This is a genomic window from Streptomyces sp. NBC_01317 (assembly GCF_035961655.1).
In the GTDB taxonomy this organism is placed as follows: Bacteria; Actinomycetota; Actinomycetes; order Streptomycetales; family Streptomycetaceae; genus Streptomyces.
Genome location: NZ_CP108393.1, coordinates 3,996,247 through 4,110,566, shown reverse-complemented (window position 1 = coordinate 4,110,566; position 114,320 = coordinate 3,996,247). Strand labels below are relative to the sequence as shown.

General features: G+C 71.3%; 96 protein-coding genes and 7 pseudogenes (2 of these 103 only partly in view). 57 read left to right on the top strand and 46 right to left on the bottom strand.

The features are described 5' to 3' along the window. The 6 genes from OG349_RS17545 to OG349_RS17520 all read right to left on the bottom strand — a co-directional run. Positions 1 to 1,883: the 5' portion of an FUSC family protein gene (locus OG349_RS17545; RefSeq protein WP_327235508.1), read on the bottom strand. Its footprint begins 205 nt before the window's first position; the window shows 1,883 of its 2,088 coding nt (coding positions 1–1,883); the start codon lies at positions 1,881 to 1,883; its stop codon lies beyond the left edge, outside the window. A gap of 51 nt (positions 1,884 to 1,934) precedes the next feature. Then, positions 1,935 to 2,195: a DUF2630 family protein gene (locus OG349_RS17540; RefSeq protein ID WP_327235507.1), complete on the bottom strand. Its 261-nt coding sequence runs from the start codon at positions 2,193 to 2,195 to the stop codon at positions 1,935 to 1,937. A 47-nt stretch (positions 2,196 to 2,242) separates the two neighbouring features. Beyond that, positions 2,243 to 3,361 carry an endonuclease/exonuclease/phosphatase family protein gene (locus OG349_RS17535; RefSeq protein ID WP_327235506.1) on the bottom strand — a complete coding sequence of 373 codons (1,119 nt, stop codon included), beginning with the start codon at positions 3,359 to 3,361 and terminating at the stop codon, positions 2,243 to 2,245. A 94-nt stretch (positions 3,362 to 3,455) separates the two neighbouring features. Next, a complete protein-coding gene (locus OG349_RS17530; RefSeq protein WP_237531260.1) occupies positions 3,456 to 3,812 on the bottom strand; it encodes a DUF7144 family membrane protein in 357 nt (118 codons plus the stop codon). Positions 3,813 to 4,024: 212 nt separating this feature from the next. Continuing rightward, the gene (locus OG349_RS17525; RefSeq protein ID WP_327235505.1) at positions 4,025 to 5,017 is read right to left on the bottom strand and encodes a hypothetical protein; all 993 of its coding nucleotides are present in this window, start codon (positions 5,015 to 5,017) and stop codon (positions 4,025 to 4,027) included. Between the two features lie 51 nt (positions 5,018 to 5,068). Further along, positions 5,069 to 5,641 (bottom strand): MarR family winged helix-turn-helix transcriptional regulator, encoded by a 573-nt coding sequence (locus OG349_RS17520; protein WP_327235504.1) that lies wholly within the window; start codon positions 5,639 to 5,641, stop codon positions 5,069 to 5,071. A gap of 140 nt (positions 5,642 to 5,781) precedes the next feature. Between OG349_RS17520 and OG349_RS17515 the strand changes: the two genes are divergently transcribed. The 4 genes from OG349_RS17515 (at position 5,782) to OG349_RS17500 (ending at position 8,574) form a co-directional block, all read left to right on the top strand. Then, positions 5,782 to 6,156: a DoxX family protein gene (locus tag OG349_RS17515; RefSeq protein ID WP_327235503.1), complete on the top strand. Its 375-nt coding sequence runs from the start codon at positions 5,782 to 5,784 to the stop codon at positions 6,154 to 6,156. 68 nt (positions 6,157 to 6,224) lie between these two features. Continuing rightward, positions 6,225 to 6,602 (top strand): hypothetical protein, encoded by a 378-nt coding sequence (locus OG349_RS17510; protein ID WP_327235502.1) that lies wholly within the window; start codon positions 6,225 to 6,227, stop codon positions 6,600 to 6,602. A 131-nt stretch (positions 6,603 to 6,733) separates the two neighbouring features. Further along, positions 6,734 to 7,726 (top strand): ATP-binding cassette domain-containing protein, encoded by a 993-nt coding sequence (locus tag OG349_RS17505; RefSeq protein ID WP_327235501.1) that lies wholly within the window; start codon positions 6,734 to 6,736, stop codon positions 7,724 to 7,726. Next, the gene (locus tag OG349_RS17500; protein ID WP_327235500.1) at positions 7,723 to 8,574 is read left to right on the top strand and encodes an ABC transporter permease; all 852 of its coding nucleotides are present in this window, start codon (positions 7,723 to 7,725) and stop codon (positions 8,572 to 8,574) included. The genes OG349_RS17505 and OG349_RS17500 overlap by 4 nt, the downstream gene beginning before the upstream one ends. Before the next feature lie 182 nt (positions 8,575 to 8,756). Here OG349_RS17500 and OG349_RS17495 read toward each other — a convergent pair whose 3' ends face one another. From OG349_RS17495 to OG349_RS17485, 3 genes are read right to left on the bottom strand one after another with little or no spacing between them, the layout of a single operon-like run. Then, positions 8,757 to 9,221: a universal stress protein gene (locus OG349_RS17495; protein WP_327235499.1), complete on the bottom strand. Its 465-nt coding sequence runs from the start codon at positions 9,219 to 9,221 to the stop codon at positions 8,757 to 8,759. Between the two features lie 9 nt (positions 9,222 to 9,230). Further along, the gene (locus tag OG349_RS17490) at positions 9,231 to 9,935 is read right to left on the bottom strand and encodes an FMN reductase (protein ID WP_442806266.1); all 705 of its coding nucleotides are present in this window, start codon (positions 9,933 to 9,935) and stop codon (positions 9,231 to 9,233) included. A 2-nt stretch (positions 9,936 to 9,937) separates the two neighbouring features. Then, the gene (locus tag OG349_RS17485; protein ID WP_327235498.1) at positions 9,938 to 11,032 is read right to left on the bottom strand and encodes an LLM class flavin-dependent oxidoreductase; all 1,095 of its coding nucleotides are present in this window, start codon (positions 11,030 to 11,032) and stop codon (positions 9,938 to 9,940) included. Positions 11,033 to 11,257: 225 nt separating this feature from the next. Between OG349_RS17485 and OG349_RS17480 the strand changes: the two genes are divergently transcribed. Together OG349_RS17480 and OG349_RS17475 are read left to right on the top strand one after the other, a co-directional pair. Beyond that, complete coding sequence (locus OG349_RS17480; protein ID WP_327235497.1) at positions 11,258 to 12,358, top strand: hypothetical protein; 1,101 nt, start codon at positions 11,258 to 11,260, stop codon at positions 12,356 to 12,358. 201 nt (positions 12,359 to 12,559) lie between these two features. Beyond that, positions 12,560 to 13,117: a DUF1062 domain-containing protein gene (locus OG349_RS17475; protein WP_327235496.1), complete on the top strand. Its 558-nt coding sequence runs from the start codon at positions 12,560 to 12,562 to the stop codon at positions 13,115 to 13,117. Positions 13,118 to 13,211: 94 nt separating this feature from the next. Here OG349_RS17475 and OG349_RS17470 read toward each other — a convergent pair whose 3' ends face one another. The 3 genes and pseudogenes from OG349_RS17470 to OG349_RS17460 all read right to left on the bottom strand — a co-directional run bounded on the left by OG349_RS17470 (position 13,212) and on the right by OG349_RS17460 (position 14,537). Next, complete coding sequence (locus OG349_RS17470) at positions 13,212 to 13,595, bottom strand: peptidase inhibitor family I36 protein (protein ID WP_327235495.1); 384 nt, start codon at positions 13,593 to 13,595, stop codon at positions 13,212 to 13,214. A 296-nt stretch (positions 13,596 to 13,891) separates the two neighbouring features. Then, positions 13,892 to 14,056 (bottom strand): annotated as a pseudogene (locus OG349_RS17465) (DUF397 domain-containing protein); the annotation flags it as partial. Between the two features lie 73 nt (positions 14,057 to 14,129). Beyond that, positions 14,130 to 14,537: a MerR family transcriptional regulator gene (locus OG349_RS17460; protein ID WP_327235494.1), complete on the bottom strand. Its 408-nt coding sequence runs from the start codon at positions 14,535 to 14,537 to the stop codon at positions 14,130 to 14,132. A 52-nt stretch (positions 14,538 to 14,589) separates the two neighbouring features. On the opposite strand from OG349_RS17460, the gene OG349_RS17455 reads away from it, so the two are divergent. Beyond that, positions 14,590 to 15,477, top strand: coding sequence for an NAD(P)-dependent oxidoreductase (locus OG349_RS17455; RefSeq protein ID WP_327235493.1), 888 nt, complete (start codon positions 14,590 to 14,592; stop codon positions 15,475 to 15,477). Between the two features lie 12 nt (positions 15,478 to 15,489). Here the strand turns inward: OG349_RS17455 and OG349_RS17450 are convergent, their stop codons facing one another. Both OG349_RS17450 and OG349_RS17445 read right to left on the bottom strand, forming a co-directional pair. Further along, positions 15,490 to 15,702, bottom strand: a complete 213-nt coding sequence (locus OG349_RS17450; RefSeq protein ID WP_327235492.1) for a DUF397 domain-containing protein — start codon at positions 15,700 to 15,702, stop codon at positions 15,490 to 15,492. Continuing rightward, positions 15,671 to 16,528 (bottom strand): helix-turn-helix domain-containing protein, encoded by an 858-nt coding sequence (locus tag OG349_RS17445; protein WP_327235491.1) that lies wholly within the window; start codon positions 16,526 to 16,528, stop codon positions 15,671 to 15,673. Before OG349_RS17445 ends, OG349_RS17450 begins: the two co-directional genes overlap by 32 nt. Before the next feature lie 121 nt (positions 16,529 to 16,649). Between OG349_RS17445 and OG349_RS17440 the strand changes: the two genes are divergently transcribed. The 4 genes from OG349_RS17440 (at position 16,650) to OG349_RS17425 (ending at position 17,926) form a co-directional block, all read left to right on the top strand. After that, positions 16,650 to 16,820, top strand: coding sequence for a hypothetical protein (locus OG349_RS17440; RefSeq protein WP_327235490.1), 171 nt, complete (start codon positions 16,650 to 16,652; stop codon positions 16,818 to 16,820). Continuing rightward, on the top strand, positions 16,817 to 17,029 hold the full coding sequence (locus OG349_RS17435) for a hypothetical protein (RefSeq protein ID WP_327235489.1): 213 nt from the start codon (positions 16,817 to 16,819) through the stop codon (positions 17,027 to 17,029). Before OG349_RS17440 ends, OG349_RS17435 begins: the two co-directional genes overlap by 4 nt. A 91-nt stretch (positions 17,030 to 17,120) precedes the next feature. Beyond that, positions 17,121 to 17,519, top strand: coding sequence for a copper chaperone PCu(A)C (locus tag OG349_RS17430; RefSeq protein ID WP_327235488.1), 399 nt, complete (start codon positions 17,121 to 17,123; stop codon positions 17,517 to 17,519). A 29-nt stretch (positions 17,520 to 17,548) separates the two neighbouring features. Then, complete coding sequence (locus OG349_RS17425) at positions 17,549 to 17,926, top strand: hypothetical protein (RefSeq protein WP_327235487.1); 378 nt, start codon at positions 17,549 to 17,551, stop codon at positions 17,924 to 17,926. A 73-nt stretch (positions 17,927 to 17,999) separates the two neighbouring features. Here the strand turns inward: OG349_RS17425 and OG349_RS17420 are convergent. Beyond that, positions 18,000 to 18,908, bottom strand: a pseudogene (locus OG349_RS17420) (FG-GAP repeat domain-containing protein); the annotation flags it as partial. On the opposite strand from OG349_RS17420, the gene OG349_RS17415 reads away from it, so the two are divergent. Continuing rightward, positions 18,877 to 24,642, top strand: coding sequence for a polymorphic toxin-type HINT domain-containing protein (locus OG349_RS17415; protein WP_327238604.1), 5,766 nt, complete (start codon positions 18,877 to 18,879; stop codon positions 24,640 to 24,642). The pseudogene OG349_RS17420 and the gene OG349_RS17415 sit on opposite strands and share 32 nt — an antisense overlap. Next, on the top strand, positions 24,639 to 24,998 hold the full coding sequence (locus tag OG349_RS17410) for a hypothetical protein (RefSeq protein ID WP_327235486.1): 360 nt from the start codon (positions 24,639 to 24,641) through the stop codon (positions 24,996 to 24,998). Before OG349_RS17415 ends, OG349_RS17410 begins: the two co-directional genes overlap by 4 nt. A gap of 98 nt (positions 24,999 to 25,096) precedes the next feature. Here OG349_RS17410 and OG349_RS17405 read toward each other — a convergent pair whose 3' ends face one another. Continuing rightward, positions 25,097 to 25,465, bottom strand: a complete 369-nt coding sequence (locus OG349_RS17405) for a VOC family protein (protein WP_327235485.1) — start codon at positions 25,463 to 25,465, stop codon at positions 25,097 to 25,099. 151 nt (positions 25,466 to 25,616) lie between these two features. Between OG349_RS17405 and OG349_RS17400 the strand changes: the two genes are divergently transcribed. From OG349_RS17400 to OG349_RS17380, 5 genes and pseudogenes are all read left to right on the top strand, one after another. Then, positions 25,617 to 26,390: a maleylpyruvate isomerase family mycothiol-dependent enzyme gene (locus tag OG349_RS17400; protein ID WP_327235484.1), complete on the top strand. Its 774-nt coding sequence runs from the start codon at positions 25,617 to 25,619 to the stop codon at positions 26,388 to 26,390. A gap of 445 nt (positions 26,391 to 26,835) precedes the next feature. Next, positions 26,836 to 27,411: a GNAT family N-acetyltransferase gene (locus OG349_RS17395; RefSeq protein ID WP_327235483.1), complete on the top strand. Its 576-nt coding sequence runs from the start codon at positions 26,836 to 26,838 to the stop codon at positions 27,409 to 27,411. 103 nt (positions 27,412 to 27,514) lie between these two features. Beyond that, a pseudogene (locus tag OG349_RS17390) lies at positions 27,515 to 28,876 on the top strand (diaminobutyrate--2-oxoglutarate transaminase family protein); the annotation flags it as partial. Between the two features lie 491 nt (positions 28,877 to 29,367). Next, positions 29,368 to 30,852, top strand: a complete 1,485-nt coding sequence (locus OG349_RS17385; RefSeq protein WP_327235482.1) for a pyridoxal phosphate-dependent decarboxylase family protein — start codon at positions 29,368 to 29,370, stop codon at positions 30,850 to 30,852. Continuing rightward, the gene (locus tag OG349_RS17380; RefSeq protein WP_327235481.1) at positions 30,849 to 32,249 is read left to right on the top strand and encodes a lysine N(6)-hydroxylase/L-ornithine N(5)-oxygenase family protein; all 1,401 of its coding nucleotides are present in this window, start codon (positions 30,849 to 30,851) and stop codon (positions 32,247 to 32,249) included. The genes OG349_RS17385 and OG349_RS17380 overlap by 4 nt, the downstream gene beginning before the upstream one ends. 14 nt (positions 32,250 to 32,263) lie before the next feature. Here OG349_RS17380 and OG349_RS17375 read toward each other — a convergent pair whose 3' ends face one another. Both OG349_RS17375 and OG349_RS17370 read right to left on the bottom strand, forming a co-directional pair. Then, positions 32,264 to 33,094 carry an ABC transporter substrate-binding protein gene (locus tag OG349_RS17375; protein WP_327235480.1) on the bottom strand — a complete coding sequence of 277 codons (831 nt, stop codon included), beginning with the start codon at positions 33,092 to 33,094 and terminating at the stop codon, positions 32,264 to 32,266. 371 nt (positions 33,095 to 33,465) lie between these two features. Beyond that, complete coding sequence (locus tag OG349_RS17370; RefSeq protein WP_327235479.1) at positions 33,466 to 34,341, bottom strand: glycosyltransferase family 2 protein; 876 nt, start codon at positions 34,339 to 34,341, stop codon at positions 33,466 to 33,468. A 327-nt stretch (positions 34,342 to 34,668) separates the two neighbouring features. On the opposite strand from OG349_RS17370, the gene OG349_RS17365 reads away from it, so the two are divergent. After that, complete coding sequence (locus OG349_RS17365; protein ID WP_327235478.1) at positions 34,669 to 35,532, top strand: helix-turn-helix domain-containing protein; 864 nt, start codon at positions 34,669 to 34,671, stop codon at positions 35,530 to 35,532. Positions 35,533 to 35,597: 65 nt separating this feature from the next. After that, complete coding sequence (gene cynS, locus OG349_RS17360; RefSeq protein ID WP_327235477.1) at positions 35,598 to 36,041, top strand: cyanase; 444 nt, start codon at positions 35,598 to 35,600, stop codon at positions 36,039 to 36,041. Here the strand turns inward: cynS and OG349_RS17355 are convergent. Beyond that, positions 36,004 to 36,567, bottom strand: a complete 564-nt coding sequence (locus tag OG349_RS17355; protein WP_327235476.1) for a molybdopterin-dependent oxidoreductase — start codon at positions 36,565 to 36,567, stop codon at positions 36,004 to 36,006. The two genes, cynS and OG349_RS17355, sit on opposite strands and share 38 nt — an antisense overlap. A gap of 426 nt (positions 36,568 to 36,993) precedes the next feature. Between OG349_RS17355 and OG349_RS17350 the strand changes: the two genes are divergently transcribed. From OG349_RS17350 to OG349_RS17340, 3 genes are all read left to right on the top strand, one after another. Beyond that, complete coding sequence (locus OG349_RS17350; RefSeq protein WP_327235475.1) at positions 36,994 to 37,557, top strand: hypothetical protein; 564 nt, start codon at positions 36,994 to 36,996, stop codon at positions 37,555 to 37,557. Positions 37,558 to 37,722: 165 nt separating this feature from the next. Continuing rightward, on the top strand, positions 37,723 to 38,580 hold the full coding sequence (locus OG349_RS17345; RefSeq protein WP_327235474.1) for a helix-turn-helix domain-containing protein: 858 nt from the start codon (positions 37,723 to 37,725) through the stop codon (positions 38,578 to 38,580). Next, positions 38,577 to 38,828 (top strand): DUF397 domain-containing protein, encoded by a 252-nt coding sequence (locus tag OG349_RS17340; RefSeq protein WP_327235473.1) that lies wholly within the window; start codon positions 38,577 to 38,579, stop codon positions 38,826 to 38,828. Before OG349_RS17345 ends, OG349_RS17340 begins: the two co-directional genes overlap by 4 nt. 74 nt (positions 38,829 to 38,902) lie before the next feature. On the opposite strand, the gene OG349_RS17335 is transcribed toward OG349_RS17340, so the two are convergent. Further along, positions 38,903 to 39,037: a hypothetical protein gene (locus OG349_RS17335; protein WP_327235472.1), complete on the bottom strand. Its 135-nt coding sequence runs from the start codon at positions 39,035 to 39,037 to the stop codon at positions 38,903 to 38,905. A gap of 292 nt (positions 39,038 to 39,329) precedes the next feature. On the opposite strand from OG349_RS17335, the gene OG349_RS17330 reads away from it, so the two are divergent. Next, a complete protein-coding gene (locus OG349_RS17330; RefSeq protein WP_327235471.1) occupies positions 39,330 to 40,253 on the top strand; it encodes a hypothetical protein in 924 nt (307 codons plus the stop codon). 357 nt (positions 40,254 to 40,610) lie between these two features. Further along, positions 40,611 to 41,807, top strand: a complete 1,197-nt coding sequence (locus tag OG349_RS17325) for a TrmB family transcriptional regulator (RefSeq protein WP_327235470.1) — start codon at positions 40,611 to 40,613, stop codon at positions 41,805 to 41,807. A 297-nt stretch (positions 41,808 to 42,104) separates the two neighbouring features. Here the strand turns inward: OG349_RS17325 and OG349_RS17320 are convergent, their stop codons facing one another. Further along, on the bottom strand, positions 42,105 to 43,442 hold the full coding sequence (locus tag OG349_RS17320) for an ABC transporter permease (protein WP_327235469.1): 1,338 nt from the start codon (positions 43,440 to 43,442) through the stop codon (positions 42,105 to 42,107). 3 nt (positions 43,443 to 43,445) lie between these two features. Further along, the gene (locus OG349_RS17315) at positions 43,446 to 44,291 is read right to left on the bottom strand and encodes an ABC transporter ATP-binding protein (RefSeq protein ID WP_327235468.1); all 846 of its coding nucleotides are present in this window, start codon (positions 44,289 to 44,291) and stop codon (positions 43,446 to 43,448) included. A gap of 414 nt (positions 44,292 to 44,705) precedes the next feature. Here OG349_RS17315 and OG349_RS17310 point away from each other — a divergent pair, with 414 nt between their 5' ends. Further along, positions 44,706 to 45,140, top strand: coding sequence for a hypothetical protein (locus OG349_RS17310; RefSeq protein ID WP_327235467.1), 435 nt, complete (start codon positions 44,706 to 44,708; stop codon positions 45,138 to 45,140). Between the two features lie 8 nt (positions 45,141 to 45,148). Here OG349_RS17310 and ribA read toward each other — a convergent pair whose 3' ends face one another. Beyond that, a complete protein-coding gene (ribA, locus tag OG349_RS17305) occupies positions 45,149 to 45,868 on the bottom strand; it encodes a GTP cyclohydrolase II (RefSeq protein ID WP_327235466.1) in 720 nt (239 codons plus the stop codon). A 100-nt stretch (positions 45,869 to 45,968) separates the two neighbouring features. On the opposite strand from ribA, the gene OG349_RS17300 reads away from it, so the two are divergent. Together OG349_RS17300 and OG349_RS17295 are read left to right on the top strand one after the other, a co-directional pair. Next, a complete protein-coding gene (locus OG349_RS17300) occupies positions 45,969 to 46,742 on the top strand; it encodes a creatininase family protein (RefSeq protein WP_327238603.1) in 774 nt (257 codons plus the stop codon). Continuing rightward, positions 46,739 to 47,704, top strand: coding sequence for a RibD family protein (locus tag OG349_RS17295; protein ID WP_327235465.1), 966 nt, complete (start codon positions 46,739 to 46,741; stop codon positions 47,702 to 47,704). Before OG349_RS17300 ends, OG349_RS17295 begins: the two co-directional genes overlap by 4 nt. A gap of 3 nt (positions 47,705 to 47,707) precedes the next feature. Here the strand turns inward: OG349_RS17295 and OG349_RS17290 are convergent. The 6 genes and pseudogenes from OG349_RS17290 to OG349_RS17265 form a co-directional block, all read right to left on the bottom strand. Then, positions 47,708 to 48,589: pseudogene (locus OG349_RS17290) on the bottom strand (lysylphosphatidylglycerol synthase transmembrane domain-containing protein); the annotation flags it as partial. A gap of 71 nt (positions 48,590 to 48,660) precedes the next feature. Beyond that, positions 48,661 to 49,560, bottom strand: coding sequence for a class I SAM-dependent methyltransferase (locus OG349_RS17285; RefSeq protein ID WP_327235464.1), 900 nt, complete (start codon positions 49,558 to 49,560; stop codon positions 48,661 to 48,663). After that, positions 49,557 to 50,126 (bottom strand): annotated as a pseudogene (locus tag OG349_RS17280) (glycosyltransferase family 4 protein); the annotation flags it as partial. The pseudogene OG349_RS17280 and the gene OG349_RS17285, both read right to left, overlap by 4 nt. A 795-nt stretch (positions 50,127 to 50,921) precedes the next feature. Then, positions 50,922 to 51,446, bottom strand: a pseudogene (locus OG349_RS17275) (glycosyltransferase); the annotation flags it as partial. A gap of 47 nt (positions 51,447 to 51,493) precedes the next feature. Further along, complete coding sequence (locus OG349_RS17270) at positions 51,494 to 51,892, bottom strand: 6-pyruvoyl trahydropterin synthase family protein (protein ID WP_327235463.1); 399 nt, start codon at positions 51,890 to 51,892, stop codon at positions 51,494 to 51,496. A 115-nt stretch (positions 51,893 to 52,007) separates the two neighbouring features. Continuing rightward, complete coding sequence (locus tag OG349_RS17265; protein WP_327235462.1) at positions 52,008 to 53,006, bottom strand: zinc-dependent alcohol dehydrogenase; 999 nt, start codon at positions 53,004 to 53,006, stop codon at positions 52,008 to 52,010. A gap of 623 nt (positions 53,007 to 53,629) precedes the next feature. On the opposite strand from OG349_RS17265, the gene OG349_RS17260 reads away from it, so the two are divergent. Together OG349_RS17260 and OG349_RS17255 are read left to right on the top strand one after the other, a co-directional pair. After that, entirely contained in the window at positions 53,630 to 54,385 is a 756-nt protein-coding gene (locus tag OG349_RS17260) for a CDP-alcohol phosphatidyltransferase family protein (protein ID WP_327235461.1), read from the top strand. A gap of 681 nt (positions 54,386 to 55,066) precedes the next feature. Next, complete coding sequence (locus tag OG349_RS17255) at positions 55,067 to 55,693, top strand: GOLPH3/VPS74 family protein (RefSeq protein WP_327235460.1); 627 nt, start codon at positions 55,067 to 55,069, stop codon at positions 55,691 to 55,693. Between the two features lie 126 nt (positions 55,694 to 55,819). On the opposite strand, the gene OG349_RS17250 is transcribed toward OG349_RS17255, so the two are convergent. Beyond that, complete coding sequence (locus OG349_RS17250) at positions 55,820 to 56,359, bottom strand: DinB family protein (protein ID WP_327235459.1); 540 nt, start codon at positions 56,357 to 56,359, stop codon at positions 55,820 to 55,822. A gap of 218 nt (positions 56,360 to 56,577) precedes the next feature. Here OG349_RS17250 and OG349_RS17245 point away from each other — a divergent pair, with 218 nt between their 5' ends. The 10 genes from OG349_RS17245 (at position 56,578) to OG349_RS17200 (ending at position 69,848) form a co-directional block, all read left to right on the top strand. Further along, positions 56,578 to 56,862, top strand: a complete 285-nt coding sequence (locus OG349_RS17245; protein ID WP_327235458.1) for a hypothetical protein — start codon at positions 56,578 to 56,580, stop codon at positions 56,860 to 56,862. Between the two features lie 151 nt (positions 56,863 to 57,013). Next, positions 57,014 to 58,369, top strand: a complete 1,356-nt coding sequence (gene eccD, locus OG349_RS17240) for a type VII secretion integral membrane protein EccD (RefSeq protein WP_327235457.1) — start codon at positions 57,014 to 57,016, stop codon at positions 58,367 to 58,369. 109 nt (positions 58,370 to 58,478) lie between these two features. Continuing rightward, on the top strand, positions 58,479 to 59,696 hold the full coding sequence (locus OG349_RS17235; protein ID WP_327235456.1) for a MinD/ParA family protein: 1,218 nt from the start codon (positions 58,479 to 58,481) through the stop codon (positions 59,694 to 59,696). 5 nt (positions 59,697 to 59,701) lie between these two features. Beyond that, on the top strand, positions 59,702 to 63,721 hold the full coding sequence (eccCa, locus tag OG349_RS17230) for a type VII secretion protein EccCa (RefSeq protein ID WP_327235455.1): 4,020 nt from the start codon (positions 59,702 to 59,704) through the stop codon (positions 63,719 to 63,721). 72 nt (positions 63,722 to 63,793) lie between these two features. Next, complete coding sequence (locus tag OG349_RS17225) at positions 63,794 to 65,230, top strand: DUF6177 family protein (RefSeq protein ID WP_327235454.1); 1,437 nt, start codon at positions 63,794 to 63,796, stop codon at positions 65,228 to 65,230. A 114-nt stretch (positions 65,231 to 65,344) separates the two neighbouring features. After that, positions 65,345 to 65,677 (top strand): hypothetical protein, encoded by a 333-nt coding sequence (locus OG349_RS17220; protein ID WP_161312739.1) that lies wholly within the window; start codon positions 65,345 to 65,347, stop codon positions 65,675 to 65,677. A gap of 75 nt (positions 65,678 to 65,752) precedes the next feature. After that, on the top strand, positions 65,753 to 66,064 hold the full coding sequence (locus tag OG349_RS17215) for a pore-forming ESAT-6 family protein (protein WP_327235453.1): 312 nt from the start codon (positions 65,753 to 65,755) through the stop codon (positions 66,062 to 66,064). A 50-nt stretch (positions 66,065 to 66,114) separates the two neighbouring features. Continuing rightward, complete coding sequence (locus tag OG349_RS17210; protein ID WP_327235452.1) at positions 66,115 to 66,549, top strand: DUF6507 family protein; 435 nt, start codon at positions 66,115 to 66,117, stop codon at positions 66,547 to 66,549. A gap of 30 nt (positions 66,550 to 66,579) precedes the next feature. Further along, the gene (locus OG349_RS17205) at positions 66,580 to 69,099 is read left to right on the top strand and encodes a hypothetical protein (protein WP_327235451.1); all 2,520 of its coding nucleotides are present in this window, start codon (positions 66,580 to 66,582) and stop codon (positions 69,097 to 69,099) included. Next, positions 69,096 to 69,848, top strand: a complete 753-nt coding sequence (locus tag OG349_RS17200; protein ID WP_327235450.1) for a hypothetical protein — start codon at positions 69,096 to 69,098, stop codon at positions 69,846 to 69,848. Before OG349_RS17205 ends, OG349_RS17200 begins: the two co-directional genes overlap by 4 nt. 191 nt (positions 69,849 to 70,039) lie before the next feature. On the opposite strand, the gene OG349_RS17195 is transcribed toward OG349_RS17200, so the two are convergent. Then, positions 70,040 to 71,035: an FAD-dependent oxidoreductase gene (locus OG349_RS17195; RefSeq protein ID WP_327235449.1), complete on the bottom strand. Its 996-nt coding sequence runs from the start codon at positions 71,033 to 71,035 to the stop codon at positions 70,040 to 70,042. Positions 71,036 to 71,240: 205 nt separating this feature from the next. Between OG349_RS17195 and OG349_RS17190 the strand changes: the two genes are divergently transcribed. Continuing rightward, on the top strand, positions 71,241 to 72,203 hold the full coding sequence (locus tag OG349_RS17190; protein WP_327235448.1) for a LysR family transcriptional regulator: 963 nt from the start codon (positions 71,241 to 71,243) through the stop codon (positions 72,201 to 72,203). A gap of 24 nt (positions 72,204 to 72,227) precedes the next feature. Here the strand turns inward: OG349_RS17190 and OG349_RS17185 are convergent, their stop codons facing one another. Beyond that, complete coding sequence (locus OG349_RS17185; RefSeq protein WP_327235447.1) at positions 72,228 to 72,839, bottom strand: DUF998 domain-containing protein; 612 nt, start codon at positions 72,837 to 72,839, stop codon at positions 72,228 to 72,230. 252 nt (positions 72,840 to 73,091) lie between these two features. Between OG349_RS17185 and OG349_RS17180 the strand changes: the two genes are divergently transcribed. Continuing rightward, the gene (locus OG349_RS17180; protein ID WP_327235446.1) at positions 73,092 to 74,828 is read left to right on the top strand and encodes a sensor histidine kinase; all 1,737 of its coding nucleotides are present in this window, start codon (positions 73,092 to 73,094) and stop codon (positions 74,826 to 74,828) included. Here the strand turns inward: OG349_RS17180 and OG349_RS17175 are convergent. After that, positions 74,746 to 75,636: a response regulator transcription factor gene (locus OG349_RS17175; protein WP_327235445.1), complete on the bottom strand. Its 891-nt coding sequence runs from the start codon at positions 75,634 to 75,636 to the stop codon at positions 74,746 to 74,748. The genes OG349_RS17180 and OG349_RS17175 overlap by 83 nt on opposite strands. A 403-nt stretch (positions 75,637 to 76,039) precedes the next feature. On the opposite strand from OG349_RS17175, the gene OG349_RS17170 reads away from it, so the two are divergent. Together OG349_RS17170 and OG349_RS17165 are read left to right on the top strand one after the other, a co-directional pair. Then, positions 76,040 to 76,663 carry a hypothetical protein gene (locus OG349_RS17170; RefSeq protein WP_327235444.1) on the top strand — a complete coding sequence of 208 codons (624 nt, stop codon included), beginning with the start codon at positions 76,040 to 76,042 and terminating at the stop codon, positions 76,661 to 76,663. A 338-nt stretch (positions 76,664 to 77,001) separates the two neighbouring features. Beyond that, complete coding sequence (locus OG349_RS17165; protein WP_327235443.1) at positions 77,002 to 77,715, top strand: response regulator transcription factor; 714 nt, start codon at positions 77,002 to 77,004, stop codon at positions 77,713 to 77,715. A gap of 51 nt (positions 77,716 to 77,766) precedes the next feature. On the opposite strand, the gene OG349_RS17160 is transcribed toward OG349_RS17165, so the two are convergent. The 3 genes and pseudogenes from OG349_RS17160 to OG349_RS17150 form a co-directional block, all read right to left on the bottom strand. After that, positions 77,767 to 78,600, bottom strand: a complete 834-nt coding sequence (locus OG349_RS17160) for a universal stress protein (protein ID WP_327235442.1) — start codon at positions 78,598 to 78,600, stop codon at positions 77,767 to 77,769. Positions 78,601 to 78,724: 124 nt separating this feature from the next. Next, positions 78,725 to 79,746: pseudogene (locus tag OG349_RS17155) on the bottom strand (TROVE domain-containing protein); the annotation flags it as partial. Between the two features lie 147 nt (positions 79,747 to 79,893). Beyond that, positions 79,894 to 80,463 (bottom strand): Lrp/AsnC family transcriptional regulator, encoded by a 570-nt coding sequence (locus OG349_RS17150; RefSeq protein WP_327235441.1) that lies wholly within the window; start codon positions 80,461 to 80,463, stop codon positions 79,894 to 79,896. A gap of 270 nt (positions 80,464 to 80,733) precedes the next feature. Between OG349_RS17150 and OG349_RS17145 the strand changes: the two genes are divergently transcribed. From OG349_RS17145 to OG349_RS17120, 6 genes are all read left to right on the top strand, one after another. Further along, positions 80,734 to 82,326 (top strand): ABC transporter substrate-binding protein, encoded by a 1,593-nt coding sequence (locus OG349_RS17145; protein ID WP_327235440.1) that lies wholly within the window; start codon positions 80,734 to 80,736, stop codon positions 82,324 to 82,326. A gap of 43 nt (positions 82,327 to 82,369) precedes the next feature. Next, positions 82,370 to 83,440 (top strand): ABC transporter permease, encoded by a 1,071-nt coding sequence (locus tag OG349_RS17140; RefSeq protein ID WP_327235439.1) that lies wholly within the window; start codon positions 82,370 to 82,372, stop codon positions 83,438 to 83,440. Then, a complete protein-coding gene (locus tag OG349_RS17135) occupies positions 83,437 to 84,348 on the top strand; it encodes an ABC transporter permease (protein WP_327235438.1) in 912 nt (303 codons plus the stop codon). Before OG349_RS17140 ends, OG349_RS17135 begins: the two co-directional genes overlap by 4 nt. Continuing rightward, positions 84,345 to 85,166 (top strand): ABC transporter ATP-binding protein, encoded by an 822-nt coding sequence (locus tag OG349_RS17130; RefSeq protein ID WP_327235437.1) that lies wholly within the window; start codon positions 84,345 to 84,347, stop codon positions 85,164 to 85,166. Before OG349_RS17135 ends, OG349_RS17130 begins: the two co-directional genes overlap by 4 nt. After that, entirely contained in the window at positions 85,163 to 86,146 is a 984-nt protein-coding gene (locus OG349_RS17125) for an ABC transporter ATP-binding protein (protein ID WP_327235436.1), read from the top strand. The genes OG349_RS17130 and OG349_RS17125 overlap by 4 nt, the downstream gene beginning before the upstream one ends. Before the next feature lie 83 nt (positions 86,147 to 86,229). After that, complete coding sequence (locus OG349_RS17120) at positions 86,230 to 86,685, top strand: nuclear transport factor 2 family protein (RefSeq protein WP_327235435.1); 456 nt, start codon at positions 86,230 to 86,232, stop codon at positions 86,683 to 86,685. Between the two features lie 3 nt (positions 86,686 to 86,688). Here the strand turns inward: OG349_RS17120 and OG349_RS17115 are convergent, their stop codons facing one another. Genes OG349_RS17115 through OG349_RS17105 form a run of 3 tightly spaced genes read right to left on the bottom strand, consistent with a single transcriptional unit; the run spans position 86,689 to position 89,740 of the window. Continuing rightward, positions 86,689 to 87,543 (bottom strand): heme ABC transporter ATP-binding protein, encoded by an 855-nt coding sequence (locus OG349_RS17115; protein ID WP_327235434.1) that lies wholly within the window; start codon positions 87,541 to 87,543, stop codon positions 86,689 to 86,691. Continuing rightward, entirely contained in the window at positions 87,540 to 88,631 is a 1,092-nt protein-coding gene (locus OG349_RS17110; RefSeq protein WP_327235433.1) for a FecCD family ABC transporter permease, read from the bottom strand. The genes OG349_RS17115 and OG349_RS17110 overlap by 4 nt, the downstream gene beginning before the upstream one ends. A gap of 26 nt (positions 88,632 to 88,657) precedes the next feature. Then, positions 88,658 to 89,740, bottom strand: coding sequence for a heme/hemin ABC transporter substrate-binding protein (locus OG349_RS17105; RefSeq protein WP_442806265.1), 1,083 nt, complete (start codon positions 89,738 to 89,740; stop codon positions 88,658 to 88,660). A 114-nt stretch (positions 89,741 to 89,854) separates the two neighbouring features. Between OG349_RS17105 and OG349_RS17100 the strand changes: the two genes are divergently transcribed. The 3 genes from OG349_RS17100 (at position 89,855) to OG349_RS17090 (ending at position 94,063) form a co-directional block, all read left to right on the top strand. Continuing rightward, positions 89,855 to 91,339: an HtaA domain-containing protein gene (locus OG349_RS17100; protein ID WP_327235431.1), complete on the top strand. Its 1,485-nt coding sequence runs from the start codon at positions 89,855 to 89,857 to the stop codon at positions 91,337 to 91,339. Positions 91,340 to 91,510: 171 nt separating this feature from the next. Next, a complete protein-coding gene (locus OG349_RS17095; RefSeq protein WP_327235430.1) occupies positions 91,511 to 93,046 on the top strand; it encodes an HtaA domain-containing protein in 1,536 nt (511 codons plus the stop codon). A 183-nt stretch (positions 93,047 to 93,229) separates the two neighbouring features. After that, positions 93,230 to 94,063, top strand: coding sequence for a hypothetical protein (locus OG349_RS17090; protein WP_327235429.1), 834 nt, complete (start codon positions 93,230 to 93,232; stop codon positions 94,061 to 94,063). Positions 94,064 to 94,174: 111 nt separating this feature from the next. Here the strand turns inward: OG349_RS17090 and OG349_RS17085 are convergent, their stop codons facing one another. From OG349_RS17085 to OG349_RS17070, 4 genes are all read right to left on the bottom strand, one after another. After that, positions 94,175 to 96,748 carry an FG-GAP repeat domain-containing protein gene (locus OG349_RS17085; RefSeq protein ID WP_327235428.1) on the bottom strand — a complete coding sequence of 858 codons (2,574 nt, stop codon included), beginning with the start codon at positions 96,746 to 96,748 and terminating at the stop codon, positions 94,175 to 94,177. A 100-nt stretch (positions 96,749 to 96,848) separates the two neighbouring features. After that, positions 96,849 to 97,352 carry a hypothetical protein gene (locus OG349_RS17080; RefSeq protein WP_327235427.1) on the bottom strand — a complete coding sequence of 168 codons (504 nt, stop codon included), beginning with the start codon at positions 97,350 to 97,352 and terminating at the stop codon, positions 96,849 to 96,851. A gap of 104 nt (positions 97,353 to 97,456) precedes the next feature. Next, positions 97,457 to 98,098 (bottom strand): response regulator transcription factor, encoded by a 642-nt coding sequence (locus tag OG349_RS17075; RefSeq protein WP_327235426.1) that lies wholly within the window; start codon positions 98,096 to 98,098, stop codon positions 97,457 to 97,459. A gap of 118 nt (positions 98,099 to 98,216) precedes the next feature. Beyond that, complete coding sequence (locus tag OG349_RS17070; RefSeq protein WP_327235425.1) at positions 98,217 to 101,876, bottom strand: AAA family ATPase; 3,660 nt, start codon at positions 101,874 to 101,876, stop codon at positions 98,217 to 98,219. Between the two features lie 268 nt (positions 101,877 to 102,144). Between OG349_RS17070 and OG349_RS17065 the strand changes: the two genes are divergently transcribed. After that, positions 102,145 to 105,336, top strand: a complete 3,192-nt coding sequence (locus OG349_RS17065) for a helix-turn-helix transcriptional regulator (RefSeq protein WP_327235424.1) — start codon at positions 102,145 to 102,147, stop codon at positions 105,334 to 105,336. Positions 105,337 to 105,414: 78 nt separating this feature from the next. Here the strand turns inward: OG349_RS17065 and OG349_RS17060 are convergent, their stop codons facing one another. The 3 genes from OG349_RS17060 to OG349_RS17050 form a co-directional block, all read right to left on the bottom strand. Next, entirely contained in the window at positions 105,415 to 106,716 is a 1,302-nt protein-coding gene (locus OG349_RS17060; RefSeq protein ID WP_327235423.1) for a DMT family transporter, read from the bottom strand. 282 nt (positions 106,717 to 106,998) lie between these two features. Beyond that, the gene (gene leuA / locus OG349_RS17055) at positions 106,999 to 108,759 is read right to left on the bottom strand and encodes a 2-isopropylmalate synthase (RefSeq protein ID WP_327235422.1); all 1,761 of its coding nucleotides are present in this window, start codon (positions 108,757 to 108,759) and stop codon (positions 106,999 to 107,001) included. A 463-nt stretch (positions 108,760 to 109,222) separates the two neighbouring features. Then, a complete protein-coding gene (locus OG349_RS17050; RefSeq protein WP_327235421.1) occupies positions 109,223 to 109,924 on the bottom strand; it encodes a DUF4232 domain-containing protein in 702 nt (233 codons plus the stop codon). Between the two features lie 195 nt (positions 109,925 to 110,119). Between OG349_RS17050 and OG349_RS17045 the strand changes: the two genes are divergently transcribed. The 3 genes from OG349_RS17045 to OG349_RS17035 all read left to right on the top strand — a co-directional run. Then, complete coding sequence (locus OG349_RS17045) at positions 110,120 to 111,490, top strand: helix-turn-helix domain-containing protein (protein WP_327235420.1); 1,371 nt, start codon at positions 110,120 to 110,122, stop codon at positions 111,488 to 111,490. 89 nt (positions 111,491 to 111,579) lie between these two features. Further along, positions 111,580 to 113,121 carry a hypothetical protein gene (locus OG349_RS17040; RefSeq protein ID WP_327235419.1) on the top strand — a complete coding sequence of 514 codons (1,542 nt, stop codon included), beginning with the start codon at positions 111,580 to 111,582 and terminating at the stop codon, positions 113,119 to 113,121. A 197-nt stretch (positions 113,122 to 113,318) separates the two neighbouring features. Next, positions 113,319 to 114,320, top strand: partial view of an AAA family ATPase gene (locus OG349_RS17035; protein WP_327235418.1) — the 5' portion only. Its footprint extends 297 nt past the window's final position; 1,002 of the gene's 1,299 nt are visible here — the first part of the coding sequence; it begins with the start codon at positions 113,319 to 113,321; the stop codon falls past the right edge of the window.

The window sequence follows — 114,320 nt, the reverse complement described above, 5'->3', positions numbered from 1 at the left end:
GCGCCGTACGAGACGCGCACCCGCGCCGCCGTCGTCGCGTCGACGATCCGTTCCGTCGCCACGACCAGCGGCCACCAGGCCGCCGCGCGCCTGCCGATGGGCGGCGGTTCGGTCAGCGCGCGCTGGAATTCGGTCCGTACGGTCGACAGGTCCCGGTAGATGCGGCGCCGCGCCCGCTCCACCTCCGCCTGGTCGGCGGTCTTCCCCGTCGCGTCGGGCATCCCGAACGCGCGCCTCACGTAGTCCGCCGTCTCCTCCACCGCGTCCGCCAGCCGGTGGCCGAGGCGGGTGTGCCAGCTCTCCGGCCAGAGCAGATAGCCCGCGACCAGCACGATCGCGCACCCGATCAGGCTGTCCACCAGCCGTGGCGCCACGAGGTCGAAGCCCTGGCGGTTGAGGACGTCGGAGATCAGCAGGATCACCGGCGTGATGGCCGCCGTCTGGAACGCGTACCCCTTCGCCGACACCGCCGGGATCAGCGGCGCGAGCAGCGCGACGACCAGCACGTCCCACCAGCCGATCGGTACCTCCGCCAGCACCACCCCCGCCACGACCAGTCCCACCGCCGTACCCAGCGCGCGCAGCACCGCGCGCGAGAAGACCGAACCGAAGTCCGGCTTCAGGACGAAGGTGACGGTCAGCGCCACCCAGTAGGACCGCTGTACGGGGATCACCGCCACCAGCGTCTGCGCCAGGCCGACGCAGAGCGCGAGGCGCAGCCCGTACCGCCAGGACGCCTCGGAGAACAGCACGTTGCGCGTCGTGCGGCGGACGCGGACGGGGAGGGCCGCCGGGCGGCCGAGCCGGTCGTCCATGGTGGCGGGGTTGCGGGGATCGCCGTCCGCCTCGTGCACCACCGCCGCGACGTGCCGCAGCGCGGTGTCGACGGCGCGGTCCGACGCCGTCCTAGGAGGCGGCAGGTTCAGCACCCCTTCGCCCGTACGGCCTTCGGCGACCAGGTCCGCCAGGTGCCGTACGGCCCCGGTCACCTCGGGCGGCGGCGTACGGCCCCGGAGGTGCGCGGCCTCGACCAGCGGGATGATCACGTTGAGCTGCGCGAGCAGCCGTACGAGCGGTCCGCGCCAGCCGTGGTCGCCGGCGCGGCGGGCGAGCAGGAGGTCGTACGCCTGGTTCAGGGCGAGGGTCACGGCCCGGCGGCGGCCGTCGAACTCCGGGTCGGGCGCGGCGGAGGCCTCCAGCAGATCGGCGGTGGCACGGTACGTCCCCGCCACCGCCGCCCGCTCCGGTACGCCGACCCGGAACGGCCAGGCCAGCAGCGAGAGGAAGAGGACGAACAGGCCGCCGAGCACGATCAGCAGCGGCGGCTTCCACCACGGCGCGGGCAGGTCAAGACCGGCCCCGACGACGGCGTTGAGCAGGAGCAGCAGCCCGGCGAACGACGCCACCGCGCCGATGGACGAGATCATGCCGGACACGAGCGCGACGAGGGCGAGGACACCGACGGCGGTCCACTCCTGTCCGAAGACGAGCGAGCCGAGCGTGACGCCGACCGCGCCGAAGAACTGCGGGACCGCCACGTGGAGGATCCGCATCCGGTACGCCTCGGCGGTGTCGGAGAGGACACCGTTCAGGGCGCCGAGCGCGACGAGCGCCCCGTCCGCGCGGTGGTCGGTGCCGAAGCCGACCGCGAGGGGGGCGGCGAGGGCGACGGAGGCGCGGGCGACGGCGGGCCAGCGGACGGGGGCGGGCTGGGGGCGGAGGTTGTCGAGCAGCCAGGCGGGCGGGGAGAGCCGCGCCGCGGCGGCGGCGGCCCTGCGCCGCGCGACGGCACCGGGGTGGCGGGACGGTCGCCTCGGCGAGGGCCGGGACGGGTGCCCGGACGACGGCCGGGACGGGTGCCGGGACTTCGGGTTCTCTCCCATGGCGGTCAGCTTCGCCTATCGCCGTCCCGAGCAGGACACTCCCGGCACCCCCTACCCCTGGTACCCCTCCACCTCGCTCGCCGGGCGCACCGCCGCGTCGTCCGGGTTCTCGCCGTACTGCGACTTGGCGCGGCGCTGGCGCAGCAGGTCCCAGCACTGGTCGAGCTGGACCTCGACCGCGCGGAGCCGCTCGCGGTCCTCGGCGCCGAGGCCGAGGTGGTCGGTCGAGCGGTCGCGCAGCGCGCGCTCCTCCGCGACCAGGTCGTTGATGTTCTGGAAGATCTGGTTGTCGCTGCTCTGCGGGGTGCTCATGATGTCGATCCTCGCAATCCCTGACCACAAGCGCACCTCGGTGCTCTTCATTTCGCGTGCTGTTTCCCGTCCTGTTTCCCGTGCAGCTCCAGGCTCACCAGCAGCGACCGGTGGTCGGTGTCCGCGAGGTCCAGGAAGCGTGCGTCCCGTACGGAGAAGTCATCGCTGACCAGCACATGGTCGATCTGCGCGCCCAGCGGTCGCGGCGCGTCCGACGGCCAGGACGGGGTACGCCCCGCGCCCCCCAGCGCGGCGCTGTCGAGCAGCCCGCCCGCGTCGAGGACGTCCCGGAACGCGGCGTGGTCGCGGGTGGCGTTGAAGTCGCCCGCCAGGATGACGGGCCCCTGCCGGTGCGCGGCGGCGTACGTACGGACCCGGCCCAGCTCCTCCCGCCAGTCGTCGACCCCGCCGGGCACGGGCGGCAGCGGGTGGGCGAGCTGGAGCCCGACCGTACGGCCGCCGATGCGCGCGTCGGAGCCGGGCATGGCGAGCGTGCCGTCGATGCCGGCCGTGTGCGTGAGCGGGAAGACGGAGAAGATCGCGGACCCCTCGGCGCCGCCGGCCTCCACGACATGGCGGTACGGGTACGCCGAGCGCGGGATCTCCGTGTCCAGCAGCCGCGCGCAGATGAACTCGCACTCCTGGACGAAGACCAGGTCCGGCTTCTCCCGGCGGATCGCGGCGATCAGCCCGAGTGTCGCCTGCCCGAACTCGACGTTGGAGGTGAGCACTTCCACCCGCGCGAGCGCCGGACCGCGCGGCCCGGTGGCGCCGGCGTCGTACGGCCGGACGAACCACCCCGTACCGCCCAGCAGCACCAGCGCCCAGACCACCCCGGCGCGCCAGCGCAGCAGGGCGGTGAGCAGCAGGGCGGCCCCGGCCGGGACGAGGAGCCAGGGGAGGAAGGCGAGGAGCTGCGGTACGGGGGTGACGGCGTCGACGCCGGCGGCGCGGCAGGCGACGAGCAGGGTGGCGGCGGCGAGGAAGAGCGCGGTGGCCCAGATCAGGAGGCGCTGGTGGGCCGGGCGCGCGGTGGGCGGCGCGGCGGAGGGGTGGCCGAGCTGGTGCGGGACGACGGTGTCGCTGCCCGTGCTGTCCAAGGGGCCGGCCTCTCGCTCGGTGGGCTCTCGCCCGGTGGGGCACGCCGTGCCGGACCGGGCACGCATACAGGGACAGTAGCCAAGAGGCTGCTGTCCCCAGGTATGCCCGTAGTGATGGACGGTCGGTCGACGACACATCAGGCGGTACGGCTCCGAGGTGTCACCGCATCTGAGGTGACGTCACCCGGTCCGTGGTCAGCGCCCAGATGATGAACGCCGACAGTGCCATGCCCACTACGGCCCAGACCGGCTGGTAGAAGAGGAACATGAACTGGGCGACCAGGTTCACCATCGCCAGTCCGAGCCCCACCCAGCGGGCGAGCCTGGACCCGGCGAGTATGCCGAGGCCGACCACCGCGACCAGGATGCCGAGCCCGATGTGGATCCAGCCCCACGCGTCCAGGTTGAACGCGTAGGCGTAGCCGGTCACACGGTTCAGCACGTTGTCCGACCTGACCGCCACGGCGCCCTGGAGGATCTCCGTGGCACCCGCGACGAGCATCAGGATCCCCGCCATGAAGCTTCCGCCCACCCAGCGGCTCGCAGTCCTTCCCGCGTGCATACCGGTGCCTGCTCCGGTCCCGGTACCCATGCCAGTTCCGTTGCTCGCGCTCGATCCGTTGCCCATGCCCGTGTGGGGGGGCCTGTGTGCTGTGTTCTGGCTCATATCCCCACCATGCGCCAAATGGCCCAAAAGGGAAATTTGGGACGAATGAATCGGCATAAAGATTAAGTAAAGCGCCCGGTGGAGCGGTGTGTGGAGCGGCGCCCGCGTAGGCGGTTCAACCGCCGCGGCCACAGACGGCCGGCCCGCCCCGTCCCCAGGAACCAGCAGACGACCGCCACTGCGAGCCCCGAGGCGAGCACGACCCAGGACGTCGTACGGAGCGAGGAGGTCAGCGCGTCGTACACGGCGGCCGCAGCCGCCCGGTCGCCGTCGTTCGGCAGGCCGTCCAGCGTGTAGCCCCGTACCGCCCCCACGGCGAGGAACAGCAGCAGCCCGCCGGCCGCGAACCCGGTGCCGGCCACCACCAGCGCCCGCCGGGCCCGCCGCCTCCGCCCCTCCCGGCGGTGGAACGCGGCCCCCGCCACCGCGAGGACCGCGACGACCAGCGTCCCGACGGCCGGCCAGACACCTGCCGTCCGCAGCCCCTGCACCACGTCGCGCCGGCCGCCGAGCCCGTCGGCCTTGAGGACCGTGATCTCCGTGTGCCGTACGGGAATCCGGTCGGCGAACGGCACCCCGTCGTCCCGCAGTTGGCGCTTCACCTGTTCCGTGACGGGCGCCAGGTCGAGGGTCACCGCCTTGTCGGTGTCCTCGGTGAGGACCTGGTTCGCGGCGGACTGCGCGGCCAGGCTCGCGGTCCGCCACGCGGCGCGGAAGGAGGCGGTGGTGGTGAAGGACCGTACGGCGTCGTGGAGCAGGTCCCGTACCTGACCCTCCAGCGGACCCACGTCGATCTGGCGCATCGCCTGCTGGGTGATGCGGTCGGCCACGGCGTCCTGCACGGCGGGGTCGGAGGCGAGCGGCTCCATGGTGGCGACGAACCGGTCGCTGTCCCCGATCTCCAGCTCGGACCAGGCGGCGAGCGAACTCACCGGGACGAGCACCGTCAGCAGGACGATCAGGGCGGCGGCGGAGGTGGCGGCGAGGGCGGTGGAGAGGGGGGAGGAGGGGCGGGTGGGGAGGTCGGGGCGGGTATGGGAGGAGAGGGTCCGCACGTCTCAAGGGAACGCGGCGGGGCGGGGCGGCGCGAGCGGTGCGCCGCCGACTCAGTGAGGGGCGGCGGAGCCGGGGTCCAGGGGCGCGTCTTCGAGGGTTTCGGTCGACGGACAGCCGAGGTCCGGGTCCAGGGCCCGCAGCACGCGGTGGCTGATGTCGCGCAACTGGTCCAGCTGCTCCGGCTCCAGGGCGTCGACCACCAGGGACCGTACGGCCTCGACATGTCCGGGAGCGGTGGCGACGACCTTGTCCCAGCCCTCGTCCGTCAGGACGGCGTTGGTGTAGCGCCCGTCGGCGGCGCAGGGCTCCCGGCGCAGGTAGCCGCGCTTCTCCAGGCGCTTGACCACGTGGGAGAGCCGGGAGAGCGAGCCGTTGGAGAGGACGGCGAGGGTGGACATCCGCAGGGTCCTGTTCTCGGACTCGGAGAGGCCCGCGAGCACCAGGTACTCGAACTGGTTCAGGCCCGCGTCCCGCGTCAGCTGGCTGTCGAGCGCGGCGGGCAGCTTGAGCAGCATGGCGCTGTAGGCCTTCCAGGCGGAGAGCTGGCGGTCGTCCAGCCAGCGCGCCCCGCTTTCTTCGCCGTCCCGGCCCGCCTCACGTTCCCCCTGGCTCGCGTCATCCATGGGATCGAGCGTACCGGATCACTTGACGCTTCAAGTGATCCGTTCTACGGTCACGCATGACGCTTGACTTGAAGCTTCAAGTCAAGCGCCTCGCCACGCCACGCCTCTCCCCTCCCCTCCCCTCCTCTCGAAAGTCCCTGATGAACATCACCCTGTGGATCGCCGCCTCGCTCCTCGCCCTCCTCTTCCTCGCCTCCGGCGCGGGCAAGGCGCTCCAGCCCAAACCGAAGATCGTCGAGAGCAGCGGTGCCTGGGCCGAGGACTTCTCGCCCGCCGCGCTCAAGTTCATCGGGGTGGTGGAGGTGCTCGGCGCGATCGGGCTCATACTCCCGGCCGTCCTGGACATCGCGACCGTCCTGGTGCCGCTGGCCGCGACCGGCCTGGCGGTGGTCATGGCGGTGGCGGCCGTCGTGCACGGCAGGCGCGCGGAGACCAAGCACGTCGCCTTCAACGTCGTCCTGCTGATCGTGGCGGCGCTGGTGGCGTGGGGCAGGTTCGGCCCGTACTCCTTCTGAGTTGCCGGTCGCGGGTGGCTGGTGTGCCCTGGAGTGGTGGGGGGCGCGAGGGGAAGGAGCCTCCTGCCATGGCACACGCAGCAATCCGCACCCGGCCGCACATCTCGCTCCGGGGCTGGGGAGCGCCGCTGCTCTTCGGCACGGCGTACGGCATCTACGCGCAGTTCATCGCGCGCAGCGGCGGAGCCGCCAACTTCGGTCAGCTGGCCCTGGCGCTGGCGTCCGGGCTGGTTCTCACCGGGTTGATCTACGGTCTGGTACGGGTCCAGCACGTGCTGATCCGCGAACTGCGCGCCGGCGCCTGGGGCGTACTGGTCGGCTGTGCGATCGGCTTCCTGTACAGCCTGACCCAGCACAGCGTGCTGCTGTCCTCGGGGATCGGCCTGACGTTCGGGGTCAGTACGACGCTGGTCATGTTCTACCTGTTCTACATGCGGGAGCCCTGAGGGCCCCGTACCTCCTGAAAATTCTCGCGGCCCGCCAGATGAGTTCTGGCGGGCCGCGAGGTCTTTACCCGTGCTTGGGTTTTCCTCCGCAGGACAACACAGATCACGACAAGGACTGGTAAGGACTGGTGATGACAACAACAGATCTCGCGATCGAGACCCGGGGGCTGGTGAAAGTCTTCGGCGGGCACCGGGCCGTGGACGGCATCGATCTCGCCGTGCCGGCGGGCACGGTCTACGGGGTCCTCGGACCGAACGGCGCGGGCAAGACGACCGCCGTGAAGATGCTCGCCACGCTGCTGCGCCCGGACGGCGGCGAGGCGCGGGTGTTCGGCAAGGACGTGGTGCGGGACGCGGACGCGGTCCGCGCGCGGGTCAGCCTCACCGGGCAGTACGCGTCGGTCGACGAGGACCTGACCGGCACCGAGAACCTGGTGCTGCTGGCGCGGCTCCTCGGCCACGCGAAGGCCGCCGCGCGGGCGCGCGCGGGCCAACTGCTGGAGGCCTTCGGGCTGACGGAGGCGGCGGCCAGGCAGGTCAAGAACTACTCGGGCGGCATGCGGCGCCGTATCGACATCGCCGCGTCCATCCTCAACACGCCCGACCTGCTGTTCCTGGACGAGCCGACGACCGGGCTCGACCCGCGCAGCCGTAACCAGGTGTGGGACATCGTGCGGGCCGTGGTCGCGCAGGGCACGACGGTCATGCTGACGACCCAGTATCTGGACGAGGCGGACCAGTTGGCGTCCCGTATCGCCGTGATCGACCACGGGAAGGTGATCGCGGAGGGCACGAAGGGCGAGCTGAAGGCGTCGGTCGGGGCGGGCTCGGTCCATCTGCGCCTGCGGGACGCGGAGCGGCGGCCGGAGGCGGAGCTGCTGCTGACGCGGGCGCTCGACGCGGTGGTCCAGCTCGACGCGGACCCGGTCGCCCTGACCGCGACGGTCACGGCGCACGGCAGCGAACAGGGCGCGGCGGAACGGGCCGCGCGGGCGCTGGCGGAGCTGGCGCGGGCGGGGATCACGGTGGACAACTTCTCGCTGGGGCAGCCGACGCTGGACGAGGTGTTCCTGGCCCTGACGGACAAGCCGCTCGACGTGACGAAGGAGGGGGCGGCGGCATGACCACCAGCGCGGCGGCCACGAACGACATCGAACTGACCACCCCCAGGCAGGAGGATCTGGCAGCCCTCCTGGTGAACAAGGAGCGCCCGCTCCGCCCCAGCGCGCTCTCCGCGTCGCTGACCTTCGGCTGGCGCGCGATGCTCAAGATCAAGCACGTACCGGAACAGCTCTTCGACGTGACGGCCTTCCCGATCATGATGGTGCTGATGTACGCGTACCTCTTCGGGGGCGCGTTGGCCGGCTCGGTCTCGGCGTACATCCAGTTCCTGCTGCCGGGCATCCTGGTGATGAGCGTCGTGATGATCACGATGTACACGGGCGTCGCGGTCAACACGGACATCGAGAAGGGCGTCTTCGACCGCTTCCGTACGCTCCCGATCTGGCGCCCCGCACCCATGGTCGGCTATCTGCTGGGCGACCTGGTCCGCTATGTGATCGCGTCGCTGGTGATGCTCGCGGTCGGCACGGCCATCGGCTACCGCCCCCACGGCGGCCCCCTGGGCATCCTCGCGGGCCTGGCGGTGCTGCTGGTCTTCGCGTTCTCGTTCTCGTGGCTGTGGACGATGTTCGGCCTGCTCCTGCGCAGCGAGAAGTCCGTCATGGGTGTGAGCATGATGGTGATCTTCCCGCTGACGTTCCTGAGCAACGTCTTCGTGGACCCGAAGACCATGCCGGGCTGGCTCCAGGCCTTCGTGAACAACAGCCCGGTGAGCCATGTGGCGACGGCGGTACGAGAACTGATGGAGGGCAACTGGCCCGCGGCGCACATCGGCTGGTCGCTGGGGTGGTCGGCGGGGCTGCTGGTGGTGTTCGGGGCGGTGACGATGCGGCTGTACAACCGCAAGTGAGCCGGGCCGGGCGCCCTCATGACCGCCCGGCCAAGATCCGGTCACGGGCGGCCGCAGCGCCGGCGAATCAAGCCCGTCCGGCGATTGAGGACACCCCACCCCGGCCCGCACATACCCAGGGCCGGGGCCCACCCATCAAGCCCGCCCGGCGATTGAGGGCGACCAGGACCCCCCGGCAGGGGTCAGCTCCCGGTGTGGTCTCCCCGGACCACCACCACCGGGGACTTCGCGTGCTGGGTGACGTGGAGGCTCACCGAGCCCAGCAGCGTGGCCGTGAAGCCGCTGTAGCCGCGCTCGCCCACCACCAGGAGCGTCGCCTCCTTGGAGGCGTCTATCAGGACCTGGGCCGCGGGGCCGTTCACCACGCGGCGTTCGATCGTCGACGCGACCGTGTCGTCCAGGTTCTTGTCCAGCGTCTCGTCGAGGATCTGGCGCGCCAGCGACTCGGGGTCGAACTCCGCCGGAGTGCCCGGCATCATCGCCGCCCAGCCGGTCGCCGGGTACTCCCACCCGATCACCGCCGTCACCTGCTCGCCGGTCAGCTTCGCCTGCCGTACCGCCCAGTGCAGGGCCTTCAAGGACGGCTCCGAGCCGTCGACGCCGACCACGATCCCGCTGGTGGGGGTGGAGGTGGGGCTGGTGCTCATGTCGTGCTCCTACCGGTTGGTCGTTCTGGTCGTGCTCGTCTGGTTCGCGAGGAGTTGCTCGAACGGCACCACCTCGTCCGCATCATCAGCGTCCTCGGCGCCCGGGGCATTCCGCCCCGTCCCGCCGGACCCCGAGCCGGAACCCGCGCCGGACCCCGCCACCAGCCGCGCCAGCTCCGCCCCCGCCCGCTCGACGCGCGCCGGCAGCCCGCCGCCGTACGTGTCCGCGCCCGCGCCCCAGTCGTCCGTCGCCGCGAAGACCGCCGTCGGGAGCGTCAGTGCCCGCAGGTACGAGAACAGCGGCCGCATCGCGTGTTCCACGACCAGCGAGTGCCGGGCCGTCCCGCCCGTCGCCGCCAGCAGGACCGGCGTCCCGCGCAGCGCGTCCGGCTCGACCAGGTCGAAGAAGGACTTGAAGAGCCCGCTGTACGACCCCGCGAACACCGGCGACACCGTGATCAGGGCGTCCGCCCCGGTCACGGACTCCAGCGCCGCCCGCAGCGCGGGCGAGGGGAAGCCGGTGACCAGGTGGTGCGCGATGTCGACGGCCAGGTCGCGCAGTTCGACGACCGTGACCTCCGCCTTGACGTCCAGGGCGGTCAGTTCCCACGTCACCGACTCCGCCAGCCGGTCCGCGAGCAGGCGCGTCGAGGACGGCTTGCTCAGTCCCGCCGATACGGTGACGATCTTCAGCGTTTCCATGGTCAGAGCCATGGTCAGACCTCCCTGGCGTCGGAGCCGGTACGCGCCGCCGCGGCCGCCGGGTGCAGCGGCCCCTCAGGCACCTCCGCCGGCCGGTTCTTCGCGAACTCCGCCCGCAGCACCGGTACGACCTCCTCACCCAGCAGGTCGAGCTGCTCCAGCACCGTCTTCAGCGGCAGCCCCGCGTGGTCCATCAGGAAGAGCTGCCGCTGGTAGTCCCCGAAGGACTCCCGGAACGTCAGCGTCTTCTCGATGACCTCCTGCGGGCTGCCCACGGTCAGCGGCGTCTGCTCGGTGAACTCCTCCAGCGACGGGCCGTGCCCGTAGACCGGCGCGTTGTCGAAGTACGGCCGGAACTCCCGTACCGCGTCCTGCGAGTTCTTCCGGATGAACGCCTGCCCGCCGAGCCCGACCATCGCCTGCTCCGGCGTGCCGTGCCCGTAGTGCGCGTACCGCTTCCTGTAGAGGCGGATCAGCTTCTGGTAGTGCTCCTTGGGCCAGAAGATGTTGTTCGCGAAGAAGCCGTCTCCGTAGTACGCGGCCTGCTCGGCGATCTCGGGCGAGCGGATCGAGCCGTGCCAGACGAACGGCGGTGTGCCGTCCAGCGGCCGGGGCGTGGCCGTGAAGCCCTGGAGGGGCGTACGGAACTTGCCCTCCCAGTCCACGACGTCCTCGCGCCACAACTGGTGCAGCAGCGCGTACTTCTCGATGGCGAGCGGGATGCCCTGCCGGATGTCCTCACCGAACCACGGATAGACGGGCCCGGTGTTGCCGCGCCCCATCATCAGGTCCACCCGGCCGTCGGCCAGGTGCTGGAGCATCGCGAAGTCCTCCGCGATCTTCACCGGGTCGTTGGTGGTGATGAGGGTGGTGGACGTGGAGAGGATCAGCCGCTCGGTGGTGGCCGCGATGTAGCCGAGCATGGTCGTCGGCGAGGAGGGGACGAAGGGCGGGTTGTGGTGCTCCCCCGTCGCGAAGACGTCGAGCCCGACCTCCTCCGCCTTCCGCGCGATGGTGACCATCGCCTTGATCCGCTCGTGCTCGCTCGGTGTCCGTCCGGTGGTCGGGTCGGGCGTGACGTCGCCGACCGTGAAGATCCCGAACTGCATCGTGCTCACCTCTCGCTGGTCGCTTGCCTGCTATCGGGCTTTTGGTTGAATCTTAAACCGATTCTGCACCCTACAACGGGGACCCCCCTCCCGCTATTCCATCCGTCCACCCGCGCGGCCGTCGTCCCTCCTGACGAGTGAACGCGACGACCGGAATGCACGCATCGCGACCACACACGGCGACGGCTCGCTACGCTCCGCACCCGGACCAGGAGAGGATCTCGCATGCTCAAGACGGTACGGACAGGGGTACGCGTGGCCGGTCGCCGCTCAGGGGCCGCGCTCGCGCTCGCCACAGGCCTGGCGCTGGTGAGCGGATGCACCCCGGGCAAGGACGCCGCGCCCGCCCGTACGGACGACAAACCGGCCATCACCACCGCCACCGCTCCCAGCCGCGCGCTCGTCGTGTGGACCGACACGATGTGCGCGACCACCGCGACCCTCGACGCGGCCCGGAAGCAGAGCGCGCGGAAGATCAAGGAACTCGCGCACCCCACGAACGACCCGGCGAGCGCCCACGCCCCCGCCGACACCTCCGCCCTCGCCTCCGACCCCGTCCCCGGCCCGGCCTACCGCCCCGACGCCGGATTCACCGCCGACAGCTACCTGAAGTGGGCCTCGTCCTCCGTGGAGGCCGTCGCGGCCGGTTACGCCGGACTGCGGCCGTCGGGAATCCCCGCCGCGGACCGGCTGCGCGCGCAACTGGCGGCGGGTGTCGGCGAGATCCGCCCCGAGGTGGCGCGGCTGTCCGACTTCTTCGCGCTGACGAGCCTCTCCCCGGCGGAGAAGACCGAGCGCGCGAAGCGGGTCGGCGGCCTGCTGGCGTCCTTGAAGCAGCCGCGCCCCGACCTGCCGGCCCTGGCCGACAAGAACCCGGACCTGGCGGCCGCGTACCACCTGGCGCCCCGCTGTGTCCCGTCGTCGGCACCGGGACGACCGGCCAGACCGGCCGACCCGTCCCGTACCCCCGCGACTCCTGCCACTCCCGCGACCCCCGCCACTCCCGCCCCCGTCAACTCCGGTGCCAAGCTTCCCCCACCGGCCGACGGCACCGACTTCGCCGCCTGCGCGGACGGAAAGTGCGAAATCCGGCTCACGACGGACCCGGCGGACATCAAGGTCGGTGACATGAAGCTGACCGCCTGGGTGAAGAACAGGGTGGTACGGCTCCACACCGCGTACCCGTCGGGCGGTTCGGGCTCGATGACCCTGGGGGAGGGCGGCAGGGGCACGTACGGCCGGGCGGGCGGCGAGACGGTCACGGTGACGGTGAAGCTGCTGCGCGTGGACGAGGCGAACGTGGCCATCACCACGACGCGTTCGTAGGACCCGGCCGGCCGGCCCGCCCGAAAACCGGTGGAGCGGCGCCGCCGCGCGCCGCTACCGTGCTGCCCGACCGAGTCGTCTGGGCAAGGACGTGCCGTTGTACACCAAGTGAGACCTCCCGAGCGCTGATTCGTCGCGCGTCGCGCCTGCGCGCCGCGCTGCTTTTTGCTGCGGATTTCTCACTGGAACCGGTGTACTTCTGTGCTCACCATCTGGGTGGTCATGCCCACCTGCCTGCCTGTTGTCCTCCGACGGTGCCACGCGTGCCCGTCCGAGCGCCTCCGGCCGAGCGGCAAGTTCCGCGTCAACGCCCACCACAAGCTCATCGATGCCTGGCTCCTCGCGCTCTGCACCGTGTGCGGGGAGACGGCGAAGCTCACGGTCCTGGAGCGGATGAACGTACGTTCCGTACGACCCGAGCTGCTGGCCCGACTGCACCACAACGACCGGGCCCTGACGGCCGAGTTGCTCCAGGATCCGGCTGTGCGACGCCGTAACCACATGGCTCTGGACTGGACCGATGCCTGGCGCCTGGACACAGGCGGCGGCCCGGCCCACCAGGACGACAAGTCCGAGGCGATCGAGGTCTCGGTCCGCTTCGCGGCCCGCGTCCCCGTCCGCCCGGCGCGACTGATCGCGGACGGCTTCGGCCTGCCACGAGCCGAAGTCGAGCGGCTGATCAGGGAGGGAAACCTGGTGTCGACGATCCGGCTGAGCGGCAAGCTCTCCGGCGACTTCACCTTCACGCTCAAGCGCTGAGCCCTCCCGGGACCGGGCCGGGGCCTGTCCGGCAACATTTGCTGGACAGGCCCCGGCTCACCGGAAGGTGAATTCCTCGTCAGCAATTCACGATCTAATACACGTCGAGGGAATCGGTCCTGTTGTTCCAGGTGTTGAATGTGGTGCCGGCGCAGTTCCAGGTGGAAAGGTCAGATATGTAAGAACCGGCGGGGAGCACGATCCAGCCGTCGCACTCGGAGTACAGATTTACGGAATAGCCGGAGTTGTTCCAGACGCTGGACACCTTGCCCTGTACGTTCGAGCCCACCGAGTAGAAGCCCGGCCCGCTCGCCGCAGACCAGGCCGCCCCCTCGTAGCCGGGGAAGTCCCAGAGACACACCCAGCCGCTCTTGCAGTCCGCCGGTGCGGCGGACGCGGTCCCGCTTGAGCCGATCACGAAAGTCGCGGCCATGGCGACGGAAAGCGCGGCGGCCGAGAGCACCTGTCGTATGCGCATCTGTGGCTCCATTTTCTCGTGAGAGAATGTGCGGTCTGCTCAATATCGACCACGCGAACCTAACATCGGCGGAACCAGGCGGCCCAGCGAATTTTCGGAGATCATCCTGACGGATTCCAGCCAATCGGAAATCCACTCATCGAATAGATGAGGGGAATTCCCTCCGCGTTGCATCCCCCAGCTCTCCGCCTTCATGTCCCGTTCATCACCAGGGCGACCACCGGAAGTCTCCAGCGGGCTCGGGAGCCCTCGACGGGGCTCTGCGGCTGGTCTGGATCGGCGGTATGCCACGCAGCTCAGTTCGCCTGACGGGCGGCGAGCGCGACGAGGTGTGTCCAGGCGGTGGGGGTGAGGAGGAGGGCCGGGCCGGTGGGGTTCTTGCTGTCGCGGACCGGGACGCGGTGGGTGGTACGGGCGTGGGCCGGCGCCCATTCCAGGCAACCGCCGCCGTTGCCGTTGCTGTAGGAGGACTTGACTCACTCGGCGTGGGCCAGGTCCGGAGCGGTCGTCATGGGGGCCTCCGTGGTGGGTCGTTCAGGCCAGAATCGGCTCGCGGTCCGTGCCGTCGAAGGGGGGATACGTGCCGGCGCTCGTGCGTGCCGCCTCGCCGATGTAGTGCGCCAGGGCCTCGCGGGACTGGGCGAGTCTCTCCATCTGGTCGTCCAGGCGTTCCAGCCTGGACCGCATCGCGGCCAGCAGGTCCGGGCACCCCGGCAGTTCCGGGGCCTCTCCCGTCGCGCACGGCAGCAGGTACGCGATGTCCTCGGACGACAGGCCCGCGCCGAGCAGGTGCCGGATCTGCTTCACCCGTAGCACCGCGCTCTCGTCGTAGTCGCGGTAACCGTTCGCCCCACGGTCCGCCTCCAGCAACCCCTGCGCCCCGTAGTAGCGCAGCTGATGCGCGTTCACGCCCGTCCGCCGACTCAGTTCACCGATCCGCATCAGACCAACCTCGCTTGACCTTCACACCGGTATGAACGTTGACGATGCTGCCATGACCCACACCACAAGCGATACGCCCGCGACCGTCACCGTCATCGGATTAGGACTGATGGGCCAGGCCCTCGCCCGCGCCTTCCTGACAGCCGGTCACCCCACCACCGTGTGGAACCGTACGGCCGCCAAGGCCGGCCAACTTGTTTCCGAGGGGGCGGAGTTGGCTCCTACCGTCGGCGACGCGGTCCGCCCCGACTCCCTGACCGTCATCTGCCTGACCGACTACCACGCCGTACGCGAACTCCTCGGCACGCCCGACGTCGACCTGGACGGCACCACGCTCATCAACCTCACCTCGGGCGACTCCGCCCAGGCCCGCGAAACCGCCGCGTGGGCCGAACAGCGCGGCGCCCGTTACCTCGACGGCGCCATCATGGCAGTCCCACCCGCGATCGGAACCCCCGACGCGGTGATCCTCCACAGCGGACCCCAGTCGGATTTCGACACCCACAAGCCGACGCTCGACGCGCTCGGCGCCCCCACCTACCTGGGCGAGGACCAGGGGTTGGCATCGCTGTACGACGTGGCCGGCCTCGCCATGATGTGGAGCGTCCTCAACGCCTGGCTCCAGGGCACCGCCCTGCTCAGGACGGTCGGCGTGGACGCGGCGACCTACGCTCCGTTCGCGCGGCAGATGGCCGCCGGCGTCGCCGACTGGCTGCCCGGGTACGCCGAGCAGGTCGACGCCGGGTCCTTCCCCGCCGAGGTGTCGGCTCTGGAGACCGACGTGCGGGCGATGACGCACCTGATCGAGGCCTGCGAGACGGCGGGCGTCAACGCCGAACTGCCCCGGCTGTTCAAGGCGATCGCTGACCGGGCGATCGCCGCCGGACATGGTGGTGAGCAGTACGCCGTACTCATCGAGGAGTTCGGCCGGCCCGCGTAGCGCTTGACCTGGTCAGTCTGCCTGACGTGCGGCGAACGCGACGAAGGTCGCCCAAGCGGTGGGGGTCAGGAGAAGGGCGGGACCGGAGGGGTCCTTGCTGTCCCGGACCGGGACGACGGTGGAGGAGGTGTGACCCGGCGCCCACTCCACGCAACCGCCGCCGTTGCCGTTGCTGTAGGTGGACTTGACCCACTCAGCGCGGGTCAGGTCCAGGGTGGTCCTCATGAGGAAGTGCCTCCATGGCTGCTCGGATGAATGCCGCCGATTCCTTCGGTGACAGGGCACACGCCCTTAGCAGATCGTAGGCCCGCTGACGGGACTTGACGACATTCTTTTCCTCAAGCAGCGTGCCGGTCGAAATGCTTTCCTCGTAGGCGACTTGGGTGCCGTTGCTGAGCGTCAGCAACGCGAGGGACCCACTGGCCAGAGCGTGTCCCCCGTGTTCGAAGGGGAGAACTTGCACCATGCTGGTCGGAGTGAGCGTCAGGTCAAGCAGCCGGGCCAGCTGGTCGCGCATGGTGGCCGGACCGCCGTACGCGCGTCGTAACACTGCCTCGTCGAGGATCAGGTACAGGTCGGGCGAGGGGTCGGCTCGAAGCAGGGCCTGTCGGCTCATGCGCGCCGTGACCAGTTCCTCGATCTCGTCCTGTGTGGCCCTGGGGTTGTGGATCTGGAACAGGGCGCGGGCGTACGCCTCGGTCTGCACCAGGCCCGGGACGAGCGAGCCCGCGAACTCCTGAATGAGCTGCGCCTGCGCCTCCAGATCCATCCGTCGGCGGTACTGATCCGGGTGGATCTCGTGGCGCGCCAAGCCGTACAGCTTCACGAACAGCCCGTCCGTACCGAACGCCGCGTCCAGGCGTTCCGCGAGGTCCGGGGGGATCATCGCGTCCGCCGTTTCGTACCGCGCCAGGGAACTCTTCGCGTACCTCACCACACCCGCCAGGCTTTCCAGGCTCATGCCGGCCTGTTCGCGCAGTCGCCGCATCTCCGACCCGAACAGATGGCGGGCGGAACGGTCGGGTGTCAGTTCTCGTGCTCGTGGTGCCATGCCAGGAACTCCTTATCCCCGTGGCCGGGTTGGGAGGGAAATGGCTTCTGATATTACGCAGAGTTGCCGATGCTTGTTGCACAGACGGTGACATTGCGATGACGGAAGGCGCATCCCCACCATGTGCGAGCGAGCCGCCGGAACGGCGGACGGTACGGCGGAACTGGAGGCCACGGTCCACGGCGGCGGCTTCTGGCGGCTCGTGCCCGAGCGGATTCCCCGGATGTACGACCCCGTGACGGAAGAACTCCTGGAACGTGTGCTGGACGGATTGAGGCGAGTGGCGGAATGACACAGAGCAAAGCGCGGCATCTGCTGGCGAGGCTGACGGAGGAGTTCGGCACGGACGGCGTCCTGGTCGTACGGAAGCCCGAGACCGGCGCCGCCGGCGGCGACGCCGATCTCGTACCGGGCGCGGCCCTGCGCTGGCCCAAGTGCGAGTGCGGCCAGAAACTCTGCCCCGACTACGAGCCCCCGGGGCCGGGGCACCGGATCGGATGATCTTCCGCTGTATGCGCCGTACGTGATCGGCCGTGTGCATAACGTGCTTGTCGGACGGGGTCGAAGGACCCCGCGGAAGGAAGGCACATCGATGGCGAAGTCGAAGGTCTCTCTCGACATCACGGCGGCGGCGAGGAGCAGTTGGGTCCGCTGGCTGCCCAACGCGCTGCCCGCCGCGGGCTACATCACGCTGGCGAACTCCGCCGGGAAGGACGTCAAGGTTTCGAAGATCACCAGTCCCGACTACAAGCGCGTGACGATCTACCGGACCGTCACCGACGCGGACAGCTCGAAGATGGTCAAGCTCGACGGGGTCACCTTGCCCGCCAAGAGCGAGTTCCCGTTCGTACCGGGCAGCCACCACATCATGCTGGAGAGCCCGACCCGTCTGATCACGCCGGGCGACAACGCCCGCGTCATCTTCTTCCTGGACAACGGCACGATCTTCAAGACGCGGCTTCCTGTCCGTACGTCGCCCGAGCTGTACTGACCCCGCCGACGCTTCCAGGAGATCTCGACATGACCGCGTACCACCTCGACCTCGGCGACAACAACGCCGAGGTGCTCGACTCCGTCACCAAGCTCACCCTCACCGGCAGCGAACTCGACTTCGAGTCCTTCCTCGCTTCCGATGCCCGGGTCCCCGTGCCCCTGTGGGGCAATGTGGTCCTGACGCGCGGGGACGTACGCCACCCGGCGACGACAACCTGGGTCGAGGACGTCGAGAACACCGACACCCACCAGGACGTCATCCTCATCGCGGGCGACCCGGCCGCCCCCACCTCCCGGCGGGTCCGCCTCACCGACGCCTGGGCCAGCGCCAGTTACCACCTGGACGAGGACGACGACCCCGACGCCTTCGTCATCAGCTTCGCCGACATCACCATCGAGAAGTAGCCGGGCCACCCCCGCCGGACCGGAGGAGCAACCGGCCGACCGACCGGCTGCTCCTCCGCCCCGCCCCCCGGCGTCAGCCGATCGCCTGCCGCCCCTGCCACGGCACGTTGGCGCCGATCACCTCGGTGCCGCTGCCGGTGAGGACCGCCCGGCCGCCGAGGTGAATCCGTACAGAACCGTCGGCGCGCAGACCCCACTGGTCGGGGATGTTGTCGTCGTTGGTGTCGGGGGTGCCCATGATCTGGGGGACGGCGGAGCTGAACCAGCCGGACGCCGCGTACTCGGTGTCGGCTCCGCCCTGCGAATTGGCGGCCGTGGCCAGGGAGTTGAGGTCCACCCCGCCCGCCGCCCGCTTGATGCCGGTGCGGAGCAGGAGCCGTCCCGACTCGTCCGTACGGTAGAGCAGGTCGGTGACGCCGTCGCCGGTGATGTCCAGGACGGTGACGATGTCGCGTGTCGTCCAGGGGGTGGCGGAGAGCCTGGTGGCCTGTTCGACGGTCGCGCCGCTGTAGCCGGTCAGCGCCCAGAGGGCGTCGCCGATGGTGACGAAGAAGTCGGTCTTGCCGTCACCCGTGGCGTCGCCGGCCGAGACGATCTGGGTGAAGGTGGCGGGGTCGGGGGCGCCGGGCGGGAGGAGGATCTCGCGGCGCTTGTCGGTGTTCACGGCGCCGTAGCCGTCGCCGGGGTAGACCCACAGCTTGCCCTCGACGCGTACGACGAGGTCCTGGAACCCGTCGCCTCCGTAGATGTCACCGTTGTGCGTGATCAGCGCCTTGTTGAAGTGGGTGGTCGGCGCGGGCACCTGGGTGGGGAGTTTGTCGCCGTTCGGATCCTTGTCGGGATTGGCGCGGTAGGCGCCCGGCATGGAGTAGTCCAGGTCTCCCGTGCCCTTGACGAGGTCGTTGGTCGCCTGGGACGGGTAGATGAAGAGGCGGCCGTCCTGCGCGACGGTGAAGAGGTCGGGCAGCTCGTCGCCGGAGAACTACGACCGGGCCGCGTACCTCGTGTCGATCGAGTACGGGATGCGTACCGCCGACCTGACCAAGCCGTCGGCCACCGTCGAGTTCCAGGTCGCGCAGCGCTGCCTCGCGACGGGAACCGCCTGCGATTCCGCGAACTTCGCCAGGACCGACGACCCCGGCGCGTACCGCCCCTGGTGGGACACCCCGGGCAACCTCAACTGCAAGTCCACCTCCAAGCTGTGCCCGCCCTTCCCCTCCTTCTGGACGCAGCTCCGCCTGGACTCGGTGACGACGAAGGCCGCTCGGCCGGGGCAGACCGGGCTGGGCAAGGTGGACACGTACAGCCTCAACCAGTCCTTCCCGGCCGACTGGTACGACACCTCGCCGAGCCTGTGGCTCAACTCCGTGACCCGTACCGGCTTCGCGCCGGGCGACACCCAGGGGACCCTCCAGTCGGCGGCCGGCGTCAGCTTCTCCCACTACACGGTGGGCAGCAAATCGCCGCTGAGAGCGCGGCTGAAGGACCGTCAGCTGCCCAACCTCGTGCCCTCGGGGGCGAGTGACAAGCGTCCCGGCTTCACCCGGCCGCGGATCGGCGTCGTCTCCACCGAGAACGGCGGTGACATCGAGGTGGAGTACACCGGCGGCTGCGCCACCGAACCCTCCACCGACAAGGAGAAGGCCAACGGCACCTGCTATCCGGTGCGTTGGTCGCCGGACGGGGAGGAGAAGAAGCCGGCCAAGGCATGGTTCAACAAGTACGTCGTGGACTCGGTCACCGAGACGGACAAGGTCACGACCCACAGCGTGCCGGTGGTGACGTCGTACAAGTACACCTCGCCGGCCTGGGACAAGAGCGACGACGAGTTCAGCCGCCCGTCGCTGCGTACGTACAGCGTCTGGCGCGGCTACCGGCAGGTCGCCACCACCAAGGGCGGGTCCACCGCGAAGAACGAGGACCCGGACCCGGCGTCGTACTCCGTCACCCGGTACTTCCAGGGCACGGGCGGCGCCGTCAAGGACTCCACGGGTGCGGTGGTGCTGGTCGCGGACGACGCGTCGCAGTTCGCGGGGATGGCGGCGGAGACCCTCACGTACAAGGAGGCCGGCGGCCGTCTGCTCAAGCGGGCCCTGACCTTCCCCGAGTCCAAGCGGACCGCTTCCCGCAGCCGGGAGGCCGAGGACGGCACGGATCTGGACCCGCTGCTCGCGCAGCGCACGTGGGTGGGGCGCGCGGACGCCATCCAGACGGTCGGCAGCAGCTGGCAGGCGGTACGGACCGCGACGAGCGTGGAGGACACGTACGGGCTGCCCACCCAGGTGCAGATGTCGGTCGTCAAGCCCAACGGCACCGGCGAGAGCGTGAGCAACCAGGTCTGCGTGCGGACGTCGTACGTCCACAACACGACCGCGTGGATCATCGGGAAGACCAAGGAGGCGCGCTCGACGGCGACTCCGTGCTCCGCGTTCGACACGGCGGACCCGGCGACCCAACTGCTCAGCTCCGTACGGACCTCGTACGACTACCAGGCGTACGGCGAGGCACCGGTCAAGGGTCTGGAGACCCTGGTCGCTGACATCAACGGCGCGGGCACGTCCCACTCCGTGACGACCAGCAGCGTCTACGACGACCTGGGCCGGATCAGGACGGTCACCCGGCCCAAGACCGGCACGAGCGAGACGGTCTACACCCCGGCCGGCGGCGGGCCCGTCACCGCGGTCAAGACCATCAACACGAAGCAGTACGCGGCCACCACGACCTATGACCCGGGCCGCGCCCTGCCGTTGACCGCCACGGACGCCAACGGCCGCGTCACCCGGAACGAGTACGACGCGCTCGGCCGGCTGGTCAAGGGCTGGTCCCCCTCCCGCTCGTCGGGCGGGAAGTCCCCGGACACGGAGATCGTCTACCAGACGGCCGTCGCGACACCCGCCGAGACCAAGCCGGCCGCTGTCACGGTCAAGTCCCTGAAGGACGACGGGGGTTACGCGAATCAGGTCACGATCTACGACGGGCTGTCGCGTCAGGTGCAGACGCAGAGCGAGGCGCACGGCGCGGGCCGGATCATCACTGACACCAAGTACAACGACCACGGCCTGGTGAAGGAGCAGACCAGCGGCTATCTGGCGAAGGGCGAACCGGAGACGAAGCTGTTCGCCCGGATCTCGGAGAGCCTGGTCCCGAGCAAGACGCGGACGCAGTACGACGGCCAGGAGCGCGTGGTCCGCGCGATGCGGTACCACGGGGCCGCGTACCAGAACGAGATCAGCAGTACGTACGACGACACGACGGTGACCGTCGATCCCCCGGGCTCGACCTCCGCGACCACGAAGAGCGCGACCGACGCGCTCGGCCGGACCACGTCGGTCACGCACTACACCACCGCCGCCGGGGCGAAGGGCGCCGGGCGGACGACCGACTACACGTACGACGCGCGGGGCAATCGCACCAAGGTCACCGATCCGGCCGGCGACATCTGGTCGTACGGATACGACGTGCGGGGCCGTCTGACGAAGTCGACGGATCCGGACACGGGCGACTCCTTCACGGAGTACGACGACGCCGACCGCCCGGTGAAGACCACCGACACGCTCGGGAAGTCCGTCTTCACCGAGTACGACGAGCTGGACCGGCCCGTCGCGGTCCGCGAGGGATCGGTCGACGCGGAGCCGGTCAAGAGATTCACGTACGACATGGCGGGCGCGCTCGGCCTGCCCGTGGCCTCGACCCGTCGGGACGAGTCGGGCGGTGAGTGGATCAGCCGTGTGACCGGGTACGACACGGACTATCAGGTCACCGGGAGCGAGACGGTCGTACCCGCCAACGCGATGACGGCGGGGCTGTCCGGGACGTACGCGTACTCCTACGCCTACACGCCGACCGGAAAGCCGCTGTCGGTCACGCTGCCGGCGAAGGGCGGACTGGCGGCGGAGAAGGTCGTCACGCGCTACAACTCCGACGGTCTGGCGGAGTCCACGTCCGGGGCCAACTGGTACACGTCGGACGTCACTTACTCCCCGTACGGCGAGCCGCTGCGCTCGGTGAGCGGTTCGCAGCCGTCGCGGGTCTGGACGACCAACTTCGTCGACCAGCACTCGGGGAGCCTCCAGCGCACGCTCACCAACACGGAGACGGCGGGCAATACGCCGATCGCCGACAGCACGTACGCGTACGACGTGTCGGGCATGGTCACCGCCAACGCGCGGAAGCTGACGGACGGTACGACGACCTCCTGGGACAACCAGTGCTACACGTACGACGCGCTGGGTGAACTGGTCCACGCCTGGACGTCCAACATCACCCCGAACGGCTCCGGCACGGGCTGCCGTTCGTCGGGCAACGCCAACTGGGGGCCCCGGTCCGACGGCGCCCCGAGCAGCGGCCCGGTCGCGGACGCGGCGTCGACGGCGTCCGACGCGACCAGTCCGAGCGCGGCACTGACGTCGTCACTGGCGGCGGCGGCTCCGTCGGCGGGCACGGTGTCCACGACGGCGACGAGCGCGACGGCGTACCGCCAGTCGTTCACTTTCGACTGGCTGGGCAACCGTGCCACCCTGACCGAGCACAACACCGCTGACGCGACGAAGAACGTCACCCTCAAGTACGGCTACGGCCGTGAGGTGGCGGGCAAGGGCGTGGTCCAGCCGCACACCCTGTCGGCGATCACGTCGACGACGGCGGGCCAGGGCAGCACGTACACGAACAACGACATCGGCAACACGACGGACCGGGACCTCCCGGGCACCACGCAGGACCTGGCGTGGAACACGGAGAACAAGCTCCGCACGATCACGGTCAACGGCGTGAAGACGACGTACGTCTACGACGCCGAGGGCAACCGCATCCTGGAGAACTCGCCCGCGGGCTCGACCCTGTACCTGGGCGAGACGGAACTGACGACGGACTCCACGGGCAAGATCACCCGCTCCTCCCGCTCGTACGGCCAGGCGGGCGCGCCCACGGTGGTCCGCACGACGGTGAACGGCGCGACCACGGGCCACAAGCTCAACGCCCTGATCACCGACCAACTGGGCACGGCGAACACGTCGGTGGAGCTGTCCGGCACCCAGCCGATCACGCGCCGCGCGTACAAGCCCTACGGCGAGACCCGCGGCCCGAAGCCCACGACGTGGCCGAACAAGCGCAGCTACCTGGGCGTCGGAATCGACGACGCGACGACGGGCCTGACCCACATAGGCGCCCGAGAATACGACCAGGCGGCGGGCCGCTTCCTGTCGGCGGACCCGATCATCGACATCGCGGACCCGCTCCAGATGAACGGGTATGCGTACAGCAACAACAGCCCGATCAGCAAGAGCGACCCGACCGGCCTGCAACTCCAGGCCGGAGACGGCTCACGCCACCGGGGCATTCCCGAGGACGAAGAGGCAAGCAAGGGACACGGAGAAAAGCCGGTCCCGCAGACCGCGCCGCCGCCGGTCACGTACACCATTACTTCCACCGTCACGGTGACCAAGCCCGCCCCTTGCGACTGGAAGTGCAAGGCGATGGGCTGGATGAAGAAACACGTCACCGTCATCAGCATCGTCACCGAAGTCGTGGTCGGTGTGGCCTGCGGAGCCGTGGCAGTCGGCGCCGGGGCGGCCACCGCGGGAATGGGCGCGGTAGCGGTGGGGGCGGCGTGCGGGGCAATCGCGGGGGCGGCGGCCGGAGCTGTCACCAACGCCCTTACCGACGGCGCTGATCACAGCCTGGGCGGATATGCCGCGGCAGTCGGCATCGGAGCCGCGGTCGGAGCCGCCGGATCGGTCATCGGCGGAGCCGTCGTCAAGGGCTTGGCGAAGGGCGCCAAGGCGGTCGGCTCGAAGCTGCTGGGGAAGGCAGGCGGTACTAAGGCAGGTGGGGCCGGGGGCCCGAAGTGCTTCCTTGCCGGCACCCTGGTTCTCCTCGCCGACGGCAGCTCCAAGAAGATCGAAGACATCGAGGTAGGCGACAAGGTCCTCGCCACCAACCCGGTGACGGGCGAGACAAGCGCGCAGCCCGTCACTGAACTCCTTCCGTCGGAGGGCAAGAAGGAGCTCAACGAGCTCACCATTGCGACGGCCGACGGCAAGAAAAAGATCACAGCCACGGCGGAGCACCCCTTCTGGGTCCCCAAGGAAAACGCCTGGGTCAACGCGGCGGACCTGAAGCCGGGCACCACGCTCAGCACTGCCAACGGCACCAAGGCCAAGATCGCGGCCAACCGCCCGTACACGGACCACGTCCGAACGTACAACTTCTCGGTCGCAAAACTGCACACGTATTATGTGCTGGCAGGCACGGCACCGGTGCTTGTTCATAACACCTGTGTGGACAGTGTTGTACTGGGGGTTGGGAAGCGCTCGGATGCTCTGGCGGCCTCGCGGCGAGCTGCTGGAGATTCAAATGCTCACACTTTTAACGACAGTAATTATGGAGACGTTGCCGAGAATGGCCTTCCTGGGTGGATCAATGGCGTTCAGAAGGCTGTAGGTGATTCAGGCACCCGCCTCACGGTGACGCTCGACGGTCTACCCGGAGCGACTCCTGAGGAAGCATTCGCGACAGCCTATGTTCGAGGAGTTCAGGGTGGCATGAGAATGGCGACAGTGTCAGGATACGGAACGTCCTGGGAAATGAGCGTGATCGGCAGAAATGTAATGTTGGGTAATCGAAGCTGGGAGTCGATCAACTGGTACTGGAACGGCTTGCCAGCGACGCTGCACGCGCCTGAATTTGGTGCCATACGCAAGGCTGCGGGGATTCAATGAATCTGCTGTATGAATCCGATAGGGATTTTGAGGTGTGGAGCTTCAGTGCATCGCATCGTCAGTTGATCCTGCGCAGCAATCCAGATCGTATTGCGCGAACAGCGACGCGGGTCGAGATCTACTTCGGGCATGTTGAATTCATGTCAATTAGATCAGCGTATCGAGGTGTTGCGATCGCGGAAGCCGACCTGGAGGAGGCTTCGAGTGTGGCGGAAAAGCTCCCGTCCGGCCTGAGGGGCGGTGGGGCCTACCTGATTGAAGGAGATCTGCGGAGTTTCGTCATTTCGGCAAGGCCGGCATGGCGTGAAGCCGAGTGCGATTTCGATTCTCCATCGCTCTTCGAATTCCGCACGTAGTCGGACCCGCTGGTTGCGCCTTTCGGCTGTTGAAGCCCGCTCCGCACTTCATTGACGTGGTGCGGGCTCGGCTAGCCTCCTGGGCTGGGCGAACGGTGTCAGGTGTGTGTGGGGGGTTTGCGTTCGATTAGTTCGTAGAGTTGGGCGTCTGGGGCGCGGAAGTGTAGGTAGCGTTCTTGGGCGTTTTCGGCGATGGGGCCTACCGTGGCGCCTGAGGTGCGGAGGGTTTTTGCGGCCTCGTTTAGGTTGTCTACCAGGAAGCCGATCGAGCGGGGGGTGTCGCCCATGCTCGCGGGGGATGCCACCGCGAAGGTTGAGCCGTCGGGGAGGGTGAAGAGGTCTGCCTCTACGCCTTCGACTTGGGTGGTTTCCAGGGAGAGGGTGTTGCGTAGGAAGTCCGTCATTTCCTCGCGGTTGGAGGTGGACGAACCCGCGAATACCAGGCCTAGGATGCGCATGTTGGTCATCCTGCCGTATGGGGGTGCGCGGGGGGTGTGGGGGTGCGGGGTGCGAGGTTTGGGGTGCATAGCGCGTTGGTGATGGTGCCGGGGTGGGTGTGGGGGCGTTTGTTCGGGAAATTCGCTACCTGGCGGCCCGAGCGGCGTGGTACACAACCGCGTGCAATACATCTTGGAGTTTCCCGAGGTCCTGCGGCTGATCGAAGACCGGTCGGACGCGTTCCGCGCCGCGATCGCGTCCGCCCCTGACCTCGACGTCCGGGTCCCGACCTGCCCGGACTGGACGCTGCGCGAACTGGCGCAGCACCTCGGTGACGGGCGCCGCCGCCAGGCCGTCGTCGTCGCGGCGGGCCCGGGCGCCGAGCCCCCGGCGAGGACGGACCCGAAGGGCGCCCCGACCGCGCCCCGCGACCGCGAGGCCTTGGACGCCTGGCTCGCCGAGTCGACCGGGCTCATGCTCGACGCGATGCGCGAGGCCGGCCCGGACCGGGGCTGCTGGACCTGGTGGGGGCGCTCGCAGGCCCCGGAGACCACCGGGGCCGTGGCCCGGCACCAGATCCAGGAGTTCGCCGTCCACACGTACGACGCCCAGCTCACCCAGGGCGCCGCACAGCCGCTGCCGACGGACGTCGCGGTCGAGGGCGTCGACGAGTTCCTGACGACTGTCTCGGCGACGACCGTCCCCTGGCCGTTCACGCCGGCCACCATCGACCTGCACGCCACCGAGGGCCGCTCCTGGCGCCTGACTCTCAACGCCGACGGCGTCCGCTGCGACGACCTCGCTGCCGACGCGGAGCCGGGCGACATGGCCATGCGAGGTGCGGCGAGCGAACTGATCCTCTACTTCTACGACCGCGTTCCGCTCGACGGCCTGGAGACCACCGGCGACACCGAGCCGATGGAGCAGCTCGCGGACTGGGACCCGAACGCGTAGAACGCGCACCGGTGAGTTGTTTTGGGCCCGCTCAGTGAGGCCTGTGGTCCGAGGGCCTGGCGGGGGTGGGGGACTCGTGGCGGGTTGTTTTGGAGCGGACTTCTGGGTCCCAGAGGTTTCTTGCGTACGGGAATGAAGTGTTGCGGGTCTTGTGTTGGCCGTTCAGGCGTCTGATCACGAAGATCCCGCCCAGGAGGAGTGCCGTGGTCACCAGTGCCACCGCTACCGAGATCCATGTGCTGTCCATCTGGGTCCCACCTCTGTGACGTCCCCCTCTTCACCGTACTCCGGTGTCCGGCTCCTCGGGTTTTGGGGAAAGCCGGGCTTGAGCGGTGTTCCCGTGATCGTGTGTGTCCTGCGACGATGGACGTGGCGGTGGACAATCGCGTACGCCTCGTACAGCGGATGTCCAGCGGGCTGACGTACATCCGGGGCAGGAGGGCACGTGCCAGAGGTGTTCATTCGGCGCCTGAGCCGGTGGCAGGCGGAACAGCAGCGTGAGGACGTCGCGGATGTGTACGTCGAGGCGTACCACCGCGTGCACGGCGAGGAGTTTCACGACCGGCAGGAGTTCCTGCGGGCCTTCGCCGAGGATGTGCAGCGGACCGGGTTCGACATGGTGGTCGCGAGCGGTGGGGGCAAGCCGACCGCGCACGCGTACGGGTTCCTGCTCGACCGGGCCGGGGAGTGGTGGCGTGGTCTCGATGTGGATGTGCCGTGGGACATCGAGGAACTGACCGTGTCCGGGCAGGTGTTCGCCCTCGCGGAGTTGATGGTCCTTCCCGCGTACCGGCGGGGTGGGGTGGCCACGAGGATGGTTGAGCAACTTCTTCTTCGTACGGACGCGGCGCTGGTGACTCTCCGGGTCGACCCGGCAAACGAGGCCGCCGTCGGGGCGTTGAGGTCCTGGGGGTGGACGCGGCTCGGGGCCGCTACTCCGCCTGCGGCGGCAGTGGTTCCTTCGGTGGGTGTGGGTGTGGGGGCTGTTACTGATGTTTGGTGTCGTGCTTTGACTCCGTGAGGGCGGGTGGGGCGGGGGTGCGGTGGATTGCCGCGTGGCCGACGGGGCGTTAGGTTAGGCTCGCCTAAGTTCTGTTGGTTCGTCGTACCCCGGAGCCGTACCAATGACAGTGCCCCACCCCACCGCTCCGTCCGAGACACCCGAGGGTGGGATTCTGCGGCGGCAGCGTGAGCGGGAGTCCTCGGCGCGTACGTACGCCCGGTCCTTTCCTGTCGTCCCCGTCCGCGCCCACGGTATGACCGTGGAAGGTGCGGACGGGCGGCGGTACCTCGACTGCCTTTCCGGAGCCGGGACGTTGGCGCTCGGGCACAACCATCCCGTCGTACGGGAGGCCCTGCGGCGCACGATCGACAGCGGGGCGCCGTTACACGTACTCGATCTGGCGACCCCTGAGAAGGACGACTTCACCGACGCGCTCTTCGCCACCCTGCCCAAGGGCTTCGCCGACCGGGCGCGGATCCACTTCTGCGGTCCCGCCGGTACGGACGCCGTCGAGGCGGCGCTGAAACTGACGCAGACCGCGACCGGGCGGCGCGGGGTGCTGGCGTTCACCGGGGCGTACCACGGGATGACGGCGGGGGCGCTGGCCGCGAGCGGGACCGTCGCGGTGAAGGAGCGGGTGGCGGCGGGGGGTGCGGGTGAGGTGACGCGGCTGCCGTATCCGTACCCGTACCGCTGTCCGTTCGGGGTGGGGGGCGAGGGGGGTACGGATCTGGCCGTCACGTACACGAAACGGCTCCTCGACGATCCGTCCGGGGGTGTCGTGCCGCCCGCCGCGATGATCCTGGAGGCGGTGCAGGGCGAGGGGGGCGCGGTGGTCGCGCCGGACCGGTGGCTGCGGGCGATGCGGCGGATCACGAGCGAGCGGGGGATTCCGCTGATCGTGGACGAGGTGCAGACGGGGGTGGGGCGGACGGGGGCCTTCTGGGCGGTCGAGCACAGCGGGGTCGTACCGGACGTGATGGTCATGTCGAAGGCGATCGGCGGGAGTCTGCCGCTGGCGGTGATCGTGTACGACGAGCGGTACGACGGCTGGTTGCCGGGCGCGCACACGGGCACGTTCCGGGGGAACACGCTGGCGATGGCGGCGGGCGCGGCGACGCTGCGGTACGTGGCCAGGGAGGGCCTGGTCGCGCGCGCGGCGACGGTGGGGGCGTGGATGACGGCCCGGCTGGAGGAACTGCGGGCGGCGCTGCCGGTGATCGGTGACGTGCGGGGGCGGGGGCTGATGATCGGCGTCGAACTGGTGCACCCGGAGGGCCCGTTGGACGCGTGCGGCGCGTATCCGGCGAACCCGGACCTGGCGCGGCGGGTGCGTGCGGCGTGCCTGGAGCGGGGGGTGATCGTGGAGCTGGGTGGTCGATACGACGCCACGTTGCGGTTGTTGCCGCCGCTGACGATCACGGACGGGGAGGCGGAGGCGGTGCTGGAGCGGGTGGGGGACGCGATTGCGACGGAGTCGCGGGGGCGGGGTTCCGGCCGGGATTCGGGTGGACGCCCGGGTCCTGGTGCCGGCCCGGTTCCGGGCCCGGGTGCTGTGCGTCCGGGGGCCGGTTCGGGGGCCGGCGTCGGGCCGGGTTCGGGGTCGGGCGTCGGCCCGGGTTCGGTCGTGGTGCCCGAACCGGGTTCGTCGGACGGCTCGCGGGTTGTCCGTCGTGCGGTGGCTTCTCCCAGGGCCGGTGACGGTACGTCGGCACAGCGGGCGGGTGCGAGCGGAACTGCCGACATCCCGGAACCGGTTGGACCTACGACCCACGGATTCGGATATCTGACGCCGGGCCGGGGCGCGGCGGCGCGGGTCCCCGACGGTGGGACGGTGCCCGGAGGCGAGGTGACTTCCGGTACGGGCGTCAGGACGTCGCCGGACCCGGGCCGGGCAGCCCGGTCGGACGTCCAGGCGGAGGCGGCCGACGAGGCGACGCCCGGCGAGGGTGCCCCGCTGCGGGGGCGGTTGCCTTGAGCGCTGATCTTTCCGGTGGGGTCGGTGGGGCCGCCGCCTTGGAGCCCCTGCTGGCCGCCGTGCTCGCGGCCCTCGCGGAAGGGGCCGAGTTGCGGGGCGGACCCCTTCCGGCCGGGTTGCCGCAGGACATCGCCGCCGTGGTGGCGGAGGGGTTCGGTGCTTCCCCGGACGGAGACCCCAGCGCTCTTGGCCGGTTCAGCCGGCTGCTCGCCGCCGGGAGTGCTGATCCCGCCCACCCCGCCTGCGCCGCGCATCTGCACTGTCCGCCTCTCGCCGTCGCCGTTGCCGCCGATCTCGCCGTGTCGGCGCTCAATCCGTCCCAGGACTCCTGGGACCAGGCCCCCGCCGCCACCGTCCTGGAGACCCTGCTGCTGCGGGAGTTGGGGCAGATGGTCGGGTACGACCCCGAGCACGCGGCCGGGGTGCTCACCTCCGGGGGGACCGAGTCCAATCTCATGGGGCTGATGCTCGCCCGCGACCGGGTGCTCGGTGCCGTGAACGGGCGGCGCGTCGAGATGAGCGGGGTTTCCGGGGGCCCCCGGGCCCGGATTCTCGCCTCCGCCGCCGCGCACTTCTCCGTTCAGCGCGCCGCCGCTCTTCTCGGGCTCGGGGAGGACGCGGTGATCCCCGTGCCGGTGGACCGTAACCTCCGTATGAGGGAAAGGGAGTTGGCCGGGCTCCTCGAAACGTGCCGGCGCCGTGGGCAGGTGCCCGTCGCCGTCGTGGCCACCGCCGGGACCACCGACACCGGCGCCGTCGACCCGCTGCGCGCCTGTGCCGAGTTGGCCGCCGCGCACGGGGCCTGGCTGCATGTGGACGCCGCGTACGGTGGTGGCGCCCTGCTCTCCGACCGGCTCGCGCCGCTCCTGGACGGGATCGGCGCGGCCGACTCCGTATCCCTCGACTGGCACAAGCTCGGGTGGCAGCCGGCCGCCGCCGGTGTGTTCCTGGTGCGGGAGTCGGAGACGTACGCCTCGCTGGCCCGGCGTGCCGTCTACCTGAACCCGGCCGACGACGAAGAGGCGGGCTATCCGAGCCTGTTGGGGCTTTCGCTGCGTACGACACGGCGTGCCGACGCCTTCAAGATCGCCGTTACGCTGCGGACGCTCGGGCGGGCGGGGCTGGGGCGGCTCGTCGACGCGTGCCACGATCTCGCGGTGGCGGGGGCGCGTACCGTACGGGAGCATCCCCGCCTGGAGTTGCACGCCGCACCGGTGCTCACTGTTTTTCTGTTCCGGTACATGGGGGAAGGGGCCGAGGGTGGCGATCCCGCTGTTCTCGATCGTGTCAACGCCTCCCTGCGGCGGCGGCTCCTCCGCGAAGGCCGCGCCGTCGTCGGCCGTACCGAACTCCCCGGCGAGGGCCCTGGCCGCGTCCGGCTCAAGCTCACCCTGCTCAACCCCCACACCACTCCGGCCGAGGTGGAGCGTCTGCTGCACGCGGTGGTCGCCGCCGGCCGGGCCGAGGAGGACCTGCTGTGACCCCTCAGACGGACGCGCCCGCCGCCCCGGAGATACGTGAACTCCCGGACGTCCACGACCTCCTGGGCGTCGGTATCGGCCCTTTCAACCTCTCGCTCGCCGCGCTCTGCGACGGTGTGCCCGGCCTGCGCACCCTGTTCCTCGACGCCAAGCCGGACTTCTCCTGGCACCCGGGGCTGCTTCTCGACGGGACCACCCTTCAAGTCCCCTTCCTGGCGGACCTGGTGACGATGGCCGATCCCACCAGCCCCTGGTCGTATCTGAATTACCTGCGGGAGCACGACCGGATGTTCCCGTTCTTCTTCTCGGAACGGTTCCACATACCGCGCAGGGAGTACGACCACTACTGCCGCTGGGTCGCCGGGCGGCTGCCCTCCTGCCGATTCGACGCACGGGTAACGGAGTTGGCGTGGGACGAGGGCGCCGAGGCGTTCGCCGTCACGTACCGCTCGGCGGCGGGGGCCTCGACGCGGGTCCTGGCGCGGCAGGTCGTGCTGGGCGTCGGCACGCAGCCCGTCGTGCCCGAGCCGCTGCTTCCTCTGCTCACCGGCGCGTCCGGGCACCGGGGCCGGGTCCTGCACAGCGCGGACTACCGGACGCACCAGGCCGAGTTGGCCGGTCTGGACGACGTCACGGTGATCGGGGCCGGGCAGTCGGGGGCGGAGGTGGTGCTGGATCTGCTGCGCCGGCAGCCCGTCGGCGAAGGGGTGGGCGGCGGGGCGGCGGGGCCGTACGTCCGCTGGCTCGCCAGGACCCCCGCCTTCGCGCCCATGGAGTACTCCAAGATCGGCCTGGAGCACTTCACCCCCGACTACATCCGCTACTTCCGCGGGCTCCCGGAGCGGCGGCGCGAGCAACTCGTACGGGAACAGTGGCAGTTGTACAAGGGCGTGAGTGAGGAGACGCTGGCCGCGATCCACGACGAGCTGTACGAACGGACGGTGGGGGGTACGGAACCGCGTACCGCCCTGCACCCCGGCGTGGCGGTCGTCGCGGCGGAGCCCGTGCCGGACGGGGGCGGATACCGGCTCACCTGCCTGCACACGGAGCGGGACGAGCGGTTCGAGGTCCGTACGTCGGCGATCGTGTCGGCCACGGGGTACGCGGCGGTCCGCCCCGCCTTCCTGGAGCCCCTGTCGAAGCTCGTGGACTGGGACGGCAAGGGCCGCTACCGCATCGACGCGGACTACCGGGTGACCCTCGCGCCCCATGTGTCCGGCGGTCTGTACGTCCAGAACGCCGAGCTGCACACGCACGGCGTGAGCGCCCCCGACCTGACGCTGGGCGCGTGGCGGGCGGCGACCATCCTCAACGCCGTCGCCGGGCGAACGGTGTTGAGGCTCCCGGAGCGCGCGGCGTGGACGACGTTCGGGGTGCCGGGTGAGGTGGGAGGCTAGGCGTCGCTCGGGGCTCAGCGCTGTGCGGAGACGTACGTCTTCTCGATGGTGTCGAGGATCTTGTCCGCGCCCGTGTAGCCGATGCCGAGCATCCACAGGTTGTCGTCCACCGCGAACGCGTGGCCCTTCTTCACGGCGGTGAGGTTCTTCCACAGGGGGCCCGCGGTGGTCGAGGTCTCCTTGGCCTTGGCCGGGTCGCCGTACGTGGAGTGGTAGAGGACGTCCGCGTCGGCCTTGTCGATCCGTTCGGGGCTGACGTCCAGCGAGAAGCCGGCCGTGTCCTGGTTGGCCGGGCGGCCCACGCCGAGGTCCTTGAAGAGGGAGCCCACGAAGGTGTCGTTGAGGTAGAGGCGGGTGTCGGCGCCCTCCACGAACCGTACGAAGCCGACCTTCGTCTCCTTCGCCTTCGCGGGGCCGCCCAGTGCGGTGGTGAGCCGGGCCACATGCGCGTCGTAGGCGGCGGCGACCTTGTCGGCCTCGGGCTTCTTGCCCACGGCCTCGGCGTGCAGCGCGAAGTTCTGGCGCCAACTGGGACCTGTGGTCTCGGAGAAGACGGTGGGGGCGATCGCGGACAGCGCGCTGTAGTTCTTCTCGTCGCGGACCTTGCTGCTCAGGATCAGGTCCGGCTTGAGCGCGGCGATCGCTTCCAGGTTCGGCTCGCCGATCAGGCCGACGGGCTTGACGCCCTTGAGGCGGTCGGCGGGCAGGTAGGCGGAGAGGGGCGCGTCGGCGGCAACGGTGGTGGCGCCGACGGGAGTTGTGCCGAGGGTGACGACGGAGTCCAGCGCGTCGGTGTCCAGGACGACGATCCGCCGGGGGGTGTGGGGGACCTTCACGTCGCCCATGACCGTGGCGACGGTGTGCGTCGCCGCGGGCGGTGCCCCGTCTCCGCCGGACGACCCGGACGCCCCGTCCGTACCGGACGCCCCGTTTCCGGCGCCGTCGCCGCCGCACGCGGTGAGTGTCAGCAGGAAGGCGGCGGCGGTGGCGACGGCCGTGAGCCGGCGGGTGAGGGGTGTGGACGCGGTGGGGGCCTCCTCGGCGGTGCTCCGGTGTCGGTCCGGGACGTGGCGTGGGTTAGGTGAGCCTAACCATGAGGAGGGGGGTGGGGCCAGATCGCGTCAGGATGATGCGGTCCAGGGTGGGTGACCTGCGTCCAGGTGGCCCACCTTCAGGTGGCTCGCTTTCAGATGACCGGCGGTCAGGTGACCGGCGTTCAGATGACCGGCGGGCGGCCCAGCGCCGTCATGCGGCGTACCGTGCTCCAGCGCATCGGGCGCCGCGTGCCGCACGCCGTTCTCACGCCCTCGGCGAAGCCGCCGAACCAGGCGCGCAGCCCCGTCATGGAGCGGGTACGGGCCACCGTCAGCAGGATCCACGTGCCCAGGTAGAGCGGGACGAGCGGAGCGGGCAGGTTGCGGCGGGCCAGCCAGACGCGGTTGCGGGCGGTCATCCGGTAGTACTCGGCGTGCCGGGCGGGGGACGTACGCGGATGCTGGAGCACCAGGCCGGGCTCGTACCGGATCTTCCAGCCCGCGTCGAGCGCGCGCCACGCGAGGTCGGTCTCCTCGTGCGTGAAGAAGAACGCGTCCGGCCAGCCGCCCGTCTCCGCCAGCATCGGCATGGAGAGCGCGTGGCCGCCGCCGAGGAAGGTGGTCACCTCGCCCGCCCGCATCGGGTCGTCGGCACGCAGGCGCGGCACGTGGCGCCGCTGGGTGAAGCCGGTCTCGTCCGCGATACGGAAGCTGACGATGCCCAGCTCCGGATCGGCCTCGTACAGATCGGCCACGCGGGTGATGACGTCCGCCTCGATGAGGAGCCCGTCGTCGTCCAGGTCCACCAGGACGTCGACGTCACCGCACTCGCGGAGTTTTTCCATGGCGACGTTGCGTCCGCCGGAGACGCCGAGGTTCTCGGGGAGGTCGATGCCGATGACTCCGTCGGGCAGTTGGGGGAGAGGCGAACCGTTGCCGACGACCACGGTCCGGGTGGCCGGTTCGCGCTGCTTGGCCACGGAGTCCAGCAGGGCCCGCAGCTCTACGGGCCGGGTCCCCATGGTCAGCACGGCCACACCCACACGTGGTCGGGACATGTCCGGATCACCCCAGCTCTCGTTGACGTCAGGAGATCGATGGTATCCGGCCCCCGACATCCGGGGGCCACTGGAAGGTACCCCTCCGGATGCCGGGGGTTCATCTTGGCGCTCCGGTTGACGTCCCGGTTGACGTTTTCGCTGACGATCCGGGGTGGGCGGTACGAGGGCGGAAGGGCAGGAGCGGCGAGCGGAACGGGGCGCCGGGTCGGTTTTTGGCGTCCCGTTGGTACCCTTCGCCCCAATAGTGCCAATTGTTATACCGGAATCGTCGGTTCACTGTGGCATACTGCTCAGTATGGTGCTGGGGAGTCTCAGGAGCAGGGCGTGAGTGAGCCGCGGTCGGCGCCGACCATCGGACAGCTTGTCCTCAGCCGACGGCTCCAGGCACTCCGGGAGCGGGCCGGGATCAGCCGTGACGAGGCCGGCAGGATGCTGCGGGTGACCGCCGCGACCGTACGGCGGATGGAAATGGCCGAGGTCGGGCTCAAGATTCCTTACGTACAGCTCCTGTTGCCCGCGTACGGCGTCCCCGAGGACGAGGCCGCCACCTTTCTGCATCTCGCCGACGAGGCCAGCAAGCCCGGCTGGTGGCAGCGGTTCCACGACATCCTGCCCGACTGGTTCGGCGGGTACGTCAGCCTCGAAGAGGCCGCGCGGACCATTCGGTCGTACGAACCGCACTTCGTGCCCGGCCTGCTCCAGACCGAGGACTACGCCCGGGCCGTCCTGACCGCCGGTGAGGTCGGCCGCGCGAGCCCCGGGCGCCTGGAGCGGCATGTCGCGCTGCGGATGCAACGCCAGGCGCTCCTCACCCGTACCGAACAACCCCCGGTCTACTGGGCGGTCCTGGACGAGACCGTGCTGCGCAGACCCGTCGGCTCGGCGGCCGTCATGCGGGCGCAGATCGACCGGCTGCTGGAGGCGACGGAACGCCCCAACGTCACACTCCAGATAGCCGAGTTCGCGGCCGGCCACCACCCGGGGACGTACAGCCCGTTCGTCCTTTTCCGGTTCGCCGTCCCCGAACTCCCCGACATGGTCTACATCGAGTACCTCACCGGCGCGCTCTACCTCGACAAACCCCCTGAGGTCGCCGCGCACATGGAGGCGATGGACCGCATGGTGGCGCAGGCGGAGTCCGCGCGCCGGACCCGGGACATCCTCGCCGCGTTCCGTAAGGACCTGTGACACGTCCCGGCCGTTTTCCCGTCGCGCCGTGGTGCGGTGGCGTCGCCGATCCTAGGATGCACCACATGCTCACCAAACAGCAGGCAGGCGAAGCCGTCAGGGCCGCGAAGGTGCTGACCGGAGTGACGTGGGCGCAGCTCGCGGAGGCCCTGGACGCGCCCCTGGCGTGGACGACCGCCGCGCTGCTCGGGCAGCACCCGATGAGCGCGGAGCAGGCCGAGACCGCCGCGGCGCTGCTCGAACTCGACAAGGACGCCGCTCTGGCGTTCCAACTCCAGCCCACCCGTGGCGCGTTGGACTCCGCCGTCCCCGTCGATCCCACGATCTACCGGCTCTACGAGGTGATCCAGGTCTACGGGCCCGCCATCAAGGAGCTGATCCACGAGCAGTGCGGCGACGGCATCATGAGCGCGATCAACTTCCGCCTCGACGTGCGGCGGGTCCCCGACCCGGCCGGGGACCGCGTGGTCATCACGCTCGACGGGAAGTACCTGCCGTACCAGTGGTAGGGACAGGCGGGAGCGGGGGCAGGGGCGGCCCGGCGTACGCTCCCAGCCACACACTGGTGATCGCGCTGACGTACCGCGCCCCGCAGTGGTCCGAGGGCACGACCAGCTGACTGCCCTCGGCGTCCAGGCCGCGCCCGTCCATCGAGGTGGCCAGCAGGATCGGTACGTTGCCGAAGTCGGCGTCGACCTCCGCCCAGGAGAGCACGGTGTGGTGGCCGTCCCCGCCGTTGACGGCGAGCAGGTAGCGCGTACGGTCCTTGCGGCGCCGGGCCTCGAAGTCCGGGCTCGCGGCGGCGATCACGTCCCGGAGCAGCGCGCCCTCGAAGGTGTGGTGCCGGGGGCCGTCGGTGGTGCAGTGGAAGACCACGTCGGCGCGGTGTGAGGCCCACCGTTCGCGCAGGTCCGTGACGGTCAGTGACACGGTACGGGCGACCTCTCCCCGGAGCAGGAAGGGGGCGGCGGGGAGCGGGGTGCGGGGCGGGGTGCTCGCGGTGCGCTGCTGTGTTCGTGTGCTGACTCGGCTCATCAGATTCCCCCTCGGGAGGTCCGTGTGCGCGGGGTTGCTGCATCGGGGTGATGCCCGGCCGCCGTCCGGGGGAATCTCGGGAGTGAACCTCGGATGCGAGCCAAGACCCTGTCTTTACCTCGCTGGTGGGAGGTGAGGTCCCATCAGGGCCGCGCAGAAGTGATCTCGGCGCCGAACAGGACGTATGGAGAGGGCTGTTGGCGATTACCCTTGATGACGGCGGTAGTTGGGGGTCCGATGCCCGATTGGTGAACCGCGTCCCGTCCCGAATGTCACGGGGCGTCGACAGGCGCGTCCTCAGTCCAGGACCGCTCTTACGCACCGCGGTGGCGCACGACAGAGTGGTGATCACCGAGGGGGACGCGCCCCGATCCGCGGACACAGTCCGCGGAGCCAACACCCCAGACACACATGGAGTTCGTCATCATGGCTCGTACCCACCTGCGCAAGGCCGTTCTCGCCGCCGTCGCCCTCGTCGCCGCCACCACACTGCTGACGGCCTGCGACGGCGACGACCTGGCCGCGGCCCCGGCGGCGTCCGACAAGGCCACCGCCGCGCCCGCGAAGGAGACGCCGGCCGCGGACAAGGGTACGGATGAGGGCGACACCGGGGCCGACAAGGGTACGGACGAAGGGGACACCGGGGCCGACAAGGGTACGGACGAGGGCGACACCGGGGCCGACAAGGGCGTCGACGACGAGGACACGGGAGTCTCCGACGGCAAGGGCGTCTCCGGCACCTGGTTCGGGAACGTCACGTACATCGCGCCCAGCAAGTACGCCGTCGGCGACATGAAGGGTACGGAGCAGATGTTCTGGGTCGCCGTCGACACGGACATCCAGGGCGCGGGCGACATATGCGGTGACGAGAACGGCCAGGCGGCCACGCCGTGCACCGAGGAGGAGCTGGAGGCGGCGGCCAAGAAGGGCGTCTCCGCCGAGGTGAAGATCCAGGACGGCGTCGCGGTCCGTATCGTCGAGGACCACTGAACCGACCGCCGGTGACCGAAGGGCCGCGGTAGCCCGGCCGGAGGACTCCGGCCGGGCCGCACCATGCCTTCCTGAAAGCGTACTTGCACTTTGCCCGGGTCGGGCAGTGACCGCGTCGGCCACCACATACGCTGACCTGTCACGAGTGAGAGGGAGGTGCGCCAGTTGGCCGCTGTTCCGACCATGCGCCGCCGCATGCTGGGTGCTGAGCTTCGCAAGATCAGGGAACGCTGTGGGCTGAAGGCGGAGGACGCCGCGGCGGAGTTGTCCTGGCACCCGTCCAAGATCAGCCGCATCGAGACGGGCCGCAGCGGGTTGCGGGTGCATGAAGTGGGCGCCCTGCTGGACCTGTACAAGGTCCGCGACGAGGAGACCCGTACCGGCCTCGAAGCGCTGGCGAGAGAGGGCAAGCGGCGCGTCTGGTGGCAGCCGTACAACGACGTCCTCACGCCGCGCTATCTCGACTACATCAACTTCGAGGCGGAGGCGTCGGCGGCCCGCAGCTTCGAAACCACCCTGGTTCCGGGCCTGTTGCAGACGCCCGACTACGCGCGCACGGTGATCAGGTCCCTCAAGCCGGAGCGCAAGGCCGACGAGGTGAACGCGCTGGTGGAGGTACGGCTGGCGCGGCAGAACGCCGCGCTGAACCGGGAGGACCCGCTCCAGCTCTGGGCCATCCTCGACGAGTCCGTACTGCACCGGCCGGTGGGCGGCGCGCCGACCGCGGTCAAGCAGTTCAAGCGGCTCCTGGACGCGACCGAGCTGCCCAACGTCACGTTGCAGATCCTGCCGTTCGCCGCCGGGGCGCACGCCGGGATGCTGGGTCCGTTCGTGATCCTTGAGTTCCCCGTCCAGGCTGACCTTGATGTCGTGTATTCGGAAGGCCTTGCGAGTAGCGTTTACCTCGAACGTGACGCCGACCGGACCGCTTACGGCCGAACTTTCGACCGGTTGCGTGCGGCCGCCCTGGACGTAGAACCTTCGCGTGACATGCTCGCGCGCCGAATGAGGGAACAGACGTGAAGCACTGCATCGAGCCCGGCGTGGACCTCGGCCACGCGACCTGGCGGAAGAGCAGTTTCAGCGGCGATCAGGGCAACTGTGTGGAGGTGGCGGACGGGGTCTCCGGCCGCTGTGCCGAGGCGGCCGACGGGGTCTCCGGGCGCGTGCGGGACGCTCCGGTGACGCTCGTGCGTGACAGCAAGGCCCCGGCGGGGCCCCGGCTGGCCTTCGGCGCGGGCGCGTGGGCGTCGTTCCTGATGGCGGTTTAGGCCGTTCAGGCGTTTTTGGTACGGGCGGCGGGTCCGGGGCCGGGGCTGTGCGCGGGCCCCGTTCCGTTTCCCCCTCAGGCGGCGGCGGTGGGGCGCGGCAGCGCCTGGGTGGCCGCCGTCGGCAGCCAGGCCTCGGCCTGGGGTACGGCCACCTGCTGTCGGCGTACTCCTGGCGCGTGGGCGCGGGCCATCGCGGCCGGCTCACGCATGATCTCGTCCACCTGGGTCGTGAATCAGCCCCGCGCGCGCGGAACAGCTCAGGCGCCGCGGCCACGTCGCTGCCGACGGGGGCGGGGAGGGGTGCGGTTGGGGCTCCGGGTGATGTCTGACATGTCCAGTAATACGTCTTGATCAAGTACCCGTTGTCGGGACCCTGTTCGTGTTGTGTCCTCAGGACGTAACCGGGTGAGCCCGCCCCAAAGCCACCTCGTACTCCCCCATGAAAGCTTCGGACGAGCCGGAGCCGATCATCACGGGAGACAGAAGATGTTCCGGAAGCGCATGGGATTGATCGCCGCCACCGTCGCCGCGGGCGCGATGCTGCTGACCGCCTGCAACGGCGATGACACGGCGGTGGGTTCCGCCGCGTCGGGCGCGGCCGACGTCGCGTCGGGGGCGGCGGACGCCGGGTCCCGGGCCGCCGACGCGGCGAAGGCCGCGCTCAGCAGTCTCGACTTCCGCGGTGGTACGGCGAAGCAGAACAACGCCCCTGCCAACACAGGGGACTTCGCGAACCCGGCGGGCAAGCCCACCACCCCGGCCGGCGCCAAGTGGGTCCAGCTCTCGGCCACGAAGGCGGGCGGCCTCGACCCCGTCGTCGCCAACGGCGCCGGCTTCACCCTCTACCGTTTCGACAAGGACACGGCCCACCCGTCGCAGTCCAACTGCAACGACGCGTGCGCCGTCACCTGGCCGCCGGTGATCGTCGACCCGCACGGGAAGATCTTCATCGACGGCATCAAGAAGAAGGACGTCGGTGTCGTCAAGCGCGCCGACGGCTCTCTCCAGGTGACCCTGGGCGGCTGGCCCGTCTACCGGTTCTCCAAGGACCTCAAGCCCGGTGACACCAACGGCCAGGGCGTGGGCGGTACGTGGTTCGGCGTGACGCCGGACGGTCAGAAGGCGGGCGGCGGCGTCGTTCCCGTTCCCAGCGTCTCCAGCGGCGCCCCGGCGGCCGAGCCGGCCTCCAACGCCGTGCTCTTCGACGACAGGAACTTCGCCGACAACGGCTCCCAGGGGCTGTCCGGCAAGGGCTGCCAGAACGTCAGCCGGGACAACATCGCCTCCTCCATCCAGGCCGAGGGCTCGCTGAAGATCTGGACCGGGGCCGACTGCACCGGTAAGTCGAAGGTCATCGACGGCAACGTCGCCGACCTCGCCGGGATCGGATTCGACAACGATGTCTCGTCGGTGTTCTTCGGCTGAGACAGCGCTTCGGGTACGAAGGACGAACGACGAAGGACGAACGACGAAGGACGAACGACGAACGACGAACGACGAACGACGAATGAAGGGCCGGGCCTCTCCCTCTGTGGGATGGGGCCCGGCCCTCGTTACGGCCGTGTGTGGGTTGTTCCGTACGAGAGCTGCTGGATCTGGGCGTCGTACGGGCCGTACGTCCAGCCCGTACGCGTCGCCTGGCCTGAGAAGCGGTTGAGTGCGGGTTACACCGACCGGAACTCTCGTGGAAGATGTCAACCGTGACGGAAGAGGCGCAAGTGGGTGATGCCGGCCGACTTCCGCCACCTGGCGGGCTGCCGCCACAGGAACGTCGGAGAAGGCATGGAACTTAACGTCCTGGGACTCACGGACGAAACAGAGCACGTCTACAAGGTGTTGGTCGGACTGCCGAGGGCCACCGCCTCCGAGGTCGCCGAGGCGTGCGGCCGGCCCGCGTCCGCCGTCGGGAAGCTGCTGTCCGGGCTGGTCAGGGACGGCCTCGCGACCCGCTCGGCGGGACGGCCGCCGCGCTTCACCGCCGTATCGCCGGATGTTGCCGTCACGGCGCTGATCCAGGAGCGCGAACACCGGCTCGACGAGGCTCGGTCGTTGGTGGAACGGCTCACCCAGACGCACCGGGAGGCGGCGAGGATCAGCCATCCGGACATGGCGGTGGAGCTGCTCTCGGACCGCGACGACATCAGCGCGGCGGTCCGCCGGCTGACGGCGGCGGCGCGGCGCGAGATCCGGGCGTTCGACCGCCCGCCGTACGTGGACCGCCCCGGCAGCAACCTCGACGCCCAGGTCCAGCGCCAACGGACCGGTGTGGTGCACCGGGTGATCTACGACCGCGAGGCGGTGGCGTGGCCGGGGCGGCTGGACAACGACATCGTGCCGAGCATCCGTACGGGCGAACAGGCGCGGGTACGCAACGAGTTGCCGCTGAAACTGGTGCTGAGCGACGACCGGGCGGCGATCATTCCGTTCAGCCTGGCGCCGGGTGGCCAGTCGGTGGCGTACCTGATCCACCCGTCACCGATGCTGGTGGCGCTGTCGTCGCTGTTCGAGGCCCAGTGGGACCGGGCGCTCCCGCTGCTGGCGACGGATTCCTCGCATCCGGGGGGCGTGACGGTGCCGGGCGGGGGGCCGGTGCCGGGGGTCGGCCGGGTCGCTGGTGGCCCTGCCGGGACGGGTGGCGGGGCCGGGGCCGGCCCCGTCCCCGGCGGTGATCCTGGGCCCGGAGATGGTCCCGGCCCCGGCGGCGGCCCCGGGTCCGGCGGTGGTGCGGTTTCCTCTGGCGTCCCCGGGTACGGGGGTGGCCCCGGGTACGGCTCCGACGAGGGGCCACCGCCCCCAGGCCCGGAGACCCGCGCCCTGCTGGCGCTGCTGGCGGCGGGACTGACGGACGCGGCGATCGCCCGCGCGCAGGGCTGGAGCGAACGCACGACCCAGCGCCGCATCCACCGCCTGATGGCGGAGCTGGACGCCACCACCCGCTTCCAGGCCAGCCTGACGGCGGCGCGTCGGGGGTGGCTGTGACGGGGGCGGATGGGCGCCGGGCCGCCGGGCCGCCGGGTCGCTGAGCTGCCCGGCCGCTCGACCGAAGGGCCGCCGGTGCGGGTGGCGCCCCTGCGCCTGGCCCCTGCGGGGTTCGGTGCGGGGCCGCCCGCAGGGCCCCGGACCGGGCGACTGCTGTTGACCGTGTGTCACCGGGCCGTGGGGATCTGGCGCGGGCGGCCCCCGTGGGTGGCCCCGCACGACACGGCCCGGTACGGACGGCCCGGTACGGACGGTCCGCAACGGGCGCCCCTACCGGGCCGTGTCGTTGCGTGGAGGTCACGTCGCCGCGCTTGCCGCCGAGACCGCCGGGGCTCGCAGCGCCCTGCGGGCCGTGGTCAGGCCCGTGATGAGGGTGGATGCCGTCGCCGCCGCCACGACCAGGAGCCAGACGCCCGGGCCCGGTTCCGGGAGGAGGGAGTCCGTGCGGACCGCCGTGAAGGCGAGGAGGCCGGTGAGGCCTGCCGCCGTACCGAAGAAGACTCCCGTCACCGTCAGGACCAGGCCCTCCAGGCCGACCGTCCTCAGCACCTGGCCCGGGGTCGCGCCGGCCAGACGCTGGCGGCCGAACTCGGCGCGGCGGTACGACGTCTCCGCGTACAGCGTGTTGATGATCATGATGCAGGCGAAGACCACGACGATGCCGACGACCACGAGGTTCACCGTCTCCACGTTCTTGTCCTCGACGGACCTGGTGAGGCCCGACGCCCGGATCGCGTCCGTCTGGACCGCCTGCATGTAGAGCGCCGCCGTCGCCGTACCGGTGAACAGCACCAGCGGCATGAGCAGACCCGACAACTGCGCCGCGCGGTGGCGCATGGTGTGTACGGTCAGGTAGCCGCTCGCCCCCGCGAGCGCCGTGATCGGCCGCTCGAACATCTTCAACAGGCCCCGCAGCAGCGCCGGCGAGAAGATCGCGAAGCCGACGGACAGCAGGATCGCGCCGTAACCGGGCGCGGCCATCAGGGCCGGGGCCGTGGCCTCCATCGTGAAGGTCGCCGCGATCGCCGCCGTACCGCCCACCAGCGCCGCGACACCCGCCGCCTTTTTGATCCGGCCACGGCCCACACCGGCCCCCGCCGCCGCCCTCGTCGCCCGGCGCACCGCGAGGAACGCCGCGCTCACCGACGCCAGCAGCGTCACCGCGACGCCCATCCCCAGCGCCACCGGGCCGAAGGTGAAGTCCACCCCGTCGGCGACCTGGCCGCTGTCCTGGAACAGCCCGAGCAGCACCCGTCCGCCGAGCATCGCGGGCCCCACCGCCAGCAGTGCCGCGACCAGGCCCACCAGGACGGCCTCGCCGACGACCATCCGCTTGATCTGGGCCGGGGTCGCGCCGGTGTTGCGCAGCAGGGTGATCTCGGCACTCCGCTGCCGTACGTTCACGGTCAGCGCGGACGCCACCGCGAAGAACACCAGCAGCGCGCCGTACCCGCCGACGACGTTCGACGACACCCGCAGGGTCTCGGCGCTGACGTCGTCGACGCCAGGGGCACCGGCGGTGTCCTGGAGCGAGCCGAACGTCATGACGATCGCCGCGCCCAGGAAGGCGGACAGGAGGGTGGCGAGGAGCCGGCCCGGCCGCTGCCGGACGGATCGCAGAGCGAGAGCGAACATGGCTCAGACCTCCAGGGTGAGGTGGTGGCCATGGCCCTCGCGGTGGTTCCGGCCGTGGCCCTCGCCGTGGTTCCGGTCGTGGTCGTGGCTCTGGTCCGCGACGTCGCCCAGGTGCGCGAGCCGTTCGGCGACCGCGTCCACCGTGGGCGCGGTCAGCTGCCCGGCCAGCCGGCCGTCCGCCAGGAACTGGACGGAGTCCGCGTACGACGCGGCGACCGGATCGTGCGTCACCATCACCACCGTCCGCCCGTGGATCCGTACCGCGTCCCGCAGCAGGCCCAGCACGTCCCGCGCGCTCCGGGTGTCCAGCGCGCCGGTCGGCTCGTCGGCGAAGATCACGCTGGGCTCGGTGACGAGCGCCCGCGCGATGGCGACCCGTTGCCGCTGCCCGCCGGACAGCTGGTCGGGGCGGTGGCCGAGACGGTCGCCGAGGCCGACCAGGGTGAGGATCTCCCTGGTCCGTACGGGGTCGGCGCGGCGGCCGGCGAGGCGCAGCGGCAGGGTGGTGTTCTGCTCCACGGTCAGGGTGTCCAGCAGGTTGTACTGCTGGAACACGAAGCCGATCCGCCGCCTGCGGAACTTCGTCAGCGCCGCCTCTCCGCCGCCCGTCATCTCCTCGCCGTCCACCATGACCAGGCCCCGGTCCGGGCGGTCGAGCCCGGCCGCGCACTGGAGCAGCGTGGACTTGCCGGAGCCGGACGGCCCCATGACGGCGGTGAAACTTCCGGCCGGCAGGCTCAGGGTGACCTGGTGGAGCGCGGTGACGGCGCTCTCGGCCTCGCCGTACACCTTGGTGACGCCGACGAGGCGGAGCGCCTCGGGGTTCCGGGCGGGGTGGGGCCGGCCCATACGGTCTTGGCGTTTGCCCCTGCCGCTACGTGTAGCTGTGCCGCCGCCCGTATCTGTACCCGTACCCGTACCCGTGCCCTTGCTCGTCCCCGTACGACGGAACATGGCCGTCCCTCCCTCTCGGACGCCCGCTGCGTCCCTGCCCACGACGCTACGGACGGTGAGCGCCAGGCACACGGGGCGTGGTGCCCGGACCAGAGGTGGTGCTGGGTGCACCTTCGGACCCCCGGGGAGCGTCAGGTCCGAGGAAGTGCTGGCATCGTTGGAGTCGTGGAAGCAGGGGGAACGTCATCGGAGCTGGAAGCCTCGGCGCGGAGCGTGCACGGCCTGCACGGCGTGCAGAGCGGACTTACGGCTCTGGGTGAGGTGGCCTGCCGGTATCGGGCGGATGAGATACGTCCGGAGGACCTGCCGATGATCGCCGCCGAGGCGCTCGTGGCCGGGGTGGACACCCCGGCGCTGTGCGACCTGGCCGGCTGGCCTCGCGGCGCGAATACGCGTGACCTCCGCGAGGCGTTTGAGCGAGCGCTCGCCGAGGCCGGGATCGACTTGCCCGATCCGGGGCTGGCGCGGCGCCACGCCCTTCGGCGACTGGCGGCGCGGCTCGTCGGCGGAGAAGTCGCTCCCGCCGACGTGGCGACGGACGAGTGGGCGGCGGCGGACGGCCGGGGGGCGACGGACATCGAAAACGCCGGGACCGCCGAGGAGCGGGCCTTTGTCTCGCTGATCCCGCAATGCGCCTGCTGCACCGGGTACACGGTGGGGCTCGACCGGCGGACGTGGGACGCCGAACTGCGCCTCGCCGCGCTCGCCCTGACCTCGTCCGCGCCGATCGGCCCCGGCTGCTGACTCCGCCGTTACGGTGTGCTCCCCTCGCCGCCCGGTTCCGTACCCCCGGCGGGCTCTGCGGTGGTGTCGCCGGTCCCCGTACCCCCGACCCCGCCCTCCAAGTGCGGCAGGTGGTGGCCCAGCCGCTCCCGCTTCGTCCGCAGGTAGAAGATGTTCTCCTCCTGAGGGGTGATCAGCAGGGGCACCTCCTCCGTCACCTTCACGCCGTGTCGCTGGAGCGCCTCCCGCTTGAGCGGGTTGTTCGACATCAGCCGTACCGACCGGACGCCCAGGTCGTGCAGGATCTCCGCCGCCACCTGGTAGTCGCGGGCGTCCGCCGGGAGGCCGAGGGCCAGGTTCGCCTCGACCGTGTCCAGGCCCTCCGCTTGCAGCTTCATCGCCTGGAGCTTGGCCAGCAGGCCGATTCCCCGGCCCTCGTGGCCCCGGAGATAGACAAGAATCCCCCGCCCCTCCCGCACGATGGTGCTCAGCGCCGCCGACAGCTGGCCGCCGCAGTCGCAATGCCTGGAGCCGAAGGAATCTCCGGTCAGACACTCCGAATGCAGCCGGACAAGGGCCCCTTCTCCCGTGACATCGCCGTACACCAGGGCCATTTGTTCGTCCGTGCCATTGCCGTCCCGGTAGCCGACAGCGAGGAAATCGCCGTACGCGGTGGCCAGGCGGAGATCCACCACCCGTTCCGCGACCGGGGGGCCACTGCCGTCGGACGTACCATCAATTTCCCTCATGGCCATATCTTATCGGCCGGATCGCGGAAGGAGAACGAGAAAACGACGTAACCTGGGCCTCCTCGAACGTATGAAACGACAGGAAACGAAAGGCCCAGAGATGAGCGGTCCTGCCGTACCACCACCGGCCTCCGGCCTGTTGCCGGCGGACACCACCGAGGACGTGGGGCAGCGGCGGCCCCAGGTCGCCGTCCTGCCGATCGGCAGCTTCGAGCAACACGGCGCGTACCTCCCGCTGGTGACGGACACCGTCGTGGCCTGCGCCGTTGCCGCCGAGATCGCCGCCGCCCATCCGGTCCTGCGCCTGCCTCCGCTGACGATCTCCTGCTCGCACGAGCACGCGGACTGGCCGGGGACGGTCAGCATTTCCGCCGCGACCCTCTACGCCGTGGTCTCGGACATCGCGGCCTCGCTACGCCGTTCCGGTATCCACGCGCTCATTCTGGTGAACGGGCACGGGGGAAACTACGTGCTGCGGAACGTGGTTCAGGAGTCGGCCGGCAGCGGTACCCGCATGGCGCTATTTCCCGGCTCGTCCGACTGGGACGCGGCGCGGGAGAGGGCGGGGGTGCGGACCTCGTCGTACAGCGATATGCACGCGGGTGAAGTGGAGACGTCGATCCTGCTGCACGCCCGTCCGGAACTGGTCCGTTCCGGTTATGAAACCGCCGATTTCGCCGCCGATGAACGGAAGCATTTGCTCACTCTGGGTATGCGTCCCTATACGGAGTCCGGGGTGGTCGGCCGGCCGTCCTTGGCCTCCGCCGAGAAGGGAAAGGAATTGCTCGCCGGACTTGTTGATTCCTTCGCTGAATATCTTGCGCTGATGACGGTGGAGAGTGTGCCCGCCGCGGCCGTACGGGTGACGCCGTGACGGGCGCGTCCGACGCGCTCGGCGCGGCCGAGGTGTGGGAGCGGCTGCTCGGCATCCGGTCCGAGGCGGATGCCGTGGCCGCCGGGCTGCTCCGTACGGGGGAGTGGGGTCCACCCGACGCGCGGCTGCTCGTCGACCGCTATCTGCCGCTCTGCCTCGCCGGGCCGTACGTCACCTTCGCGCAGCTGGGCCAGAGCCTGGACGGCTTCATCGCCACCCGGACCGGCGACGCGGACTATGTCACCGGCGAGGAGGACCGCGATCATCTGCACCGCCTCCGGGCGCTCGCGGACGCGGTGGTCGTCGGGGCCGGCACCGCCGTGTCCGACGATCCCCAACTCACCGTCCGTACCTGCCCCGGGACCAACCCGGTGCGAGTGGTGATCGATCCGCGGGGCCGCGTACCACTGGACTGCCGTGTGTTCACCGACGGATCAGCCCCGGCCCTGTGGGTGGTGGGCCCGCGCCGCGAGGACGGGCAGGCCGTTCCCCGCCGGGTGGGGGACGGGGTCGAGGTGCTGACCCTGCCGGACCGCGAGGCGTTCGCGCCCCGCGCCCTGGTGCGGACGCTCGCCCGGCGCGGCCTGGGCCGGGTGCTGGTCGAGGGCGGGGGTGTCACCGTGTCGCGCTTCCTGCACGAACGGGCGCTGCACCGGTTGTACGTCACCGTCGCACCGGTCCTGCTCGGCGACGGCGTCCCGGGCATCCGCTTCGACGGCCCGGATGTGATGCGGGACGCTCTGCGGCCTCCGGTCCGGCGCTCCGCCGTCGGCGAGGACACGCTCTTCGAGCTGGACCTCGGGGCGTCGGTCCTGGAGGTGGATCTCGCCGGGTCCGTTGTCGAGCGCGGCCTCACCCCGTCGGCGCCGGGCCGCCCACTGGACGGCGAGGACCACGATCCCCGGCAGGCTCGCGGCGAAGGCGAGGACTCCGTACACGACCGCGACGGTCAGACCCAGTGACGCGCCCAGGCCCGCCGCGCCGAACGCCCACGCGGTGACACCCTCGCGGGGGCCCCAGCCGGCGATGTTCAGCGGCAGTCCCATGGCGAGCAGCGCGAGCAGCATCAGGGGCAGCAGCTCGGACGCCGGCGCGGTGGCTCCCGCGACCCGCGCGGCCAGGACGAACATCGCGAGGTGCCCCGCCAGTACGGCGACGGACGACAGCAGGACGCCGGGCCAGGTCGCGCGGGAGAGCAACGCGCGGCGTGCTTCGGTCATTTCGGCGCGGAGGGTGCGGCGCCAGCGGGGGGTGGCCCGGCCCTTGCGGAGCCGTACGAGCTGTACGAATACCACCGCCGCCAGGCCGCAGACAGCCGCCGCCGCGATGGTCACCCCCGCCGCCGACGTCGTGACGGCGTGGTGGAGGGCGCGGCCGGCCTCCGCGAGCGCCGGGGTGGGCCGTACCGCCAGGACCGCCACCGCGACGGTGGCCAGCACCGCCTGGCCCGCGGTCCGTTCGAGCACCACCGCGCGGACGCCGCGCCCGACGTCGCCGACGTCCTGTCCGTGCCGTACCGCGCGGTGCACGTCGCCGAGGACGCCGCCGGGCAGGGCGGCGTTCAGGAACAGGGCGCGGTAGTACGAGGCGACGGCGCCGCCCAGCGGCAGCTCGACGTCCAGCGCGCGGGACACCAGACGCCAGCGCCAGGCGCTCAACACGGTGGTGAGCAGGCCGAGTCCGAGGGCGGCGAGCAGGATGGGGGCGTCGATGCCGCGCAGTCCGTCGAGGAACGCGCCGTTGCCGAGCCGCCACAGCAGCACGGTGAGGAGGCAGGCGCCGGCGAGGGTGCCGAGGTGGGTGCGTACGGCGCGGGACAGGCGGGACGTGCGGGGCGTGCGGGACATGGCGGGCTGAGTCGCGGGCTGAGTCGCCGTCGGTGTCACGGGCCGTATCGCGGGTTGTGTCACGGGGCGTGTCACGAGGTCTCCCCGGTGGACCGGGGAAGCGCGAGGAGGTCGTGGTGGTGCACCACCACGCGCAGTTCGCGGGCCGCGCACTCGGCGAGGCGGCGGCGCAGGTACGCGTGGGCGCGGGGCGCGAGGTCCGGGCGCTGTTCGCGGGCGGCGCCGACCCAGCCGCGCAGCCATTGCGCGGTCAGTACGGACTCGGCGGCGGCGAGCCGCCAGGGCGCGGTGTACGTGAACACCGTCGCGTCGTGGCGGGCGAAGGCCTCCTCCGTGACGGTGACCGCGTCGGGGCCGAGCAGCCGGCGGCCGTGTTCGGTACGGCGCTGGTGGGCGTCGAACGACGCGGCGATCGTGGCGTCGAGGGGGTCGGGCGGGGCGATCTCGACGAGCCCGGCGACGGACAGCGCGAACAGCGCGGCGCAGCCGGCCTGGGTGCAGGCGGTGGCGAGGGCGTCCACTTCGTCACGGGTGAGGAGGTCGAGCAGGGCGGAGGCGGTGACCAGCGAGGTGCCCGCGAGGTCGGCGGCGGTGAGTCCGGCGATGTCGCCCTGTTCGGTCGCGACGGTGACGGGGCTGCCGTCGGCGGACTGGGTGGGCATGTGGGCGACGGCGAGGTCGAGGAGGGCGGGGTCCTTGTCGTGGAGGATCCAGTGCTGGGGGCCGTCGAGGCGGGGGGCGAGCCAGCGGCCCATGGAGCCGGTGCCGCAGCCGAGGTCGCGGATGATCAGGGGGGTGTTCTGGGCGGGGCGCTGGGCGTGGGGCTTGTCGGGGTGCTTGGCGAGGTGACGAAGGTGGCGGAGGAGGGGTTCCAGGGACTCCGTGGCGCGGGCGGCGGCGTCGGCGCCTTCCCGTAGCTCCAGCCACTCGGGGGTGTAGCGCGGCTCTTCGCTCGTGTCGGTGGTGTTCACGCGGTCCTCCGAGGTTCGTGGGGGAGTCGTTCCAGCACCTCGGCCAGACTCCGTGCGGTGGTGTCCCAACCGGCCAGGGTGGTACGCCGCTGGTACGCGGCGTCCTTCGACCGGCGCCGCTCACCGGGCTCGGCGAGCCAGGCGCGGAGCGCTGCGGTGAGGGCGGCGGGGTCGTCGGGTGGTACGAGGACGCCCGGCAGGGTGCCGTCGGGCGCGCGCCCCAGGGCCTCGGGGACGCCGCCGACGGCGGTCGCGAGGACGGGGATACCACGGGCGAGCGCCTCGGTCACGGCCATGCCGTACGTCTCCGCGTGGGAGGCGAGGACGAGGAGGTCGGCCGCCGCGTAGGTCGCGGCGAGGGCCGGCCCGACGCGGGGACCGGCGAGCCGGATCCGCGCCCCGAGCCCCGCCGCGTCGATCCGCTCGCGGACCTGGGCGACGTAACCGGGATCCTGCCCGAGCCCCCCGACCAGGACACACCGCCAGTCGAACGCGGCGACCTCGATGAGGGCGTCGACCAGGCGGAGTTGGCCTTTGCGGGGGCTGACGGTGGCGACGCAGAGGAGGAGGGGGGCGGGGGCGGACGGGTCGGCATTCGTGGCCGTGACCGTGGCCGTGGCGGATGCGGATGCGGACGGGGCGTCAGAGGTGGCGGCGGGTGCGGTGTCCGCGACCCGGGCGGAGGGGTCGGCATGTGGGGCCGGGCCTGACGGGGCGTTCGAAGCCGTGGCGGCCGTGGCGGCCGTGGCGTCCGACGGGGCGGCCCGGCCCGAGCCGGGGGTGGTCACCGGGGGCGCACCGGGATTCGCGCGCCGGTCGGTGCCCGAGCCGGGGTCCGTGCTTCGGTCGGGCCCTGGGCCGGTAGCCGGGCTCCGATCCGTACCCGGACCGGGGTCCGTACCCGCGTCCGGCACCGGACTCAGGGCCGCACCGGCGTCCGTGCCTGGAGCCGTGTTCCGATCCGTGTCCAGGCCGGGGGTCGTGCCGCGGTCCGTGCCCGGAACCGTATTCGTACCTGTGGTCGGGGTTGAGGCCCTGCCTGAGCCCGTCCTCCGGTCTGTGCCCAGGTCGGGGTGTGTACCCGCGTCCGCGCCCAGGTCGGTGGTGGGGTTCGTATCCCGGCCGAGGTTCGGGCCCGGGACCGTGCTGGCGTCCGTGCCGGGGTCCCTGTTCCGGTCGGTGCCCAGCCCGGAGATCGGGTCCGGGGCAGCGTCTCCGGCCGCACCGGCCTCCGCACCCAGAGCCGTGCCCGGGTCCGTGCCTCGGTCCGTCCCCGTACCCGGGGTCGTACCCCTGTCCGTCCTTCGGGCCGGACTCAGGGCCGCACCGGCGTCCGTACCCAGTGCCGGGTTCGGGGCCGCACCCGGGGTCGGGGTCGTACCCGCCGCCCCGCTCCGGTCCGAGCCCCGGGACAGTGGTGCCCTGTCCGCGCCGGGTGGGGCCACGTGGACGCGGGACGGGGGCAGGTCGTGGTGGGTGATCAGGCGGGTTGCCGCCCAGGTGCTGGTCGCGATCACCGCCGATACCGCGTGCAGTGTCCGGCGCTCGGCGGCGTCCAGTTCCGCCGCGCGTTCGGGGGTGAGGCCCGTCTCGTCCGCCAGGGGGAGGTGCACCAGCACCGCCAGGCGCAGGCGGGCGGCCTCCGGGACGACGACGTCCGGGGCGGCGCAGGCGACCAGGCCGTCCAGGAGGACCACGCTGCCGTCCGCCGACTCCGCCAGGATCCGGGCCAGTTCGGCGCGTGCCTCGGGGCCCGGGTCGGGCCAGGTGCCGGGGACGGCGTGTTCGTGGACCGGCCAGCCGGCGCGGGGCAGTTCGCCGCACACCCGGCGGTCGTACCGGTTCCCGCCGCTCGGCGCCGCCGGATCGTCGACGCCACCGGGCATCACCACCCGCACGGAGCGTGCGGGCGCCACGGTGGCGCCGGCGGGGTTCACAGCGCCCGCTCGTAGCTCGCCCAGGCGATGTGGGACTCGTGCAGGGTGACGGAGACGGCCGTCAGACCGCGCGCGCCCTCGCCCAGGAGCCCGGCGTGCACCCGGTCGGCGAGGCGGTCGGCGATGACCTTCGCCAGGAACTCCGTCGATGTGTTGACGCCGGCGAACTCGGGCAGGTCGTCCAGGTTCCGGTAGGTGAACTCGCCCACCACGGCGCCCAGTTCCTTGGTCGCCAGGCCGATGTCCACGACGATGTTGTCCGCGTCCAGCTCGGCGCGCCGGAAGGTGGCGTCCACGAGGAACGTCGCTCCGTGCAGGCGCTGCGCGGGCCCGAAGACCTCCCCGTGGAAGCTGTGGGCGATCATGAGGTGCTCGCGGACGGTGACGCTGAACAACGGATGACCCTCCAGGTCCTACGTACTCCTGTCAGGGTTTCTGCCAGGGCTGTTCGTCTGCTGGTACGGCGATTAGTACGGTGAACGCCCGCCGCGTGTTCAACCCGCACGCGTTTCAGCTCCCGGCGGGCTCCGCCACGGGACCGTACAGGACGCGGTGGCACAGTCCTGGCACCTCGCCCCCGGCGATTCCGGCGAGTACGCGCGGCAGCTCCTCGAAGGCGCATTCGCCGGTGACCAGCGCGTCGAAGGCCGGGTCGGCGAGCAGGTCGAGCGCGAGCCCCAGCCGGTCGGCGAAGGTCCGCCGCGAGCGCCGGGCCGCCGAGACCATGCCCACCTGGCTGCTGCGCAGGACGAGCCGGCCGGAGTGGAACGCCTCGCCCAGCGGCACGCTGATCCGCCGGTCGCCGTACCAGCTCAGCTCCAGCACCGTGCCCTCCGGAGCGAGGAGTTCCAGCGAGCGCGCGAGCCCCGCCTCGGTGGCGCTGGCGTGGACGACCAGGTCGCGGTCGCCCAGCGCGTCCGCGGGGAGCGCGAAGTCCACGCCCAGCGCGTGGGCGACGGCGGCGCGGCTTGGGTCGGCGTCGACCAACTGGACGCGTACGGCCGGGTATCGGGCAAGGACGGCGGCGACGGACGCGCCGACCATGCCCGCCCCGACCACCGCGATCCGGTCACCGAGCAGGGGCGCGGCGTCCCAGACGGCGTTCACCGCGGTCTCCACCGTCCCGGCCAGGATCGCCCGCGCGGCGGGGACGTCGTCCGGGACGGGGGTGACCGCGCTCGCCGGGACGACGTAGCGGGTCTGGTGCGGGTAGAGGCAGAAGACCGTACGGCCGACCAGGCGCGCGGGGCCCTCCTCGACGAGGCCGACGTTGAGGTAGCCGTACTTGACGGGTCCCGGGAAGTCGCCGTCCTGGAACGGCGCGCGCATCGCGGCGTGCTGACTCTCCGGCACGCCCCCGCGGAAGACCGTGGACTCCGTACCCCTGCTCACGCCGGAGCAGAGCGTGCGCACCACGACGTCGTCGTCGCCCGGTTCCGGCAGGACGACATCCCTGATCTCACCGTGTCCGGGGGCGCGGAGCCAGAATGCGCGGGCGTCGCGCTCCATGTGGTGTCCTCCTGGACCTGAACGCTCGGGGAGCGGTTTGCGTAGTGCTGGTTACGAGGCCGCGATCACCGTACGCGGCACGCATCGAGTCGGCCACACAGCCGGGGTGAACGGTGGACATGTACAACACGCACATACCGCTCCAGCGCGCTGGGCTCCCTGGGGTCGCTGGTCCGCCTGGTCTGCCCGGTCTGTCTGCGCTACCTGGTCTGTCTGCGCTACCTGGGCTTCCGGGGATTGCTGACCCCTCAGGGGTCGCGGGGCTCGCGGCGGCCGGCGGAGTCGCCGGGGCCGCCGGGTTGCCGGGGGCCGGTGCGGTCGCCAGGGCCGCCGGGTTGCCGGGGGCCGCTGGGATGCCCAGGGTGGTGGGGCTCCCCGAGGCGGCCAGGACGCTCGGGATACCGAGGGCCTTGGGTACGGCGGGGGCGGGGGGTACGGCGGGTACGGCCGTGACGTCCCGGGCTCCGCACGCTCCGCGAGCCCCCCGCGCGCCGCGTGCGCGTCGTGCGCGTCGTGCGCCGGGCATACCTCGCGCGGCACGCACGCCGCGTACCCCGCGCGTGGTGCACGCGCCCACCGCGCCGCGCACTCCCCGTCTGTCGCGCCTGTCGCACGCTCCGCACGTGTCGCTGTCCCACCAGGCCAAGCTGGTACGGCGCGAGACGGCCGCCGGACTCGCCGCGCAGGCGCTCCTTTTGCTGCTGCTCAGCGAGGCGATCGGGCTGGGCCCCGCCGGATGGCTGACGGGGGCGGCGGTCGCCATCGCCACCTGGGCCGTACTCACCCGCGCCCTGAGCCGGTCCTGGTCACGCCCCTTCGGCCCGGCGAACCGCGTCACCCTCGCACGGGCGACCCTCGTCGGCGGAGTCGCGGCGCTGGTCGCCGACTCCTACGAGAGCCCGCCGCCCCTCACGGCCCTGGTCGCGCTCGCCACGGTGGCGCTGATCCTCGACGCGGTCGACGGCCAGGTCGCGCGCCGCACCGGCACGGCGTCCAAGCTCGGGGCACGTTTCGACATGGAGGTCGACGCGTTCCTCATCCTCGTGCTGAGCGTCTTCGTCGCGACGTCGCTGGGCGCGTGGGTGCTGCTGATCGGTGTGATGAGGTACGGCTTCGTCGCGGCGGCCCGCTTCCTGCCGTGGCTGAACGGCTCCCTCCCCCCGAGCACGGCCCGCAAGACGGTCGCGGCGCTCCAAGGAGTCATCCTCCTCACGACGGCGTCAGGCCTCCTCCCGTACGTCCCCGCACTCGTCGCGGTGATCGCCGCGCTGACCCTGCTGACCTGGTCGTTCACCCGAGACATCATCTGGCTCCACCGCACCGGGCAGGGGAAGACGCCCCTGGGCACGGGCCCGGCCGCGCCGCCGAGGAACGCCTGAGGTCCGCTGACCGGCGAGAAGTGGCCAGTACGACTCTGAGTCAGCGCTCCGAGGACGCTTGCCGACGCGAGAGGGGAAGCTGCTTCCAAGCCCTGTTTCCGCAGGCTGAGTGCAGCACACTCGGCGGGCTCCGGCTCGGCGGGGCGGCAGAGCCGGCGACCCTGCCCGGCATGTCGAGAACGACCGGCAGTTCCGTAGCAGCCGGGAGCCCGCAGTTCCTGGGGCCGGCGTGCACCTGGGGGTGACGGCCGTCGCGGTGGGTCGTTGAGCAGCCACGACCGACCGCCGCGCGCTGACCGCGCTCGCTCTCACCCTCTCCGCTCTCTCCGGCGCGATCATCACGGCGGCACCGGCCACCGCGGGCGGGATCGGTGACCTCCGTCACCCGACTTCGGCACTGACTGTGCCGGGAGGCCGCCGGGGCCGTTTCCGGCCGGGTCGTGGCTGTCCTCACCAGGGACCACGACGACGGCGAGTCCGCCCGGACCAGTTACGCGGCGGTCGTCGCCTTCACCACACGCGAGGGAACGGTCGTCACCGCCCGGTTCCGCGCCGCCCCCCAGACGCTCCGACGTCTGGGACCTGGCCTTCGTCGTCGGGTGGCTCCCGCTCGGCGCGGCGGCGGCCGTGACGGGCGTGGTCCTGCTCTGATGGGTGCCTATGTGACGCGTGGAGGTGGCCATGAGCACAGCACGGGAGCTGCTGATCGTCGCGATGGACATGACGTCCGTCCGTACGGTGGAGCGGGGCGCCCTGTCGCTCGCCCTCGCGGGAGCCGAGGCGATCGACCTCCTGGCGGTGGGGGCGATCACCCTGGAGGGGGACCGCATCGTCCCGTCCGACGGGTCGGGGACGGACGGGGTGTCCAGCGATCCCCTGGCGGGCGAGGCCTTGTCGTCGTTCGTACGGCAGGCGCCGTACGAGTCCGTGGGCAACTGGCTCTGGCGCCGGGGCCGGAACCTGTCCGCCATGTATACGGCCGCGTTGGAGGCGGATGGGCAGCTCGTCCGCCAACACCATCGCCGCTGGGGGGTGTTCCGGTCCAGCGAACTCGTCCTGGTCGACTCACCCGCCCGCCGCCTGGCGGCCGACCGCTGGACGGCCGACGAGCCGGTCCTGGCCGCGCTCGCCACGGCCGTCGGCATCCGCGACAAGCGGACGACGGACTCCCCGGCCGTGACCGACGAGGGGGTGGTGGCCGTACTGACCGCCGTCGACGACGCGTTGAGCGAACTGACGGCGGAATCGGAACGCCGCGCCCACAAACTGGACGACGCGGCCATCACCAACGTACGGCGCGGATACTGACGGCGGAGTTGGAGTTGCGGTTGGAGTCGGTGTCGGCTTCCCTCCCGTACTGGCCTCGTCCGGCCCCTTGTCCGTCCGTGGTTGCGATCGGCAATATCCGTCACGGTCCAGGGGCTCCCGGACGTCTCAGACGCCCGTGCGGCCGTCGACACGCTCACGTACCAGATCGGCGTGGCCGCAGTGGCGCGCGTATTCCGTGATCATGTGGGTGTAGATCCAGCGCAGCGTGACCTGGCCGCCCATGAAAGGGCTGGTGTCGTCCAGTGCGCGGTCCGCGCAGTTCTTCCGCGCGTGGTCCATCTCCGCATGCCAGGCGGACAGCGCCTTGTCGAAGGTGATGTCCTCGGTGAGGTCGAAACCGCCGTCCGTCGCGTCGATGTCGGCGCCGGGGGCATAGATCGGCGGCGCGTCCTCCTGGGCCAGCACGCGCCGGAACCAGTTCCGCTCGACCTCCGCCGCGTGCTGGATCAGCCCCAGCAGCGTGAGGGACGACGGCGCGGCGGAGGCCTCGCGGAGTTGGTGCTCGTCCAGGCCGTCGCACTTCTGGGCCAGGGTCGTGCGGTAGAAGTCGAGCCAGCTCTCCAGCGAGGTCCGCTCGTCGGCGTCCAGAGGGGGCATGGCGCGGGGGGTGCCCGGCACGGCTGGGGTGGGGGACGAAGTGCTCATGTCCGTCATCGTGGCACGGGGGTCTGACAACGGCTCGCGGGAACGGGCGGGAACGGGCTCGTCAAAGCGGCGGATCTCGAACAGAATGGCGCCTCGGAGCAACTCTGGAGCCACTCTCGGTGTTGCTCGACGGACACGACGAGCGACGGACGAGCGACGCACTAGCGACAGACGAGCGGCGAACGAACGGCGAACGACAGGGGCGGCGGGGGCGCGGCATGGCACGGGACTACGACAGCCAGCTTCTGGAGTCGGTGGCGGTACGCCGGCGCAGGATGCGGGACGCCCTGCTGTTCGGCGCCCAACGCGTGCGCCGCACGGCGGACGAGCGGCTCGGGAAGGTCTTCGCGGGCATCGCCATCGCGGCCGTCCTGTGCGCGGGGTGTGTCGGCTGGTCCTTCCTCCAGGCCACCCTGGCGAAGCAGAAGGCCGAGCAGGAGAAGCAACAACAGGGTCAGGAGCAGCGGTACGACCGACCGGCTGCCGATCCGGCCACACCGTAGAGATGCCGAAGAAGGGGGAGGGCGCGGAGTGTATGCGGAATGTGGTGCCCGGAAAGGCGTGAACCTCTCCGTCAATTGCTCGCGACGGGGCGGTTTTTCACGTGCCTGATATCCCGAAAGCGCCCGACAACCCGATGATAGGTTCCGGCACGTGGTGACCACAGCGGCAACTTCGCGGGCGCAACTGAGCCGGGTGACCCTGGTCGGTGAGCGGCGCCGGGCCGACATCGTCCTGCCCTCCGACACCCCCATCGGGCAACTGCTGCCGGACATACTCCAGTTGCTGGACGACCGGGCCGCATCGCGTCCGATGACCCGGCAGTTGATCACGTCCGACGGTTCCGCGCTGCCGCACGACAGCACGCTCGCGTCGGCCGGCATAGCCGACGGCGCGGTCCTGCGGCTTGTACGGGCCCACTCCGCGCCGCCCGCCCCGGTCGTGCACGACGTCACCGACCAGGTGGCCGACGACCTCGACCTCCAGGCGTGGCGCTGGCGTCCCGCCGCGCGCCGGGCCAGCGCGGGGGTGGCGACCGTCGCGTTCGCCGTGGTCGCCGCGCTGCTCGCCCGGGGTGAGTTCGCGCTCGACGCCCTGGCCGGGGTCCTGGTGGCCGTCACGCTGGTCCTCCTGGTGGCCGGCGCGCTCGCCGCCAGGATCGGGGAGGGCAACCGGGGGCTCGCGACCGCGCTCCTGCTCGCCTCCGGTGCGCTCGGCGTCCTCACCGCGTGGACCGCCGCCGACGCGTACGACTGGCCGGGCACCGCGCGCCTCGCCGCCGTCGCGGGCGCGCTGACCCTGACGCTCGTACTCCTCGGCCTCTTCTCGCCGTTGGGCCGCGGCGGGCTCATCGGCGCCGCCGCGACGGCCGCGATCACCGTGGTGTGGGAGGCCGTCGCCGCCGCCCAGGACAACCCGGCGCGGCTCGGCGCGGTCATGGCCGTCTTCTCCGTGGTGCTGCTCGGCCTGCTGCCGCGCCTCGCGTTGATGGCGTCGGGGCTCACGGCGCTCGACGACCGCCGCTCGGGCGGCGTTTCCGTCAGCCGCCACCAGGTGGGCAACGCGCTCGCGGCCACCCACCGGGGTCTCGCCCTCGCGACGACGGCCACGGCGGTGTCGGCGGCCGGCGCGGGCTGGCTGCTCACCCTGGCGGACGAACCGACCGTATGGACCGTGACGCTGCCGTCCCTCGTCGCCGTGGTGCTGCTGTCCAGGGCGCGGGCTTTTCCGCTGGTCGCGGAGGTCGTGGCGCTGCTGGCCGCCGCCGCGGTCCTCGTCGTACGTCTCGTGATGCTGTGGATGGAACACGCCGGGGGCGCGGGGCCACTCGCGCTGCTGTGCGCGGCGGCGGTGCTGCCGCTCCTCGTCCTGGCGGTGCAGCCGCCGGAGCATGTACGGGTCCGGCTGCGGCGCATGGCCGATCTGGTCGAGTCCATCGGGGTGGTGGGGCTGTTCCCGCTCGCGATCGGGGTGTTCGGGGTGTACGGACAGCTGATCGACAAGTTCTGAGTGGGGCAAGCGAGTTCGGTACGGCGGGTTCGGTACCGGGGCGTTCGGTACGGCGGGTTCGGTACCGCAGAAGCGTCGGGGCGGAAGCGGAAAGGGAGGGCGTACGGACATGGCGGACAGGGACAACTGGCAGGGGGACGTACTGCGCGACCTGCGGGGCGGTGCCTCGCAGCGTACGCAGGGGGCTCAGGGAGCACAGAGTCCCGACGGGCAGGCGTCGCAGCCGCAGGCGTCACCAGCACCGGCGTCACCAGCACCGGCGTCACCAGCACCGGCGCCGCCAGCGCAGGCGCCACCGGTCCCGGCCGCCCAGGCTCAGGCGCTCGAAAGCCCCCCGCAACAGGCCGCACCGGTCGTACCGACCGCCCCGATCCCCCGCCCCGATCGGCCCACCCGCCCCCGCCCCACCCCCGACTCCCGCCCCGTCGTGGACCCCGGCCTCGCCGCCGCCGTACGCAAGCCGCGGCACGGCGAGTCCCTCGCCGCCCGTGGCGTACGAGCCGCGCGCCGCGCCGTCTCCTCCTCCGTCGCCCGCGAGGTCGCCGACGCCACCCGCGCCGCCGAGATACTCCAGCAGCCCGTGACCACCGGCCGGCAGATCGCCGTCACCTCCATCCGGGGCGGCGCGGGCAAGTCGACCGTCGCCGCGCTGCTCGGCACGACGTACGCCCACTACCGCCAGGACCCCGTCCTCGTGGTCGAGGCCGATCCGGCACTCGGCTCGCTCCCGCTGCGGCTCGGCGCCACATCGCTGCGCTGGACCACCGGCGACGTCGCGCAGATCGTGGAGCCGCAGATGTCGCTGCTCGACATCACCGGCTATCTCGTCCAACTCCCGGACAACGCGTGGCTGTTGCCCGGCAGCCAGGGCCAGATCGGCGCGATGCTGGACACCGTCACGTACGAGCGGACGATGGTCGCGCTGCGCCGCTACTTCGGTGTCGCGGTCGTCGACTGCGAGACCCTGCCGGCCGAGGTCGCGCGCGCCGCGCTCTCCGCCGCCCAGGCCCGCGTCCTCGCCTCCCCCGCCACGCTGGAGGGCATCACCAGTACGTACGCGGTGCTCCAGTGGATGCGGGGGCTGCCCCGCCAGGTGATCGCCGGCACGGTCGTCGTGCTCACCGAACTCGTCCCGCACGCCGGGCTCGACCTCGGGGAGGCCGCGCAGAAGCTCCGGTCCACCGGGGCGAGCGTCCAAGTCCTGCCGTACGACCGGCACTTGGCGGCCGGCGGCCCGATCCGTACCGACCTGCTCGCGCACCCGACCAGGGAAGCCGTCACCCGCCTCGCCGCGGAGGTCTTCCAGCTCTCGCAGAAACGCCACTGACCACGATGAGCACGCGACTGATCCACCGCCCCGCCAGGACCACCCGCCCCCCGGCCGCCTCCGAGGCGCGCGTCATCGAGGCCCCGCCCAACCTCCCCGAGGGCAAGGCGGGCAACATCGCGATGTCGCTGCTGCCCGTCGCCGGTGTCATGTCGTCCGTCGTGATGATGACGGTCGTACGGAACAGCCAGTTCGCCGCGCTCGGCGCGCTCATCCTCGTTGTCACCGTCATCGGTACCGTCGCGCTCCTCTTCTCGCAGCGCGGCAAGGCCCAGCGCACCCGCCGTACCCAACGCGAGGCCTACCTGGCCTACTTGGAGGACCTGCGCGAGGAACTCTCCGCCGAGGAACGCGAACGGCGCGAGCGCGCCGACGTCCTGAACCCGCCGCCGCACGCGCTGTACGACATCGTGCGCGGCCCGGCCCGCCTGTGGGAACGGCGCAGGGTCGACGGCGACTTCCTGCGCGTGCGCGTCGGCACCGGCGAGATGCCCGTACGTGATCTGAAGGTCGCCCAGCAGGGTTCTTCGGTCCTCACCCCGCCCGACCGCTTCATGCTCAACGAGGCGTCGTCGCTGATGGCCCGCTTCCGCACGGGCACCGAACTCCCGCTCACCGTACCGCTCGACCGCGTCGGCAACGTGAGTGTGATCGGCCCCCGCGAGGACTGCCTGCGCGTCGCCCGCGCCCTGCTCGTCCAGGCCGCCGCCCTGCACGCCCCCGACGACGTGGCGATCGCGATCGCCGCCCCCGGCGACCGGCTCGCAGACTGGGAGTGGGCCAAGTGGATGCCGCACGTGCTGGACACCGAGCAGTTCGACGGCCCCGTCGCCGCCCGCCGTATCGCCCCCTCCGCACCCCAACTCGCCCGCCAGTTGGGCCCCGAGCTGCGCCGCCGGGCCTCGTACGCCGCCGAGGTGCGCCGCGGTCTGTCCGGCAAGGACGCCCTGTCGATGACGTCCCGGCTGCTCGTCGTCACCGACGGGCACGGTGAGGACGCCGTCGACCTGCCGCTGCCCGACGACGCCGTCGGCCTGCGCGAGATGGGCGTCACCGTCCTGCACCTGCTCGACCAGCGGATCCAGGAGCCGGGACACGTCGGTGTACGGATCAGCGTGGACGGCGACCAGGTGGTCATCGAGGATCTCCGCGCCGAGGAACCGGTCAGCGCCCACGGCACGGTGGACGAGGTCAGCGTCCCGTTCGCCGAAGGCCTGGCCCGGATGCTGGCGCCGCTGCGGCTGTCCGCCGAGTCGCTGGTCGACGCGCCCCTCGCCGGGCCCGTCGACTTCGCCGACCTGCTCGGCATCGACGACGTGGCGCGGCTCGACCTCGCCCGCCTGTGGGCGCCGCGAGGCGAACGCGCCTTCCTGCGCGTGCCGATCGGCGTCAGCGACTCCCACGAGCCGGTGCTCCTGGACCTCAAGGAGTCCTCCGAACTGGGCATGGGCCCGCACGGGTTGTGCGTCGGCGCCACCGGCTCCGGCAAGTCGGAACTCCTACGTACGCTCGTCCTCGCGCTGGTCGCCACGCACCCGCCGGAGGATCTCGCCCTGGTCCTGGTCGACTACAAGGGCGGTGCGACCTTCGCCCCGTTCGCCGAACTGCCCCACGTCGCGGGGGTCATCACCAACCTGGAGAACCAGGCCGGCCTGGTCGAGCGCGTCCACGCCTCGCTGGCGGGCGAGGTCAAGCGCCGCCAGCAGGTGCTCAAGGACGCGGGGAACATCGCCGACATCGGGGACTACGCGGCGCTGCGCGCCGAGCGGCGGCCCGAACTGGAGCCGCTGCCGCACCTGTTCGTCGTCATCGACGAGTTCGGTGAACTCCTCACCGCCAAGCCCGACTTCATCGACCTGTTCCTGTCCATCGGCCGCATCGGCCGTTCCATCGGGGTGCATCTGCTGCTCTCCAGCCAGCGCATCGAGGGCGGCCGGCTCAAGGGCCTGGACACGTACCTCTCGTACCGCCTGGGCCTGCGTACCTTCTCCGCCGACGAGTCCCGTACGGTCCTGGACACGACGGACGCCTTCCACCTGCCGCCGCTGCCCGGCTTCGGCTACCTCAAGGTCGACACCAGCCACTACGAGCGCTTCAAGGCGAGTTACGTCTCCGGCGCGTACCGCGGACCGGTGCGCCGCGCGGAGGACGAGGACACGGGGCCGCTGGCGCTGGAGTACGAGGCGTTCAACACCCTGGCGGCGAACGAGGGTTCGGGCAGGCAGGAGCCGTCGGCGCGGCGGCGCGAGACGGGGCCGACCGAGATGGGCGTCATCGTCGGCCAGCTCAACGACGCGGCGGGTCCGGTGCGCCGCATCTGGCTGCCGCCCCTGCCGGACGCGCTCACGCTGGACCAGGTGGCGGGGCCGCTGGACGTGGGGCCGCGCGGGATGCAACTGGCGTACGAGCAGGGGGACGTGGACCGTCCGAAGGGCAGAAACAGCCGGGGCCGGAGCCCGCTCCGGATCCCCCTCGGTCTCCTCGACGACCCGACCAAGCAGTGGCAGGGCCGGTGGTACCTGGACCTCACGGTCGCGGGCGGCCACGCCGCCGTCATCGGCGGCCCCCAGTCCGGCAAGACGACCCTCCTGCGCACCCTCGTCCTCGCCCTCGCCCTGACCCACACCCCCCAGGAAGTCGGCGTGTACGGCCTGGACTTGGTGGGCGGTGGCCTCCAGGCGCTGTCAGGACTGCCGCACGTCGGCGGCATCGCGGGCCGCGCCGACCGCGAGCGGGCGGCCCGTACGGTCGAAGAGGTACGGAACATGCTCGCCGCCCGCGAGGACCTCTTCCGCGAGCACGGCATCGACTCCGTCGAGCAGCTCCGTACCCTCCACGCGGCGGGCCGGCTGCCCGGCCTCGCCTCCGCCGAGATCGTGCTCGTCATCGACGGATTCGGCGCGCTGCGCGACGACTTCGAGGACCTGGACGACGCCGTCGTGGACATCCTCAAGCGCGGGGGCGGGTACGGCATCCACGTCGTCGCGGGCATGCTGCGCTGGAACGACGTCCGCATCGCCACGCAGTCGAACTTCGGCACGCGCGTCGAGCTGCGCCTCAACGACCCGACCGACTCCAGCGTCGACCGCAAGCTCGCCGAGACGCTGTCGCCGGACGAGCCGGGCCGGGTCCTCACGGACGCCAAGCTGTTCGCGCAGGTCGCGCTGCCGCGTACGGACGGAGTGGCGGACGTCGCGGACCTGGGCGCCGTACTGGAACGCACCGCCCGTTCCGTCCGGGCGACGTGGAGCGGTGACGTCGCCCAGCCCGTACGGATCCTGCCGCACGTCCTGGAGCCGCACCTCCTGCCGGGTCCCGTCGCCGAACCGCGCCGCGTGCCGATCGGGCTGGACCAGGCGGCGCTCGCGCCCGTCCTGCTCGACCTGTTCGGGCACGACCAGCACCTGCTGGTGCTGGGGGACAGCGAGTGCGGCAAGACGAACCTGCTGAAGACCGTCGCCGCCGGCCTCATCGAGCGGTACGGCGAGGACGACCTGGTCTTCGCGGTGATGGACCCGCGGCGGAGTCTGCGCGGCGCGATCCCGGAGGAGTTCAACGGCGGGTACGCGTACAACACCAAGATGTGCACGGGCCTTTCGCACGGGATCGCCACCGAACTGGCCAAGCGGCTGCCGGACGACGGCGCGCGGCTGGAGGACCTGGAGCCGGGCAGCTGGGGCAGCGGCCCCCGCATCGTGGTGCTCGTCGACGACTACGACGTGCTGACCACGGCGGGCCAGTCGCCGCTCGCCGCGTTCCTGCCGTACATCCCGTCGGCGGTCGACATCGGGCTCCACTTCGTCCTGACGCGCCGGGTCGCGGGCGCGTCGCGGGGGATGTACGAGCCGTTGGTGCAGGGGCTGCGGGAGTCGGGGGCGTCGGCGGTGCTGATGGCGGGGGACCGGAGCGAGGGGCAGCTGTTCCCGGGCGTGTACGCGCGGCAACAGCCGGCCGGGCGTGGGGTGTTCATCCGCAGGGGGCAGGCGAACCGGCTGATCCAGACGGTGTACGGGGCTGCCGACTGACCCCCTCGGACCCCGGCGGACTGAAGCCCTGCGACCCCCACCTCACCGACAACGCGAAGGACGGACGACCCCATGACCAAGGACGTCATCGCCCTGACCCCCCGCATGCCCGATCCGTTGAGTGTGCTGGCGGGCCTGCTGTCCGGCGGTCCCGACAAGCTGGTGGGTACGGAGCGTGACGGCGCCGTCGTACAACTCTGTGACGAGCGGGGCCGCCCGCTGGTCTCCGTCGAAGCGCCGCTGCTCGTGCAGGTCGCGGGCGAGGCCGAGCGGCTCCTCGGGGCCGTACCCCCGCCGCTCCCGTTCTGGTGGACGGAGGCGCGCGCCACCACCGGGGTGGCGGAGGCCGAACAGCTCGCCGGGACCTTCGCGGCGAGGCTGGCCTCGCTGGCCGGCGGCACCGCCTGGCCGAGGGCGGCGGCGCGGTCGCTGGCCGTGGTGAGGACCGACGGGGTGAGCGTCGCGCCCGCGCCGGCCGCCGCGCAGCCGGCGGTCGACGTCCTGACCGACAAGGTGGCCGTCGTCATCCAGGACCGTCCGGTGGTCGCCATGACAGCCTGGCTGTCCGACGCCTTCCGGGCCACCGCCCAGGCCGAGTTGGGACTCCAGATCGTCAGCCCGGCGGGGACCACGCTCTCCCCGGCCGTACGCGACAGCCTCGGCGGCTGGCCGTCGCGGTGGGTCGTACAGGACGAGCGGGACGGCTACTACGACGGCCTCTCGGGCGCCGTACTGCGCTGGCAGGAAGGGATGTTCGCGACGGTCGTGGCGGCGGACGCGACGCCGGACGACCCCCGTACGCCGGTGGCCGCCGCCTTCAAGGAGGTGGCGGACACGGGCGAGCGCCAACTGGCCGTCTCCTTCCGGGCGGTGCGTCCGGCGGACGACCGCCTCGTCCTGGGGGGCGCGCTGGAGTCGGTGTGGCGGGAGCTGACCGGCGGGCCCCCGGCGGGCTGGGGCACGGCGGAACCCGCCAACCTCCCCTGGTCGCCGACCCGTTTGACCGAGGTCGCCTTCGGGCGGTCACCCGAGCCGACGTGGGCCGTGGTGGTCGGCACCCCGGAGCGGCCCGGACTCGCGACCGTCCGGATCAGCCGTACGAAGGCCGGGGTCGAGGAGGACGTCAGGCTGGCGTTCGGCTACGGGGACGGTGAGGAACCGCCGTTGGACGCTCTGCGCCGGACGGCGGAGACGCTGGCCACACGCCACCACCTCCAGTCCATGCTTGTTCAACTCCGCAAAGCACGACGGGACCTGGGGGTGCCTCCGCGCTTCGAAGGGCCGGGTGTCCCGGTGGCGTTCGTGCTGGGCGCGGAGGAGGTCCGTACGATGCCCGGCGACCGCGCCCGGCACACGCCGCTGCCCGAACCGCCCGTACCCCTGGGCCCGAAGGCCCGTCCCGCGCTGTACTACCCAATGCCCGGCGACCCCTCCGACCTGGCGGGCTGGGCGGATTTCGAGCGCCTGATGCGGCACTTGAAGGGCCCTGAGGGCGCCGAGGGGGCGTGAGCGGTGTCATGTCATGTGTTGGTCACAGTCACCTGATAACTGATTGCGTTTGTGACGGCTGGGTTGATAGGGATGGAGGGACGTGCATTCGTTCGGAAGACCGGGGGGAGTCCGATGAAGTTCGACATGGGGACGCAGGTCCTGTCGACGCTGATGTCGCAGTCGCAGGGTTCGAGTACGGATCTGGGCGTCCTGATCAGGCAGTTGGTGCAGGCGGCGGAGCCGTTGGAGGGGAAGTTCAACGGCGCGGGCAAGGTGGCGTTCGACTCGTTCAAGTCGCGCTCGGACGAGATCACGGCGGCGCTGAACGGCGCGCTGGCGGCGATCCTGGGCGGTCAGTCGGGGATGGAGACGGCGTTCGGCTCGGGTGACCAGGAGCAGGGCGACAACGCGCAGTCGCAGATGTCGGCGGCGAACTTCGACGCGGCGCGCTTCTCGGGCCGCTGAGGGGCGTACGTACGCCGGTACCTCACCGGATTGAGCACATCTCATGGAGCACATCTCACGGGGAGAGTGATTGTGATGGCTGCTGGCAGTGACCGTCGTTCGTACGACACGGGCGCGTCCACGGAGGCGCAGGGCAACCTCCAGTCGGTGATCGGCCAGTTGGAGTCGGTGATCGCGGCGCGTGACGCGCAGGTGAAGGCGGCGATGTCGGACTTCACGGCGGACGGCGTGGCGGACGATTACCACGGCAAGGAGCTGCGCTGGAACAGCGCGTCCCAAGAGGTCAAGAACATCATCCAGTTGCTGAAGACGACGCTGGAGAAGAACGACGGGACCGCGCAGCAGACGCTGTCGCGGGCGAAGTCGGCGGTCGACAACATCGGCTGAGTCTTTTTGCCGGGTTGAGTTGAGGTCCGGTTCACGGGGGAGCGTGCGTCATGGCGTCGTGGGACATCAAACCGCAGGGTGTGCAGGGTCAGTTGAAGACCGTGGGCACGCACGCGGGCGAGTTGGAGAAGGCACTGACCGCGCTGGTGGCGGACATGGCGGAGGCCGCGCAGGCGGCGGGTACGGCGGTGCCGGGCTCCATGGTGCACAGCGGTGCGCCGTTGCAGGGTCCGGTGGCGGTCGGCCAGGCGCCGTTGCGGGCGAAGGCGACGGGTCCGGTGGCCGCCGCGCTGGGCGAGTATCTCGGCAGCCGCCAGCCGGACTTCAAGGCGATGGCCGAGCGGATCGAGGCGTCCGTCCTGGGAGCGGCGACGGCCACCAACGAGTACATCGAAGGTGACCTGGAGGCCGCGAAGCACGCCCAGGACGCGGCGAAGGCGGTTCAGCTCGAGGCGTTGAGGGAAGCGGCCGGGGGGCCCAAATGACCGGGGGACAGGCATGACCGGGGGGCAGGCATGAGTGGGGACGCGCCGGTCGACCCGGCGGAGATTCCGGTCTTCACCGGGAATCTGGAGCTGCTGGACGAGAAGGTGAAGGCGATCTCGGGCGCCGGCCCGAAGATCTCCACCGCCACGAGTGACGTGCACGCGAGCTTCGGCGGGCTGCGGGCGTTCTACCAGGCGCCCGAGGCGGAGCAGTTGTTCGCGGTGACGAAGCCGGTGGCGGACATCGGGCTCTCGCTCAGCTCCGACCTGTGTGTGATCGCGGGCGCGTTGGGGACGTACGCGAACGACGCGCGACCGCTCAAGGACAAGCTGGACGCGCTGCGGGCGGAGGCGACCGCCTTCCGGGCGAAGGTCGCGGACGACGACAAGTGGCGTGAGGACGGCGACCTGATCGAGGAGAACCTCGACCGGCGCAACGAGGTCGCCGAGGTGTGGACGGCGTTCCAGGAGGTGGAACGTGCGGCGTACGCGAAGATCGTGGCGCTGTTCTGCGGGACGCCTCTGAAGGTGAACGACGGCTCGAACCAACCGGGCATGTACGGCTACGACGCGGAGGCGTTGAAGCAGTCGAAGAGCCTGCCGTGGGGGGACGCGGTGGCGGAGTCGGTGCCGTGGTGGCAGGTGTGGGAGCACGCGTACGACTTCGGCAAGGGCATTGTCGTCGACGGCGTCTGGGGCACGATCAAGGGCCTGGGCACGCTGGTGGGTTTCAGCGGCTGGGACGCGGCGGGCCAGGCGTGGACGGGCCTGGGCAAGCTGGCGACGGGCGTGCTGATCACCGCCATCCCCGGTGTGGGGGCGGCCTATTGGGCGGCGCCGGCGGACAAACTCCCGTCCTGGCTGCGTGATTCGCGTACGGCGATGAAGGAGACGGGCAAGGCGCTGCTGGCCTGGGACCAGTGGAGCGAGAACCCGTCCCGGGCGGCCGGCGCGGTGACCTTCAACGTGGTGACGACGGTGTTCACCGGCGGTGCGGGTGGTGCGGCGGCGGGCGCGGGCAAGGCGGGCGCGGCGGCGAAGGTGCTGTCCGTGGCGGGCAAGGTGAGCCGGGCGATCGACCCGATGACGTACGTCTTCAAGGGCGCGGGTGCTGGCCTGTCGAAGATCGGCGACGTGATGGCGGGCCTCAAGGGCCTGGGCAACGTCAGCCTCCCGGCCTTCCCGGAGGGCACGATAGCCCTGCCGGAAGGCGCCGTGAAACTGCCCGACGGCACGATCCACCTCCCCGAGGGCACGACGCTTCCCGAGCGCGCGGTGAAACTCCCGGACGGCACGGTCCGCCTCCCGGAGGGCACCACCGCCCTCCCCCCGGGCACGGTCCGTCTCCCGGTGGAGGGGCCGCCCAGCTTCCTTGACCGTGCGGGCAACATCCTGAGGGAGGACGGCAGCGTCCTCCACCGCGCCGAGGACGCACGGGCCGAAAAGCCTCCCACGGCGGGCGCGGACACCCCACGGGTGGACACCCCGATCAGGGAACCGGCCCTGGTGGGCGCGGCCACCCGCACAGGCGACGACGTGATCCGCCTCGGCTCGGACCTCTCCGACCCGGCCCGCGTGGCGGACAACGTGGGCGACAACGCTCCCGTCCGCCCCGGTGACCACACCCCGGGCGGAGGCGCGAACAACCTCCCGGGCGGCCGTGCCGACGATTTGGCCCGCGGCCCCTCCGCCAGCCACGAACCACCCACCGGCGGTCACGCCGAGCGCCCGCCAGGCACGGGCCACGACACGACACCGGGCGGTTCGTCCCACTCGGACACTCCGGCGGGCAGGCACGGTGACAGCGGGGCGCACGGTCACGGAGACGCCGGCCCTGGCCACCCGGCGGGTGGTGGGGACGGGTCACTGCCTGACGGACCTGTCAACGGCATTGACGACTCCCTACTTCCCGGAGCGTCGGAGCCTCGGCCGGACGGTGCTCGCTACATTGAAGAGCCCGATCCCACACATCCTGCCGCAGCTCGGTTCTACGATGAGATCCGGGCCAACCCGGAAGCCCTGGACATCAGAAGTGTCTCGGAGAACACCGGTATCGACGTCGGCGTACTGGACCGCGTGCGAACCCACTTCTTCCTGACCGAGCACGTGCTGGGCGAGGCTCCCGGTGTCGCACGGCAGGGATACTTCACGCCCCGCAACGACATCGCGGAAATCTGGCAGGCGGCCGGTCGGCGCAGCCTGTCCCCTGACGAGGCGGTGAGGTTCGAGCGGTACATTGCTCACGAGTACGCGGAGAGTCGGCTCATGGATGCGGGCATACCGTACCTACGTGACGAACCGCATTTGTGGGAGGCTTACGACAACGGGATCGGGAACGAGTCAGGTTTCTTTCACTCCTGGCCCGATGATTGGGCTGACGCGGGTGCCCACGAGCTCGCGACAAGCGAGCGTAGAGGCGGGTTCTCTCATTGGGAAGGTCTGGGCCTCGACGTCCCGAAGATCGAGTTGGCTCCCGGTCTCTCCAACATTGATGAGGTGATGGCAGCCCTCTTCCAGGAGCTGCGATCGAAGGGAATTGAGCTGAAGTGACCGATCGGTTGGCGTCCATCATGTTGAATCGCCTTCGCGCGGTGGAATGGATCGGCGACTGGGACAATGCGTTCGGGCATGTCATGTCGCGCCGCGTTTTGATGCGCGAGTATCTGAGGCGGGCTGCGCTCTGGGCCAAGGCCTACTCTGTCGAGACTGCGTGGCCCTTCTTCGATGCCACGCAATATGTGGACCCTGGCTTCCAGCTTTCCCCGGGACTGTCCGCGCAGCTGGACGAATTGCTTCTTACCGTTCCCGGAGAATTCCTTCAGAGCACGTCAGCGGGTGCCGTACGGATGGCGGAACTCCAAGCACAGAAACCGGCCATGCTTCCTGCCCTCCCTGATCTCTACGAGCCGTTGGTCCTCTTCTACGAGAGGGGCGGGGAGTTCGTGCAGGACAATGGCGGCGGAATCGATCTGACCGGGGTGTCGTTCCGTCCCGGACGTTTGGAAGACAATCTCCACACCCCTCCGTTCAACGCGCTCAATGAGACTGTTCTCGACGCCTTGGACGCCAAGGGACGGATCTCCTTCTACTCCGGGGGTGAGGGGCCGTGGCCCCTCCTGAGGCGGCGTAAGTGGCGGGACGAACAGCACGATGAGGTCTTCAGCGAGGAGCTGCGCTGGGAGCCGACGGATCTGCTCCCAGCCACGGAAGAGGAAGTAAAGGGCGCAGGTTACGTTCGGATCGGCGATGTCGAGGCGGCCGAGCTCATCGGGACAGCTGTGGCGGACCACTCCCGGTAGCGGAGTGACGGTGCGGCATACGGGCGACTCGGAGAGAGCAAGGGGTCACGACCATGCCCCGCCATGACTTCCGTACGGACAATGCGGCCGAAGCGATGGCACCGGTCATCAAGCCGCCGTCAACGGTGCGGACCCGGAGATCGCGAGCAAGCGGACTCGCTCCGAGGGACGGTGACGTCCGCCCCCACGCGTCACGCTGTTGCCGCGAGGCGGGCCGCCTCGTTGGCGCAGCCCCAGGACAGGGTGACTCCTGAGCCGCCGTGGCCGTAGTTGTGGATCACGGGGGTGGTGGGGAGGAGGTGGGGGTCGTGTTCCAGGCGGGGGCCGGAGGGGCGGTGGGGGCGTAGGCCGACCGGGTGGGACAGGACGGGGGCGTCCGCCAGGCGGGGTTCGAGGGCCGTGCAGCGGGCCAGGATCGCCGATGCCGTGGCGGGGTCGGGGAAGAGGTCCCAGCGGTTCACGTCGAACGTGCCTCCCAGCACGACGTCCGTACGGCGTGGATGTATGTAGGTGTAGCCCTCCGGGTGGTCCTGCACGCGTAGGGACGTGCGCAGTCCCGGGTTGGACACCAGGACCAGTTGGCCCCGTATCGGAGTCATGGTGGGGTCGCCGCAGAGGGACCCCGCCCCCAGGCCCGCCGCGTTGACTATCAAGGGTGACCAAACGGCCGCCTCGGAAAGGTGGTTGAGTCTGCGGTGGTGGAGCAGTCCGCCCGCCGTCAGGAAGCGGGTTACCAGCCAGTCCAGGTAGACCGGCATGTCCACCGTCGGCGCGTCGAAGGACCAGCCCTCCGTCCAGGGGCCGTTCGCCTCGTTCGTACGGAGAGGGCGCAGGCCGGGGACGGCCGTCGCCCACCAGGGAAGTGCCGTGTCATGTGCTGAGGTGTACATCCGGCAGGGGCCGAGCGTGACCCCGGGTACCCCGTCGGCGGCCTGGCGGGCGAGTTCGGCGTAGGTGTCCGACGCCCGTACGGTGGTCTCGTGGTCGGCTCGTACACCCGTCGGGTACCAGACCGCGGCGGCCACCGACGACGTCCTGGCCGGAAGTGCCTCGTCGGTCACCACCAGCACGCTCGCACCGAGTTCGAGCAGCCGTATCGCCGTGGTGAGGCCGATGATCCCGCCCCCGACCACCACGACGTCCGCCTTCGTGGACCTCTCCGGTTTCACGGACTTCTCCGGTTTCATGGTCCGGTCCCTCCCGACTGCTTATTTCCGGCTCGGCCCGTCTGGCCTCCGGAGCGTTCTTCCAGGAGGCCAGGCAGGGCCGGACGGTGTCCAAGACGCTTTCTCGCGGCGGCGATACGGGGTGCCTATCGCGATACGGACCGCTTATGGGCCGGCCCGAAACGTGTCTTGGATGGGGGCCGGGGGCGGCCCCTACCATCGCCTCATGGACCTGCGACGACTGGGCTATTTCGCCGTGCTGGCGGAGGAGTTGAACTTCACCCGGGCCGCCCGGCGGCTCCACATCGCCCAGCCCGCCCTGAGCCAGCAGATCCAGGCACTGGAGCGGCAGGTCGGTGCCCGGCTGGTGGTCCGTGAGTCCAAGGGGTGCTCCCTGACGCCGGTGGGTGTGGTGGTCGCCGAGGAGGCGGGCCGCCTCCTGCGGCAGGCCGAGGCCGCCGAGCGGCGCATCCAGGCCGCGGTGCACGGCCGCGCCGGACGGCTGCGGCTCGCGTACACCCGTTCGGCGCGCGGCGGGGTGGTCGACGCGCTGGTCAGTGAGTTCCGCAGCCGGTACGGGGACATCGAGCTGAGCGTCCAGACCGGCTGGACCGCCCACAACGTCGCGGAACTGCGCGCGGGCCGGCTGGACGCCGCCTTCGTACGGCCGCCCCTCGACGAGGCCCCCGAGCTGCGCTACCTCGTACTGTCCGAGGAGGAACTCCTGCTGGCGCTGCCGGCCGGGCACCCGCTCGCCGGGTTACGTACCAGGATCACCCGCGAGCAGATCGCCGACGAACCGGTGATCCTCTTCCCCCGGGAGAACGGGCCCGGCATGTACGACCTGATCACCCGTCAAGTCTGGCCGGGCGGACCCCGTATCGTCCGGGAGGAACCCGACGACGAGCAGCTCCTGCTCGCGGTGGCCGCGGCGCACGGGATCTCGGCCGTTCCCGCGGGGCGCGCGCACGCGCTGCGGCTTCCCGGCGTACGGCTGCGCCACCTGAGCGCGCCCGTACCGACGGTCCCGCTGGCGCTGGCGTACCACCCGGGGGCCGACCTGCGGGTGGTGAATCTGCTGCTGCCGTTGGTGGGGGGTAGTGGGGCGGGCGGTCCAGTAACCGGTGGGGCGGCTGGTGGGGCGGACCGTGGGGCGGGCAGTCGGGAGGACGTCCCTGATCAGCCGTAGGCCGCAGGCCCCGGCCCCGGTGGATCACGCCGTTTCGCGGCTTTCGCTTCTTTCGCGCGCGGGGTAGTGCAGGCAGGACGTCACCACAAGCAGCGGCCACAGGGCCTGGGCCGCGGTCAGGACGCGTTCGGCGACGCCGGCCGCCCCGCCGCTCTGCAACTCGACCAGGAACCACGCCGCCCCGAGAACCATCAGCGCGCTCGCCACGATCGACGCCGGGAACTGGAGCGCCCACGGTCCCGTTCTGGAGCGATGGGCCGCCAGTACCGGCCACGCCGCCATGAGCGCGAATCCGATGGTGACCACCGTCCCGTGGCCGAAGTTGCCCCCGCGCACCGGCGCCGGGAAGACCGTCAGCGCGATCGCCGCCACGCCACCGCCCGCGAGCGCCAGCCGCCCGGGGAGCCTCGCGGCCTTGAGCCCGCGGGCGGTGGCCAGGTAGCAGGTGCCGAGGGTGACCAGCATGGCGTTCATCACCCAGTAGCCGGGCGCGCCGTAGGCCGCCAGGATGCTGATCGTCTGGGTGACGGGGTCGTAGCCGGGGCCCTGCAACACCTCCGCGGTCGCCCACCCACCGACCAGCAGGAGAGGAGCGGACCCGGACGAGAGCAAGGCCCACCAGGGAGCGAGTCGCATCAGATCAGCCTAAATGCCTCATTCCCTCCATCGCTCCCCACACGCGGACGACCGCTGCGTGAATCAGGGATGCCGGGCCGGGCTCCGCGAAGAGCGCCGCCGGTTCTGGTACGGGTCCGATGGCCGCCGGGCAGGTGCGGGCGGCCCCGTCGCCCGTACAGTCCACGTGACCAGTACCACCCACGCGGTCGTACGGTCCACGCGGTCGTACCGTCCGCAGCGGCCCGTACCCGCCCGGCGACCGGAGGAACCGTGCGGACAAGCAGGGAAGGCGCGACAGGTGACGGGCTCCCCCGGCTGCGCCTGGACGAACTGCTGGACGAACTCCAGGTCCGGATAGAAGCCGTACGCGGCACACGCGACCGGGTGCACCACCTCCTCGAAGCGGTCCTCTCGGTCGGCCGCGAGCTCGACCTGCCCCAAGTGCTGCGCGGCATAGTCGAAGCCGCGGTGGTCCTCGTCGACGCGGAGTACGGCGCCCTCGGGGTGATCGGCGGCGAGCAGCGGTTGTCGGAGTTCATCACGGTGGGCATCGACGGCGAACTGCGGTCGCGGATAGGTGAGTTGCCCAGCGGCCACGGCCTGCTCGGCGAGCTGATCCGCCACCCGCACCCGTTGCGCCTGGCCGAGTTGGGCGACCACGAGTCGTCCTACGGCTTTCCCGCCAACCACCCGCCGATGCACTCGTTCCTCGGCGTCCCCATCCGCGTACGGGACGAGGTGTTCGGGAATCTGTACCTGACGGAGAAGCGCAGCGCCCGCGCGTTCGACGCGGAGGACGAGTCGGTCCTGTCGACCCTGGCGGTCGCGGCCGGTGTGGCGATCGAGAACGCGCGCCTGTACGAGGAGGGCCGCAACCGGGAACAGTGGCTGACGGCCAGCGCCGAGGTCACCAAGAGCCTCCTCTCCGGGGCCCCGCGCGCCCAGGTGCTGGAGCTGATCGTCGAGCGGGCCGGACAGATACTCTCCGCGGACCTCGGCGTGGTCGCCGTGCCGCTGCCGGGCACCGGGGACCTGCGGACCGCCCTGGTGGTGGGGCAGCACGCCGAGGCCTACCGCGGACCCCCGGCGGGAGGCCAGGACGGTTTCATCAGCGCGGCGTTCACCGGTGCGGAGCCCGTGGTCAGTACGAACATCGCGGTGGACGAGCGGGTCGAGGGCCACAAGTCCCGTTGGGCGGGCCTGGGACCGGCCGTGGCGGTGCCGCTGGGTACCGGGGACCGGGTGCGCGGGGTGCTGCTGCTGGCCCGTACCGCGGGGCGCGAGCCCTTCGCGGCCACGCAGTCCGCACCGCTGCTCGGCTTCGCGGGACAGGCCGCGCTCGCCATGGAACTGGCCGAACGCCGCAGCGACGCCGAGCAGATCGCCCTGCTGGAGGACCGCGACCGTATCGCCCGCGACCTGCACGACCTGGCCATCCAGCGGCTGTTCGCCACCGGTATGACCTTGCAGAGCGCGCAGAAGTTCGACCAGCACCCGGGGGCGGCGGAGCGTATCGAGCGCGCGGTGAACGACCTCGACGACACCATCAAGATCATCCGGTCGACCATCTTCGGCCTGCGGGTCCACGAGGCGGGCCGCCCGGACGACGGCGTACGCGGCCGGGTGGCGGCGGCGGTCGAGGGGGCGGCCGCCGCGCTGGGGTTCAGCCCGGCGGTACGTGTCGAGGGCCTGGTCGACACCGAGGTCCCGCACCACGTCGCCGACCACCTGATCGCGGTGCTGGTGGAGGCACTCAGCAACACCGCGCGCCACGCGGCGGCGCGCACGGTGGACGTGCATGTCGCGGTGGGGGAGGGCCGGTTGACGCTGAGCGTGGCGGACAACGGGACCGGCATCGCGCCGGGGGCGGCGCGCAGCGGACTGAAGAACATCGCGCGGCGGGCGGAGGAGCTGGGCGGCACCTTCACCCACGAGACTCCGTCGGCGGGGGGCGCCCGGCTGGTGTGGCGGGTGCCGCTGCGGGAGGACGGGGCGACGGCGGGCTGAGGGGCCGGCCGTCTCTGTCGGGGCCCGGGGGCGTGGTCCGGCCGCCTTCGCCTGGGCCCGGAGACATGGCTCGGCCGCCCCTGTCGGGGGTCGGGGGCGTGTCCGTGAAGGACGGTCCGGCCGGGGGGAGGGCGAAGTGCCGCCCGGTCGGCGGCAGCCCGTGCCGGTGCAGTCCGCCGCTGGTCAGCAGCCGTACGATCCGGCGCCGCACGGTCTCCTCCGCGAGGGACAGGCGGCGGCCGATCTGCCGGTCGGTGAGCCCCTCCCCGATCAGGACCAGAAGGTGGCGCTCCCGGGCCGAGAGGCCTTCCGTACGGTGTCCCCGTCCTTGCCGTCCCTGTCCTCCTGGCCCTCTTCCTGCCTCGGCGGACAACCGGTCCAGCAGAAGGGCGACGGTCGCCGGACCCGGCATCGGCTCCTGCCCGGCCACCGCCCTTATCCCGAGGGCGAGTCGGGTCCCCTTGATCTGCCGGAGTACGGTGCCGGACGCGCCGGCCAGGACCGCGTGCAGGTGCGCGGTGCTGTCGTCGAACGACGCGAGGGTCAGGAGCGTGAGCGCGGGCATCGCGGAGCGCAGATCGCGGCACACGAGGATGTCGCCGGGCAGGCGGACGCCCACCACCGCCACGTCGGGACGCGCGACGGGACCCCGTACCAAGGCCTGTTCGACGGAGTCCGCCGTGCCGACCGTCACCATGTCCGGTTCGGCGTCGACCAGTTCACCGAGCCCCTGACGGACCGCCTCGTGGCCGTCGACGAGGAACACCCGTATCGGACGCCGCACCGGGAACACGCCGGCTCCGGTCATCGGGATTCCTCCGTTCCCCACCGGGCGGACACTGCGGGACGGTCGCGGGTCGCGGGTTATGGGTCACCGGTCACCGGTCAACGGGTCGCGGTCGCGTAGGGCACGCGGCTCCCGGGCGCCCTCGCGTTCCAGGATCCGGCGGGCGACCGGGTTCCCCCAGGGCCGGTGCGGCTACGCAGGGGGGCCGATCGGCCCCCACGGGACCGACCAGCCTTCGCGGCAGTGCCGTTCGGCCCTGCGGGGAGGGCCCGACGGGCCGCAGCGCCGCCACGGTCCGGCGCGGGAGGGTGAGGACACACACCGGAGCACGACCGGAAACACACCACACCGGTGCACGACCGGGCGGACCTTCGCACACGGCCCCGGTCGACCCCGTCGCCAGCCCCTGAAAGGGATGACAGACATGGCCGTTCACCAGAGCTCCCGTCACACCGGATTCCACCTCCCCTCGCTGAAGGGGACCCCGGACACCACCCTCACGGACGGCACCGCCCAACCCCTGGCCGCCGGGGGAACGCTCGCCCGGATCGCCGCTACCGCACGGGTCCTGCTCGGGTTCGTCTTCCTCTGGGCCTTCTTCGACAAGGTGTTCGGCTGGGGGTACGCCACTCCGGCCAAGGGCGCCTGGATCAACGGCGGTTCACCGACGAAGGGCTTCCTGAGCGGCGTCGCCGCAGGACCGCTGGAGTCGACGTTCCACTCCTGGGCCGGCGCGACCTGGGCCGACTGGTTCTTCATGCTCGGGCTCCTGGGCATCGGCCTCGCGCTCACCAGCGGCATCGCCCTGCGCCTCACCGCCGGCGCCGGCACGGTGATGATGGCGCTGATGTGGGCGGCCGAATGGCCCCCCGCCAAGACCCTGTCCGACGGCGCGCCGAGCATGTCCTCCAACCCGGTCGTCGACTACCACCTCGTGTACGCCGTCGTCATGATCGCCCTGGCTGTCGCCGCGGCGGGCCGTACATGGGGGTTCGGCCGGGTGTGGCAGAACCTCCCGGTCGTGCGGGACCACCGCTGGCTGGCCTGACCGCGTCAGCGGCCGACACACGAAGCCCCGGCCCGGCCCCCGCCCAGCCCGCTGCCCTGCGTTCCGTGCGCAGGGCAGCGGGCCTGTCGGGTGGTCGTCGGGATCGGCCCGGCGCACGCCTGCGACGAGGTGATCGGTTCGCCTTCGAGGCGGCCGGGCGCCGGGGCGTACCCCTGTACGTGCCGCACGCGTACGGCGCGGAGAGCGGGGCCGCGGTCGCCGAGGACGCCGGCCACCCGCTCCCCGCCATGGCCCGACCGGCCCTGGCGTCGCGGTCGGCCGGCGGGACACCATGGGCCCTACCGGGGAAGGTTCTCCCGAGACCGTGGAGGATCACCATGACCGACAGCCAGGACACCGGACCGCAGGGGCAACAGCCGATCCGGGTCTTCCTGCTCGACGACCACGAGGTGGTCCGGCGGGGGGTGCACGATCTCCTCGACGCCGAATCCGGCATCGAGGTCGTCGGCGAGGCGGGGACGGCCGAACAGGCCCTGGCGCGCGGGCCGGCGCTGCGTCCCGACGTCGCCGTGCTGGACGTACGGCTGCCCGACGGCGACGGCATCACGGTCTGCCGGGAGTTGCGGTCGAGAATGCCCCACCTCGCCTGTCTGATGCTGACGTCCTTCGACGACGACGACGCTCTTCTCGACGCGATCATGGCCGGGGCCTCGGGGTACGTCCTCAAGGAGATCAAGGGGGTCGACCTGGTCGCGGCGGTCCGTACCGTCGCCTCCGGCCAGTCGATGCTCGACCCGGCCACCACCAGCCGCCTGATGAGCAGCCTGCGCGGCGAGGAGAGCGCCCGGGGCGGTGGTTCAGGAGCCCTGGCGGGTCTTTCCGTACGCGAACGGGAGATCCTGGACCTGATCGGCGAAGGCCTCACCAACGCGGGGATCGGCAAGCGCCTTTTCCTGTCCGAGAAGACGGTGAAGAACAACATCTCCCGCCTTCTCGCCAAGCTCGGCGTGGAGCGCCGGATCCAGGCAGCCGTCCTGGCGACCCAGGCGGCCCAGGCGGCCCCGCAACCCCCCGCGCGCCGCGAACGCTGAGGGAATCAGCCCCTCCGCGCACGCAACACACCACCCCGCACGCAACACCCCTCAGGGGAGCGGTGTGTTCGGCGGACCGGTGGGAATCAGGAGCACCGGGCAGTGTGCGTGGTGCAGAAGCGCGTGCACGGTCGGTGTGTGCCGTGGGTGGCCCGGAACCCCGTGCCGCCGGTAGGCGATGATCACGACGTCGGCCCCGGCGGTGGCGGATATCAAGTCCCGGTCCGATACGGGGGAGTTCGCCTCGTCCTGCCGCTGGTGCTGCCGGCGCTGTTGCTGTTGCTGCCGCTGGTGCGCGGGCCCACGGTGATCGCCGCCGGCGGCCACGGCGGCCACTCCGCCTCCCGGCCCCGCGCCGGCCACCCTCGGGCGGTAGTGCGCGGTGTGCAGGAAGCGCAGCCGCGCGCCACGTCGTACGGACTCCTCGAAGGCGAAGCCGGCGGCTTCGGTGTCGGTGTCGCGCTCGACGGCCAGCAACACCTCACCCGTCTCGGCGTGGAGCGTGAGGTGCCCCGGGCCGACGATCAGCAACGGCCGGTGGCTCAGCTCGGCGACCTGGTGGGCCACCGAGCGCGACGCCAGCGAGGCGAAGCCGCCCAGGGCCCTCGTCCCGACGACCGTGAGGGCCGCGTGGGCGCCCCGGGCGACCAGGGCGGCGGCCGGTTCCGAGGCGACGGCCGAGAGACGGACGACCAGACCGGGATGACGCGCCCGCGACCGGGCGGCGGACGCGGCCAGCACCGGGCCGGCCACGTCCAGGTCCGGCACGGCGTACACGATCGCCAGGGCCACCGATCGGCGTACCGCCTCCGCTGCGGCCACGTCCTGCGCGCGGGTCGAGATGATCGACCCGTCGACGCCCACGACCACATGACGTCCAGACATGTTTCCCACTTCCCTCCACAGCGCCCCCGGTCGGGCGTCCTCCCACCCTGCGCCCCGGACGCCGGGGTCGGCAGGGGCCGGCCGGGCCCGGCGGCGGACCCGACCGGCCCCCGCTCCGGAGGCGTTACGAGGACACCGCGCCGGCGCGCGCCCCACCCGCCGCCCGGCGCGCCCCCTGCTCCCAGGGCCACCCCGCCCCCGCCCCGACTCCAGCAGCGGGATCAGGCGGAAGGCCGCGTCGCTGAGGCCGCCGAAGGTGTGGCGGTGGGGGGCCGGGGCGGTGTGGGCGACCGCGTACCCCGCCAGGTTCCAGGTGGAGACCGGGACGTGCTCGGGTACGGCGCCGAGCGGTTCGTGGCCCGGCGGGGTCCAGTGGGCCTGCTCGTCGGTGACGACCACCACCCGGTCGTGTTCCCGGTAGTGCCGGGTGACGGCCCCGGCCGTGTCCGTACCGCCGAGGCGGTGGAACCGCTTCAGCGCGCGGAGGACGGACTCGCCGGGGCGACCTCCACCGGCCGGCTGTCGGAGCCGAAATCGACCAGGTCGGCGCGCTCGGCCCGGACGGCCAGGGCGGTGCCGAAGATCGCGGCGGAGTCGGCCCGGTCGGGTCGGTCCGGGCGCCGGGCCGGTCGAACATCGAGCCCGAGCGGTCCGCCAGGACCGGCGTCCGGCCGGGCAGCGCGGGCACGTTGGCGAGCGAGTGGCCGAGGGCCGCCTCCACGGACTCTTCCCAGCGCGGCGAGGGCGCGGTGCGGTGGGCGGCCAGGTAGCGGAAGGGGAACTGCCGGGACCGCGCCACCTCGTCCGGGTCCGAGATGCGGCGCGCCACGTCGGCGGCGGCCTCGTCGCCGACCCCGGCGAGGTCGAAGTCACGGAGGTCGCGGACCAGCGCCGTCGGCCCCATTGAGGGGATCACCGCCTCCTACACCGCGGTGTCCAGCGGCCTCCGCGACCACCCCGCCAACGCCTCCCACGTCATCCCGGCCGCCGCCAGCAGCTCGCCCCCGCCCTCGCCGGTGACCAGCGCGTACCGGAACAGCTCCCCCTGCCACGGCCGGTCCGCCGCCCGTACCGGGACGTCCAGTACGCGAGCAACTCGCCCGGCTCGTCCGGGCGTTGGAGAACCGCGTCGAGGGCCTGCCGCGACAGCCCCGCCGCCCCCGCCTCCCGTGACCATGCCCGCTGACGGTTGAACCGGGTCAGGCGGAAGTCCCCCTGGTGGGCAGCGCGAACAGAACACACCGACACACCGCCGGACACGGCGGGTACGCGGCCGCACGCCCGGCGAGGACGTCAGTCCTCCGCCTCCCCCGCCCGTTGCAGGTCCGCGCGGCCCTCCGCCGCCGGGATGAAGCGCGTCATGCCGAACTGGCCCGTCCCGGAGGCGCCCGGTGCGGTGGTCGGCGTCGGCTCGGTGGTCCGGGGCGCGGTCGGCAGGACGTACGGGCGGCGCAGCACCTCGTCCAGGATGATCACGGTCTCCGTGGCACGTACCGCCGGGATGCTGGCGAGCTGCTCCGTGACCAGGCGGTGTACGGCGCTGACGTCCGGGACCCGGATCTGGATCATCGCATCGTGCTGACCTGTGGTGATGGCGCAGTACTCGACCTCCGGCATGGTCGCGAGCGTCGCGCGGAACTGCTTCCAGAGGTCCTGGCGGACGGTGACGAAGACCAGCGCGCAGATGTCGAGGCCGATACGGGACGGGTCGACCCGGGCGCTGAAGCCGCTGATGACGCCATCGGCGCGCAGGGCCTCGAAGCGGGTGTACGCGTTGGCGCGCGAGATGCCGACCCGCTCGGCGAGCGAGGCCACGGAGATCCGGCCCTGGCTCCGGAGGACGCCCAGGATCCTGAAATGCACCGAATCCAGGGCAAGACCGATGCCTATCCGTCCAGGGCTGCGTTCGCCGGAGGTTCCCGGGCTTGACAAATCTTCCACGGTCGTGCCTTTCGGAGCTTTTTTGTCTTGTTCTGGTCCCGTTGGCCGGAAGTGTTGGTTAGCTTCACCCCACCCTACGGTGAAACGTCCAGGGATCTCCCCCACCCGGTGGCCATCGACGCCCACCCGCCCTACCCCGCTCCTCCTCCCCGCCCCGCCTTCTCCCGCCCGTCCCCGCCCTCGGAGGCACCCATGTCCAGATCGCGTACCGGGTCGTACCCGGCGGCCGTCTCGCTCGTCACCCTGGCCGCCCTCGCCCTCAGCGCCTGCTCCGGCTCCGGCGGTACGTCCGGCTCCGGCTCCTCCGGCGGGAAGACGCTGGTCGTCGACACCTCGTTCAACCTGAAGACCGCCGACCCGGGCCGCGAGTTCGAGCCGACCGGCAGCATCGTGGACAAGGCGCTGTACGAGACGCTGCTGACCTTCAAGGGCGGTGACGTCACCAAGCCGCTGCCGGGGCTGGCGTCCTCGTACGAGGAGTCGCCGGACAGCAGGACGCTCACCCTGCACCTGCGCGCGGGGGCGAAGTTCTCCGACGGGAGCGCGGTCACGGCGGACGACGTGGTGTTCTCGCTGACCCGCGTGATCGGGCTCAAGGGCAACCCGTCGTTCCTGCTCGACGGGGTCACGGTCACCAAGAAGGACGCCTCGACGATCACCCTGACCTCGAAGAAGGCCAACCCTGCGCTGCCGAACATCCTGCCCAACCCCGCCCTCGGCATCCTCAACGCGAAGGCGGTCCAGGCCCAGGGCGGTACGGCGACGGCGGCGGACGCGGCGGAGAAGTACCTCAACAAGAGCTCCGCCGGCTCAGGCCCGTACACACTGACGTCCTTCAACGCGAACACGCAGGTCGTGCTGGCGAAGAACCCGAAGTACACGGGCGCGCAGAAACCAACGTACGACAAGATCGTCATACGTAACGTCCAGGCGCCTACCCAGAAACTCAACGTCCAGCGCGGCGACAGCCAGATCGCCCTGGACTTGAACTCCGACCAGGCGGCGGGGCTCGGCGGCGGGCTCAAGGTGCTCAGCGGGCCGTCCTCGGACGTGATCTTCCTTCTGCTGAACCTGGACCCGGGCGTGAGCGACGCCACCGCCGACGCGAAGTTCCGTGAGGCGGTGCGCAAGGGCATCGACTACAAGAGCCTGCTGACGCTCGGCGGCAGTGGTTCCGTCCAGCCCGGCGGGGTCATCCCGTCGACCTTCGTGGGCGCGCTGCCCGCCGGGCAGGCGCCGGCGCGGGACCTGGCCGGGGCCAAGGCGGCACTGGCCGCCAGCAAGATCAAGAACCCGTCGGTGAAGCTGAGTTACGCCAGCGACCTGACCCTGGACGGCCTGTCGTTCCAGTCCATGGCCGAGCGGGTCCAGGCGCAGCTCAAGGAGGTCGGCATCACGGTCACCCTGGCGCCGGCCCCGACCACCACCGAGCTGGACAACTACCGGAACGGCAAGGAGCAGCTCGGCCTCTGGTACTGGGGCCCGGACTACCCGGACCCCAGCGACTACCTGGCCTTCCTGCCCGGCGGTCTGGTGGGGCTGCGCGCCAATTACAAGGCGGGCGCCGACCCGGCGCTGACCGCCCTGGGCGAGAAGGCGGCGACGGCGACCGACACCGCCACCCGCCAGAAGCTGTACGAGCAGATCCAGACGGACCTCAACGACGGCGGGCCGTTCATCCCGCTGATGCAGCCCAGCCGGCACATCGTGGCGGCGTCGACGGTGTCCGGCCTGGCGTACAACCCCGTGTGGACGATCGATGTCGCTGAGCTCGGTGCCAAGTAAGGGACCGGCCGGGGGCGGCGGGCGCGCGAGCCGGGTGAGTCGCGTGAGTCGCGTGCGCGGAGGCAACGGCAAAGGCGGGCGGCTGCTCGCCCGCCACCCGCTCGCCCGCTTCCTCCTCCGCCGGACCGCGACCGCCGTCCTGCTGGCCTTCGGCGTGACGCTGGTCACATTCATCCTCACCAACCTGGTGCCGGGCGATCCGGCGGCGGCGGCCCTCGGGCAGCGGGCGGTCGGCGATCCGGCGATCGTCGCGCAGTTCCGGCACCACTACGGCCTCGACAAGCCGCTGCCGCTCCAGTACGTCACGTACCTCGGCCATCTGTTCCAGGGCGACCTGGGCGAGTCCCAGCAGAGCCACCAGTCGGTGCTGACGGACCTGAGCACCGCCGTGCCGGCGACCTTGGAGCTGGCCGGGGCCGCGATTGTCGTGTCGCTGGTCGTGGGGGTGGCGTTCGGGGTGATCGCGGCGCTGCGCCGGGACCGGTTCACCGACCAGCTCCTGCGGGTCGTGAGCCTGCTGGGGGTGTCGGTGCCGACGTTCTGGCTGGCGCTGCTGGCCTTCTACGTCTTCTTCTACCGGCTCGGCATCGCACCGGGCAGCGGCCGTATCGCTCCCGATCTGATCGCTCCACCGCACGTCACGGGCCTGTACACGGTCGACGCCGCGCTCGCCGGGCAGTGGCAGGTGTTCTGGAGCGCGGCGGGGCACCTGGTGCTCCCGGCGCTGGTGCTGACCGCGTACACCGTCGGCCTGCTGACCAGATTCACCCGCTCCGCCGTGCTCGAAGTGCTGGGGCAGGACTACATCAGGGCGGCGCGCGCGAAGGGACTGCCCGGGCGGACGGTGCTGTTCCAGTACGTGCTCCGGGCGGCGCTCGTCCCGGTGATCACGGTCGCGGGGCTGGCCTTCGGCGCGCTGCTGTCGGGCACCGTACTGGTCGAGTCGATCTTCGCCTGGCCGGGGCTGGGGGCGTACGCGTACCGCAGCGCGACGACGCTCGACCTGCCGGCCGTGATGGGTGTCGGGCTGGTCGTCGGCATCGTGTATCTGACCGTCAACCTCGCCGTGGACGTGCTGTACGGCGTGATCGATCCGAGGGTGAGGGTGCAGTGAACGGGAAGTGGTCGAGGGGGTCTGCCGCGACGGGCGGCCCCGGGCGGTTCAACCCGCTGCGGCGCCTGCCCCGCGCCTGGCGCAGGCCGCTCGCCGTCATCGGCGGTGTGGTCAGCGGCCTCTGGCTGGTGATCGTGCTGGCCGCGCCGCTGCTCGCCCCGCACGACCCGCTCGCGCAGGACCTGCCCCGGCTGGCCGGGCCGGGGGCCGGACACTGGTTCGGTACGGACGAGCTGGGCCGGGACGTACTGAGCCGCGTGCTCTACGGCGCCCGCGTCTCGATCCCCCTCGCGCTGCTGCTGGTCACCCTGTCGCTGCTGATCGGTGGCGTCCTCGGGGCCTGCGCCGGGTTCTTCGGGCGGTGGGTGGACGAGACCGTGATGCGGATCGCGGACCTGGTGTTCGCCTTCCCGACCGTCATCCTCGCGATGGTGGTCGCCGCCGCGCTCGGCGCCAGCCTCCAGAACGCGGTACTCGCCGTCCTCGTCGTCGCCTGGCCCTCGTACGCCCGGGTCACCCGCGGTCTGGTGATGGGCCTGCGCTCACGCGAATTCGTGCTCAGCGGGCGGCTGTTGGGCTTCTCCGCCTGGCGGTCCCTGCGCGTGGACGTCCTGCCCAACGTCCTCGGACCGCTGCTGGTGCTGGCCACCCTCGACATCGGTACGGCGACGCTGCTGCTGTCCGGGCTGTCCTTCCTCGGCCTGGGCGCGAAGCCGCCGACCGCCGAGTGGGGGGCGATGGTCGCGGCGGGGACGCAGCAGTTCGACAAGTGGTGGATCGGGGTCTTCCCCGGCCTGGCGATCCTGACCGTCGTCCTCGCCTTCAACTTCCTGGGCGACGCACTGCGGGACGCGCTCGACCCGGGTACGGCGCGCACGCTCGGCGCGGAGAAGGAGCGTGTGGCGTGAGTACGGACAACGCTGCGGGCAGCGCGCCCGCCGACGTACTGAAGATCACCGGCCTCACCGTCGACCTCCCCGCCGGGAACGGCCCCCGCCGCATCCTGCACGGCGTCGACCTCGCGCTGCGCCCCGGCCGCATCCACGGACTGGCCGGCGAGAGCGGTTCCGGCAAGACCATGACCGGCCTGGCCGTTCTCGGACTGCTGCCGAACGGCGCCCGTACCACCGGCAGCGTCCAGCTGGACGGCACCGATCTCCTGACCCTGCCGCCCCGCGGGCTGGGCGAACTGCGCGGCCGGGCGATGAGCATGGTGTTCCAGGACCCGTCCACCAGCCTGCACCCGATGCTCAGCATCGGACACCAGATGACCGACCACCTGCGCCACCACCTCAAGCTCGACAAGAAGGCGGCCCGCGCCAGGGCCGCCGACCTGCTGGGCCAGGTGCGTATCCCCAACCCGCAGGAAGCGTTGGGGAGTTACCCGCACCAGTTCTCCGGCGGGATGCGCCAGCGCATCGCCATCGCCATCGCGCTGGCCTGCGAACCCAAGGTGCTGATCGCCGACGAGCCGACCACCGCGCTCGACGTCACCGTGCAGGCCGGGGTGCTACGGCTCCTGCGCGGCCTGTGCGACGACCTCGGCCTCGCCGTACTCCTCGTCACCCACGACCTCGGTGTGATGTCGGCGATCGCCGACGAGGTCAGTGTGATGCGGTACGGGCGGGTTGTCGAGACCGGTCCGCGTGGCCGCGTCCTCACCGCACCGCGCCACGACTACACCCGTACGCTCCTGGACGCGCTCCCCGGAAGGAGCACCCCATGACCTCTCTCCCGACCCCGCACCTGACCCCGGTCCCGACCGCCGGCCCGGCGCCCCTCCTCAGCATCGACGACCTCGTCGTCCAGTACCGCCGCCCCGGCGCGGAGCCGACCCGGGCGGTCGCCGGGGTCAGCCTGGAGGTGCGGGCCGGTGAAGTCGTGGGGCTGGTGGGCGAGTCGGGGTGCGGCAAGTCCACCCTGGCCCGCGCGGTCTGCGGGCTCACAGCGGCCAAGGAGGGCACGATCGCGTTCGACGGAACACCGGTGACGCCACTCCGCGTGCGGCGTCGCGACCCCGAACTGACGCGCGTGCAAATGGTGTTCCAGGACCCGTACGGATCCCTCAACCCCCGCCGCCGGGTGGGTACGCAGATAGCCGACGGCATCCGTACGGCGGCCGGGCGCGGCGAGGGCCCCGACGGAGCGAGGCCGGAGGACTTCCTGACCCGGGTCGGCCTGTCGGCCGCCGACGCGGGGCGCTATCCGCAGGAGTTCTCCGGCGGCCAGCGGCAGCGCATCGCCATCGCCCGCGCGCTCGCGGCCCGCCCCCGGCTGCTGGTCGGCGACGAGCCGATCTCGGCGCTGGACGCCTCCGCGCAGTCCCAAGTGGCGGCGCTGATGCGGTCGTTGGCCGTGGAGTCGGGGGCGGGGCTGCTGTTCATCAGCCACGACCTGTCCGTCGTACGGCTGATCGCGGACCGCATCGCGGTGATGTACCTGGGGCGGATCGTGGAGACCGGCCCCACCGCCGAGGTCTGGGCGAACCCCCGGCACCCGTACACGCGGGCGCTGTTGGCGGCGATCCCCCAGCCCGACGGCGCGGGCAGGCTCCCCGCCGAACTCCCCGGCGACGTACCGGACCCGGCCGCGCCCCCGAGCGGCTGCCGCTTCCACCCCCGCTGCCCGCTCGCCTTCGAGGGCTGCGACCGCGAGGACCCGCGCCTGATCGCGGGGGTCGCGTGCCGCCTGTATCCGGCGGCCTGACCTCAGCCAAAAGCACTTCGCCGACCCAGTCCCCCCTCCCCGTTCCCCCCTCCCCGTTCCCCCTGCCACAGAAGGACTTCACCATGCCCGCCTCCGCGTCCCACCCCGAGCCGAGCGCACCCAGAAGCGCACGGCCCGGCGGCGCACCCCCGGACCTCGTGGCGGTGTGGGCGGTGATCACGGACATGTACGAGAGCTACACGGCGGGCGACCGCGCGCGTATCGACTCCTACCTGGACCCCGAGGCCACCATCTGGGACTCGGCGACATCCGAACTCCTCCTGGGAAAGGCGGAGTTGGACCGAGTCCGCGACACCCGGCCGACGTCCGACGAAGGCCCCGCCGAGTCCGGACTGACGGCGTACGGACAGGTGATCGACATCTTCGGAGACCTGGCGGTGGCCCGCTACTGGCTCCGGGTCGACTTCCACACGGCCCCCTCGGTACAGGCACGCAACACGGCGGTCCTGCGACGCACCCGCCCCGGGGGCCCGTGGCTGATCGTGCACCTGCACGAGGACATCGACGGCACGCCGTAGCGATCAGGGTGTGGGGGGTCGAGCGGGGCGTTTGGGGAGGACGAGAGGGGTGCCCGTGCGGGGGTGGGGGAGTACCTCTACCGGTTGGCGGTAGACGTGGGTCAGTAGGGCCTCCTCGAAGACCTGGTCCGGTGGGCCTTCGGCCGCTGTGCGGCCGTCCTGGAGTACGGCGGCGCGGTCCGCGTAGGCCGCTGCCAGGCCCAGGTCGTGGAGGACGATCACGACCGCGTCGCCGGCCGTCGCGCGGGTGCGGCAGATGCGTAGCACCAGCTCCTGGTGGCGCAGGTCGAGGGCCGCCGTCGGTTCGTCCAGGAGCAGGAGTGGGGTCCGCTGGGCCAGTACGCGGGCCAGCGCCACCCGTGCCCGTTCGCCGCCCGACAGTGTGGAGACGACACGGTCCGCGAACGGCGTCACCTCGGTCGCCGCCATCGCCTCCGCGACCACCGCGTCGTCCTCGTCCGCCCGCGCGGTGCCCGACCAGGGCGCCCGGCCCATCCGTACGACCTCCTCGACCGTGAACGGGAAGGCCAGCACAGCGGTTTGGGGGAGGACGGACCGGCGCAGGGCCAGTTCGGGGGCGGACCAGGCGCGGGCGTCGCGGCCACAGATCCGTACCTCACCCGCGGCGGGGGCGAGATCCGCCGCGAGCGCGGCCAACAGCGTTGACTTGCCCGCCCCGTTGGGACCGACCAGGGCCAGCACCTCGCCCGCGCGGGAGGTGAGGTCGATCCCGGTCAGTACGTCTCGGCTGCCCCGGCTCACCCGCAGGTTGCGAGTTTCGGCGACGGTGGCCCCCGTGTTGTTGCGGTCGGGGAGGACGCGCTCGCGGGTGGTGAACCCTGGGAACAGGTATCTCATGCCCAGCCTCCCTGCTTGCGGCGCGTCCGGCGCAGCAGCCAGAAGAAGAACGGGCTGCCGAAGAGCGCGGTCAGCACCCCGAGGGGGAGTTCGGCGGGTTCGGCGACGGTACGGGCCGTCAGGTCGCCCGCCAGCAGGACCACCGCCCCGCCCAGCGCGCTGCCCCCGATCAGGAAGCGGTGGCCGGGGCCCGCCGCCATGCGCAGCAGGTGCGGAACGACCAGGCCGACAAAGCCGATGATCCCGGACACCGAGACGGCCGCCGCCGTCAGCAGCGCGATGACCAGGACCAGGACCATCCGCAGCCGCTCGACGTCCACCCCCAGGTGGCGGGCGGGTCGTTCGCCGAGTGCGAGCAGGTCCAACTTGCGTGCGTACGAAGGGGCGGCGGCGAGACCGATGACCGCGCACGGCAACACGGCGAGGACCTTGGGCCAGGTGGCCTGGGCGAGCGAGCCGAGTTGCCAGAAGGTGATCTGGTTGATGGCGGCGGTGTCCGCGAAGAAGATGAACAGGCCGATCAGCGCGCCCGCGAAGGCGTTCACCGCGATGCCGGTGAGGATCAGTGTCACCACTTCGCTGCGCCCGTCCGACCGCGACAGCGCGTACACGAGCAGGACCGTCGCCAGGCCGGCGACGAAGGCTGCCACCGGGACCGTCCACGTGCCGAGGAAGTCCAGCCCGAGCGAGATGCAGCCGACCGCGCCGACCGCCGCGCCGGAGGAGATGCCGATGACGCCGGGCTCGGCGAGCGGGTTGCCGAAGACGCCCTGCATCAGCGCGCCCGCGCAGCCCAGCGACGCGCCCACGAGGAGGGCCAGGACGATGCGCGGGAAGCGGACGTTCCAGAGGACGGACTCGCCCACCCGGTCCAACTCCGCTCCTCCCAGGCCGATTCGGTGTCGGAGGGAGCCGATCACCTCGCCGGTGGAGAGGTCGTAGGCGCCGAGCCGGGCGGAGGTGAGGACGAGGAGGACGAGTACGGCTGCCAGGCCGGCGGTGAGGAGCCAGGCGGTGGTGGGGGTGTGGCGGGTGGGGAGAGGGGGAGGTGGCTCCTTGGGTGCGGTGGCCCGCTTCGTGGCCGGCATTGTCCCGCTGGGTCTGTCGAGTGTGGTCACTTCGCGGCGTCTTTCCCGTACAACTGCTCCACCAGCGACCGCAGCACCTGGTCGGTGCGCGGCCCGTAGTTGAGCAGGACGCCGTCGTCGATCGACACGATCCGGCGGTCCATCCCGGCGGGCGTCTGCGCCACGCCGGGCAGTTCGACCAGTCCGTCCACCCCGCCGACCGACTCAAGTCCCTTGCTCATGACGAGGATCGCGTCCGGCGCGGCCTGGGCCAGCGCCTCGGTGGTGATCGTGGTGAAGTCCTTCTCCAGCCCGCTGTCGGCCCCCGCGTCGAGCGCCCCGGCCGCCTCGATCAACGGGGTGGCTCCCGATCCCTTGCCGCCGATCAGATACACCGACGCGGAGCCGCGTACATAGAGGAACGCGACGCGCGGGCGGTCGTGCTTCGCGGGGATGTCCTTCTGTACGGCGGCGATCCGCTCCTCCGAGCGTGTGGTCAACTCCCGCCCGGCCGCGGCGACACCGAGGGTGTCGGCGACCGCCCCGATACGTGTGCCGACATCGGCCAGGCTCTTGGCGCCCTCGATCGTGACGAGCGGGATGCCCGCGTCGCGGATCTGGCCGATGGCCTCGGCGGGGCCGGTGGTGGTCTCGGCGAGGACGAGGTCGGGTCTGAGGGACAGCACACTCTCGGCGGACACGTCATGGCCACGGGTCACCACGGGCAGTTGGCCGGCCTGCTCGAAGGTGGCGGTGATGTCGCGGGCGACCACATGGTCGCCGAGCCCGAGTGTGAAGACGATCTCGCTGAGGCTGCCGGACAGCGGGACGATCCGGTCGGACTTCCGCACCGTGACCTTCCGGCCGTCGGCGGAGGTGACGGTGACGGGCAGGTCGGGGGCGGGGGTGTCCGGGAGCGGTTCGAGGCGGTCCGCGACGGCCGCGTTCTTTTCGGCCTGGTCAGCGGCCTGTTCGGGGGCTTGTTCGGCGGCCCGGGTCGAGCCCCCCGTACCCACGCCGTTGGCACGGCCACCGCCACCGCCACCGTCCCCGCCGCACGCGGTCGCGGTGAAGGCGAGGGTGAGTGTGAGCGCGGATACCACTGCACCGCCCACCAGTCGTGTGCGCACGAGCGGCACCGTCCTGTCGTCCCGTTGTCGTCTGTTCGGTGGGGGTTCCCATCGAGCCCTCGCGTATCTTAGGTTAGCCTTACCTAACCCGCTAGGGGCCCGGAGGGATTCCTCATGCCATCGTCCAGACGTACGCACGCCTTCGGCGTCGTACTCCTCGCACTCCTCACGGCCCTTTCCGCGGCCCTGCTCCCCGCCACCACCGCGCATGCCGCGAGCCGTACGGTGCAGGGCGGGCGGCTCGACTGGGGCATCAAGTCCTCCTTCCAGTCGTACGTCACCGGCCCGATCGCGCAGGGCAGTTACTCCCTCGGGGGTGGCGCGGCCACGGTCGGCGGCGGTCGGTTCCGCTTCCACTCGGCCACCGGGTCGTACGACTCCGACTCCGGCGCGTTCACCGCCGGCTTCTCGGGTTCGGTCCACTTCCTCGGACACCGGCAGAGCAACGGCACGTACCAGCTCGACATGACGATCAGCCGCCCGACCGTCCGGATCTCCGGCGGCGGGGGCATTTTGTACGTCGACATCGCGAGCAAGGCCAAGGGGAGCGGCACGGTCTCGACCTCCTCGCAGGTCGCCTTCGCCTCGCTGGCGCTCGGTGGGATCAACATGAGGGGCGGCGGGAACGTCGTACAACTCACCAACATCCCCGCCACACTGACCGCCCAGGGCGCGCGATCCTTCGCCGGCTACTACACGGCGGGCACCGCCCTCGACCCGGTCAGCCTGTCGGCGGATGTCAAGGCGCCGGCGGCGGGGGCGGCGCAGCCTTCTGGCAGCGAAAAGGCGGCCGGATCGGCGGCCGAGTCGAAGAATCCGCCGAAGAAGCCGACGAAGAAGCCGGCCGGAAAACCGGCGAAGAACGCCCCGGGCGCGATCGAGGACGGGGCCGTCGACTGGGGCGTACGCCGTACCTTCCGCGAGTACGTCACCGGCGAGATCGCCCACGGCGGGTGGAAGCTCTCCGGCGGCGCCCAGGACGGCGGGGCCCTCTTCCGCTTCCCCCGGGGAGAGGGGACGTACGACAAGAAGAAGCAGACCCTGGACGCCGACTTCGCGGGGACGATCCGCTTCACCGGCGCGCAGGGCCTCGACCTCGCCCTCGACGGTGTCGCTGTGCGCGTCGAGGACGGCGAGGGCACGCTGAGCGCGGATGTCACCGGCGGCGGTACGACCACGCCGGACGTTCCCCTGGTCACTTTCGCGGCGAAGCAACTCAAGGCCGGGAAAGGCCTGGTGACGCTCACCGAGGCGCCGGCGAAGCTCACGGCGGAGGGCGCGAGGGCCTTCAACTCCATGTACCGGGTGGGTACGGAGATGGACCCGGTCTCGCTCTCCGTCGCTCTGGATTCTGCCGCCGAGCTCCCGGCCCTGCCCGATCTGGGCAGCGGGGCGGATGCCACGCCTCGGCCGGAGATGAGCGGGAGCGGGAGTCCGGGGCCCGGGAAGAGCGCGAGGCCCGGGGCGGAGGCGACGGCGGACGCGTCGAACGTCCCCGTCCTGCCGCTCGGTATCGCGGCGGGTGTGCTGCTGGCGGCGGGGGCCGCCCTCGGGGTCGTACGAAGGCGGCGTGCGCGGCTGACCGACGAGGCGGGCTGACCGAGACCACACCGACTGAGACCACACCGACGGAGACCCCACCGGCCACGTCACACCGACCCCATCACCTCGGCCACGTCACACCGAATGACTCCCACCGAACGACTCGCACCGAACAAGACCAACTCACCCCCTGACATCACCACCACCTTCCCGAGGAGATCGCCTCCCATGGCCACCCGTAGACCCATCGCCTTCGCCGCCGCTGTCGCCACCGCTGTCACCCTCGGCGCCGCCGCCCTGCTGGCCACACCCGCGTCCGCCGCCGGCACACCGCTCGATGGTTACGAACTGACCTGGGGCATCAAGGCGTCGTACCGCGCGTACGTGACCGGTATGGCCGCCGGCACCTTCACCGCCGCGTCCGGCGCCACGCAGGCCGCCGACAACGGCGCCTTCACCTTCACCGGCGGCACCGGTACGTACGACTCCACCACCCACGCGGTCGCGCTCGGCTTCGACGGTGCGGTGACGGCCCGTTCCACGGCGCACGGCTTCGAAGTGACGCTGTCCGACGTCAAGTTCGACAGCGGTACGTCCGAGGTCACCGCCGACGTCACGCGGGCCGGCAAGACCGACGACGACGTGGCCCTCGCGAAGGTCACGGTCAACCGCGCCATGACCGACATGGCCACCACGCTCACCAAGGGCGCGGCCGACGCGCTCGGCAGCGGGAGTTACGAAGGCGCGGCGGGTGACCCGCTGACGGTGGTCGAGAAGGAGCCGGAGACTCCGACCCCGACGCCGACTCCGACCCCCACTCCCACGCCGACTCCCACGCCCACGCCCACCCCGACCCCGACTCCCACCCCCACGCCGACCCCCACCCCCACCCCCACGCCCACTCCCACCGAGGCGCCCGACCAGGGTGACATCGCCGACGGCCAACTCGGCTGGGGCGTAAAGGAATCCTTCCGCTCGTACGTCGTGGACGGGGCCGCGAAGGGCAGGATCAGCGCCGCCGACGGTGCCTCGCAGGCATCCGGCAACGGCGCCTTCACCTTCACGGACGGCACAGGCGAGTACGACCTCGACGCCGACACCCTGGCCGCCTCCTTCGCCGGCTCGGTCACGTTCAAGGGCCACGAGTCGGGCGGCGCGTACGGCCTCGACCTGACCCTGAGCGGCCTGCGGGTGGAAATCGACGGGGGAACCGGCACGCTCTCCGCCGACGTCGACAGCCTCGGCAAGACGTCCGAGGACGTGGTCCTCGCCGACCTCAAGGCCACCCCGTCCGCCCTGACGGCCACCGACGACGTGATCTCGCTCGACGACGTCGCGGCCACCCTCACCAGCGCCGGCGCGAAAGCCTTCGGCGGCTTCTACACCGCGGGTACGGCACTGGACCCGGTGGACCTGGACGTCACCCTCAGCGACGCGGCCGAGCTGCCCGGTGACCCGGGCGAATCGGGTACGGGCGGGTCGGGCACAGGCGGAAACTCCGACACCGGGGGAACCACGGGTACGACGGATACGACGGATACGACCGGAGGCACAACCGGCGGCACGACAGGAGCTACGACTGCCGGTGGCACCACGGGATCCACCCCCCTCGGCTCCGGCAACCTCGCCTCCACCGGCGCCGACATCCCGACCTGGTTCCTGGGCACGGCCTCCGCCCTGACCGTGGCGGCGGGCGCGGCCATGGTCGTCGTATCGTCCCGCCGCCGCTCGGCGACGGAGAGCCATCAGACGTACCAGGCGTAACAGCGTCCGCCGCACGCCGGTGCCGTACCACCCACGCGTGGTAGGGCACCGGCGTACGAGGGCTCACCGCTCCTCCTGCTCGGGCCCCGGCCGATTGCCAGCAGTCCTTCAGCTCGGGCAAAGCGTCCTGACAGGAACGTTCGCGAGGCTCTCCGTAGTCGACCGAGCAAGAGGAGCGGCACCATGAACGACGACAACGAGCAGAGCGGCCATTCGACGGACGAGTCGGGCCAGGTCACCACACCCGTGGCAGCGCGCGGGCCATGGGCACGGCGGCTGCTGTCGAAGAAGAGCGGCGGATTGGTCGTGGCCGCCGGACTGACCTGCGCGGTGGCGGGACTCACCGGAGCCGGTACGTCCTCGGCGGCGGGCTCCACGTCGTCACCCAGCGTAACGGCGAGCGAAACATCCGCCACATCCACCCCCACCCCCACCGCCACCCCCACGCCCAAGCCCAGCGGCCCCGCCGGCGGCGGACCCGTGGCCGACCCGGCCCCCGGGGGAGCGACCGGCATCGTCGACACCGTCTCCACGTCGGGCTTCACCTTCTCGACGGCGACGGGCGTGAAGGTGACCGTCGACAAGGGATCCACCACGACGTACGAGAAGGGCACCCACCGCACCTCCGCGCGCGCGGTGAGGAAGGGCACGAGCGTCCTCGTCCTGGGTACGGTCGACAGCGCGACCATCACGGCCACGAAGGTCGTCGTACAACCGGGCGGCGACGGCGGAGCCGCGGCGGCCAAGGCCGCGGGGGTGATCCCCTTCCAGAAGGGCACCCCGTCACCGGACAAGTCGGTCGGCCAGATCCCGGACTACACCGAGGGCGAGGGCACGATCGTCAGCGGCAAGGCGGCGGACAACGCCACGAAGGCCGCCCAGGCCGTCGTCCCCGGAGGCATCAACGACCGCGTGGTGAAGCTGAGCAACGGCGAGTACGAGGTCCACAACATCAGCGTCAACTGGCCGCACCACGTCTTCGTCAGCAAGGACTACAAGGTCCTCGGCTACGAATAAGCCGAACGGGCCGCCGCCAGGTACCCCCCACCACAGCGAGGGGGCCAGGAGACCTCTCAGTCTCCTGGCCCCCTCGCTGTGCTGGGGACTCCAACGGCTACAACCTGACCGCTAGGAAAGCGACTTGTAGCCGCTCCAGCCCGTCGCGATTTTCGTGCGCGCTCCGAACGAGCCCTTTCCGTCACCGTAGTTGCGCCACAGCACACCCGACGTGTCGCGGGAGACGAGATCGGCCTTGCCGTCGCGGTTGAGGTCGCCGGTGCCGACGATCACGTTGTACGAGCCGCCCCAGTTGGTGAAGACCTTGACGCGGGCCGCGAAGGTGCCGTTGCCCTTGCCCGCGTACCTGTAGAGGTTGTTGGACTTGTCCTGGGCGATCAGGTCGGCCTTGCCGTCGCCGTTGAGGTCGCCGGTGCCGACGATCTTCTTGTACGTCTTCCAGTTGTCGTAGAGCTTCACGCGGGCGGACAGCTTGCCCGCGCTGGTGCCCTTGTAGAGGTAGACCGTCCCGGAGGAGGTGTTGCGGGCGATCAGGTCGGGGAGGCCGTCGCCGCTGATGTCGCCGGGTGAGGTGAGGACGTCGTACTGCGTCCAGCCGCTCGTCCCGAGCGTCGTGTACGACGTCGTCGGCTTGACCACGGTGGTGCAGCCCGGCTTGTAGAGGCGCAGGGCCCCGCTGCTGAGGCGGACGAGGACGTCGTTGCACCGGTCGCCGCTCAGGTCACCGAACGGGATCGCCTTGATGGTGGTGGCCCACCCCGTGCCCGTGAGCTTGTCGCCGAACTTACCGGCTCCGGTTCCGAGTTGGTACGTCAGGCCGCCCGAGGAGTTGAGTGTGAGGACGTCTCCGACACCGTCCGGCTGGCCCTCGATGCTGTTGAAGTCGTGGCGCGTTGTCGCACCTCCGTACATCGATCCCGTGCCGGTGGCCACGGTGGCCGCCGACGTGGTGCCGAGGCCGGTCGCCTTGAGGGTCCAGGTGAAGCGCCCGTTGGGGAAGTAACTCCCGTTGGCCGCCTTGCCGTTCCAGGACGTCTCCAGCCACGCCGACGCGGCGCCGCCGGTGATCGTACGGGTGGCCTTGCCGCTCTCGCCGCTCCCGACCGAGGTGAAGGCCAGGGACCAGGAGGTGACCGGCCGGGACAGCAGCCAACTGCCGTTCCAGGTCTTGGAGTCGGTGTCCGTCGACTTCGCCCAGACGATGTCGTCGACCGTCGTGTTGTAGGTGGTCGGTACGGACGGGGTCACCCCGGTCGTGGCCACGTGCGTCTGCTCGTACGCGTCGAACCAGGCGACCAGGCCCGTGTATTCGTCCACCGTCCACCGGTGGCGCCGGTCGGTGGCCGGTCCTGAGCCCGCCCGGCCCGCCTGCGCCAGCCCGGAGGCGATCACGCGGGTGGCGCCGGTGGCCGCTTCGGTCAGGACGAGTTCGTCCGTGGTGTGGTTGTGCCGTACAGCGAATCCGTCGCCGAGCAGGACGTCACCCGGCTGGGTGGCGACCGACGTCCCGGCCTTGGTGTCGTACAGGCCCGCCGAGGTGGTCCCACAGGCCCAGTACACCCAGCGCCCCGCCGCCTGGAGCTCCGTCGGTACGCAGCCGGCGCCGGGCATCTTGACCGTGGTGAGCGTCTTCTTCTCGGTGAGGCTGTACGAGGTGATCGTGCCGGCGGCCGTGGTGGCGCTCCAGAGGGTGGAGCCGTTGAGGGCGGCGGCGCGGATCGTGCGCTTGAGCTGCTGACCCTGGCCGAACTCGCCGACGTACTGCATGGGTGTGGTGCCGCCGGAGTTGTAGACCGCGTAGTTGTCGGAGACGTCGACGATGACGCCGCCCCCGGTCTTGAACTCCAGGACACTGTCGGATGTCTGATCACCCATGGCGACGAGCTTGTCCGCTTTCTCCAGACCGCTCGCGTCGTCGCCGTCGACGTCGCTGAACGTGACGAGGTGGACGTCCTCGGGAAGGGAGCCGCTGTTGCCCCACAGCGGCGTGCAGTTGACGCCGGGGAACGGGCACGCCGGACTGATCGTGTCGCCCACCGTGGCCGGAGCGGCGGACAGTGTGGTGCTGCCGTTCGTGGTCAGTTTCCGGACCGAGGTGGTGGTGGCGCTGCGGCTGAGGTCGTCCTCCGCGACCCGCAGGCTGCCCCGGCTGAGCGCGACGCCGACCTTGGCGTTCTCCGTCGCCGGGACCGCGCGTACCTTCGTCAACTCCAGCGATCCGTCGGCCGCTTGGCCGACCCGCTGTATCCACCAGTCGGTGGGTCCGGTGCCGCCCGCGACCAAGGCGTTGCCGCCCGGGCCGCCGATCGCGTACTCGCCGGCGGAATCGAGAAGCGTGCGCGAAGATCCGTCGGTGAGGGACACCGCCGTGATCGCGCTGCCGGTCGTCGCGTTGGTGGGCACCAGCAGCCAGTCGTCGAGCAGGACCGGGTCGCCGGCGAGGGAGCCGAACTCCGGCACGTCGAAGACCTGTTCGTCGGCGGCGGGGTCGGTACGGGGCTTGAGGTGGAGGCTGCCGAAGTCGGTGTCGTACCAGCCGATCCACCTCTCGCTCTGAACGAACTCCACGGAGGACGAGTTGGTGGCGACACCGGTGAACGCCAGGGTGCTGACAGCCGACTTGAGGTCGATCGAGAGCAGGGCGGAGCGGTCCTTGACCAGCACTCCGGAGGCGTCCGCCGCCACGATCGCCTTGTCCGGGATGGTGAACGAGTCCCCGGTGACGAGCCGTTCGCGCCGCTCGCCGTCTACGGTGTCGATCAGTGTGCGGCCGGTGACGACGGTGTCACCCGCCAGCGCCCGGTAGTAGTAGTCGGACGTGACGGTCGACAGCGTGCGTGTCGCCGGGTCCCAGAGCGTGACGGACTTTGTCGCTCAGGGCCGACGGCAGGGCGACCACGTCGCTGTCCGCGCCGTACCAGGCCGTACGGCAGGCGGAGTCGACCTCCGTACAGCTCTGACCGGGGACGTAGACGCCGGTCGTGTTCTCGACGGTGACGGTCGCGCCGTGCGCGTAGTCCGTCCAGAGCAGTCCGTCGACCCCGCTCTGCCGGTGCAGGAACCCGGTCGTACCGGCGCTGAGCAGCCGGTCGACACGGGGGCGCTCCGAGTTCGGGTGGGTGAGCGTGATCTGTGTGGTGGCGGCGGCCGCGGTGGTGGCCCCGGCCGTGGCCCCCTGGGCGGAATCGGCGCCCCCGGAGGAAACGGTGACGGCCGCGGCCGCGATCGCGACCGCGAGCGAAGAGACGGCGGCGGTAAGACCGCCCCGTCTCAGGGCGTGTCTGCCCACGTGATGTCCCTCCTCGCGAGGGTCTTCGCCCTCGCACAAGTGAGCGGAGATTACCAGTGGGGTGGGGTGTGGGTTGGGTGTGGGGTGGGTGTGGGCCGGGGGACTCAGATGAGACCGGTTCGTATGGCGTACGAGACGGCGTGGGCGCGGTTGCGCAGGTGCAGCCGCTTCATCAGGCCGTACAGGATGTATTTGACGGTGCGTTCGGAGTACGAGAGTTTCGTCGCGATGTCGCACAGCTCCTCGCCCTCGGCGACGAGGCGCAATACGTCCACTTCACGGGGGCTGACCCCGGATGCCGTCAGACCTCGTGGGGACAGAACTTCCCTTTGGGTCCAGCGGACTTGCTCCATCAGCGTGCCCTGGAGCGTGGGCGGGAGGCTGCCGCCGCCCTCCGTGATGGTGAGCAGGGTCTGGATGAAGGTCGCCGGGCTGAAGGAGTCGCGCCACAGGACGGCCCTGACCCCGCGGTCGATCGCGGCCGAGACATCCGCCTGCCACTGCTTTCCCACGACCATGACGAAACGTGCTTCCGGCTTGTCGCAGAGGCTGCTCAGCAGGTCGAGGGAGGAGGCGGCGGCGACGTCCACGGCGACGACGATGACGTCGGCCTCCCGGATCTTGTCCGGTGGTACCTCACGGGTGCGGCGGTCGCTCTGAAGGTAGCTGACCAGCCCCGCGCGGACGATCGCGTCGGGTGAGTGGATCGCCACACGCACGGTCTCGGTGAGTACCTGTTGAGGCATGTGCCCTCTCCATCTGGGACTCAAGTGGTTCATGCGCTTCAGGAGGCCGATCGTGCCATGTGTGGTTGCGCGGATCTGATGCCGCGAGCCCCTGTTCCGTCAAGGGCAGGGAAATCTGTCACGAGAGGGGCGTCGGCGGCGGTGGCGGGCCGGCGCCGAGTACGGCCGTCACGACCTCCGTGCGCGAGCGCATGCCGGTACGGGCGAACAGCCGGGACAGACGGTTCGCGACCGCGTCCTCGCTCAGCCGCAGTACGGCGGCGATCCGGCGGTTGGTGAGGCCCTCGGCCAGCAGGGTGGCGAGCAGGTGGTCGTTCTCCGCCGTGGCCTGCTTGCGGCCGGGCACGGCCAGCCCGGTCTCGCGCATCGCGGTCCTGGTGTGGAAGCGCCACAGGGCGGCACCGGTCTCGCCGAACAGTTCGTACGCCTCGTGCAGCGGGGCCACCGGGCCCGTGTTCTCGTGCGCGGCGGCGGTGAGGGTCACCGCCGTCTCGAACAACTGACCACGTTCACGGGCCAGTTCGACGGCTTCGAGGAGACGACTGCGGGCGTCGTGGGGGTCGGGCCGCAGGACGCGGACGTACGTCAGCAGATACAGCAGCCGGGTCCGGCCGCTGCTCGTCTGTCCGCCGTCCGTCTGTCCGCTGTCCGTCCGTCCGGCGAGCCGCTCCAGCCGCGCCAGGCAGGCGAGCGCCTGACGGGTGCGCCCCGCCTCCGCGTGCACCTCGGCGAGGGAGGCCCACAACTCGTCGGTGCCGTAGACGGATCCGTGGGCGTCCGCCGCGCCGAGCCCGCGCCGCAGGACGTGCTCGGCGCGGGCGGGATCGCCGAGGGTGCGGAGGATTTCGGCGTCGGTGTGGTCCAGGACGTGTTCGAGGGGGCCGTGCGGGGGGTGGTGGGGCGGAGCGTCGGCGGGATCGTCCGACTGGTCGGCGGCCTGCTGGTCGATCTGCCCGCGTGTGCCGCCGATCTGCCCCCGTGTGCTGCTGATCAGGCGGCTCGCGCTGGTGATACGACCCCTCGCCAGGAGGACGGCGGCGGTGCGGGCGGGGAGCAGGTGGTGCCCGGGGACCACGTTCAGTACGCCGCCGTCGACCAGCGGACGGCGTGCCAGGGTGAGTGCCTCGTCCCACCGGCCCTGGAGGTGCAGCAGGAGGAACCGGCTTCCGGCGGGCAGCAGTTCGGGCGTCAGCTCCTGGTCGGCCAGCAGGGCCGTGGCCGCTCGCAGGTCGCCGGTGCCGAGCAGCACGTCGAGTTGGGCGATGACCATCGCGAACACCTTGCTGCGGGGCAGGTCCGATGCCTCGGTCTGGGTCAGTGCGCGGGTGAACCGTTCCGGTCGGCCCAGTACGAACTCCGCGACTCTGCCGAACAGTTCGAGCAACGCGCGGCTGTCGGGGGTCGCCCGCCACACCGGTTCGCTCCGGGAGAGCAGGGTCAGGGCCTCCCGCCACTTCTCCAACTGCCAGAGCGCCTGGATACGGCCCGACACGGTGGCTATCGCGGGCAGCGGCAGTGCGTCCCACCAGGACGCGTCCCCCATGCGGGACAGCGCCGGCCAGTCCTTGTCGGCGGCTGTCGCCGCCACCAGCAGGGTGGCCGCTTCGTAGAGGGCCAGTGGGCCGAGCCCTTCGGCCGGGGCGGACACGACCCATTCGGCCGCCCGCCGGGCCGTGGGGTAGTCACCGCTGCCGTGGGCGGCCTGCCCGTACCGCAGCACTGTCAGGCTGCGGGCGGTCGGCTCCTCGATGAGGCGTACGGCCCCCAGGTACCACCGGAGCATGCCCCGGCGGTCGAGGTCGGGGTAGAGGGCACGGGCGGCGGCTGTCAGCTCGGCGACGGCACGTTCGGGGTCGACCAGGTTCCCGGCTTCGGCGATCCGGTCGGGGAGGTAGGTGGTGGCGTCGGCCTCGGGGAGGAGGGTGGGGGAGGGCGCCGGTGCGGAAGCGGGTGCGGGTGCGGATGCGCGTACGGGTGCTGGTTCTGGTGCCTTCGGCGCGTGTGTCGGCGCGGGGGCTGAGACTGCTCTGCCCGCCACTGCTCCGCCTGCCCACAGCGCCTCCACCGCGACGGCGGACAGGCGGCCGCGCTCCAGAGGCCCCAGACGTTCCCGTACGGCGTGTGCCACGAGCGGCACGCGGAACGTCCACCCTCGGAGCGGGGCGCCGTCCTGTCCGGGCAGTTCGTCCAGGATGCCCTCGTCCACCAGAGAGCGGACGCTCCGGCCGACCGCCTCGGCGGACAGACCGGTGGCCGCTGCCAGCAACTCCGCCGCAGGCCGGCCGAGCGGCCACAGGACGCTCAGTCCGGCGGCCACGGTCCAACAGGGCTCGCCGAGCGACCGCAGGGCCACGACGTACCTGTTGTCGTCCGGCAGCACCGGCGCCGGCGTTCCGACACCGAGGAAGGCGTGCCCGTCGGCCATACGTATCGCACCCTGCCCCGCCCACGCGACGAGCAGGGCGTCGACGGCCCCGGGTATTCCACGACTCAGCCGGCGGACCCGCCGTACCAGAGCGGCATCGGGCACGGCCCGCAACCGCTGCGCGACGAGGGCGGTGATGTCCTCCGCACCGAGGCGCGGCAGAACGATGGTGTGGGCGACGGGGTTACGGGCCAGCTGTTGCATGGCCGGGTCGGGCGGGGTGGGGAGGCTGGCGGGGGAGGTTGGGCCGGCGGGCGGGACGTGGTCGGCGGGGGAGGCGGGGCCGGTCCGGGGGGACGCGGTGGTTCCGGGGTTCCCGAAGGCTCCGGTGGTTTCGGTGGACGTGGCGGACGCGGCAGACGCGGCGGTTCCGGTGGCGGCGGACGTGGTGGTCGCGAAGCTTGGGCCTGCCGGGAGGAAACCGGAGGCTCCGGCGGACGCGCCGGACCCGGTCCCGGGGTACGGGGCGGATCCGGTGGACGTGTGAGGCCCGGTGCCTGGTGTGGCCGGGGAAGAGGGTTCGACCGGCGAAGATCCGGACGCCCGGGAGTGCCTGCGGGTGTCGGCGGGCGCCGTGGGCCCGCCCGGCTGGGTGGTCGGGGAGGCCGGCCCGGCCGAGGAGGGGCCGGGAGGCGCGGGAGGTCTTGAGGATTCGGCGGACGTGAGGGCGCCCGCGTTCCCGGCGGCGCCCGCAGCCCCGGCGGCTTCGGCAGCCCCCACAGTCCCCGTATCCGCCCTGGCCGCCCTCGCGAACGCGTTGACCTCGGGCGTACCGTCCGGCCCCCCGTTGTGGACCGCCGTGACCACCAACCGGGCGCCGGACGACAGCCCGCCGAAGTCCAAATCACCGAGCAGCGCCAGGGATTCGGTGTCGGCGTGCTGCGCGTCCTCGACCATCACGACCGTGGGCGTCGGCTGCGCCAGAGCGGTGGCGAGCGCCTCCGCCATCGCCGTACCGTCGCCCTCTCGCACTGCGGACAGCGCCCCGGGCAACGTCTCTCCGGACGGCTTGTGGGCCGGTCGGCGTTTTGCGGCCGCCGCCCGGTGGTCCTCCAGCGCCATGACCATTCTCAGAGCGAGAAGCAGAGGACGCCCGCCGTCACCTGGAACGCACTCCACCGGCAGGACCGCGACCCCTTCGGCGCGCAGCCGCTCGCCGGCCTCCCGTACGAACGCGGTCCGCCCGACGCCCCGTTCCCCCCGGACCAGCACCAGGCGCGGTCCGTTCGGGTCGCGGAGGACGGCGTCGATCTCGGCCGACTCGGCCTCCCGGCCGAGCAGACGCTCGCCCGCCCCGTGGAAACGTACGGCCGAGCCGCCGAAGACCAACTCGGTGTCTGTCCGAGCAGCCACAGATTCCGCCATATCTTTCATGTCTTCGATCAGCATGCGTATTTGGTGGGCGGGGTGCCCGCTTCGGACCGCTCGGACCGCCCCGTCCCGGACCCACCCGGCGGATTACGGAACCGGCCCACCACACCCCACGGACCGACCCTGGTAGCACGCTTGCCATCATGTCCAACCTGACTCAAATGATGGTGGCTTGTTCGGGAGGTTCACGCAAACCCCACGTTCCGTCGAGCCGTTCGACGTGGCGAACCCGGACAAACGAGGAGTTGTCGTGCAGCAGTACCGTTCACCTCTTGTCGGTAGGCACGACGAAGTGGGTGACGTGGCGCGGGCGTTACGCGCCACCGGAGCCGCGGTACGGACCCTCCTGGTCAGCGGCGTGGCCGGCGCCGGCAAGACCGCGCTGCTGCACGAGGCGCGGCGGGCGGCGGCCAAGAAGGGGGCGAAGGTCCTGCGGCTCGGCTGGGAGGTCGCGGAGGAGCCGGCGGGTGCCGGTGCCCTCGCGGATGCGGTCTGTGGCGTACTCGCCAAGATCCACGACGGCCGGATCCTGGCACGCGTGACGGCGGTGCGGCGGGCGCAGGCGCAGGCGCAGTCACCGTCGCAGGCGGAGTCCCAGTCCCAGTCCCCATCCCGGTCGCGGGCCGTCGGCCGTGGCGGGGAGGTGGCGCTGCTCTCCGCCCTGGGCGAGGTGCTGGCGGACGCGGCTCGCCAGGTCCCGTTCGCCCTGGTCGTCGATGACGCCGACCGGATGCCGGATCCGACGGCTTCCGCTCTGGGGCTGCTGCTGCGCGCGTTCCGCCCGGCGGGTGTACCGGTGGTGTTGGCGGCCCGGCCGATGCTCCCGGGGCAGGTCGGTGGCGGTGGGCAGTTGCTCGCGGCGGCAGACCGGGTGGTCGAACTGCCTGCGCTGTCGTCGGCCGAGGTCGGCGAGCTCATCGTGCGGCGACTGGACCGCCCGGTCGAACCCGGCCTGGTGACGGCGGTGCTGCGTGCGCTGGGCCCGCTGGCGGGGAGTCCGGGGGCCGTTCTGTCGGTGCTCGCCTCGCTGGAGGAGTGCGGCGCCCTGCTCGAACTCGACGGTCAGATGTGCCTGACCGTTCCGGAGGACGAACTGCGACTCACCCCGGACGCGGCGGAGTTGGCCCGGCTCGGCTGGCCGCACGCGTCACCGGACGCCGAGACGTTCGAGACGGCCACCGCGCTCGCCCGCCTGGCCGGCCAGGCGGAACTGCGGCTTGACGACCTGCGCGGGGTGAGGCCGTTGAAGGGGGTGCGCGGAGCGGGGGCGCCGGAAGTCGAACGGGCCGAAGCCGAGCGGCACGAAGCCGGACTCCCAGAGGCCGGATTCCCCGGGGCCGGACTGCCCGAAGCCGGACTGCCCGAAATCTTCGGGCGGGTGGTGGACGGGCTGGTCAGGGACCGGGTGGTGACCGTCGACCGGGCGGGTCGCATCACGTTCGCCGTACCCGCGCTCGCCGTCGCGCTGCGGGCGCTGCCCGGGTGCCGCGATGTGCGGCCGCTGCACGCCACGATCACCCGAGTGGTGACCGACAGGCTCGGCGCGGTCGCGGCGGGCGCCGCGCACCCCCGGCTCGCCGACCACGTCGCGGCTGCGGGCTCGGCCCTCGATGCCGCGCTCGCGCTGCCGTTGCTCCTGTCCGCCGCCCGTACGCATGCGAAGTCCGACCCTTCGTGGGGGGCCCGCGCCTACCACTCGGCCTTGCGGCACCTGTCGCCGTACGACCCCAGAGCGACCGGCGTGCTGCGCGAATCCGTCGCACTGAGCCTGCGGAACGCCGACCACGTCGGCGTACTCGCCCTGGGCGAGCGGGTGTTGGCGTGCCTGGAGGAGTGGTACGGAGGGGACGGGAGGGACGGCGAGCGAGGCGGCGAGCACGGTGAGCACGGCGAGCACGGTGAGCCTCGCGTTGAGGACCGGGACCACCTCGAATGGGTCACCCGGGCATGCACCCTGTCGACACTCCACGAGCACCGTTCCCCGCAGACCGACGACGTCGACCCCCGATACGGCGTGGCTCTCGCACAGGTACCCGCCGCCGCCGCGCTGGCGGTGCTCGGCGGCGCGTACGGAATCGGCCCGATCACACCGATCACACCGATCACACCGAACATGCCGATCACGCCGACAACGCATCTGAACGGGGGACTGCCGGAGCCACCGGAACCCCTCGCCCAGTGCGCTTCAAGCCCAGGCCCCGACCCCCTCCCCTCCCTCGCCGAAGTGCGCCTCCTCGCCGCCGCCGTAGGCCCCCGCGCCGAGTTCGAACGTACCCGCCGGGCCCTCGCGCGGGACGCCCCGGACCACGCACTCAGCGCCGCCCCCCTCGACCAACTCCGCAACGCCGCCGCCTATGGAGACCTCGCCGGTGCTCTCGACGCCGTGCTCGGTGAGCGGTACGTCGACGCGGGGCAGAGCACCGCCGTCCAGTACCACGCCATGGTGCGCGACTACCTCACCGGCCGGTGGGACAGCGCGCTCTCGGCCGCCCGCCGCGTCGAGACGCGCGGCCGGGCCGACGGCGCGCCGGGCGTCGGACAGCCGGCCCGGGCGCTGGCGGCCGAAATCCAGCTCGTCCGGGGCAAGTTGGGCCGCGCCCGCGAGTGGCTCGACCTGATCCCGGACTCCGTCAGCCATCCGCTGGTGGCGCGGGCGCGGCTGGGCGTCCGCTATTGGTCGGGCCACGGAGACCGGGCCATGGAGGCCGAGGCGGTGGCAGCGGCATGGCGCGATGTGCGGCGGGCGCGCGAGGACGGACTGCTCGCCGGTCTCGACCGCGTGTTGCTGCGGATCCTGTCGATCGCCGTGGAGCGGAACGACCCCGAGGCGGTACGCCACACCATGGCGGAGATCGAGAAGCTGTACGAGGAGGCCGCCTCGCCCCTGACACACGAAGTGGTGCTCGTCGGACGCGGCATGGCGCACGGCGACGCGCAAAGTGCGCTTTCCGCCTACGAGTTGGTACGGGAGCGAGGCGACGTACCCCTGCTGGTCGACTGCTGCGGCTGCTTGGCGGAAGTCGGCGACGACCCGGAACTGTGGCTGGCCGAGGCGACCCGGAGCGGGCACGCGCTGGGCATGGGCCGGCCCGTCCGCAGTCGGCTCGGCGCCGCGGCCCGTCGACGGAACGTCTCGCTCCCCAGGCGCCGCGCCGCCCGGGGCGGCCGGAGTGAACGGGACGAGCGGGGCGAGCGGGACGTACAGCTGATCGACATGGTGAGCGACGGGTCCACCAACCGGCAGATCGCCGCCCGGCTGGGGTGCAGCGAGAAGACGGTCGAACAGCGGCTGACCAGGCTGTTCAAGCGGACCGGGTGCCGTTCCAGGGCGGAACTGGCCGCGGCCTGGCTGGACGGCAGCCTGGTCCGGCAGGGGCTGGTGCCCGACACCGGCGCGTCAGAACGGCACGGCGGGGACGGGCCGGCGCTTCCGACCGGTTGAGCGGTACGGGGATGCAGAGATACGGGGGTAAGGGGTGGCATGAGGAGGCATCCTCCCCCGCCGCACCGGGACCGACCGTCAGTACTCCGGCCCAGCCTCCGACCACGCCTCCCGCTCCCGCCCTCTCTCCCGTTCTCTCTCCCGCTCCCTCCACCACTCGTCCTCGTCGGAGTGCGGCCTGCGCAGGTGCACCGTGTCGAAGGCCCCCGCACCGTGATAGGTGAACCTGACCGTCGGACTCTCGTGGTGACTCTCCTGGTATCTGGCCCAGTCCACTCGGGGGTCACGCCGGGCAGCATCCTCCGGATGCGCCACATGGTCGCGGTCGGACGGCAGTTGGGGTGTGTGCGGCGCGTGATCCGGATACGGCGGTACGCCCGCCCCGTACGCACCCCCGTACCCGCCCCTTCCATACGTCCCCCCATACGTCCCCGTATTCGTGCCCGGGTACGTCCCCTGCCCCGCCGCCCCTCGTTCCGCGCCGCCGCTCGTCAGTACGACCGTCACGCCCACGATGATCAGCAACAGCCCCGGCAGAGTGGCGAGTTCGATGTGCTGCCCCATCAGCCACCAGGCGATGACCGCGGCCACGGGAGTCTCCAGCAGGAGGAGGACGCTCATGGACGTCGCCGACGTCCTCCCCAGGGCGAAGTTCAGCGCCCCGAGCCCCAGAAGCTGAGGGAGGACGAGCAGCCCGAGCAGCGACCACTGCGTCGCCCTGTCGAAACCGGTCAGCGGGATGTCGACCAGCCAGCAGACCAGGAGGAGTTCGAGACCGCACACCAGCGACGTGAACGTCGAGTACAGCGGTGTGCTCACATCCGCGCGCGACTTCTCGCTCAGCGCCGTGTACCCGGCCTGGGCGAGGGCCCCCGCGAGGGCGAGCAGGTCGCCCAGCAGCGCCGTACCACCGGCCTTGATGTCAAAACCGGCGGCCGCGGCCGCCCCCACGACGGAGAGGGTGAGACCCGTCCATGTCCTGCGGGACGTCTTGGCGCCCTGGCCCGCGGCGATGAGCGCCTGCCAGACGGGCTGGGTGGCGACGAGGGCGGTGGACATGGCGACCGTGGTGAGCCGGGTGCTCGTCATGAACGCCGCGAAGTGGAGGGCGAGCGCCGTGGCCGCGAGGAAGCCGAAGACCAGGGGCCGCCACTGCTCCCGGCGCAGCAGCGCGCGCTCGCCGCGCGCGACCCGTACCACCTCGCGACGGCGCAGGAGCAGGAGGAAAGGCCCGAGTACGGCGAAGCCCAGGCAGTTGCGCCAGAAGGCCATGGCGAGCGGCGACGCGGTGGCGGCGGCGGTCAGCGGGGCGGTGGTCGCGACGGAGACGATGGTGACGACCATCGCGGTCACGGTCAGCGGATCGAGTTTGGTTTTCACGCCCGCGTAATCCCGTTCACGTTTCCGTATCCGTTTCCATATGCGTATCCACTTGCTACGAGAATGATCGACCGATCGATCGAACGAGATAGTAGATGAAGGAAGTTGTGTCACCTGGACGGTCCAACGCCCTTTAAATGCCCGTTTGATGGGCGGCGGCCAATTATTCGACCGTGCCGCGCACGCACCGGACGGAAACTCGGCCCGTTTGTACAGTGCGCGGAGGACTGACGGGCAAGGATGAGAATTCGCCCCGCCGTAATCCGGCAGCCCGGACAAGCGTCATCTCCGTGCGCGATTGACCGCCGAGGTAATGGCTTTGAGTGACGCCCAGGTCGCACTGGCGTCAATGCCGATGCCCCACAGCACGTGGCCTCCGACGGCGCATTCGACGTACGAGGCGGCCTGCGCGCTCGCGCCCTCGCTCATGGCGTGCTCGCTGTAGTCCAGCACCCGGGCGTCGATCCCGATGCCCGCCAGCGCGTCGACGAAGGCGGAGATGGGGCCGTTGCCCTGGCCGGTCAGCGTGATGTCCTCGCCGTCGAGGACCGCCTCGACGGTGAGCGCGTCCGCCCCGTCGGTGGAGACCGAGACCGGGGCGGAGCGCAGCGCGAGCCGTCCCCAGGAGCGGTGCGCGGAGACCAGGTATTCGTCCTCGAAGACCGACCAGATCTGGCCGGGCGTGACTTCGCCGCCCTCGGCGTCGGTCTTGGTCTGGATGATCCGGGAGAACTCGATCTGCATGCGGCGCGGCAGGTCCAGTTGGTGGTCGTTCTTGAGGACGTACGCGATCCCGCCCTTGCCGGACTGCGAGTTGACCCGGATGACCGCCTCGTACGAACGCCCCACGTCCTTGGGATCGATCGGCAGGTACGGCACGGCCCACTCGATCTCCTCCACCGCGACCCCGCGCGCCGCCGCGTCGGCGTCCCTCGCCTCGAAGCCCTTCTTGATGGCGTCCTGGTGGGAGCCGGAGAAGGAGGTGTGGACGAGGTCGCCGACGTACGGATGGCGGGGGTGAATCTCCATCTGGTTGCAGTACTCCCACGTACGACGGATCTCGTCGATCTGGGAGAAGTCGATCTGCGGGTCGACGCCCTGCGAGAAGAGGTTCATGCCGAGGGTGACCAGGTCGACGTTGCCCGTGCGCTCGCCCTGCCCGAACAGGCAGCCCTCGACGCGGTCGGCGCCGGCCATGAGGGCCAGTTCGGCGGCGGCGACGGCGGTACCGCGATCGTTGTGCGGGTGCACCGACAGGCAGACGAACTCACGGCGGGACAGGTTCCGCGACATCCACTCGAAGCGGTCCGCGTGGGTCGAGGGAGTGGAACGCTCCACGGTGGCAGGCAGGTTGAGGATGATCTCGCGGCCGGCCTCCGGCTGCCAGACGTCCATGACCGCCTCGCAGACCTCCAGCGCGAAGTCCAGCTCGGTGTCGGTGAAGATCTCCGGCGAGTACTGATAGCCGAGGACCGCGTCACGGCCCAGTATCTTGTCGGCGTAGTCCATCACCAACTCAGTCCCGTTCACGGCGATTTGCTTGACCTGCTCCCTCGTACCGCGGAAGACCACGCGGCGGAAGGTGGGCGCGGTGGCGTTGTAGAGATGCACGGTCGCGCGGTGGGCGCCCCTCAACGATTCCACGGTCCGCTCGATCAACTCCTCACGCGCCTGAGTCAGTACGGAGATCGTCACGTCGTCCGGGATCGCACCCTGATCAATGATCGACCGTACGAACGCGAAGTCGGTCTCACCGGACGACGGAAAGCCGACCTCGATCTCCTTGTAGCCCAACCGCACCAACAGGTCGAACATCTCACGCTTGCGCTCGGGCGACATGGGATCGATGAGCGCCTGGTTGCCGTCCCGCAGATCGGTCGACAGCCAGCGCGGGGCCTCGGTGATACGGGCGTCGGGCCAGGCCCGGTCCGCCAGGTCGACGGCTTCGTACGGCCGGTACTTGTGGACCGGCATCGCGCTCGGACGCTGGGGGAGGGCGGCGGCGGTCAGGGGCGTGGGGCGGCGGACAGAGGGGTCGGACATGGGGGGAGATCTCCTGAGGTGCTGTTCGCCGGCACGGACGGCCCGGTGCGGAAGGGAAGGGTGGCCGCCCGCAGGTTCGCCGGCCGACCAACACCGCACCGGGACGCCGGCTGCGCGGCGGGATCACCGACACGCTCCGACCGGCCCGGCTCGTGGCCGCGCTGCCACGGAAATCCTTGCGGTACGGATGGGGTGCCGCGAGATCACACGTGACCCGTCCCCTCATCCTCAAGCAGACCCCCACCCCCGATCCACGCCCCCTCGGCGACGTTGCCCACCGATACAACCCCCGATGCCCGCCCGTCCCCTCACGCCCCGCTGCATACGATCTGCCTGCCGCGTTCGGCGGCTCGCAGAAGGGACTGGGGCACCCGTTCCGCGTCGTCGGGGGACTGTGCCTGTGCGGGGCAACAGGCCCGACCACCACGCGCCGGATCCGGTGTGGCGGTCGGGTGGGGGGACGTCACCAGGTGATGGCGTCGTTCATCGACTGCTGCCAGTACGTGACCTTGAGCGAGTCGTCGATGTAGACGCCCTTCGCGGGGAGCTTGGGGTTGGCGGCCTTGCCGGTGGTCTCGTGGATGGCGCGGCCCTGGAAGTAGACGGTCAGGGACTTCGCGGTGTAGCCGTTGGCGCCGCTGCCGTCGGCGGCGGAGAGGTTTACGGAGGCGTAGCCGGACTGGCCCGGTTCGAGGGTGACGACGGCCTGCGGCTGGGAGTCCTCGATGACCGGCGGTACGGACTGGGCCTGGCTGAAGCGGACGATCGGGTAGTTGTACAGGTAGCAGGTCTTGCCGCCGGTGTTGGTGACGGTGAGGAGCATGTGGTTGACGGGGCGGTTCAGCGGGGCCGCGACCGTCTTGGTGTTGGCGCCCTCGCAGGTCACCGCCCTGGCGGCGGCCGGGGCCTTCGCGGGGGCCCATGCGGTCGACTGCTTCGAGGGCTTCGAGGGCTTCGAGGTGGTTTTGGACTGCTTTGTGCTGGCTGAGGTGGACACCGACTCGGTGGCGGTCGTTGCCGCCGGTGCGTTCTTGGCGTGGCCTGTCGACGCGCCCTCGTCCCTCGTACCTGTTCCGTCGCTGCAAGCGGTCAGGGAGAGCGCGGCCAGCGTGACGGTCGCGGCGGCGGTCAGAAGGCGGGTGCGGGAGTTCCGGATGCTGGACATGTGCTGAGCCCCTTGGGTGTTCGGGAGGGTGTGGTGCTTGGATGACTGGAGCTTGTGGGGTGATCCGTCCCAACCGCCACGGACAGCGGGGAGTTCGGGACGCTGGGACGCCCGAACAGGCTGTGAGCTGGGGAAACGTCGTCCCCCTGGAACGCCTGAATGGGACGTCGGAGATACGGGGGGATGGTGGGACGAGTGCCGGAGGCGACCGGGGCCGGACGGGCGGACGCGTTCGCGGAGCTGCTGCTGGAGCTGAAGGAGCGCTCGGGGCTGAGTTACGGGGCGCTGGCCAAGCGGCTGCACATGAGTACGTCCACGCTCCACCGCTATTGCAGCGGCGCGGCGGTGCCCAACGAGTACGCCCCGGTGGAGCGTCTCGCGCGGGCGTGCCGGGCGACGCCGCAGGAGCTGATGGAGCTGCACCGGCGGTGGATTCTGGCGGATGCGGTGCGAGGGGGGAGGGCGGGGGCGGCGAGCGGTTCCGTACCCGCGGACGTTTCCGTACCGGCGGACCGTTCCCTACCGGCCGACGGCGGTACGGACCCCGCGCCGCAAGCACCCGCCCCCGCCGCCGACTCCGTCGTCACCGACCTGCCGCCCAAGGCCAAGACCAACCCCGCCCCGCCCGCCCGCCGTCGCCGTACCGCCCTCATCGCCGCCGTCGCCGTGGCCGCCGTACTCGGAGCCGCCGCGCTCGCCGCCCAAGGCCCCTTCGGCGGCGGCGAGAACGACACCGGAGCCCGGGGTGCCGCCGGCGCCACCTCCGTAACCACCGGCAAGGCGCAACCGCCACACCCGTCGGCGTCGGACTCTCCGACACCTTCCCCGAGCCGTGAGAGCGGCGGGAGCGGCGAGACCCGCAAGCCGTCCACCTCCACCTCCGCCTTCCCACCCCGCACCACCACCCCCGGCGCCCCGAACGACGGCGCCGGACAAGGCGCGGCCGACCCCGCCGATGGCGACGACGCCGTACCGCTGAACGTCGCCACCCGCCCGTACATCTACGACAACCCGTGCAGCCAGCACTTCCTCGTCGACAGCGAACCCGAGCAGGTCGGCCCGCCCGCGAGCGAGCAGGACGCGCCGCGCTGGGCCGCCGCCTACGGCGCGGTCTCCTCGGGGGAGCAGCGGGTGGCCCTGACCGTGCAAGGCACCGGCCAGGACACGGTGGTCCTGGAGGCGCTGCACGTACGTGTCGTCACCAAGGGCGCGCCCCTCGCCTGGAACGACTACGCGATGGGGGTGGGCTGCGGCGGTGGCGTCGACACCAAGTCGTTCGACATCGACCTGGACAACGGCAGCCCGACGGTCGACGTCAAGAACGGCCAACGCGACTTCCCGTACAAGGTCAGCGAGTCCGATCCGGAGATCTTCTACATCACCGCGCACGCCGCCGCGCACGACGTCCGCTGGGACCTCAGCCTGGAGTGGTCCAGCGGCAGCCGCCGTGGCACGGTCCACATCGACAACGCCGGCACCCCGTTCCGTACGAGCGCCGGCGCTGCCCGCCCCGGCTACGACTACCCGCTGGGCGGCGGCGAGTGGATCGAACGAGAAGGCGGCTGACAGATCCTCGTCGCGGTGCTTATGATGCGCGGGATGAAGAACAACTCCTCGTTCGGATCGGGGGAATCGTTCTCGCAAGGTGAGTGCTGATGGCACCTCACTTCGAGAACTCGATTCCGTCCCACCTGTTGATGTGGCAGCGCGTGCGCGAGTACGCCGTACCACCGTCCATGATCGAGATCGCGACCGCACGGCGTGCGGCCGGTGACTGGGCCGGGGCGTGTGCCGCCGCCCGAGTCGACATCGATCTCGATCTGCGCGCCGTGCGCGATCGCCACGGCACCGAATTCGCCGCCCGCCTTCGTGCGGATCTGCGCCGCCTGGCGCCGGATCTGCTCCGCTGGCACCTGCCCAGGAGCGCGCCCGACGGGCGGCTTCGGACCGACCTCACCATCTCTCTTGTCCGCTACGGGAGTTCACGCGGCGGGTCGCCGCAACTCGTCGTACGGACACCGCCGGCCTGGGCGGACGCGGGGCAGCGGGTCTCCCTGGCGTTGTGGGAGGAGTCCGGGAGCGGCACTTCCCTGGACCACGCCCGGCATTCGTATCCGCATCCCTATCCCTATCCACATCCACACCCGCCTCCACATCCGCATCCACACCGGCGTTTCCGGCTCGACCTGCACCGGCATCTCTGGGACGCCGAGCGAAGCGGTGAACTGGCGTGGCGGTGCGGTGCGGGCACGGCGCCGGACTATCCCTGGGCGTCGACAAGTTGGGCCGCCGAGGCGGAGGTGCTGTTGCGGGCCGAGGGGCGCCCTCGCGGGCCCTTCACCGTGCGCCTCGGTACGCGCAGCCGCGCCGTACTCGAACTCGTCGCCCCGGACGACAGCCACGCCCCGACGTTCCGGCCGCTGCGGGAGACGCTGCCACCGCAGGAGGTCGCGGCGCTTCCCGTACTGCCGGAGGCGGCGGCCCGGGTCCTTCCGGATCTGGAGCTGCTACGGAACGGGCTGATCGCGGCCGACCGGCTGCATCCACTCGTCGCCAAGGCGCTGGCGGCGCGGACGGTGCCGACGGCGCGGACGGCACCGACGGCACTCGACTCCGGGCCGTCGTCCGGCTCGGTGTTGTTGTCCGGCCCCGCCCCCGCCTCCGGCCCCGTTCCCGCCCACCCGCCCGGTGATCCCCACCGGGTGGAGTGCCGGGGCGAGGTCCACCGGATAGCGCTGCGGGACGGCACACTGACAGCGGTCGACCACCACCCGGCCCAACTGCGCCGGGAGGAACTGCTGGTGGCGTTCGGCGGGCCCCCGCTGCCGTGCCTGCGGGCCATCGACCGGGTGCACCGCGACCCGGAGGCGCTGCCCGCCGTACGGGAACGGCTCGGCCACGGCGACATCGCCGGGGCGCTGGCCGTGGTCGAGGGGTTGCTCGGTCCCGGCGCGATCCTGCGCGACGGGCCGCTGCGGGAGGAACTGGAGTCGGCCGCCGACCGCCGTATCGACCACGGGCTCTTCCGCTCGGGGTTGGCCGCCGCGCACCCCGGTGCCGGTGCGGCGGCGGGCGGAAAAGCCCCGGACCTCAGGTACGCGGAGGCGAACCACCGCCCTCGCCTCGACCGCCGTACACCTGCCTCCACGCGCCTCAAGCAGAGCAGGCGGAACCGGCCCCGTACCACCATGCCCTGACCTGCCCCGACCTGCCCTGCCCTGACCTGCCCTCCCGAGTACCACTGACCGCTTGCCGTACCGGCTCACCAGCCGACCCAACTCAGCGCCAGCCGCGCCCGCACCGCACCAAGGGCGCCGCACGCCCATGCCCAGTCCTCGGGGACGGACCAGGCCATTTCTGCCCCACCCCTCTCAACCCACCCAAGGTGATGCCCATGACTTCCAGCACGCTCCTCCCCGCCTCGGCTTCCGCCTCCACTCCCACTCCCACTCCCACCCCCAGCGCCGGCCCCCAACTCACCCTGGCCGGCGACCTCCTGGCCCTCCTCCGCTCCACCACCACCGAGCCCCGCCCCGACGAGCAGCTCGAAGCGCTCACCCTCGCCGTCGCGGCCGACCTGCCCGTACTGCTCTGGGGCGAGCCCGGCATCGGCAAGACCGCGGCCCTCACGCAACTCGCCGCCTCCCTCGACCTGCCGCTGACCACCGTGATCGCCAGCGTCCACGAGCCCACCGACTTCTCCGGGCTGCCCATCGTCGGCGACGACCCGGCCGTGCGGGGGGTGCCGATGGCGCCGCCCCAGTGGGCCGTGGAACTCGTCCGTGCCGGGCGGGGGTTGCTCTTCCTGGACGAACTCTCCACCGCCACACCGGCTGTTCAGGCAGCCCTGCTCCGGGTTGTCCTGGAGCGGAGGGTCGGTGCGCTCCAACTCCCGCCTGACGTAAGGATCGTGGCGGCGGCCAATCCCAGCGCGTCGGCGGCCGACGGATGGGAGCTGAGCCCGCCGCTGGCCAACCGGTTCGTGCACCTGTACTGGGTGCACGACCGGGAGGTCGTGGTGCGCGGGCTGGGCGGGGTCTGGCCCCGGGCGGAACTGCCCCGGCTGGTGCCGGAGCGCCTGCCGGAGGCGGTGGCCTTCGCCCGCCGCGCGGTCTGCGGGTTCCTGGAGGCCCGGCCGACGCTCATCCACCGGCTGCCCAGCACGGAGACACGGCGCGGCGGCGCCTGGCCCTCGCCCCGGAGCTGGGAAGCGGCCTTGGCCCTGCTGGCCTTCGGTACGGCGGCCTCCGTCTCCCGGGAGGTGCTGGCCCTGCTGATACGGGGCACGGTCGGCGACGGGCCCGGGCTCGAACTCCTCGCCCACCTCGACCGGATGGACCTCCCGGACCCGGAGTCGCTGCTCGCCGACCCGGCCTCCGCCGAGTTGCCGGTACGT

What these genes read in the sequence shown, in the direction of transcription:
- OG349_RS17540 (WP_327235507.1), bottom strand. Translation starts at nt 2,195, where the DNA reads ATGAGCACCCCGCAGAGCAGCGACAACCAGATCTTCCAGAACATCAAC.
- OG349_RS17535 (WP_327235506.1), bottom strand. Translation starts at nt 3,361, where the DNA reads ATGCGTGCCCGGTCCGGCACGGCGTGCCCCACCGGGCGAGAGCCCACC.
- OG349_RS17530 (WP_237531260.1), bottom strand. Translation starts at nt 3,812, where the DNA reads ATGGCGGGGATCCTGATGCTCGTCGCGGGTGCCACGGAGATCCTCCAG.
- OG349_RS17520 (WP_327235504.1), bottom strand. Translation starts at nt 5,641, where the DNA reads ATGGATGACGCGAGCCAGGGGGAACGTGAGGCGGGCCGGGACGGCGAA.
- OG349_RS17515 (WP_327235503.1), top strand. Translation starts at nt 5,782, where the DNA reads ATGAACATCACCCTGTGGATCGCCGCCTCGCTCCTCGCCCTCCTCTTC.
- OG349_RS17510 (WP_327235502.1), top strand. Translation starts at nt 6,225, where the DNA reads ATGGCACACGCAGCAATCCGCACCCGGCCGCACATCTCGCTCCGGGGC.
- OG349_RS17505 (WP_327235501.1), top strand. Translation starts at nt 6,734, where the DNA reads ATGACAACAACAGATCTCGCGATCGAGACCCGGGGGCTGGTGAAAGTC.
- OG349_RS17500 (WP_327235500.1), top strand. Translation starts at nt 7,723, where the DNA reads ATGACCACCAGCGCGGCGGCCACGAACGACATCGAACTGACCACCCCC.
- OG349_RS17495 (WP_327235499.1), bottom strand. Translation starts at nt 9,221, where the DNA reads ATGAGCACCAGCCCCACCTCCACCCCCACCAGCGGGATCGTGGTCGGC.
- OG349_RS17490 (WP_442806266.1), bottom strand. Translation starts at nt 9,935, where the DNA reads ATGGCTCTGACCATGGAAACGCTGAAGATCGTCACCGTATCGGCGGGA.
- OG349_RS17485 (WP_327235498.1), bottom strand. Translation starts at nt 11,032, where the DNA reads ATGCAGTTCGGGATCTTCACGGTCGGCGACGTCACGCCCGACCCGACC.
- OG349_RS17480 (WP_327235497.1), top strand. Translation starts at nt 11,258, where the DNA reads ATGCTCAAGACGGTACGGACAGGGGTACGCGTGGCCGGTCGCCGCTCA.
- OG349_RS17470 (WP_327235495.1), bottom strand. Translation starts at nt 13,595, where the DNA reads ATGCGCATACGACAGGTGCTCTCGGCCGCCGCGCTTTCCGTCGCCATG.
- OG349_RS17460 (WP_327235494.1), bottom strand. Translation starts at nt 14,537, where the DNA reads ATGCGGATCGGTGAACTGAGTCGGCGGACGGGCGTGAACGCGCATCAG.
- OG349_RS17455 (WP_327235493.1), top strand. Translation starts at nt 14,590, where the DNA reads ATGACCCACACCACAAGCGATACGCCCGCGACCGTCACCGTCATCGGA.
- OG349_RS17450 (WP_327235492.1), bottom strand. Translation starts at nt 15,702, where the DNA reads ATGAGGACCACCCTGGACCTGACCCGCGCTGAGTGGGTCAAGTCCACC.
- OG349_RS17445 (WP_327235491.1), bottom strand. Translation starts at nt 16,528, where the DNA reads ATGGCACCACGAGCACGAGAACTGACACCCGACCGTTCCGCCCGCCAT.
- OG349_RS17440 (WP_327235490.1), top strand. Translation starts at nt 16,650, where the DNA reads ATGTGCGAGCGAGCCGCCGGAACGGCGGACGGTACGGCGGAACTGGAG.
- OG349_RS17435 (WP_327235489.1), top strand. Translation starts at nt 16,817, where the DNA reads ATGACACAGAGCAAAGCGCGGCATCTGCTGGCGAGGCTGACGGAGGAG.
- OG349_RS17430 (WP_327235488.1), top strand. Translation starts at nt 17,121, where the DNA reads ATGGCGAAGTCGAAGGTCTCTCTCGACATCACGGCGGCGGCGAGGAGC.
- OG349_RS17425 (WP_327235487.1), top strand. Translation starts at nt 17,549, where the DNA reads ATGACCGCGTACCACCTCGACCTCGGCGACAACAACGCCGAGGTGCTC.
- OG349_RS17410 (WP_327235486.1), top strand. Translation starts at nt 24,639, where the DNA reads ATGAATCTGCTGTATGAATCCGATAGGGATTTTGAGGTGTGGAGCTTC.
- OG349_RS17405 (WP_327235485.1), bottom strand. Translation starts at nt 25,465, where the DNA reads ATGACCAACATGCGCATCCTAGGCCTGGTATTCGCGGGTTCGTCCACC.
- OG349_RS17375 (WP_327235480.1), bottom strand. Translation starts at nt 33,094, where the DNA reads ATGGGCGACGTGAAGGTCCCCCACACCCCCCGGCGGATCGTCGTCCTG.
- OG349_RS17370 (WP_327235479.1), bottom strand. Translation starts at nt 34,341, where the DNA reads ATGTCCCGACCACGTGTGGGTGTGGCCGTGCTGACCATGGGGACCCGG.
- cynS (WP_327235477.1), top strand. Translation starts at nt 35,598, where the DNA reads ATGCTCACCAAACAGCAGGCAGGCGAAGCCGTCAGGGCCGCGAAGGTG.
- OG349_RS17355 (WP_327235476.1), bottom strand. Translation starts at nt 36,567, where the DNA reads ATGAGCCGAGTCAGCACACGAACACAGCAGCGCACCGCGAGCACCCCG.
- OG349_RS17350 (WP_327235475.1), top strand. Translation starts at nt 36,994, where the DNA reads ATGGCTCGTACCCACCTGCGCAAGGCCGTTCTCGCCGCCGTCGCCCTC.
- OG349_RS17335 (WP_327235472.1), bottom strand. Translation starts at nt 39,037, where the DNA reads ATGCGTGAGCCGGCCGCGATGGCCCGCGCCCACGCGCCAGGAGTACGC.
- OG349_RS17330 (WP_327235471.1), top strand. Translation starts at nt 39,330, where the DNA reads ATGGGATTGATCGCCGCCACCGTCGCCGCGGGCGCGATGCTGCTGACC.
- OG349_RS17325 (WP_327235470.1), top strand. Translation starts at nt 40,611, where the DNA reads ATGGAACTTAACGTCCTGGGACTCACGGACGAAACAGAGCACGTCTAC.
- OG349_RS17320 (WP_327235469.1), bottom strand. Translation starts at nt 43,442, where the DNA reads ATGTTCGCTCTCGCTCTGCGATCCGTCCGGCAGCGGCCGGGCCGGCTC.
- OG349_RS17315 (WP_327235468.1), bottom strand. Translation starts at nt 44,291, where the DNA reads ATGGGCCGGCCCCACCCCGCCCGGAACCCCGAGGCGCTCCGCCTCGTC.
- OG349_RS17310 (WP_327235467.1), top strand. Translation starts at nt 44,706, where the DNA reads ATGATCGCCGCCGAGGCGCTCGTGGCCGGGGTGGACACCCCGGCGCTG.
- ribA (WP_327235466.1), bottom strand. Translation starts at nt 45,868, where the DNA reads ATGAGGGAAATTGATGGTACGTCCGACGGCAGTGGCCCCCCGGTCGCG.
- OG349_RS17300 (WP_327238603.1), top strand. Translation starts at nt 45,969, where the DNA reads ATGAGCGGTCCTGCCGTACCACCACCGGCCTCCGGCCTGTTGCCGGCG.
- OG349_RS17265 (WP_327235462.1), bottom strand. Translation starts at nt 53,006, where the DNA reads ATGGAGCGCGACGCCCGCGCATTCTGGCTCCGCGCCCCCGGACACGGT.
- OG349_RS17255 (WP_327235460.1), top strand. Translation starts at nt 55,067, where the DNA reads ATGAGCACAGCACGGGAGCTGCTGATCGTCGCGATGGACATGACGTCC.
- OG349_RS17250 (WP_327235459.1), bottom strand. Translation starts at nt 56,359, where the DNA reads ATGAGCACTTCGTCCCCCACCCCAGCCGTGCCGGGCACCCCCCGCGCC.
- OG349_RS17245 (WP_327235458.1), top strand. Translation starts at nt 56,578, where the DNA reads ATGGCACGGGACTACGACAGCCAGCTTCTGGAGTCGGTGGCGGTACGC.
- OG349_RS17235 (WP_327235456.1), top strand. Translation starts at nt 58,479, where the DNA reads ATGGCGGACAGGGACAACTGGCAGGGGGACGTACTGCGCGACCTGCGG.
- eccCa (WP_327235455.1), top strand. Translation starts at nt 59,702, where the DNA reads ATGAGCACGCGACTGATCCACCGCCCCGCCAGGACCACCCGCCCCCCG.
- OG349_RS17225 (WP_327235454.1), top strand. Translation starts at nt 63,794, where the DNA reads ATGACCAAGGACGTCATCGCCCTGACCCCCCGCATGCCCGATCCGTTG.
- OG349_RS17220 (WP_161312739.1), top strand. Translation starts at nt 65,345, where the DNA reads ATGAAGTTCGACATGGGGACGCAGGTCCTGTCGACGCTGATGTCGCAG.
- OG349_RS17215 (WP_327235453.1), top strand. Translation starts at nt 65,753, where the DNA reads ATGGCTGCTGGCAGTGACCGTCGTTCGTACGACACGGGCGCGTCCACG.
- OG349_RS17210 (WP_327235452.1), top strand. Translation starts at nt 66,115, where the DNA reads ATGGCGTCGTGGGACATCAAACCGCAGGGTGTGCAGGGTCAGTTGAAG.
- OG349_RS17205 (WP_327235451.1), top strand. Translation starts at nt 66,580, where the DNA reads ATGAGTGGGGACGCGCCGGTCGACCCGGCGGAGATTCCGGTCTTCACC.
- OG349_RS17195 (WP_327235449.1), bottom strand. Translation starts at nt 71,035, where the DNA reads ATGAAACCGGAGAAGTCCGTGAAACCGGAGAGGTCCACGAAGGCGGAC.
- OG349_RS17190 (WP_327235448.1), top strand. Translation starts at nt 71,241, where the DNA reads ATGGACCTGCGACGACTGGGCTATTTCGCCGTGCTGGCGGAGGAGTTG.
- OG349_RS17185 (WP_327235447.1), bottom strand. Translation starts at nt 72,839, where the DNA reads ATGCGACTCGCTCCCTGGTGGGCCTTGCTCTCGTCCGGGTCCGCTCCT.
- OG349_RS17175 (WP_327235445.1), bottom strand. Translation starts at nt 75,636, where the DNA reads ATGACCGGAGCCGGCGTGTTCCCGGTGCGGCGTCCGATACGGGTGTTC.
- OG349_RS17170 (WP_327235444.1), top strand. Translation starts at nt 76,040, where the DNA reads ATGGCCGTTCACCAGAGCTCCCGTCACACCGGATTCCACCTCCCCTCG.
- OG349_RS17165 (WP_327235443.1), top strand. Translation starts at nt 77,002, where the DNA reads ATGACCGACAGCCAGGACACCGGACCGCAGGGGCAACAGCCGATCCGG.
- OG349_RS17160 (WP_327235442.1), bottom strand. Translation starts at nt 78,600, where the DNA reads ATGTCTGGACGTCATGTGGTCGTGGGCGTCGACGGGTCGATCATCTCG.
- OG349_RS17145 (WP_327235440.1), top strand. Translation starts at nt 80,734, where the DNA reads ATGTCCAGATCGCGTACCGGGTCGTACCCGGCGGCCGTCTCGCTCGTC.
- OG349_RS17125 (WP_327235436.1), top strand. Translation starts at nt 85,163, where the DNA reads ATGACCTCTCTCCCGACCCCGCACCTGACCCCGGTCCCGACCGCCGGC.
- OG349_RS17120 (WP_327235435.1), top strand. Translation starts at nt 86,230, where the DNA reads ATGCCCGCCTCCGCGTCCCACCCCGAGCCGAGCGCACCCAGAAGCGCA.
- OG349_RS17115 (WP_327235434.1), bottom strand. Translation starts at nt 87,543, where the DNA reads ATGAGATACCTGTTCCCAGGGTTCACCACCCGCGAGCGCGTCCTCCCC.
- OG349_RS17110 (WP_327235433.1), bottom strand. Translation starts at nt 88,631, where the DNA reads ATGCCGGCCACGAAGCGGGCCACCGCACCCAAGGAGCCACCTCCCCCT.
- OG349_RS17100 (WP_327235431.1), top strand. Translation starts at nt 89,855, where the DNA reads ATGCCATCGTCCAGACGTACGCACGCCTTCGGCGTCGTACTCCTCGCA.
- OG349_RS17095 (WP_327235430.1), top strand. Translation starts at nt 91,511, where the DNA reads ATGGCCACCCGTAGACCCATCGCCTTCGCCGCCGCTGTCGCCACCGCT.
- OG349_RS17090 (WP_327235429.1), top strand. Translation starts at nt 93,230, where the DNA reads ATGAACGACGACAACGAGCAGAGCGGCCATTCGACGGACGAGTCGGGC.
- OG349_RS17075 (WP_327235426.1), bottom strand. Translation starts at nt 98,098, where the DNA reads ATGCCTCAACAGGTACTCACCGAGACCGTGCGTGTGGCGATCCACTCA.
- leuA (WP_327235422.1), bottom strand. Translation starts at nt 108,759, where the DNA reads ATGTCCGACCCCTCTGTCCGCCGCCCCACGCCCCTGACCGCCGCCGCC.
- OG349_RS17050 (WP_327235421.1), bottom strand. Translation starts at nt 109,924, where the DNA reads ATGTCCAGCATCCGGAACTCCCGCACCCGCCTTCTGACCGCCGCCGCG.
- OG349_RS17040 (WP_327235419.1), top strand. Translation starts at nt 111,580, where the DNA reads ATGGCACCTCACTTCGAGAACTCGATTCCGTCCCACCTGTTGATGTGG.